The sequence below is a fragment of the Peptacetobacter sp. AB800 genome, from assembly GCF_047807365.1.
Classification (GTDB): Bacteria; Bacillota; Clostridia; order Peptostreptococcales; family Peptostreptococcaceae; genus Peptacetobacter.
In genome coordinates this window covers 57,672-163,354 of sequence record NZ_JBLOUI010000002.1, presented here as the reverse complement: position 1 = coordinate 163,354, position 105,683 = coordinate 57,672, and the positions used below count along the sequence as shown (strand labels likewise).

At 31.2% G+C, this 105,683-nt stretch carries 81 protein-coding genes and 1 tRNA gene (1 of these 82 only partly in view); 16 read left to right on the top strand and 66 right to left on the bottom strand.

What is annotated here, in order from left to right; all coding sequences use genetic code 11:
* From ACK2WN_RS01905 to ACK2WN_RS01755, 31 genes are all read right to left on the bottom strand, one after another.
* The coding region (locus ACK2WN_RS01905; RefSeq protein WP_416154640.1) for a transposase zinc-binding domain-containing protein at positions 1-424 on the bottom strand (424 nt) is incomplete at its 3' end.
* 85 nt (positions 425-509) lie between these two features.
* Positions 510-2,627, bottom strand: a complete 2,118-nt coding sequence (locus ACK2WN_RS01900; RefSeq protein WP_329998553.1) for a family 10 glycosylhydrolase — start codon at positions 2,625-2,627, stop codon at positions 510-512.
* 193 nt (positions 2,628-2,820) lie between these two features.
* The gene (locus ACK2WN_RS01895) at positions 2,821-3,789 is read right to left on the bottom strand and encodes an NlpC/P60 family protein (RefSeq protein WP_416154639.1); all 969 of its coding nucleotides are present in this window, start codon (positions 3,787-3,789) and stop codon (positions 2,821-2,823) included.
* A gap of 492 nt (positions 3,790-4,281) precedes the next feature.
* Entirely contained in the window at positions 4,282-6,069 is a 1,788-nt protein-coding gene (locus tag ACK2WN_RS01890; protein ID WP_416154638.1) for an aminopeptidase P family N-terminal domain-containing protein, read from the bottom strand.
* Between the two features lie 137 nt (positions 6,070-6,206).
* Positions 6,207-7,574: a peptide MFS transporter gene (locus tag ACK2WN_RS01885; protein WP_416154644.1), complete on the bottom strand. Its 1,368-nt coding sequence runs from the start codon at positions 7,572-7,574 to the stop codon at positions 6,207-6,209.
* A gap of 553 nt (positions 7,575-8,127) precedes the next feature.
* Positions 8,128-9,510 (bottom strand): peptide MFS transporter, encoded by a 1,383-nt coding sequence (locus tag ACK2WN_RS01880; RefSeq protein WP_416154637.1) that lies wholly within the window; start codon positions 9,508-9,510, stop codon positions 8,128-8,130.
* Positions 9,511-10,069: 559 nt separating this feature from the next.
* Entirely contained in the window at positions 10,070-11,044 is a 975-nt protein-coding gene (locus ACK2WN_RS01875; protein WP_300529472.1) for a C40 family peptidase, read from the bottom strand.
* Between the two features lie 470 nt (positions 11,045-11,514).
* Positions 11,515-13,059: a murein biosynthesis integral membrane protein MurJ gene (murJ, locus tag ACK2WN_RS01870; RefSeq protein ID WP_416154636.1), complete on the bottom strand. Its 1,545-nt coding sequence runs from the start codon at positions 13,057-13,059 to the stop codon at positions 11,515-11,517.
* Positions 13,060-14,265, bottom strand: coding sequence for a glycosyltransferase (locus ACK2WN_RS01865; protein WP_416154635.1), 1,206 nt, complete (start codon positions 14,263-14,265; stop codon positions 13,060-13,062).
* Positions 14,266-14,278: 13 nt separating this feature from the next.
* Positions 14,279-15,406 carry a glycosyltransferase family 4 protein gene (locus tag ACK2WN_RS01860; RefSeq protein WP_329998256.1) on the bottom strand — a complete coding sequence of 376 codons (1,128 nt, stop codon included), beginning with the start codon at positions 15,404-15,406 and terminating at the stop codon, positions 14,279-14,281.
* Positions 15,407-15,421: 15 nt separating this feature from the next.
* A complete protein-coding gene (locus ACK2WN_RS01855) occupies positions 15,422-16,735 on the bottom strand; it encodes a nucleotide sugar dehydrogenase (protein ID WP_300529480.1) in 1,314 nt (437 codons plus the stop codon).
* 25 nt (positions 16,736-16,760) lie between these two features.
* Entirely contained in the window at positions 16,761-18,053 is a 1,293-nt protein-coding gene (locus ACK2WN_RS01850) for a UDP-glucose/GDP-mannose dehydrogenase family protein (RefSeq protein WP_329998259.1), read from the bottom strand.
* Positions 18,054-18,079: 26 nt separating this feature from the next.
* Complete coding sequence (locus ACK2WN_RS01845; protein ID WP_416154634.1) at positions 18,080-18,832, bottom strand: glycosyltransferase family 2 protein; 753 nt, start codon at positions 18,830-18,832, stop codon at positions 18,080-18,082.
* 50 nt (positions 18,833-18,882) lie between these two features.
* Positions 18,883-19,788, bottom strand: a complete 906-nt coding sequence (locus tag ACK2WN_RS01840; protein WP_300529485.1) for a glycosyltransferase family 2 protein — start codon at positions 19,786-19,788, stop codon at positions 18,883-18,885.
* A 15-nt stretch (positions 19,789-19,803) separates the two neighbouring features.
* Positions 19,804-20,553 (bottom strand): glycosyltransferase family 2 protein, encoded by a 750-nt coding sequence (locus ACK2WN_RS01835; RefSeq protein ID WP_300529487.1) that lies wholly within the window; start codon positions 20,551-20,553, stop codon positions 19,804-19,806.
* Positions 20,554-20,587: 34 nt separating this feature from the next.
* Positions 20,588-21,769 carry a CDP-glycerol glycerophosphotransferase family protein gene (locus ACK2WN_RS01830; protein ID WP_416154633.1) on the bottom strand — a complete coding sequence of 394 codons (1,182 nt, stop codon included), beginning with the start codon at positions 21,767-21,769 and terminating at the stop codon, positions 20,588-20,590.
* 16 nt (positions 21,770-21,785) lie between these two features.
* Positions 21,786-22,625 carry a glycosyltransferase family 2 protein gene (locus ACK2WN_RS01825; protein WP_300529491.1) on the bottom strand — a complete coding sequence of 280 codons (840 nt, stop codon included), beginning with the start codon at positions 22,623-22,625 and terminating at the stop codon, positions 21,786-21,788.
* Positions 22,591-23,772 carry a polysaccharide polymerase gene (locus ACK2WN_RS01820; RefSeq protein WP_300529493.1) on the bottom strand — a complete coding sequence of 394 codons (1,182 nt, stop codon included), beginning with the start codon at positions 23,770-23,772 and terminating at the stop codon, positions 22,591-22,593. The genes ACK2WN_RS01825 and ACK2WN_RS01820 overlap by 35 nt, the downstream gene beginning before the upstream one ends.
* Position 23,773: 1 nt before the next feature.
* On the bottom strand, positions 23,774-24,508 hold the full coding sequence (locus tag ACK2WN_RS01815) for a glycosyltransferase (protein ID WP_300529495.1): 735 nt from the start codon (positions 24,506-24,508) through the stop codon (positions 23,774-23,776).
* An 18-nt stretch (positions 24,509-24,526) separates the two neighbouring features.
* Positions 24,527-25,600 carry a mannose-1-phosphate guanylyltransferase gene (locus ACK2WN_RS01810; RefSeq protein ID WP_416154632.1) on the bottom strand — a complete coding sequence of 358 codons (1,074 nt, stop codon included), beginning with the start codon at positions 25,598-25,600 and terminating at the stop codon, positions 24,527-24,529.
* 40 nt (positions 25,601-25,640) lie between these two features.
* Positions 25,641-27,350, bottom strand: a complete 1,710-nt coding sequence (locus ACK2WN_RS01805; RefSeq protein ID WP_416154631.1) for a phospho-sugar mutase — start codon at positions 27,348-27,350, stop codon at positions 25,641-25,643.
* Positions 27,351-27,362: 12 nt separating this feature from the next.
* A complete protein-coding gene (gene murJ / locus ACK2WN_RS01800; RefSeq protein ID WP_300529501.1) occupies positions 27,363-28,913 on the bottom strand; it encodes a murein biosynthesis integral membrane protein MurJ in 1,551 nt (516 codons plus the stop codon).
* 95 nt (positions 28,914-29,008) lie between these two features.
* Positions 29,009-29,668 carry a sugar transferase gene (locus ACK2WN_RS01795; protein WP_300529503.1) on the bottom strand — a complete coding sequence of 220 codons (660 nt, stop codon included), beginning with the start codon at positions 29,666-29,668 and terminating at the stop codon, positions 29,009-29,011.
* 77 nt (positions 29,669-29,745) lie between these two features.
* A complete protein-coding gene (locus ACK2WN_RS01790; protein ID WP_300529505.1) occupies positions 29,746-30,837 on the bottom strand; it encodes a cell wall-binding repeat-containing protein in 1,092 nt (363 codons plus the stop codon).
* A gap of 101 nt (positions 30,838-30,938) precedes the next feature.
* On the bottom strand, positions 30,939-32,951 hold the full coding sequence (locus ACK2WN_RS01785; RefSeq protein ID WP_329998271.1) for an N-acetylmuramoyl-L-alanine amidase: 2,013 nt from the start codon (positions 32,949-32,951) through the stop codon (positions 30,939-30,941).
* 266 nt (positions 32,952-33,217) lie between these two features.
* Entirely contained in the window at positions 33,218-34,531 is a 1,314-nt protein-coding gene (locus tag ACK2WN_RS01780) for a glycerophosphodiester phosphodiesterase family protein (protein WP_416154630.1), read from the bottom strand.
* 1,312 nt (positions 34,532-35,843) lie between these two features.
* The gene (locus tag ACK2WN_RS01775) at positions 35,844-37,973 is read right to left on the bottom strand and encodes a cell wall-binding repeat-containing protein (protein ID WP_416154629.1); all 2,130 of its coding nucleotides are present in this window, start codon (positions 37,971-37,973) and stop codon (positions 35,844-35,846) included.
* Between the two features lie 622 nt (positions 37,974-38,595).
* Positions 38,596-38,670: transfer RNA gene (locus ACK2WN_RS01770), tRNA-Gln, on the bottom strand.
* Between the two features lie 202 nt (positions 38,671-38,872).
* Positions 38,873-40,336, bottom strand: a complete 1,464-nt coding sequence (locus tag ACK2WN_RS01765; RefSeq protein ID WP_416154628.1) for a hypothetical protein — start codon at positions 40,334-40,336, stop codon at positions 38,873-38,875.
* Between the two features lie 24 nt (positions 40,337-40,360).
* On the bottom strand, positions 40,361-40,627 hold the full coding sequence (locus ACK2WN_RS01760) for a hypothetical protein (RefSeq protein WP_416154627.1): 267 nt from the start codon (positions 40,625-40,627) through the stop codon (positions 40,361-40,363).
* A 198-nt stretch (positions 40,628-40,825) separates the two neighbouring features.
* Positions 40,826-42,067, bottom strand: coding sequence for an AAA family ATPase (locus ACK2WN_RS01755; RefSeq protein ID WP_416154626.1), 1,242 nt, complete (start codon positions 42,065-42,067; stop codon positions 40,826-40,828).
* Positions 42,068-42,476: 409 nt separating this feature from the next.
* On the opposite strand from ACK2WN_RS01755, the gene ACK2WN_RS01750 reads away from it, so the two are divergent.
* The 4 genes from ACK2WN_RS01750 to ACK2WN_RS01735 all read left to right on the top strand — a co-directional run bounded on the left by ACK2WN_RS01750 (position 42,477) and on the right by ACK2WN_RS01735 (position 45,744).
* A complete protein-coding gene (locus ACK2WN_RS01750; protein ID WP_416154625.1) occupies positions 42,477-43,403 on the top strand; it encodes a cell wall-binding repeat-containing protein in 927 nt (308 codons plus the stop codon).
* Between the two features lie 227 nt (positions 43,404-43,630).
* Positions 43,631-44,098 (top strand): DUF4869 domain-containing protein, encoded by a 468-nt coding sequence (locus ACK2WN_RS01745; protein WP_201416241.1) that lies wholly within the window; start codon positions 43,631-43,633, stop codon positions 44,096-44,098.
* A 2-nt stretch (positions 44,099-44,100) separates the two neighbouring features.
* On the top strand, positions 44,101-45,096 hold the full coding sequence (locus ACK2WN_RS01740) for a translation initiation factor 2 (protein WP_416154624.1): 996 nt from the start codon (positions 44,101-44,103) through the stop codon (positions 45,094-45,096).
* A gap of 345 nt (positions 45,097-45,441) precedes the next feature.
* Entirely contained in the window at positions 45,442-45,744 is a 303-nt protein-coding gene (locus tag ACK2WN_RS01735; protein WP_416154623.1) for a hypothetical protein, read from the top strand.
* A gap of 116 nt (positions 45,745-45,860) precedes the next feature.
* Here ACK2WN_RS01735 and ACK2WN_RS01730 read toward each other — a convergent pair whose 3' ends face one another.
* Positions 45,861-46,967, bottom strand: coding sequence for an AAA family ATPase (locus ACK2WN_RS01730; RefSeq protein ID WP_416154622.1), 1,107 nt, complete (start codon positions 46,965-46,967; stop codon positions 45,861-45,863).
* A 291-nt stretch (positions 46,968-47,258) separates the two neighbouring features.
* Between ACK2WN_RS01730 and ACK2WN_RS01725 the strand changes: the two genes are divergently transcribed.
* On the top strand, positions 47,259-49,382 hold the full coding sequence (locus ACK2WN_RS01725; RefSeq protein WP_416154621.1) for a cell wall-binding repeat-containing protein: 2,124 nt from the start codon (positions 47,259-47,261) through the stop codon (positions 49,380-49,382).
* 370 nt (positions 49,383-49,752) lie between these two features.
* Positions 49,753-50,718 (top strand): hypothetical protein, encoded by a 966-nt coding sequence (locus ACK2WN_RS01720; protein WP_416154620.1) that lies wholly within the window; start codon positions 49,753-49,755, stop codon positions 50,716-50,718.
* A 289-nt stretch (positions 50,719-51,007) separates the two neighbouring features.
* On the opposite strand, the gene ACK2WN_RS01715 is transcribed toward ACK2WN_RS01720, so the two are convergent.
* Positions 51,008-52,771: an RNA-binding domain-containing protein gene (locus ACK2WN_RS01715; RefSeq protein ID WP_416154619.1), complete on the bottom strand. Its 1,764-nt coding sequence runs from the start codon at positions 52,769-52,771 to the stop codon at positions 51,008-51,010.
* Between the two features lie 379 nt (positions 52,772-53,150).
* Between ACK2WN_RS01715 and ACK2WN_RS01710 the strand changes: the two genes are divergently transcribed.
* On the top strand, positions 53,151-55,217 hold the full coding sequence (locus ACK2WN_RS01710) for a cell wall-binding repeat-containing protein (RefSeq protein ID WP_416154618.1): 2,067 nt from the start codon (positions 53,151-53,153) through the stop codon (positions 55,215-55,217).
* A gap of 259 nt (positions 55,218-55,476) precedes the next feature.
* On the opposite strand, the gene ACK2WN_RS01705 is transcribed toward ACK2WN_RS01710, so the two are convergent.
* A complete protein-coding gene (locus tag ACK2WN_RS01705; protein ID WP_330000383.1) occupies positions 55,477-55,626 on the bottom strand; it encodes a hypothetical protein in 150 nt (49 codons plus the stop codon).
* A gap of 316 nt (positions 55,627-55,942) precedes the next feature.
* Between ACK2WN_RS01705 and ACK2WN_RS01700 the strand changes: the two genes are divergently transcribed.
* On the top strand, positions 55,943-57,988 hold the full coding sequence (locus tag ACK2WN_RS01700) for a cell wall-binding repeat-containing protein (protein ID WP_416154617.1): 2,046 nt from the start codon (positions 55,943-55,945) through the stop codon (positions 57,986-57,988).
* Positions 57,989-58,165: 177 nt separating this feature from the next.
* Here the strand turns inward: ACK2WN_RS01700 and ACK2WN_RS01695 are convergent, their stop codons facing one another.
* Both ACK2WN_RS01695 and ACK2WN_RS01690 read right to left on the bottom strand, forming a co-directional pair.
* On the bottom strand, positions 58,166-58,918 hold the full coding sequence (locus ACK2WN_RS01695) for a hypothetical protein (protein WP_300452163.1): 753 nt from the start codon (positions 58,916-58,918) through the stop codon (positions 58,166-58,168).
* Positions 58,899-60,302 (bottom strand): AAA family ATPase, encoded by a 1,404-nt coding sequence (locus tag ACK2WN_RS01690; RefSeq protein WP_416154616.1) that lies wholly within the window; start codon positions 60,300-60,302, stop codon positions 58,899-58,901. Before ACK2WN_RS01690 ends, ACK2WN_RS01695 begins: the two co-directional genes overlap by 20 nt.
* A gap of 284 nt (positions 60,303-60,586) precedes the next feature.
* Here ACK2WN_RS01690 and ACK2WN_RS01685 point away from each other — a divergent pair, with 284 nt between their 5' ends.
* The gene (locus tag ACK2WN_RS01685; protein ID WP_416154615.1) at positions 60,587-62,761 is read left to right on the top strand and encodes a cell wall-binding repeat-containing protein; all 2,175 of its coding nucleotides are present in this window, start codon (positions 60,587-60,589) and stop codon (positions 62,759-62,761) included.
* Between the two features lie 164 nt (positions 62,762-62,925).
* Here the strand turns inward: ACK2WN_RS01685 and ACK2WN_RS01680 are convergent, their stop codons facing one another.
* A complete protein-coding gene (locus ACK2WN_RS01680) occupies positions 62,926-64,710 on the bottom strand; it encodes an RNA-binding domain-containing protein (protein ID WP_416154614.1) in 1,785 nt (594 codons plus the stop codon).
* 426 nt (positions 64,711-65,136) lie between these two features.
* On the opposite strand from ACK2WN_RS01680, the gene ACK2WN_RS01675 reads away from it, so the two are divergent.
* Together ACK2WN_RS01675 and ACK2WN_RS01670 are read left to right on the top strand one after the other, a co-directional pair.
* On the top strand, positions 65,137-67,275 hold the full coding sequence (locus tag ACK2WN_RS01675) for a cell wall-binding repeat-containing protein (protein WP_416154613.1): 2,139 nt from the start codon (positions 65,137-65,139) through the stop codon (positions 67,273-67,275).
* A gap of 107 nt (positions 67,276-67,382) precedes the next feature.
* Positions 67,383-67,850 carry a hypothetical protein gene (locus ACK2WN_RS01670; RefSeq protein ID WP_416154612.1) on the top strand — a complete coding sequence of 156 codons (468 nt, stop codon included), beginning with the start codon at positions 67,383-67,385 and terminating at the stop codon, positions 67,848-67,850.
* Between the two features lie 359 nt (positions 67,851-68,209).
* Here ACK2WN_RS01670 and ACK2WN_RS01665 read toward each other — a convergent pair whose 3' ends face one another.
* The 23 genes from ACK2WN_RS01665 to murJ (ACK2WN_RS01555) all read right to left on the bottom strand — a co-directional run bounded on the left by ACK2WN_RS01665 (position 68,210) and on the right by murJ (ACK2WN_RS01555) (position 93,177).
* A complete protein-coding gene (locus tag ACK2WN_RS01665) occupies positions 68,210-70,282 on the bottom strand; it encodes a cell wall-binding repeat-containing protein (RefSeq protein WP_416154611.1) in 2,073 nt (690 codons plus the stop codon).
* A gap of 951 nt (positions 70,283-71,233) precedes the next feature.
* Positions 71,234-71,674, bottom strand: a complete 441-nt coding sequence (locus tag ACK2WN_RS01660; protein ID WP_416154610.1) for a Panacea domain-containing protein — start codon at positions 71,672-71,674, stop codon at positions 71,234-71,236.
* Between the two features lie 327 nt (positions 71,675-72,001).
* Positions 72,002-74,560 carry a preprotein translocase subunit SecA gene (gene secA, locus ACK2WN_RS01655; protein ID WP_416154609.1) on the bottom strand — a complete coding sequence of 853 codons (2,559 nt, stop codon included), beginning with the start codon at positions 74,558-74,560 and terminating at the stop codon, positions 72,002-72,004.
* 233 nt (positions 74,561-74,793) lie between these two features.
* Positions 74,794-75,345, bottom strand: coding sequence for a Mor transcription activator family protein (locus tag ACK2WN_RS01650; RefSeq protein WP_416154608.1), 552 nt, complete (start codon positions 75,343-75,345; stop codon positions 74,794-74,796).
* Between the two features lie 289 nt (positions 75,346-75,634).
* Positions 75,635-75,790 (bottom strand): YvrJ family protein, encoded by a 156-nt coding sequence (locus ACK2WN_RS01645; protein WP_006439828.1) that lies wholly within the window; start codon positions 75,788-75,790, stop codon positions 75,635-75,637.
* 29 nt (positions 75,791-75,819) lie between these two features.
* Positions 75,820-76,044, bottom strand: a complete 225-nt coding sequence (locus tag ACK2WN_RS01640) for a DUF2922 domain-containing protein (RefSeq protein ID WP_300529548.1) — start codon at positions 76,042-76,044, stop codon at positions 75,820-75,822.
* A 265-nt stretch (positions 76,045-76,309) separates the two neighbouring features.
* The gene (locus tag ACK2WN_RS01635) at positions 76,310-76,537 is read right to left on the bottom strand and encodes a DUF1659 domain-containing protein (protein WP_300529546.1); all 228 of its coding nucleotides are present in this window, start codon (positions 76,535-76,537) and stop codon (positions 76,310-76,312) included.
* Between the two features lie 366 nt (positions 76,538-76,903).
* Entirely contained in the window at positions 76,904-78,571 is a 1,668-nt protein-coding gene (locus ACK2WN_RS01630) for a cell wall-binding repeat-containing protein (protein ID WP_416154607.1), read from the bottom strand.
* Between the two features lie 52 nt (positions 78,572-78,623).
* Positions 78,624-80,717, bottom strand: a complete 2,094-nt coding sequence (locus tag ACK2WN_RS01625) for an LTA synthase family protein (protein ID WP_300529542.1) — start codon at positions 80,715-80,717, stop codon at positions 78,624-78,626.
* Positions 80,718-81,145: 428 nt separating this feature from the next.
* Entirely contained in the window at positions 81,146-82,063 is a 918-nt protein-coding gene (locus ACK2WN_RS01620) for a cell wall-binding repeat-containing protein (RefSeq protein ID WP_300529540.1), read from the bottom strand.
* 73 nt (positions 82,064-82,136) lie between these two features.
* Entirely contained in the window at positions 82,137-82,280 is a 144-nt protein-coding gene (scfA, locus tag ACK2WN_RS01615) for a six-cysteine ranthipeptide SCIFF (protein WP_071585583.1), read from the bottom strand.
* Between the two features lie 345 nt (positions 82,281-82,625).
* Positions 82,626-82,949 (bottom strand): preprotein translocase subunit YajC, encoded by a 324-nt coding sequence (yajC, locus tag ACK2WN_RS01610; RefSeq protein WP_416154606.1) that lies wholly within the window; start codon positions 82,947-82,949, stop codon positions 82,626-82,628.
* Positions 82,950-83,353: 404 nt separating this feature from the next.
* Entirely contained in the window at positions 83,354-84,475 is a 1,122-nt protein-coding gene (gene tgt / locus ACK2WN_RS01605; RefSeq protein WP_300529536.1) for a tRNA guanosine(34) transglycosylase Tgt, read from the bottom strand.
* Positions 84,476-84,507: 32 nt separating this feature from the next.
* Positions 84,508-85,041: a phosphate-starvation-inducible PsiE family protein gene (locus ACK2WN_RS01600; RefSeq protein ID WP_118549924.1), complete on the bottom strand. Its 534-nt coding sequence runs from the start codon at positions 85,039-85,041 to the stop codon at positions 84,508-84,510.
* A gap of 73 nt (positions 85,042-85,114) precedes the next feature.
* Positions 85,115-86,140 (bottom strand): tRNA preQ1(34) S-adenosylmethionine ribosyltransferase-isomerase QueA, encoded by a 1,026-nt coding sequence (queA, locus tag ACK2WN_RS01595; RefSeq protein WP_040410371.1) that lies wholly within the window; start codon positions 86,138-86,140, stop codon positions 85,115-85,117.
* Positions 86,141-86,997: 857 nt separating this feature from the next.
* On the bottom strand, positions 86,998-88,014 hold the full coding sequence (gene ruvB, locus ACK2WN_RS01590; RefSeq protein WP_416154643.1) for a Holliday junction branch migration DNA helicase RuvB: 1,017 nt from the start codon (positions 88,012-88,014) through the stop codon (positions 86,998-87,000).
* Positions 88,015-88,066: 52 nt separating this feature from the next.
* Positions 88,067-88,669: a Holliday junction branch migration protein RuvA gene (gene ruvA, locus ACK2WN_RS01585; protein WP_006439816.1), complete on the bottom strand. Its 603-nt coding sequence runs from the start codon at positions 88,667-88,669 to the stop codon at positions 88,067-88,069.
* A 45-nt stretch (positions 88,670-88,714) separates the two neighbouring features.
* Positions 88,715-89,218: a crossover junction endodeoxyribonuclease RuvC gene (ruvC, locus tag ACK2WN_RS01580; RefSeq protein ID WP_118549927.1), complete on the bottom strand. Its 504-nt coding sequence runs from the start codon at positions 89,216-89,218 to the stop codon at positions 88,715-88,717.
* A gap of 165 nt (positions 89,219-89,383) precedes the next feature.
* A complete protein-coding gene (locus ACK2WN_RS01575; RefSeq protein ID WP_040410369.1) occupies positions 89,384-89,608 on the bottom strand; it encodes a hypothetical protein in 225 nt (74 codons plus the stop codon).
* Positions 89,595-90,083, bottom strand: a complete 489-nt coding sequence (locus tag ACK2WN_RS01570) for a DUF3990 domain-containing protein (RefSeq protein WP_416154605.1) — start codon at positions 90,081-90,083, stop codon at positions 89,595-89,597. Before ACK2WN_RS01570 ends, ACK2WN_RS01575 begins: the two co-directional genes overlap by 14 nt.
* Complete coding sequence (locus ACK2WN_RS01565; RefSeq protein WP_270839086.1) at positions 90,080-90,298, bottom strand: DUF3791 domain-containing protein; 219 nt, start codon at positions 90,296-90,298, stop codon at positions 90,080-90,082. Before ACK2WN_RS01565 ends, ACK2WN_RS01570 begins: the two co-directional genes overlap by 4 nt.
* Before the next feature lie 251 nt (positions 90,299-90,549).
* Complete coding sequence (locus ACK2WN_RS01560) at positions 90,550-91,512, bottom strand: serine hydrolase domain-containing protein (RefSeq protein WP_416154604.1); 963 nt, start codon at positions 91,510-91,512, stop codon at positions 90,550-90,552.
* 102 nt (positions 91,513-91,614) lie between these two features.
* The gene (murJ, locus tag ACK2WN_RS01555; RefSeq protein WP_416154603.1) at positions 91,615-93,177 is read right to left on the bottom strand and encodes a murein biosynthesis integral membrane protein MurJ; all 1,563 of its coding nucleotides are present in this window, start codon (positions 93,175-93,177) and stop codon (positions 91,615-91,617) included.
* Between the two features lie 369 nt (positions 93,178-93,546).
* Between murJ (ACK2WN_RS01555) and ACK2WN_RS01550 the strand changes: the two genes are divergently transcribed.
* The gene (locus ACK2WN_RS01550; RefSeq protein WP_300529526.1) at positions 93,547-93,924 is read left to right on the top strand and encodes a desulfoferrodoxin family protein; all 378 of its coding nucleotides are present in this window, start codon (positions 93,547-93,549) and stop codon (positions 93,922-93,924) included.
* 834 nt (positions 93,925-94,758) lie between these two features.
* On the opposite strand, the gene ACK2WN_RS01545 is transcribed toward ACK2WN_RS01550, so the two are convergent.
* Complete coding sequence (locus ACK2WN_RS01545; RefSeq protein WP_300529524.1) at positions 94,759-95,493, bottom strand: 3D domain-containing protein; 735 nt, start codon at positions 95,491-95,493, stop codon at positions 94,759-94,761.
* A gap of 657 nt (positions 95,494-96,150) precedes the next feature.
* Between ACK2WN_RS01545 and ACK2WN_RS01540 the strand changes: the two genes are divergently transcribed.
* The 3 genes from ACK2WN_RS01540 (at position 96,151) to ACK2WN_RS01530 (ending at position 98,018) form a co-directional block, all read left to right on the top strand.
* A complete protein-coding gene (locus ACK2WN_RS01540) occupies positions 96,151-97,035 on the top strand; it encodes a putative ABC transporter permease (protein WP_300529522.1) in 885 nt (294 codons plus the stop codon).
* Between the two features lie 178 nt (positions 97,036-97,213).
* A complete protein-coding gene (locus ACK2WN_RS01535) occupies positions 97,214-97,639 on the top strand; it encodes a YtxH domain-containing protein (protein ID WP_416154602.1) in 426 nt (141 codons plus the stop codon).
* Positions 97,640-97,655: 16 nt separating this feature from the next.
* Complete coding sequence (locus tag ACK2WN_RS01530) at positions 97,656-98,018, top strand: hypothetical protein (RefSeq protein WP_300529518.1); 363 nt, start codon at positions 97,656-97,658, stop codon at positions 98,016-98,018.
* 42 nt (positions 98,019-98,060) lie between these two features.
* Here ACK2WN_RS01530 and ACK2WN_RS01525 read toward each other — a convergent pair whose 3' ends face one another.
* From ACK2WN_RS01525 to ACK2WN_RS01515, 3 genes are all read right to left on the bottom strand, one after another.
* Complete coding sequence (locus tag ACK2WN_RS01525) at positions 98,061-99,245, bottom strand: cation diffusion facilitator family transporter (protein ID WP_300529516.1); 1,185 nt, start codon at positions 99,243-99,245, stop codon at positions 98,061-98,063.
* A 1,032-nt stretch (positions 99,246-100,277) separates the two neighbouring features.
* Positions 100,278-101,627 carry an MATE family efflux transporter gene (locus ACK2WN_RS01520; RefSeq protein ID WP_416154601.1) on the bottom strand — a complete coding sequence of 450 codons (1,350 nt, stop codon included), beginning with the start codon at positions 101,625-101,627 and terminating at the stop codon, positions 100,278-100,280.
* Positions 101,628-101,662: 35 nt separating this feature from the next.
* Positions 101,663-102,475 carry a hypothetical protein gene (locus ACK2WN_RS01515; RefSeq protein ID WP_201416261.1) on the bottom strand — a complete coding sequence of 271 codons (813 nt, stop codon included), beginning with the start codon at positions 102,473-102,475 and terminating at the stop codon, positions 101,663-101,665.
* Positions 102,476-102,685: 210 nt separating this feature from the next.
* Between ACK2WN_RS01515 and ACK2WN_RS01510 the strand changes: the two genes are divergently transcribed.
* Entirely contained in the window at positions 102,686-103,525 is an 840-nt protein-coding gene (locus tag ACK2WN_RS01510) for an HAD hydrolase family protein (protein ID WP_416154642.1), read from the top strand.
* A 641-nt stretch (positions 103,526-104,166) separates the two neighbouring features.
* Here ACK2WN_RS01510 and ACK2WN_RS01505 read toward each other — a convergent pair.
* Positions 104,167-104,814: an Asp/Glu/hydantoin racemase gene (locus ACK2WN_RS01505; RefSeq protein ID WP_300531597.1), complete on the bottom strand. Its 648-nt coding sequence runs from the start codon at positions 104,812-104,814 to the stop codon at positions 104,167-104,169.
* Positions 104,815-104,906: 92 nt separating this feature from the next.
* Positions 104,907-105,683, bottom strand: the 3' portion of a protein-coding gene (yaaA, locus tag ACK2WN_RS01500; RefSeq protein ID WP_300531599.1) for a peroxide stress protein YaaA. The gene runs 57 nt beyond the window's last position; the window shows 777 of its 834 coding nt (coding positions 58-834); the start codon falls outside the window, past its right edge — the gene reads right to left on this strand; the stop codon is at positions 104,907-104,909.

Below are 105,683 nucleotides of genomic sequence, written 5' to 3'. Positions count from 1 at the left end.
ATACCTTATATGCAGTATCTTGTAAGTCTTTTAAAAGCTCTCGCTTTCTATAGAAATATACTCTTAAATCCTCTGGAATTGTAAAAACTGCATGTCTATGAGAAACATCAAGCATATTTTCTACCTGTTTTTCTGCCCATTCCATAGAATATTTTCTACCACATTTTGTACAAAATTTACTTTTACAAGTGAATCCTTGAATATACTCCTCTCCACAATCTATACATTTGTGTTTTATATATCCCTTTTCTATATTTCCACAATTTAAAGCTTTTGTCACAGTATTTTCTATCTGTTCTCTCATTTCTCTTCTAACTTTATTCCAATATTTTAGTTTAAATTCTTCGAAGTGATTTTTTAATATTTTATTAATTATTTTTTCATCTTTTCGCTTTTTCAATACATTCATATTACTATTATACACAAGTTTTCCACAGTTTTAAATTATTATAATTTCCTTAAGAATAAAAAAAGGCTGCTGCAAAATCTGCAACAGCCTATATATCTCTTTATTTTAGATTTTCTCTGATTTTGTTGTAAGTGTCGTTTGATATTCCTCCACCGATTCTGAATACACTGTTAGTTTTTTTGTTTTTTAGTATGTTTGACTGTTCAGAGTCTAGTGAGTTTCCAGCAACTACAATTGGAGATTTTGTTTTTGCTGCATATACACCTACACTTATTGCATCTACAAGTGGTCTATTTTTAGCAATAAATACTGGATTGTAACTTTCTGATGGATATAGAGCTTTTATTACTCTAGCATTAGTCTGATTTCTGTTTGCTCCACCTATTCTATTTTCTGATACATTTCCTGATACTATAGAGTCTATTTCTTTGATTACATTATCAGAAATAACTGCAGTTTCTCCTAAGAAATATGCTGAAGATATAGAATTTGATTTTATCCAATTTTTAACTGATGAGTTTACACTATTTTTTGAAGTAACTATTATAGGTGCTTTTTCCTCAGCTGCTTTAGATACAACTGATAATGCGTCTGCTGCACCATTTTCTCCAGCTACGTATATTTTACTTACATTTGATTTTGAGTCTATTTCTTTAGCTATATTTACAGATAACTCTTCTATATTTGATCCTTCTATTCTTTTTATAGAAGCTGATGAAACTGAACTTTTAATATTTTTTTCAGTATTTTCTCCTATAGAATTTTTTCCACCTACTATTATTATATTAGATGGATTTAGTCTTTTTAATTCATTTATAGTGTATGAACTAATCTTATCTTTTTCTGCAAGAAGAACTGGCGCATCATAAACTGCTGCAAGAGGGTTTGCTACTATTCCCTCTATTTCATTAAGACCATTTGCAATTACTACTGTTGAAGCTGAATTCCAACCTTTTTTACTTATTTTCGCAGCAGTATCATATCTATTAGCTCCGATAATTTCTGTAGAAGAAGGTAAATTTTTATCTTCTGTTGTTCCATTGTATGCCCCGTACATACTCTTTAAATCATTGTATATACTTGCATTGTTTACTATATCTCTTGCTGAGAAGTACATACTACCTTTAACAGTACTATACTGTTTATTTACATTTATCTGGCTTTTTATTTCTTTAGCTATATTCTGTCCACTATAGCTTGACTGACCTTGTTTATATATTCCCTGTCCTATATAAAGGTCTACATCGTATCCTTTTACTTCATTAGCCCACCATTTTACAAGCTTAGAGTAATCTGCTACTTTTAATCCTATTGGCCAGTATATCTGAGGAACTATGTAATCTACATACCCTTTTCTTATCCAAGTTCTTGAATCTGCAAGCATATTGTAGTATGACTGTGAACCACTAGTTTCAGAACCATCTGGGCAATCTGCAGATTTATTTCTCCATATACCAAATGGACTTACACCAAACTCACAACCTGATCTAGTGTTTACAACTGCTTTCACTTTTTTAAGAAGAGTGTTTACATTTTCTCTTCTCCAGTTATTTCTATCCTGTCCTTTTCCATATGCTTTATATGATGCATCATCTGGGAATGAAGATGATGGATAGAAATAGTCGTCAAAGTGTATTCCATCTACGTCGTATTTATCTACAACTTCTTTTACTGTTTTTACAAGGTAATCTACAACTGCTGGATTACCTGGATCGTAATACATTTTGTTGTTGTATTTTATTACCCAGCTTGGATTTTTTCTAGCTGGATGAGATGACACTAATGAATTTAAGTTAGTACCAGAAGATGTTACTCTGTATGGATTCATCCATGCATGAAGTTCCATTCCTCTCTTGTGTGCTTCCTGTATTGCAAATGCTAATGGATCATATCCAGGATCCTTGCCCTGTGTACCAGTTAAATACTTAGACCATGGATTTATAGATGATTTGTAAAGTGTATCTGACTCTGGTCTAACCTGAAGTACTATTGTGTTTATTCCACAGCCTTTTAATTTATCCATTAACTGTGTAAGTTCCTGTTTCTGCTTTGTTGCGTTGTTTTTTGTTTTAGGCCAGTCTAAATTGTAAACTGTTGATACCCAAGCTGCTCTCATTTCTTTTTCTGCTGCCTGTGTACTATTTACATATGGTATAGCACTTAAAATCATAAATGTCGACAACATAACAGCTGTTAATTTTTTTAATATCTTTTTCATTTTTTCCTCCCTTTCCAATTTTTTAATTCTACCTTATATATTTTATACTAAATTTTAAATTATATAAACAAAAGATTATAGAAAAAGCAGTAAATATAAATTTACCGCTTTTTCTATTGATTTAATTTAGTTTTTTAATTTGTCGGTTAAGAGTTGTATATTATACTGCAAATGCAGTTATAATCCTATTAAATTACACTACTCTTCTAGCAACTATCATTTTTCTTGCTGATAATTTGCTTATTTTTACAACATCACCAGTCTGTGGTGAATGTATATACTGGTCATTTCCTATATACATACCAACGTGACTTACTGAGCTTCCTTTACCAAAGAATACTAAATCTCCTGGTTTTAATTCTGATTTTGAAACTTTTTTACCGTATTTTGACTGTTCTCTTGATGTTCTTGGTAAAGTAACTTTTGCTCCATTTTTGTAAGAGTAGTACATTAAACCTGAACAGTCAAATGAGCTTGGTCCTGTAGCTCCCCATTTGTATGGTTTACCTAGCTGAGCTTTTGCTACTTTTAATGCAGCTTCTGCTTTTGTACTAGTTTCTCCAGGTATTGTTATATAAGATGAACTTACCCAACCAGTTTTTCCACTTTCTGTTTTAACCTGGTACCAACTACCTGATGTTTTTAATATTTCTACGTATGCATTTTTATATATTTTTTCTACTACTTTCCCTTTTGTTGATGCTTTATCTCTAACATTTAAGAAATCACAATCTACTACTTTTCCACATTTATTTTTTGATTTAACTCCATTAGCGTCAAATCTGTATATTGTTCCTCTTACATCTCTAAATGTGTTTTTAACCATTACACCTTTTGCATTGAAGTAATAATCTTTTCCGTCTATTGTTCTCCACATCCGCTGTGCTAGAGAATTATCATTAGTTAAATAATAAGTTTCATCACCTATTTTTAACCAACCTCTCTGTTTTACACCATCTTTATAATAGTATGTTTTTCCATTTTTTGTTACAAATCCATTTTTAGCTCCAGCTCTTGCAACATCTGCTGTAGACACTGTCTGTATATTTTCTAATTCTTCTGCTCCTGCTTCTACAGATGCATCTGTCACCATTATCGCTCCTGATATCATAACTGCTGCCATGATCTTTGCCAAAAACTTATTTTTAAATATCTTCGTCATTAATCGTCCTCCTGTAATTATGATTCATGATTTATAGATAGTGGGTATTTTATAAATCATTTTTTGTAGCCCCTCTCGCTACATTTATAATTGTAACATAACGGTTACAACTCCACAAGCTTTTTGTTACATTTTTGTAACTATTTTGTTACTTTTTTGTTGCTTTTTGTATATTTTTGCCGAATTAAAAGGATATTTCGTCAAAATCACAGATTTTCTGTAACAAAGTAACATAATTAATTACAAGAGAAGATTAAATTGTAACAATTTCTGTAACAAAATCAGTAAACTATTTTATCTATTTCAAATATACGGGCGGAATATAATTTTATAATTGTATAGAGGGCTTTAAAATAAAAGTTCCTCTTTTGCTCGGAAATTAAATATATCTATCTCCTCGACAATGCAGCTCGACTGCCTGGAGAGGAATAGATATATTTTTTCAGAGCATAAAAAGAGGACTTTTATTAAAGCCCTCTTATAAATTAAAAACTATATTTCTCTAGTATATTTTCTTAACCATTCTGTTTCTTCTTCATTTAAGTATGGAGATATTTTTTCGAATACTAGTTTATGATAGTCATTTAAGTATTTTATATCATCGCTATTCATAACTTCTGGAACTATACCATCTAAGTCAAATGGTATGTAAGTTATTGGTTCTAAGTACATGAACTGTCCGTATTCATTCTGTTCTCTCTTACATACTAGAAGTTCGTTTTCTAATCTTATACCGTGAGATCCTTCTATATATACACCTGGTTCATCTGTTAATATCATTCCTTCTTCTAATGGATGAGTATCTCCAGCTCTATATCTCCATCTGAAACTTGTTGGAGCTTCGTGTATATTTAATAAGTATCCTACACCATGTCCAGTACCGCATTTATAGTCAAGACCTCTTTCCCATAAAGCTTTTCTAGCTAGTATATCTAAGTTCATACCAACGCATCCTTCTAAGAATACAGAGTTTGCAAGACGTAAGTTACACATAGCAACTAGTGTAAAGTGTTCTTTTATAGTATCTGATACTTCACCAAGTACGAATGTTCTTGTTATATCTGTAGTTCCTTCCCAGAATCCAGCACCAGTATCTGTTAAATAAACACTGCCTTCTCTAAGTCTTACATCTGTTTCTGGTTTTGAGCAGTAGTGCATCATTGCAGCGTGATCTGCATAAGCTGATATTGGTTCGAAGCTTGGTCTTATGAAGTTACCCATTTCTTCTCTTAATTCATCTAATTTTTCAGATGCACTCATTTCAGTTATTTCCATAGTTTCTACGTTTTCTTTAACCCATTTCATGAATTTAACGTGAGCTACAGAGTCTTTTATCTGAGCTATTCTCATGTTTTCTATTTCTTTAGGATTTTTTCTAGCTTTGAATAAAACTTCTGGGTTTCTTTCTTCAACTTTAGCTACACCTTCTGGTATGTTGCTGTATATAGCGTAGTTTAATCTAGCTGGGTCTATAAGTATAGTTTCTCCAGCTGGTATTTTTTTAGTATCTGCATAAACGTCGTTATAAGGGTGAACTGCTACACCTATTTCAGCGAATTCTGCTTTAAGTTCGTCGTTTAATTTAGTTTCATCTATATATAGATCTACTCCATCCATTTTAACTACCATATAAGATAATACTAGTGGGAAGAAGTCTATATCATCTCCACGCATATTAAGTGTCCAGCATATATCATCTATAGTAGCAACTGTGTGGTAAGTAGCTCCACATCCTCTCATATATTCACGAATTCTTTCTATTTTGCTAGCTGCACTTTCTCCAGCGAATTCTTCACCTAATTTGAATGCAGGTTTTTTAGAAAGCTCTGGTCTATCTGTCCATACTTCATCTATTAAATCTACTTCATATTTTATAGTAGCTTTGTTTGATTTTGTTATTTCTTCATAGCCCTGTCCTTCTCCCATAGCTACTACTCTACCATCAAATCCTAAGCAATTTCCTTCTACTAATGTAGATTTTAAGTATTCGTTTATTGTAGGTACTCCTGGTTCAGCCATTCTCATTAATTCTACACCAGATCCTTCTAGCTGTTTAGCAGCCTGAGTGAAGTATCTTCCATCTGTCCATAATCTAGCTTCGTCAAGAGTTATAACTGCAGTACCTGCAGAACCTGTGAACCCTGTTATGAATTTTCTAGCTTTGAAATGTTCTCCTACGTATTCACTCTGATGGAAGTCTGAAGTTGGAACAACATATGCGTCAATTCCGTTAGCTTTCATTAATTCGCGAAGTTTCGCTATTCTTTCTTTAACAGTCATTATAATTTACCCCCTATTGACTTTAATAATATAATTTTATATTTAAATATTTTCTTTTTTTTCAAAATTGAAAATATTTACTTGCTTTTAAAAAGCTGCTCCACACAAGTGAAACAGCTTTTATATACTTTTAATTATTAAGCTTCTTCGTCCTCTTCAACTAATTTAGATAATCTCTTATCTAGGACAAATAAGACTACTGCTGATATGAATGCTATTATAGCTATTCCTATACATACGCTTGTGAATTTGAATCCACCTTCGAATGTAGCTGAGAATATTGGTCCGTATAATAATGAAGATATGAATGTAGCTATACCCCAAACAGCCATCATTGTTGATAAGTAACGGCTTGGAGAATATTTACTTATGAATGCATGTCCTAGTGGTGAGAAGAACATTTCACCTAGTGTTAGAAGGAATGCAAATCCTAGTAACCAAACAACACTTATTTTTCCACCGCCACGAGCTATATCTAAAACTGCGAAGAATAAGTAAGATACACCAAGTATACCTATACCAACACCAGTCTTTTTGAATAAAGACATATCTCCCTGTGGTCTATCAGCAAGTTTTCTCCATAACATAGCTGTTATTGGTCCAAGTATTACACAGAACATAGAGTTTGCAGCATCGAACCAAGTAGTTGGAACTTCGTATCCTGCAACAACCCAGTTCATATGTTCAGTCCAGTAGTAGTAAACTGGTAGATATGCAAGGTTCCAGAATATCCAGAATATAACTGAGAATCCAGCTACAAGGAATATAGCAGCGATTCTTTTCTTTTCAACTTTAGTAAGTGGTTCTTTTTTAGAAGCTTCTTTCTGAGCAGCTCTTTCTCTTTCAAGTTCTTCTGCTGTTTTTTCTAGTTTGAATGGTTTTTTACCAACTTCACCCATGTAACGGTTACCAAGAACGAAGAACCATATAGCACCAGCCCACATTGATATAGCAGCTAATTTGAAGCAAGGAGCAAATCCTAGTACTCCATTTTTAGCGAATACGTCTTTGTATAGTATACCAACTAAGAAAGTACCTATGAAAGCACCAGTGTTAACTAATGTATAACGGATAGAGAATGCAGAGTCGACCTGATCTTTATCAGTTATTATACGTCCTATAAGTGCACCAGTTTTGTATAGACCTAAACCTATACTTACACAAAGTATCATAACATAAACCATAGCTGGAGATTTTGCTATTGATCCACACCAATAACCTACACCAACTATTGCCATACCTATTGGAGTTGTATAACGACCACCTATATATCTATCGGCGATAACTCCTCCTAGTAATGGTCCAAGATAAGCAAATGCTGTTAATAATGATTGCATTGTAGCACCCTGTGATTTAGAAAGTCCAAGACCTCCTGTTGCAACAGATGCTGTTACGAAAATAAGTATCAGTGAACGACCTAGGTAGTAAGCAAGACGTTCAAAGATTTCAGTTGTACCACATACCCAAAATCCCTTTGGATATCCTTTTTTCTTTGTTTCTCCCATTTCGAACAAAATTCCCTTCTATTTTTTTATTTCAGCTAATTTTTTATTGCCGCTGTAGCAATAACAATGCTATTAAATTAACATTAAATAGTGGTAATTTATATTTTAAATTACTCCTTTTTTCAATTACATTTTAATATATTTACCTTGTTTTATCAACGAATTTCTTAGTATAATAACAAAGTTATATTAATAAATTTATATTATAAGTTATATTATTTTAAATCCATAGACTTTATGATTACGTTTTCCAACTATTTTTTTATTATTTTTTTATCAATCTTGCTTAAGTTTTGTAATTTTTACTGTATTTTTAATCGTTATTCTTTCAATTTTTTAGTTTTTTTATTATTCCCCAATTTTAATTTATCCTTTTTAAAGATATTTTTTTAATATTTTATGTAGTTTTTTAATTTTTTCTAATTATAACTTTTCGTTATCAATATACAATCTATGTTACACTTTATATTTTGGAGTTGTATTTTTTCTTTGGTAATAAATTTTGTCAATAAAAAGACTGCTACAAAATATGCAACAGTCTTGTATTTATATATTAAGCTTCTACTTCTTCTTCATCTTCAACAAGTTTAGATAATCTCTTATCTAGTACGAATAATACTACTGCAGATATGAATGCAACTACTGCTATTGCTATACATACGCTAGAGAATTTGAATCCTCCTTCGAATGTAGCTGAGAATAGTGGTCCATATGCTAATGAAGATATGAATGTAGCTATACCCCAAACTGCCATCATTGTTGATAAGTAACGGCTTGGAGAATATTTACTTATGAATGCATGTCCTAATGGTGAGAAGAACATTTCACCTAATGTTAATATGAATGAGAATATTAATAACCAAAGAACACTTATCTTAGCTCCACCACGCATCATATCTAATGCTGCGAAGAATATATAAGATACACCAAGTATACCTATACCTATACCAGTCTTTTTGAATAAAGACATATCTCCCTGTGGTCTAGCAGCAAGTTTTCTCCATAACATAGCTGTTACAGGTCCTAATATTACACAGAACATAGAGTTTGCAGCATCGAACCAAGTAGTTGGAACTTCATATCCTGCAACAACCCAGTTCATATGTTCAGTCCAGTAGTAGTAAACTGGTAGATATGCTAAGTTCCAGAATATCCAGAATATAACTGAGAATCCAGCTACAAGGAATATAGCAGCGATTCTTTTCTTTTCAACTTTAGTAAGTGGTTCTTTTTTAGATTCTTCTTTATGAGCAGCTTTTTCAGCTTTTTCTCTTTCAAGTTCTTCAGCAGTTTTTTCAAATTTGAATGGTTTTTTACCAACTTCACCCATGAAACGATTACCTAAAACGAAGAACCATAAAGCACCAGCCCACATTGATATAGCAGCTAATTTGAAGCAAGGAGCAAATCCTAATACTCCATTTTTAGCGAATACGTCTTTGTATAATATACCAACTAAGAAAGTACCTATGAAAGCACCTGTGTTAACTAATGTATAACGAATAGAGAATGCAGAGTCGACCTGATCTTTATCAGTTACTATACGTCCTATAAGTGCTCCAGTTTTCTGTAAACCAAGACCTATACTTACACAGAATATCATAACATAAACCATTGCTGGAGATTTAGCTATACCTCCACAGTAATAGCCGATACCAGCTATTATATAACCTATTGGAGTAGTATAACGTCCACCTATGTATCTATCGGCTATAACCCCACCAACTAATGGTCCAAGATAAGCAAATGCTGTTAATAATGATTGCATTGTAGCACCCTGTCCTTTAGAAAGTCCAAGACCTCCTGTTGCAACAGATGCTGTTACGAAAATAAGTATCAGTGAACGACCTAGATAGTAAGCAAGACGTTCAAAGATTTCAGTACATCCACATACCCAAAAGCCCTTTGGATATCCTTTTTTCTTTGTTTCTCCCATTTTGAACAAAAATCCTCCTATTTAATTTCAGTTATTTTTTATTGCTACTGTTTGCAATTTGTATATAAGGGGTATTTATTTACATTTCACCCTTAACACTTTCAATTCTAATACAGTGTTATAAATATATCAATGAAATTTTTAGTATAATAAGAAAATTCTATCAATTAATAAATCTTATAGATTTTACTTTTCTAACAAATATTTTCCGTGATTACGTTTTCTTAACAAATTTTTATTATTTTTTTATCATTTTTACTTTAGTTTAATAATAGTTATCTAGTTAATTTTAATTTATTCTTTTATTTTTTATATTTTACAATTTTAATTAATAATTCTTTTATATCTTTTTAATATATTTTTTATCTTATTTTTTCTATTTTTATCTTCCAAACTATAACTTTTTTTTATTAATATCTTTAATCGAAAAGCTAAAAATAATTATATTTTTATTCATAATAAAAATATAATTATTTTTCATCAGTAGCCCATACGTTTTATATTTATTTTTTACATTAAAAAAGGACGTCTAAAAACGTCCTATAATTACCCTTTTCAATTACTGTATAACTCTTCTTGCAGTATATAAAGTTCTTGATGATAATTTGCTTATTTTAACAACATCACCAGTCTGTGGTGCATGTATGTACTGATCGTTTCCTAAGTACATTCCAACGTGGTGTATTCTTCCACCTTTAGCGAAGAATACTAAATCACCTGGCTGTAATTCTGCTTTAGAAACTTTTTTACCTACATTTGCCTGATCTCTAGATACTCTTGGAAGTGATATTCCAGCACCATTTTTAAATGCATACTGCATTAATCCTGAACAGTCAAATGAGTTTGGTCCAGTTGCTCCCCATCTATATGGTTTACCCATCTGAGCTTTTGCTACAGATATTACTTTCTGAACTTTTTCATTTACTGGTATATTGTAGTTAAGGTAGTCTGAACTTACCCAACCTTTTTCACCATCTAGTGTTTCTATTCTATTCCATCCATTTGCTTCACCTGTTATTTTTATAAGCGTTCCAGGATTTAATTTACCTTTTTCTTCAGCTTTTGCATTAGATGCAGCTCTTATAGTTAAGAAATCGCAATCTACAACTTCTGCATATTTCTCATTTTCAACTTTTTTTCCATTAGCGTCGAATCTGAATATTCCATCAGTAGTTTTAACTACTTCGTTAGCAGCTAATGTTCCATCAGCTTTGAAGTAATAATCAACTCCACCTATTGTTCTATATCTTGACTGAGCCATTTCGAAGCTATTCATGAAGTAGTATTTTTCTCCATTAGCTTCTACCCAACCTTTTACTTTGTTTCCATTTTTGTAGTAGAAAGTTTTGTTACCCTCTTTAACAAAACCATTTTTAGCTTCAGCTCTTGTTTCTGTAGTTTCAGAAACTACTGCTATATCAGATATTTCATCAGCGCTTACTGTATTGTTTCCAGCAAATGCTGTTAGTGATCCAGCTATTATCATTGCTGCCATTATTTTAGATATTTTCTTGTTTATGTTTAACGAATGCATTAATCGCCCTCCTGATTCTCTTAATTAGTTAGTGGTTAATGTAGTAGAATTTAACTTCCTAAATTCTACATTTTTTATTCTATCATAGCTTGTTACATTAGACAAGCTTTTTTGTAACATTTCTGTAACTTTTTTGTTATTTTTGTTGTTACCTTTGTTGTAACCATTGAAATTTCAACATTTAAAATGGTAACAATTTGAAATTTATCACAAAATTCGTTGTCTTTTTTTAAGCCTTACAGTTATTAAATATATCATTTTTGTATTATTATGTCAACCTTTTCTAATTTTTTTATAAACTCCATAAAAAAAAGACTCGATTTTTTAACAATCAAAGTCTTTTTTACAATTATTTTTACTATAATAATATTTTTTTGTAACTATTTTGTTTCTATTTTAAATTTCAGCATATTTTCTAACATCCAACAAACAACTTATCTGTATTTGTTACAATCTGTAACAATTTACATTTATTTTCGTTTGAGTTTCTTTTTCACTATATCTGTTATCATAGAAACCTCTTCTACTCTAAGTAGTATTATAAGAAGTGCGTAAACACCAGCACCTACTATTATAGCAGTACCTAGAGCTATAACTTCCATAATAAAACCTGCACCGAGAGCTCCAAATACAAGCTTATAAACAAATCTCGCTGCTCCACCCATTATAATTGCAGAAAAAGTCGTCTTTAAAAACACTATAATAATCTTTTTTTGACCAAAATCGCCAATTTTTTTCTTTAGACTTCTAAATAGCAATGTTATACATATTATAGATGATAAACTCGTCGCAAGTGCAAGTCCTGCATGTTTTAAATACTTTATAAATAAAAGATTCATACATATATTCATGATAACCGCCATTGTAGCATTTATCATTGGTGTCTTTGTATCCTGCACAGAGTAGAATATCTTTGTAAGAATATCTCTAAGCCCAACACCTATAAGCCCTATAGAATAGAATATAAGCGCCACAGCCGTCATCTGTGTAGCTCTTGCATCAAATGCTCCCCTTTGGAAGAGTATTCTAACTATTGGCTCTGATAAAACCATTGCTCCTACTGTCATAGGCATTATTATTATTATTACAGCGTTGATACTTTTTCTGATAAAATTAAAAAACTCTGTCCTATCCACTAATGCAGATAATCTAGAAAACTGCGGATATACAACTGCAGATATCGACGCTATAAACATCCCAGTTACAAATCCTTTTAATCTATCAGCATAGTTTAACGCCGATATACTTCCCTCTACAAGTGTAGACGCTAATGTTTTATCGACCATTATATTTATCTGATCTACTGCAACCCCAACTACTATTGGAGCCACAAGTATAAGCATCTTCTTTACATACTCATCTTTAAAATCTACAAACAGTCTGTATTTGTAACCTTTCTTATACGCAAACGGCACCTGGAATAAGAACTGGCTTGCCATCGCAAACAACGCTCCAACAGGAAGTATGTAAATATTATCAAGTAATACACTAAGTATCATAGCTGTTATTAGTATAATATTGTACGGCAATCCTATAAGCCCTGGTATAGTAAAACTTCCCTTTGATTGAAGGTAAGACTTCATTATATCGCTTAGACCCGTAAATATCGCTCCAAATATTATTATCCTTGTAAATAATACCGCCTGTTTAAATGTTTCACCTTTAAATCCCATAGCAAATATTTTTACTATTGGCTCTGCAAATATAAATGAAATAGTAGATAGTATTATTCCAAGTATTATAGTTATGTTTAGTATATTATTTGAGAATTTAAGTGCCTTTTCTTCTCCACCTTCTCTTAAATTTTCATAGTAAAGAGGTATGAATGTCGTCGCAAGCGCTGTAGCAACTAAAGTAAATAAAACCTTAGGTATATTTGATGCTGCTATAAATACGTCACTGTATACTGTAGCTCCATATAAAGCACCAAGTACTAGCTCCCTTCCAAATCCCAATATCTTTGAAAGCATTGTGACGATCATTAGAGATACGGTTGCTTTTGCTACCTTACCCATTTATTTCATTTCCCCCTCTCTATAAAAAGAGGCTTCATCTTCTGCTATTTTATTCCAAGAGAAATTCTCCAATGTGTTCTTTGAAATAGATTCTCTATCGTTTTCAGAGTTAGCTACTTCCACAACTCTTTTCGCAATTCTTGTTTCAAAGTCATCACCATCAGCTACAATGTTCTCATCAATTCCTATAGCTTCAGGAATTCCACCTGCATCGCTACCTACAGCAGATACACCACACGCATTTGCTTCAGTTATAACGCAGCCAAACCCCTCTCTCCTACTTGGAATTATCATAACATCCATTGTATTCATCAAATTTCTAACCATATCTACATCTTGATTTCCTGTAAATACAACTTTTAAACCTTTTTCTTTACATTCTTTTTCTACCTGAGCTCTTAAAGGTCCATCCCCTACAACTGTGAATGTATATTCATTATTTGAATCAAGCTGCTTTATCTTATCAAATATCTCAGCAAATTTATCAGCTCTTTTTATCTTATTTATTGCTCCTACAAATCCTACATTCTTTCCAGATATGTTATATTTTTCTTTTATAGAATTTTTTTCTGTATCAGATATTATGTAGAAGTTTTTAGTGTTTACACCATTTCTCGATGCGGTACAGTTATCTCCTGTATACCCTAGCTCTCTAGCAGTATCCATAAGTTTCTTACTTACAAATATATTCTGTTTAGCATTTTCCATTATCTGAAGTACCTTTATTTTTATATGCTCATTCTCAAATGGCATAGTATGTACATCACTTCCATGGTAGGTAACGATATATGGCTTTTTAAACTTCTTATTTATCCAATACGCAATTCTACCATGAGGATACCCCCAATGGCAGCTAACCATATCACATTCTTCTATATCTGATTTACATGCATCAAAAAATTCTACAAATCTGTCTTTATCATTTTCTAGCTTTTCAGCTTTTTTACTCTTCATATCTATACTTAAATATACTTTTTTGTATTTTATACCATCAAGTTCAAAACCATCACTAGTCTTATCATAGGTATGCTTTCCTGCTATTTTTTTAGCCATCCTAAAAATACCAGTATCTTTAAACTGTACAGATATTACTTTATATTCGTTCTCCGGATGATTTTTCATTATTGCTTTTATCTTTTCATGTGTAGCCATAAAAAGACCTTTTTTATTATTCTCATCCATATTGACAATATATAGTATCTTCATCTACTTATCCTCTCTATTTAGAGTATATTTTTTTATACTTTTCAGCTACATTTTTCCAATCGAAATCATTTAGAATTTTCTCTCTATAGCTCGATACATTATCAATTTTTCCATCTACTATATCTTTTATTCTATTTTTTATTTCATCGGAATCATTGTACTTAACACTATATCCAATGGTTCCGTCTTCAAAGTAGCCATCAAACCCCTGTCCTCTAGTGTATATCAAATGTAGACCTTGCGTCAATGCTTCAACATAAACTAGTCCAAATGTTTCAAATTTAGATGGCATAATAAATATATCACTATTTCTGTATACATCTATTATATTTGTTTTATCCATAAATCCTAGTAATTTTACTTTACCCGGCACATTTTCCTCTATGTATTTTTTTATACTGTCTTTTTCAGGACCCTCTCCTATTAAATCTAATGTAGCATTTATACCATCATCATTAAGCTTTTTCACTGTATCAATAGAAGTATAAATATTTTTATTTTTATCTAATTTTCCAGTAAATACTAACTTAATATTACTTTTATCTATTATCTTTTCATTGTCCATAGTTTCATTTTCTAACCAAAAACTATCTACTCCATTTGGAATAACTATAGACTTATCTAAAATATCTTTTCTTAGTTCTTTTGGAACATACTCGTTTATAACATCATTTTTATACTTTTCAGATAAAAAAATAACTTGTTTAGCATTTTTCATTATATCAACACCTACAGGTCTAAGATGTTTAACCTTTTTGAAAAAAGTATTAACATCTGTATTTCTAACTGCAACAATATAATCTATTCCTTTATCTTTTTTTAGTCTATAAGAAACATACCCATTTACAAAAAGCGAGTGCGCATGTGTTATATCTATATCATCAAGCTTAATATTTTTATTTAAATCAGAATATATCTTTCTATTTTTCCATCTAAAACTTACTCTATCAAATTTATTAAAACATTTTGAATATAAGTACTCAGTCATATCACTTTCTTCACCAACAAACTTGTTTATCATCTCATTAGAAGAAACAGGTATATACACCCTACTATATATACCTGTTTTCGCTAAATTTTCTATCAAGTTTTTATAAAGTTTAGAAGTAATATAATAAGAGCATACATGTAGTACTCTCATCCCTTCTCCTCCTAATTATAATCTCCAATATGCAAATCCTTTTTCTACCGCTTCTTTTGAATTGTATATTCCTTTTATATCTATAAGTACTTTTCCGCCTTTATCATTTTCCATAGCTTTTATCTCGTCTAATGAGAATTTTGCAAATACACTGTGGTTGACGGCAGCTACTATACAATCAAAATCATTTAACTCCTCTTCTGTTATCATATCTACACCATAGAATTTAACAGCATCATTTTCAGCAGCTACTGGATCGTATACTTTTACTTCCATTCCATAATCTTCAAGACCAGCTATTATATCTGCAACTTTACTATTTCTAGTATCTGGGCAATTTTCTTTAAATGTTATACCCATAACTAAAACTTTTGCACCTTTTACTTTTCTATCTGATTTTATCATTTCTTTTACTGTATTCGAAATAATAAAATCAGCCATACCATCATTTATTCTTCTACCAGCTGATATTATCTGTGAATGATACCCTAATTCCTCAGCTTTATATATGAAGTAGTATGGGTCAACTCCTATACAATGTCCCCCTACTAATCCTGGAGTAAATTTCAAGAAGTTCCATTTAGTTCCAGCTGCTTCTAAAACAGCTTTTGTGTCTATATCCATTTCATTAAATACCATAGCTATCTCATTCATAAAAGCTATATTTATATCTCTCTGAGAATTTTCTATTACTTTAGCTGCCTCTGCTACTTTTATACTCTCAGCTCTATAAACACCAGCTTCAACTACTATTGAGTATATATTTGCAACTTCCTCAAGAGTTTCATCATCACATCCAGAAACTATTTTCATTATAGTCGTAAGTCTATTTACCTTATCACCTGGATTTATTCTTTCTGGAGAATATCCAACTTTAAAATCTTCCATATACTTTAATCCTGATACTTTTTCAAGTATAGGTATACAAACTTCTTCTGTAGTACCAGGGTAAACAGTAGATTCATAAACGACTATAGAACCTTTTGTAAGATTTCTAGCAATAGACTCTGTTGCACCAATTACTGGTTTTAAATCAGGAGTTTTATCTTGATTTATTGGCGTTGGAACAGCTACTATATGAAATTTAGCTTTTTTTAAGTCTTCTTCATTAGATGTAAATTCTACAGTAGTATTTTTAACTTCATCGTCTCCAATTTCTTCAGTTGGATCTATACCATTTTTATAAAGATTAATTTTTTCATCATTTATGTCAAATCCTATAACAGATGTATGTCTTGCAAATTCAACAGCTAGTGGAATACCCACATAACCTAGTCCAACAACTGATATTTTTTCATTCCTATCAAGGATATCTTTATATAAACTCATTTTAAAACACCTCTATTTTTTCTATTTATCTACCTATTGAATGGTACTCTATACCAGCATTTTTCATATTTTCTGGTAAATAGCAATTTCTTCCATCATACACTAACGCATCTGACATATTTTTTTTGAAATCATCTGGTGTTAATTCCTTAATTTCTTTCCATTCAGTCATTATAAGGCATAGCTTTGCATCTTTTAAAGCTTCCTTAGCTGTTTTTGTATATACTATCTTATCTCCAAATAACTTCTTTGCATTTTCAACTCCAACTGGATCAAAAGCAAAAACATTAGCTCTTCTATCAAGAAGATATTCTATATTAGGTATAGCTGGAGATTCTCTCATATCATCTGTTCCAGGTTTAAATGTAAGCCCTAATACAGCTACTTTCATTCCCTCAAATGATTCAATTTTTTCTGCTGCAGCTCTAATTAGCTTTAGCTTCTGCTGCTCATTTACCTCTATAGCTGCTCTAACAGTCTTTAACTCATATCCATTCTGAGCTGATAACCAGTGAAGAGCCTTTGTATCTTTAGGGAAACAAGAACCACCATATCCTATTCCAGCTCTCAAGAACTTGCTTCCTATTCTATCATCATAGCTCATTCCTTTTGCAACATCCTCAACATTAGCCCCTACTATCTCACATAAATTAGCTATATCATTCATATACGATATTTTTAAAGCCAAGAAGTCGTTTGATGCATATTTTATCATCTCAGCACTATTTCTATCAGTTATAATCATAGGTATTTCAAAAGGCGAATAAATCTCTTTCATTATTCCTTCAGCCCATTCACTCTCAACACCTATTACTATTCTAGACGCATTTAAGGTATCGTGAACTGCTGTACCCTGTGCTAAAAACTCAGGGTTAGAAGCTAGCTCTATACGAATATCTTTTTTTAGATTTCTTCTTATATACTCTTCTATTTTTTTATTTGTTCCTATTGGAACTGTAGATTTTATAACTATTAAAGTATCTCTTTCGATACTCTCAGAGACCTGAATAGCAACTTTCTTTATATAATCAAGATTTGCTGATCCATCGCTTCTCTCAGGTGTACCTACAGCTATAAAGATTACATCAGAATTTTTATAAGCAGATTCATAATCTGTTGTATAATCAATTCTTCCTTCTTTATAATTTTTCTGCATTATTTCTTCTAGTCCTTCTTCGTATATAGGTGAAAAACCAGCCTTCATTTTTTCTACCTTTTTTTCATCTATATCGACACAAACTACATTATGTCCTTTTTCAGCTAAACAAGCACCTGTCACAAGACCAACATATCCTGTTCCTGCCACTGCTATTTTCATCACTTCGCCTCCCAATCAATACAACGCTATAATCTCTTTCTTATAGCATTAACCACATAAAAACAGAATACATACATACTTTTAAACAGACCTAAGCCCTCCACATTTCTATACGTATTCCATGTTCTCTTTAAGGCTTTTATCTTATTACTAGATAGAGAATTACCTACTATTCTATAATTAACTAGTGGCTCCTCTATCCCATATGCATACTTTTCTGTTCTAAGTATTTTCAACCATGTAGCAGTATCCTGCCCTCTCTTAACTAGAGGCATCTCAAAATCACCAATAATTTTTCTATCTAATACTACGGTTGAACATCCTATTATAGTGTTCTTTAAAAGTCCTTCATAATCAATCTTCTTTGGAGCTTTTGCTACTTTAGTAGTTTTTTCTCCATTTTCTCTCATATATCTATATGAAGTAAAGGAAAAACCTATATTTTCCCTTAGCATATATTCAATCTGTTTTTCTAATTTAGTTTTTTCCCAGAGATCATCGCTATCTACAAACGCTATAAATCTGCCTTTTGCGTTTTTTATACCAGTGTTTCTACTAATAGCTGCTCCGGAATTCTTTTCTAATTTAATATATCTTATTCTATCATCACTATTTTGTAATTTTTCTATTATTTCTGATGAACTATCTTTTGAGCAGTCGTCCACTAAAACAAGTTCCCAATTCTTATATGACTGCTTCTGTACCGATTTTATCGTATCTTCTAAAAACCGCTCTGCATTATATACAGGAGTTATTATTGATACCAATGGTTCATTCATACGTTATACTCTCCTTATATATTAGCAATATTATTTTTTCAAACTAAAACTTATTCCTTAACAAATTTCTTTTGTCTTAAATATTTGTAATAACCTAGTGGAAAACATAATATATACATAAATTTATCACTTATCTTATTTATTTCTTTAAAATACTTACTATCTGATAATAATGAATATCTTGCCAAATTTATATAGTTCTTTATCCACATATAAGGGAAGTCCTTAAATGGATAAGTATTCTGATTTGTAAGATATAAATACTCTAATGCTCTTCCTTTTAATGCACTCTTTTTAAGAATATTTCTTGTAAGCCCATCTTCTAAGTATTCTCTTACTATCATTGGCTCATTTATACATATAACCTTATAATATTTAGATATTTCATACCAAACAACGCTCTCTGGCAAGAATTTTATCCCTTCTCTCTCTGGGAAAGGATACTGTTTTAGAATATCAGTTAAAAATACTATTGTTTTATCACCTTTTACTCCAAATTTATAATACAGCTCTGCAAAATGGCATATTAAATGTTCATCAGGAATTTCTGTTCCAAGTGTCTTTCCATCCTCCATTTTTGAACAAAGCCCTACAACTCCACAAAACTCATCTTTATTTTCTACCTTATTCCACTCTTGGATAACTAAATCCATTGAATTAGGCATAAGTCCATCATCGCTATCTACAATAAAGAAAAATTCTCCATTGGCATTTTTAACACCTGTATTTATGGCAGTATGTTTTCCACCATTTACTTTCTTTATATATCTTATATCTAAGACATCCTCGTCTATAAATTTCTTTACTAATTCCTCTGTATTATCCGTACTTCCATCGTCAACTATCAACCACTCAAAGTCATTGTATGTCTGTTTTTTTAAATCTTCATAAAGCTTTGATAGCGTATATTCTCTATTATAAGTAGGAGTAAATATTGTAAATTTATACTTATACATAACTTTCCTCTCCTCCTAACTCTTTTTTATCCCATTTATAGCATAATTTATAAAATAATAAACAGCCTTTGGGAATGGTATCTTTTCAATATTTCTATATATATTCCAAGTCCACTTAGCAGCCTTAAACTTATTCCCGCTAAGAGAAGTACTTGATTTTCTATACATAGCAAGAACCTCGTCGATACCATAAGCAGTAATACCTTTTTTTAATATAGAAAGCCAAAGAACATAGTCCTCATGTCTTTCTCCACTCATTCTTATATCAAATCCAAGCTTTTCTCTGTTTATAATAACAGTAAGACATCCTAAAACATTTCCTTTAAGCAGTGTTTTATAATCAACACTATGTGGTACTCTTATTTCCTTGTGCATCCTATCGCTATTTTCATCCATTAGTTCATATGCAGTAAATGTTATAACATAGTCGTTTTCCTGCATAAACCTAATCTGCTTTTCTAGTTTTTCACGGTCCCATATATCATCACTATCTAAAAAGGCAATAAAAGCCCCGTTAGCCATTTTTAAGGCAATATTCCTAGCGTTAGAAACACCAGAATTTTTTTCAGTTCTTATATATTTTATTCTATCGTCATTTTCTGAGTATGATTTTGCTATTTCAGAACAACCATCTGTTGAACAGTCATCGACAATTATCATTTCCCAGTTTTTATAGCTCTGCTCAAGAACTGATTCTATTGTCCCTACAATATATTTTTCAGCATTATACATGGGCGTAATTATAGACACTAAATTTTTATCCATCTTAATTTTCCTCATCATTTATCATATTTAATATTTATCTAATATTATTTTTTATTGCACTATATATTCTATCACAGTTTTTATTGTCGTTGTATCTGAAAAACTTATTTCTCTCCCTCTTTTGACTCTCTGAAACTTCAAAATTATTTTCTATTATTTCAAGAATTCCTTCGACAGCCGAATCTTTATTATATGCTAACTTACCAAACATCTCATTGTCTAAGTCTATATAAGAATCAACTTTTTCCTTATACTCTTCAACGTCGAACTGATAAAACATTATTGGTCTATTCATATATAAAAAATCTATTGCTACACTAGAATAATCAGTTATATTAGCTGCAGACTTTCTTATCTCATCAGCAAGTGTAACTCCTTTATCTAAGAAAATAATTCTATTTCCAGTTATATTTTTTCTAACATCGTCTATAAACTCGTGCATTAAATGATGCATATAAAATTTTATATTTACGTCTTTTTCTTCTAAAGCTTTATTTAATCTCTCATCATTTAAGAAATTCATTATATTTAAGAAATAATCACTCTTAGTAAAATTATCTCTATCAGCTTTTATCCAATCTCTCCAAGTTGGTGTAAATAATATATCTCTCGTGCTCGCTGGCTCATCAGTAGGTAAATTATCATACCTAGCATTTCCGACAATTTTCACATTATCTTCAGACATACCCCACTCATTTACCATTACATTCTTCTCAAAATCAGAACTTGCTGTAACAACATTGTAGCTCTTTAAAAGCTCATCTATTAAATTTTTAAACCGTCCATTCATAGGTTTTCTCTTTTTAAAACTTATTGTACCATGATTTAAATAAACCTTAACCACTCTATCGTGGAATTTATTTAAAAATGGAACAGCAAAATTGTATGGAGCAATATCCGCAGATGGAGAATGAGAAAATACTATCGCCTCAGCATTGTAATAATAAAGATAATTTTCTACACTTCCTCTTACAAGCTTCTTACCTGGTATCTTGTCAAATACCTTGCTGTCCTTATTTACTACCCAATAAACATCTATATCATCGCTATGTTCTCTCATTAAATACTCATAGAAAAACTTAGAATTATCATTATATATATCTCCAGCATGACCTCCAATAAGCCAAATATGCTTTCCTCTAAAATTCTTCTTATTGAATATATTCTTCATAGCTGCAATAAGCATATTCATTAAAAATTTTATCTTTTCTACCATCTAATACTCAACCTCACTATTTTTTATACTCTTTAAAACCATTTATTCTTCCTTTTATAGTAGCGGTATGGTAATCTCTATCCTTATTTAAAACTATCCCACCGATATTTCTTATAATTTTATAAGCCATAATTTTTATAAACTTCTTGTTCTTTCTATAAACAATCTCTTTCTTACAAAGGGCACCAAACCCTCTTCCATAATTAAAATCTCTCTGATACTTTTCCTTAGATTTAGAGTGTTTCTTAGCTGGATGGTAAATTATATCATCACCGAAGTATCTTCCCTTATAACCTCTACTAAGTAGCTCTAAAATATAATCTACTTCTTCTCCTGCTCCAAACTCTCCACCTACACCTAATCTTTCATCAAACATTAAATAATCTTTATCTTCAAATAGCACAAAGAATGTTATGGATGTAATAGTATCCATAACATTCAAGCTATTTATATCGCATGTTCCGTTGTACATCCGTTTAAAAGTATCTACTTCGTTAAAATCCATAGTCTTACAACTGTAGATTTTATACTCCTTATTTTTTTCAAAAAAATTAATAGCCTTTTCTATTGTATCAGGCTTGTATGCACAATCATCATCTGGGAATGCTAAGATTTTCCCCTGAGCAGCAGCTATACCAATATTTCTATTATAGCTAAGTCCTTTTTTGTTGCTCTTTATATACTTTATATCTAAACGGTCTACATATTTATCGACAATTTCTTTAACTTTATCGTTATCATTCTGATCTACAACAATAAGCTCAAAATTCTTATACGTCTGCTCAAGCAAACTATCCATAAATATATATATATCATCAAACCTATTTAACGTAGGCATTATTAGCGACACTAGCATCTTTTCTTCTCCTAAACTTAACCTTATTTTTTAACGTATCATCCAATATAATATATTTAATTAAAAATACTATACCGAAATTAAATCCTGCCTCAAATAATATATTTTCAGCAAATGAATAAACTAAAAACATTACTATAACAGCAATATACTTGTTTTCATTTTTCTTTATAAAAATATCTAATCCCTTGTACAATAAAAACATAAAGAATAGCACAGATACTAAACCTAACATAACTGTTAAATACACATATGAATTATCCAAAGGATTTGCCTGTTTTATCTCTGCAGAATATACATTTCCAAATAAAGATAAGAAATTACCTTCTTGCGTTAAGTATATATTCCAATATCTAGGTCTAGAAGCTAGAACTGTATTTAAAAGCTCATTCTTTGAGAATAAAAGACCTATAGATACTGATACTACTAAAAGCAATATAGGTGATATCTTTACTAAAAAACTTATCTTAGTATATTTCTTTAAATCTATATACTTCAATATCTCAACAAGGAATAACGCTGCTATCATAGTTAGTAACCCTGTTCTACTCATAGTAACCTTATAAATAAATATCGTCATTACTAATAATATTGCTCTATCCATCATATTATACTTATCAAATCTCAAGAAAATATATGCTGCATAAACACCTATAGAATAGAAGAACACAAGATTTGGGTTGTGTAATCCAAAACAATTTCTAACAACATATACACCATCTTTTAATCTATAATGTGTATCCGAAATCTTTATCAAATCTGGTAAAAAATTTCCAATAAGAACAAATGCTATTATAAACAATGCATTTATAATAAGATAATTCTTTACAACATACTCATCATCTATATCTCTTACACTTATTGCCAATAATATCAGAACTAAAATAGCTCCTTCTCTAGTAAAAACATACAATGCACACGATGTTAAGAAAATTGCTAGCTCCGTAATATTATGCTTTCTTATCAATAAAAACTGAATCATCAAAAGTCCTATAGAACCATAAAACAATAATGATGAGCTTCTCTCTATAAAAGCTGTCGGCTCTAAATTAAAGATTATATATCTTCTAAGTAAAATTACAACCATTGTAAGACTAAACAAAGTCTTACTTAAATTACTATTATCTCGTATATTTAATCTCTCCATATTATCTTCTCCTCTTTAGAGCTAGTAGAGTATTACTTGCAAAAATTCTCATACATTTATAAATTTTGTTAAACCCAGACATATGTTTAGTTTCTAGGAAATAATTTCTCTTCTTAGCCCAGCTTTTTCCCCACCAATGTATAACATAAGTATTTTCTGTAATACAATCATCAGTATACTCATCTTTAAATCCAAATGGGTAAAAATATTCCTCATCGTAAACCTTTATATCATTAGAAAAATTATTTCTATCTATCTTTTCATATTTCTCATTAAGCATATATGTCATTATCTTTGGAATTGTATATAAATCAGACTTCATAACATCCTCATTGTAAAAATCAAGCATATCCTTGATAAATGGATGATGAGGCTCAGCCCCGATTATAGCACCATTTACATACTCCTCGCTCTCATATCCAAAAAACAACTTATTTTCCTCCATAAGAGGAGTTAAATCCTTTAAAACTTGAATATCTGTATCCATATACAGACCACCCTGCTCGTATAAAACCTTTAATCTCATATAGTCTGCTATAAAAGCCCAAAGCTTCTGTCTATAACACTCCTCAAGGAATTTTTTTCCCTTAATTTCTTTCTCTATATCAAAGTTTTTTTCATTCCACTCAATTATCTCATAGCTAGGAAGTTTTTCCTTCCAAATATTTATACAAATATTTTCTAAATTTCCTTTTGCTCCACCAATCCAAACATAGTGAATTTTTTTAGGTATCAAACAAACCCCTCCTTAAAATTAAATATACTCTTTCCTATTCTTCTCCTTTAATTGTTCTACAATCTTCTTAACATCTTGTGCTCTGTCTTTTCTACAAACCATAACCGCATCATTAGTAGAAACAACAATCAAATCATTTAATCCAACTGTAGCAATTAACTTATCATCAGAGTATATTATAGAATTCGATGTATCTATAGTAATAAAATCTCCACGTTTTATATTTCCTTCAACATCTGTAGGATAAATAGCTCCTAGAGAATCCCAAGACCCTACATCATTCCAACCAAAATCTCCTGGTACAACTACTACATCGTTACTTCTCTCCATTACCCCATAATCTATAGATATAGAAGGAATTGAAGGATAAATCTCTTTTATAGCCTCTTCCTCGTGCTCTGTACCTATATACTCAGATAATTTTTCAAGTCTAGAGTACACTTTTGGTAGATATCTCTTGAAATCCTCTAAAATTTTAGAAACCTTCCACACAAACATCCCACTATTCCAAACATACTTATTTGAAGCAATATATCTCTTAGCAACCTCAAAATTAGGTTTTTCAACAAACTCTACAACCTCATAAGAATGCTCACCTATCTTACTATCTCTATCAAAATTAATATATCCATATCCTGTAGATGGGAATGTAGGTTTTATCCCTATTGTAACAAGCTTATCATTATTCTTTGCCACATCTATAGCCTTATTTAAAACATTTACAAACTCAGCCTCATCCTTAATATAATGATCTGCCGGATAAACACACATCACTCCATCTCCAAACTTCTTCATTATATTAAACGCAGCAAACCCTATAGCAGCTGCAGTATTTCTTGCTGACGGCTCTGGTAAAATATTTTCAAAACAGCATTTATCTTTAACAATATCTTTAAGCGCCTTAACTTGACTTTCATTAGTAACAATAAACAACTCTTCCTTATCAGCTATTGGAGCTATTCTATCTATAGTTTCATTTATCAAAGCATCCTCACCACTTAAATTTATAAGCTGCTTTGGTATTTCCTGTCTACTTAAAGGCCAGAATCTTGTTCCGCCTCCTCCAGCTATTATAACGTTAAAAACTTTCATACCATTCCTCTTTTCTAAGATTATTTTAACTCTCAAACTATTATATAGAATCTATTTTATCTTCTATATCCCTAATTAAAGCTTCAATCTTATTATCAGAAGCCTCATTACTATCTCCACAAACACCAAAGTAGAATTTAATCTTTGGCTCAGTTCCAGATGGTCTTATAGCTATCCAAGACTTATCTTCTAAAACAAATTTAAGAACATCAGCTTTAGGAAGCCCATCTATTCCTTCTTTGTAATCTAACTTTCTATCAACCTTCACTCCAGCTATAGAATCTATATCGTCATTTCTAAACGACTTCATAATCTCAGCTATCTTCTCAACACCATCTATACCCTTTAAAGTAATAGACTTAAGCGCTTCTTTATAATATCCAAATTTAGCATAAATTTCCATCAGCGCATCGTATAAAGTCATACCTTTTAACTTATAATAAAGTGCTGCTTCTGATACTAATAAAGAAGAAACAACTGCATCCTTATCTCTAGCGTGAGTACCCACAAGATATCCGTAGCTTTCTTCGTAACCTATAACGAAATTCTTAACTACACTTCCAAAATCTTCATACTCGTGTATTTTTTCACCTATAAACTTAAATCCTGTAAGAGTATTTACAACTTCAGCTCCGTAGTGCTCAGCAATAGCAGCACCAAGCTCTGAAGTAACTATAGTTTTTATAATTACTGATTTTTCTGGAATAGTACCATCTTCATCCATCTTAGAGAATAAATAATTTACTATCAAGGCCCCAGTCTGATTTCCATTTAAAACAACATACTCTCCATTATTATCTCTAACAACTATCCCAACTCTATCACAGTCTGGATCAGTACCTATTATTAAATCTGCATTGCTTTCCTTAGCCATATTTATAGCTATATTAAACACTTCTCTCTCTTCAGGATTTGGATACTTAACAGTACTAAAATTAGAATCCGGTAACTCTTGCTCCTCAACAACAGTAACATCTTTAAATCCAGCATCCTTAAGTGCTCTTCTAACTGGGACATTACCTGTACCATGTATCGGAGTATAAATTATTCTTAACTTATCTCCATTTTCAGAAACCATCTTCTTATCTCTAATCTGGCTTAAAACAGCTTCATTAAATGCATTATCTACATCGTCATCTAAAACAGTTATCATTCCAGACTCTAAATAAGAATCAAAACTTCCTACCTTTATATTATCTAAAGACTCTATAGAATTTATCTCACCTATAATCTCATTAGCTTCATCTACACATATCTGCCCACCATAGCTACTGTAAACCTTATATCCGTTATATTCCTTTGGGTTATGACTAGCTGTAATAACTATCCCCATCTGACAATTTAAATGTCTAACAGCAAAAGAAAGTATAGGTGTAGCTCTAAGACTATCAAACACAAAAGCTTTAACACCATAAGCTGCTAATGTAGCTGCAGCCTCCTCGCAAAACTCTCTAGACATCCTTCTACTATCATGAGCTATAACAACCCCACGACTTTTACCTTCTTCTCCAAACTTTCTATCTATATATCTACAAATTCCCCGAGTAGCTTTTCTAACAGTATAGATATTTATTCTATTTGTACCAGCGCCAATTATCCCTCTAAGACCACCAGTACCAAACTCTAAACTCTTATAAAATCTTTCCTTTATCTCGTTTTCATCGTCTGCTATCCCTCTAAGCTCGTCCTTTATATCTTCATCAAAATAAGAAGACTCCATCCACTCGTTATATATATCTTTATAGCTCATATTTATTCTCCTTTATCTCTTAAGAAATTTAGACTTAGCTTTTCCAAATATATCAAAAACTAAGCTCATCTCATCTACTTTTAATATCATTATTAATATAAAGTATACTACAACACTTACAACAACTGAACAAACTAATGATAAAAGTTCATTTATCATTCCTGCACCAAGTATACCATACATTCCTTTATATACAAAAACAGTACATACTCCCATTATAACAGAAGAAATCAAACTCTTAAGACCAGTTTTTAAAATCTTATCTCCACCGAAGTATCCTGTTCTCTTCTTTAAAGATCTAAATAAAAGCATCACAGTAACAATAGATGCAATACTTGTAGAAATAGCAAGCCCTTTATAACCTAAAGGCTTAATTAAAATTAAATTCATTATTATATTCATTATAAGTGCTAGACTAGCATTTATCATCGGCGTCTTAGTATCCGATAGCGAATAGAACACCCTAGTAATAACATCTCTAACACCCATTGCTGCAAGTCCTAAAGAATACAGACGTAATGCGTTGTATGTCATATTAGTAGACTCTGCATCGAAAGCACCTCTCTGGAATAAAATCCTTACGATAGGCTCAGCAAGCACAATAGCTCCTACAGTTATTGGTAAAACTAAAAGTAAAATACAATTAGAAGACTTCACTATTGTATTTACAAAATCTTCCTTTTTATCAGCATTTATCATTCTAGCTAACTTAGGATATATAACAGTTACTATAGATGTAACAAATAAAGCCATAACAAAATCATTAAGCTTATTTGCATAATTTAGAGCAGAAAGCGGACCATCTCCAAGAGTAGTCGCAAGCGCCTTATCAACTGCAGTATTAATCTGCCCTATAGCAACCCCTATAATCATAGGAAGCATTAAAATTATCATATTCTTTATATTATCTTCCTTGACATTCAAATAAGGCTGATACTTATAACCTTTCTTAATTGCAAAAGGTAGCTGGAACAGCATCTGACTTGCCATACCAAGAAGTGCACCTATAGCCATAACAATTACATTAGTTTTAGTACTAATAGCTATAGCTGAAATTATAAAAATATTGTACGGAATCCCTATTAAACTAGGAACCGTAAAACTATCATTGACATTCAAATACGTACCTAAAATCTTACTAAGTGCTAAGAAAATAACACCTATTATCATAATCTTAGTAAATGATACAGCTATTCTAAACTTTTCACCTGTAAATCCTACTGCAAACACCTTTACAAATTCATCAGTAAACAAAAGCCCAAAAATAGCTACAACTATCGCCAATAAAGCGATAATATTTATCATATTATTAGTAAACTTTAACGCACCCGCAGTGCCCTCTTTTTCCTTAGTTTCAAAATATATTGGAACATATATTGTAGCAATAGCAGAACCTACAATCGCAATTATAAGCCCTGGTATATTTAACGTTAATAAAAATACGTCTGCATATGCCCCTGTACCATAAAAACTAGCCAAAACTACCTCTCTAAAAAATCCCAAAAGCTTAGAGAGCATAGTGGCTATCATAATCCAAACTGCTGCCTTAGCTGTACCTGCCATCTCATTTCTCCTTCATATCTCTTAAATAACACTCAAAATAAAATATTTTTCAAAATAAAAGGGCTCTTTTAGAGCCCTCAAAAATACTATTCAAATTATCTAGCTCCATCTCCTGTTAAAACAACAGCAACTGTTTTGAATATAATCTTAAAATCAAGTAGTACACTTCTATTTTTTATATAATATATATCCTCAACAAGTTTTTCAGCTGGAGTCATATCATAACCACCGTTTACCTGTGCCCAACCAGTAAGCCCTGGCTTAACTGCAAGTCTATTTATAAAACCTGGTATCTCTCTATTGAACTGTTCTGTAAACTGTGGTCTTTCTGGTCTTGGACCAATAAGACTCATATCACCCTTTAGAATATTGAACAACTGAGGAATCTCATCTATTCTGGTTTTTCTTATAAATCTTCCAACTTTCGTAATTCTTGGATCGTCTTTTTCTGCCCACTGAGCACCGAACTTCTCAGCATCAGTTCTCATTGATCTCAATTTATATATATAAAACCTCTTTCCGCCTTTTCCTAGTCTTTCTTGCTTATAAGTTATAGGCCCATTATCCTCAATCTTTATCCGTATTCCAAATATTATAATAAGTGGTATCCCTATTGCCAATCCAATAATAGATAATAATATATTTAAAACTCGCTGATAAAAATCAAAAATAACTCCACCTTTAACTATGCCATAATCTATAGAGTCTATAAAATCCTGTAAGTTTTTATCTTCATTACTTCTATATTCAGACATAATTACCTCCATTACATTAATTCCTATTGTTATATTATACTCAAAAATGAATATATTATCAATAGCTTATGAAAATCCTACTCTTTTAAAGCCCTAAAAGTAATTAATGCAATCATAACTATTAAAATAAATGAAGTCACAATTCTAGCAATATCGCTATCTAAATTTATCACGCTAGTCTTTTTAATCTCAAATCCAACGCTACAAAGCTTCTTAATATTATATTTCTTTAAGAAGTTCATTGCATCATCTTGAATATAATTTGTATCATTTATTAAAATAGGCTCGCCACTTTTTGCCATTCTTGGAACAGCTGCAATACTATTTACAAACTCACCTACATTTAAATCCTTACCATTTATTAAATTTCCACCTTTTGCTATATAAACCTTGTCTACCTTGTCCATATCGTAAAACGTTTCAATTACATTTCTATTAACTTCATACTTATCCTTACCAGAAATTCTATGCACATTAGGGAGTACCTTATCAACTGTACCACTAAGATCATTAAACCTACCTATAACATAAGTTTTCTCTATACCATTCTCTCTGGCAAACTCAGCCGCTTTATAAAGATTAGACTCATTAACAGTTAAAATTGGTATCCCTTTTTCAGCAGCCTTTCCTAAAACAGAAACTCCTATAGAATAACCATTCTTTCCATCAAAGACTACAAACATCTCCTTGCTTTTAGTCTTTTTAACTGTCAACTCAGCAAATAATTTACTGACATCCCCTCTATTTTTCTGTACTATTCTCTCTACATCAGCACCAGTTCTTTCTATTGTTCTCTCTATAGGCTTAGATATCGTATTTATTCCTCCTAAAATATAAACCTTATTTAAATGATTCTCGCTTATAAAAGAATAAATCTCACTTGGTAAATCTCCCTTTTCTGTAAGTAGTAGAGGTATATTATTAGCATAGGCGTAAGGTACAGCATTCATAGCAACCCCTATATCATTTGTATTAATTAAAATAGCTTCTTTAGGATTATGCCAGTATCCTTCACCACAGCTTATAATAGTTTCATATCTATTAACCCCTTGTATCTTTTCCTTTTCGTACCCTCTTAGATATAACTTATTTATTATCTTTCCAGAGAACAAATAAGCTACAACTAATAATAATGCAAGTAACACCGCTGTTATTTTCTTCTTATTCATAATTTTATCTCCTAATCCTACTTAGCAAAACTAACAGCAGTTCTATAAACAATTAAATACATCTAAGGAATTCCCTAGATGTATTCAATCGTTACTTCCTATTATTTTATAGATTCAGCTATACCAGCTGCTATCTGATTTCCTAGAGTATTCACCTTAGAATTTGAATTAAGCTTATTCATATCCTTTGTACTATCTATAAATGCACATTCTATAAGCATAGATGGATAATTATTGTGTCTTAAAACATAGTAGTAATCAGTTCCACTGCTATTAGCTTTTGCTTTTATTCCTCTATTTGTAAAACCAAATGTATTTACTATTCTCTTTAACACATTTGATGCGGCAGTTTTTGTTAATCCACCGTTCTTGTCCTTTACATTATAATACACTTCTGTACCATTTGCACTACCATTATATGAATTATAGTGAATACTTGTAAATAATTTTGGTCCTACTTCATTAGAAATAGTAGTTCTTGTACCTAATGATAAATAAGTATCGTTACTTCTAGTAAGAACTACATTATATCCTTTAGCTCTTAAAGCAGAACTTGCTGCAAGAGTAGTTCTTAAAGCGTAATCTTTTTCTTTTCTTCCACCAGAAACAGCTCCTGAATCTGAACCACCGTGTCCTGCATCAAGAACAACAGTATTATTGCCAGAAGCATTAGTATTAGTATTTGAATTGTGTTTAGAAACACTGTTTGATATTGAAGTTATAACCTTATCTGTTATGCCTCCACCTACCTGATAAACTTTATCTGCCTTATATGTACTTAATAAATCTGTATGTCTTGCTGAAACATAATTAGTAGGATTTATAAGAATTGGAGATTTCTTACTTGCTGCTAAAGGTCCACAAGTCATAGCATCTACAAGTTCATCTGACTTAGCAACAAATAAAGCGTTTAAATTCTTATCCTCATAAAATTTCTTAATAACTGCTGCATTTGTTTCGTGTCTATCAGATCCATATACTCTATTCTTTGAAACATCCGCACTAACTATATCATCAATCTTGTTTAAAACATCCTTAGAAACGACATTTTCTCCACCTATAACATATCCATCAGATAAACTTTCTGATTTTAACCAACTATAAACAGAAGAATCTATAGAATTCTTATCTGTAAGTATTATCGGCTGTTTATCCTCACCAGCTTTTGCAGCTATAGTAAGGGCATCTATCTGTCCATTTGTTCCATTTGCAACATATACCTTATTTACATCGTGTTTTTCATCTATAGCTTTAGCTATATTTAATGAAATTTCTGTAATATTATTTCCACCTATACGAGTAACTGAAGCTCCACTCTTCTTTAGAGCACTTATTGCTCCAGAACCAACCTGGCTTTCATTTCCTACTACTATTATATTTTTAGCCTTTAATCTCTCTATCTCTTTTATTACGTAATCTGGTGTACTATTATTATTAGTTAAAAGAATTGGTGCACCATAAGTAGTTGCAAGAGGTGTGGCTATAACCCCTTCTGTAGTAGCATATCTATTGACAACTATAACTGTATCCGATCTTTTCCAACCTTCTTTAGATACCTGAATAGCTGTATCGTATCTATTATCTCCTACAAGCTTTTCAACTGGAACTGCAGCTCTAGCTAAACTTCTCTGAACCATATTAGAAGCTGATTCACCTTCAGCAACTGCTTTCTGAACTGCTTCATCATCTATTAATATTTCCTGAGTAATATCACAAGAATCTAAATCAAGTCCCATACCTTCTAAATCACTTCTATTTAAAGTATATGGATTTGCTGACTTAACTTCTATCTTATTTAATTCCCAAACATTTAAGTACTCTGGTTCCTGATCAAACTTAACAGTACCTTCGTAAGCATCTTTATCCTTATTGTACTTTAACTCAGAACTTATAGTCATATCGTAGCATTTAAAATCTACAACTATCTTTTCAGCATCTAGTTTTTCCTTAAACTTAACTGAAATACCAGACTCTGTCCCAAAAACTACACTCTTACTTTCTATATCAACACTTATCTCTTTTTCCTGTGCACTACTCTGTGCAAATGCCATAGTTGGCGCCATCATAGTCGCTGCCATAACAACAGCTGTTGTCGCTTTAAATCTTCTCTTCATAAACTCCTCCTTAATTTCCCATAAATTTAATATAACCTAAACCGTAGCTTCCTCACTACAAAATCATTCTCTAAACCGACTTTCAAAAGGCAATTTTAACCTTTTTAACAAATATTATGTAAATCTCATAACATTATGTAAATCATTATAGCACAAAAAGTTACAATTTGTAACCTTTTATCCCAAGCTTTTTGCCAAATTAAAACATTTTAGTGACAATTTTTTTCAATTAACACAAATATAATCATTTTTTACTATCTATTTTACTAATTATTTGTTTCCTCTTTATTATTTTCTTTAACCTCGTATCTATTCTCGCCAGTCTTAGGATTTATAAAATCAGAATAAATCCCTTTTACACCTAACTCCTCTAGCTCTTTTACCTTATCAGTATTATTGTATGTATTTACATAAACATATATTCCTCTTTGCTTAAGCTCTCTAATAAACTTAGAATTTAACTTAAGCTTATCTATAACTACCACCTTTATACCATTCTCATAAGAAAAATCTATAACCTCCTTAGCCTTTAAGCTCTCTTGCTTATAAAGAGTATATATCATAGACTTAAACTCATACGTATCCATAACATCATTTAACATCTGCTCATCGTAAATCTGAGGAATCATCCTATCAAGCACATTTGCATTTTCCTCTTTGGCAATCTTTACACACTTCTCATAAACATTCTTACACTCACGAGGCTGCCCCTTAACATCTACAACAAACTGAACATCCTTATATTTCTCAGCAAGCTTACAAAGATCTCTAAAAGATAGTGCCGTATACATACCATTTATCTTAGTAGCTAAAAACTCCTTAAGAGTAGGCTTATTTACAGACCAAGTTGGAGATAAACCTAAATCCTTAAGCCCTTGCGCCCCCCAAGAATGAAGAAGCACAGGTTGATTATCACTAGTCAAAGCCAAATCAAACTCAAAAATTCTATACCCTAGCTTATAATTAAACTCAAACGCTTCTAAACTATTTGTATAAACTCTCTTATTGATTCCACCCATAGCGTGTGCAATATACTTATTATCCTTCATCCAATCGTATGTAAACCTCTCCTTAAAACTATCTATAAACACCCTATTTCCAGAAAGCTCTAAAATATTTACATACATACAATCTTGAAGAAACTCAAGTGGAGCATAAAGCTTACCTTCCATAAGCTCTATCCTACCATCCATCTTTACCTCTTCCTTTGCACTCCTATTATAAACAACATTAGATCCTTTCTTTAAATCATAAACAGTATCTTGATACTTAAGCTCTATCTTCCCAAAATTTTTCTCCTCATAACTGTACTTAGCATCTAACGCCTTCATAATATCATCTAGTGGTAAAAACACTATATCATTTCTAATCTTATACGGCTTTGTTGGCTTAAACTTCTTATTATTAACATAAATAACCTGATTAATCTCTGTATCCTTATACTCAGCTATCCTCTTGCTCTCTTTAACCTGCATAACACCTAAATAACCAACAAACACAACAACAGCAGCTAAAATAACTCCAGCAACCTTACTCGCCATCCTTGCCGACTTAAACTTTCTAAAAAAACTCTTTATCATAAAATGCCCTCCTTACAAACAAAACAATCTATATAACTATCAAAACTAATTTCAAAATCTTAAACAATAACATTTCTATTATACTTTATAACCTAACCTTTTCTCTACTTTTAAAAACAAAAAAGTACAAAAAAATAAACTATTGTACAAAACACATACAATAGCCTACTAACATTCCTCTCAACAGACCTATTTCCTTATCTGTTTCACAGATTTGTTATAAATTTATTATATAGCAGCCGAAATTTTGCGTTTAAATGTATTATTAGCTCTCTCGGTAACGAGATTTTAATGAAATTTTTAATCATCCGTAAAATTCGTGTGAAATCTCACCATAGAGAGCAATAATCATTAAACGCAAAAGAGGTTGCTGTAAATAAACTTACAACAACCTCTTTACCCACTATCTACAAGAGATATCTAAAAATAATGTATATTCATCTTCACAGTCTGCTGAGGGAACAGACAGGAAAATATGAATAATCCTATAAATAATTCCTTATACATATATTATACAACAAAATGTTCTATTTGCAACAAAATTATACATTTTTCAAAATAATTTCATATCAAAAAACTTCTATTATATAACACATATATATTATATTAATATAATACCCAAAAACATAAAATTCAAACAAAAAAATAACAATTTTTCAATTTAACCTAACCCACCCTAAAATAAAAAAAGACAGGTGATCCCCTGTGGAATGAGGAATCACCTGCCAAACAAAAGAATGTTTGTGAAAGTTATCCAACAATCTATCAAGATTGTCAAATAAGAAAAAAGATGTGTTTAGAGAAAAAAAGAAAAACGATTTGCTACTCAAAAAGGAAAACGGTAGCTTTTAACGAAACTGAGGAAAAACGTAGAAAAAAATAAATAAGAAAAATTATCAGTAGTAATGCCAGGAGCGCATCCCCGACATTACATTTCCCAATCTATTTTTAAATCCAAACCCAGTATATTTATCTGCCACACAGTCCCCACTGTGTGGCAGTGAATAACATCTTTAACTCAATACTAACTTTCTAAATTTATTCTAAAACCAACCTACTAACTAACTGTGATTGAGTATGAATATATTTTATGTTTATTTAATTATTTTTATTTATCTAATTTAATAATTTAATCATTCTAATTAGTTATATTTTTTAATAGTTATACTTTATCTATTGTGAAGTAATTAGTTATACTTTGTTTATTGTGAAGTGTTTATGTTTTGACTATAATCAACTTATCCTTATAATCTTAATTCTTAAATACTTTATAATTTTGAAATCAATTTAATATACTACTTGGTTTCAATAATTATTTTTCAAGTCCAAGTAAGTTAGCTAATGTTTTTACTACATCAAGACTAACACCATGACCTACCTGGTAAAGAGCATTTGCATTTTTACCGTATAATTCTAAAGCATTTAGCTGAGCTTTATCTAATTTATTTGTAGCAAGTACTATTGGAGCATTATTAAGAGCTGCTAAATTAGATACTGTTAATGCATCAACTAATTCCATTTTATTTCTCTGTCCGTCTTTTGCTACTAAAACATCCGTATTGTCACCAAATCCATTTTTAGCGTAGAATGTGCTTATAACTTTTGCATTAGTTTCCTGTCTATTTTCACCAGCTATTCTTGTAACTGGGTTAGTTTTATTAACAGCTTCTTTTATACTATCAAAATCAGCCTTAGAAATAACAGATTCTCCACCTACAACAGTAACTGCTTTATTGCTTAAGTATTCTAAAGTATCATCTGATAAACCACTATTTTTAGATACTATTATTGGAGCCTGATTACCAGCATTAAGGTTTTTATTTGATGCAACTGAAGCTATAGACATAGCATCTGCTTCACCATTTGCTCCTACAACGTATGCGTTTTTAGCGCCATTTATAACATTGGCAACTTTCATAGAAGTATCTTCTCTATCTTTACCGCCATATCTCTTAACTGTAAATCCATATGATTTAAGTTCTTTTTCTACATTTCTTGATACAACACTAGTACCACCAACTATATCTATTTCTATACCACTTAAGTTTCCTACCTCCGCATTTCCAGCTAAAGTTCTTATATAATCTGCAGTAGCCTTTGGTATTCTATCTTTTTCAACTAAAAGCATTGGTGCATTTGCCTGAGCTGCTAATGGTGATGCAGATAATCCATCTACTAATGAATTTCCGTTTACCATAACTATTTTACCAGTTCCGCCACTAAAAGCTTTATTCTGATCTGCATATTCTTTAGCTACTTCTACAGCTGTTTCATATCTATTTTCACCTGCAAGTATATCTACTCTTGCATTTTCATTGTATAACCAGCTTAATAAAGTCTGAGCATCATTTTTGTTTTCACCTTTTATTGTATAGTTTGTTACTTTTTTACTATTAGTTTTATCTGTAACAGCTATAGTAAATCCATAGTTTCCATCAGCTGATTTGCTAAGAGGATAATTTGCATCACCTATAGTTGCTCCTGATAATGTAGCAAACTTAACATTAGTATTTGGTATAGTATTTGCAGTTGGATTTGATTCTTTTAACTTAGTTAATAAATCATGTCCTTCTGTAGTTAACATAACACCATTGAATAAATCAGATGTTTTAAATGAATTTGCTGAACTTCCTACTACTTTATAGCTATCAACAACCTGATCTGGTATATCCTGATAAGTATTTAAACTTTCCTGTGCCATAACTGGGAATCCACAGAAATCTGCTGCTGATGCTGGTGCACCTGTTGCTATAGGTGTTACCTGACCTTTAGTATTTATATATTTTGTAAAGTCTAATAATTTATCACCTGGTTTTATAACTATAGGTCCTTTAGTTCCTGCATTTGCATTTAAGTTTATAGTTATTGATTTACCAGGATCAACTGTTATATTAGGGTTTATTGTTGGTGCTGGATCAGATACACCTGTGCTAGTATGCTCTTCTGGCGCTTCTGCTCTACTTACTGCATTTCCTAATATATTACTGTTACTTGCTAGTGCAGTAGTTATTGCTTCTGCACTAGCATTACTCATATCTGACTCTGCATATTCTGTTTTTAATGTATTTGCATAAATATTATTGCCTTCTTGTACAAATCCTCTTGACCATACAGAAACTGTCTGACCAGCAGTTAAACTACCTATAGCAGTCTGTAGAGCAGACTGAAGCCCTTCACCTTTATTAAGAGCTGTTGTTATAGCTGGAACTTCTTTTCCATCTACTTTAACATAGTAAACATACTGACCTGCATATGCTCCATTTCTTTTATCATTTGAGAATTTTATATTTTTTTCTGATAATAAAGTTTCTCTAACTTTTCCTATTAGTAATCCTAGCTCGCTTGCCTGTACTTCCGTATCTGTTGTAGCAGCCATTATTGGCGCAACAGTTGTAGCTAGCATCGCTCCTGCCATTACTACTGATAATTTTTTCTTATTCATTATCATTACCTCCATTTTCGTTTTATAATTTGTTACATCTCTTCTTATTTCTATTCTCGGCATCATAAAAATATGTGCTGTTTTCTTCCACACCCAAAGTTTATATCAACTGAGAAATAATAACAAGTACATTTGATTGTATTATTAAAACGAATCTCTATTAACAGTTATTAAAATAATGAATATTTCCCTTTTATATCTAAAATACTATAGTTTTCTTGATAACTTATTCTCATATATCTTCACATACTATTCATAATTGAAACTCAGCTAAAAACTTCTATCAACTATGGCAATACTGATAAGTAATCATTATTTATATTTATATATCAATAATAATAAATTATTTTTATCTGATTTTCATTTAAAACTTCATACGAACTTCTTTAGACCTTAAAACCATTTTTGATTATCGTTTATCATTTTATCATTAAATATTTTAATCATTATTTTCTAGCAACTCTATTGCCTAGAGAGCAAATACATAGTTATACCTGCTCAAACGCAAAAAAAGATGCCCCACAGATTGTGAGGCATCTTTTCGATAAGTGTTTTAATACTGGTATTATGGTTTTATTTACTAACTAAAAAATACTCTATCCTAGGATAGAGTATCTTAAACTGGCTGGGGATATAGGATTCGAACCTATGCATACAGGAGTCAGAGTCATGTGCCTTACCGCTTGGCGAATCCCCAATATTCTTTTCTCTTAGGAAGCTCTCTCCCTTCGACAAGATATATAATACTACAGATTCAAAACTTATGCAACACTTTTTTAAAACTTTTTTCAAAAAAAATAAAAAAACTTGGAAAAAACAATAAAAGAACTAGTATAATATCCTGCTCATAAAATATTATTACTAGTTCTTTCTTTTTAAACTACAGTTAAAATAAACTATTATTTAAATCTTATATATATTTTTTTTGAATAAAGATAAAGCATAAGCACAAATATTAATAGTATATAAATAACCAAGAATCCTATCATTCTGCTTCTACTTCCAAATACCGCAGATAATACATCTACAACAAGCCACTCATCTAGCCTTAGTCCGCATCCTCTTGCTACAGAATACACATTTACCTTAAACAGCGTATTTTTTAAAAACTCATTAATCCCAACAACAAACACTGGGCTAGCTCCCATAACCACAAACGGACGCGAAACTATATGAGAAATCTTGCTCCTATTCAAATCAAAAACTACAAACAACGCTGCAAAAACAACACAATATCCACCTAAAACAACCATCACAAAAGAAGGCGACATCACGCTCGCATTATATGGGCAATTTCTCTCCATCAAAAGAGCAATAATCACAAAAAACATCCCCATAATCAGAATCTTATTGCTCTTATCTCTATTCTCTACTCTCCTATTGCACAGAAAACTTCCAGCTGCCATAGCCAGACAACCTCCACACAAAGCAGAAACAGTTGACATAATTCCGTATCTCTCAAAATCTCCAATATGACCTGGCATAACCTTGGAGTCCACAAAATACGCAAGACAACTCTTTGCAGTATCTCCAAAATTGACACTTGCAAAATAATAACCTGCAAGACCTGCCAACCCTATTGCAGTTAAAAACACAGCGATAACAAAAAGCTTAAAATTAAATCTCCTAAACAAAACATACAAAAGAGATCCAACCATATACACAACAGCTATCATCTGTAAAATGCCCATAATCCTAAAACTATTAAAATTCCAAGCTCCAATTAAATTTATCAATACTCCAATTACAAATAATATAATACCTACCTTGACCTTCTTGATACAAATCTCCTTAAAACTCTTCTTTTTCTTAACATCTAGCTCAACCTCTGTTGGAATCATAAAACAAACAGATGCCAAAAACAATGGAAGTCCTAAATCGCCAAAACTTATCCCATTCCACTTAGAAAAAGCTAAAAAATCAGGCAGCTCACCCAAAACCCCAATCCCAGATGAGCAAATAATACTAACCACAGCAATTCCCATAATAAGCTCGACAGTTGTATATCTTCTCTTTAACACCTCTCCACCGATAACCTCTTTGAGATAATATGGCTCCTTTTCTACCTTATTAATAACAGTCTGCTCAGTAGAACTAACTTCCTTATCTGATTCAACTTTCTTTTCCTTATTACTTTCTTTCTTCTGTTTAGGACTTATATCTTTTCTATTTCCTTCATTGATATATACACTTTCTTTGATATGTACATCTTCCTCAATTTCTGGAACATCATACCCATCGTACGCTGGCATATCATCATCCACAAAATGTATATTGTCCTCTACAATCTTAGCAATTTTCTCTAATTGAATCTCTTGCTCAATATTTTTCTTTACATCTATATCGTCATTCTTACCATTCAAAACAATCACCCTTGCTAAAAATACTTATTTTTTCTTCTTTTTCTTTTTCTTCTTAGTCTGCATAGGTGGTACCTTAGCTCCATTGTCATACATAGCTGGTCCTTTAGGATTCTTTCTATTTCCAAACGCTTTCATACCATATGCGACAAATAGACCTACACCAATCCCCAAAGCAATTTCACTAAAACTCACCTCTGGAGTTGGCTTTGCTCCTGTAGCTGCAAATATATTTGTAGCAGTAGCTAAAGTGAACACACTCGCTAATGCAACTATTCTTTTAAAATTTCTCATTGTCTACTTTCCTTTCTCTAAAAACTTTCACATATTTATATTATATAAGAAAAAGATGAATATAAAAACAGTTATAAATGTTTTTTATTTATTATTTTGTGGCATAAAAGAACCCCCACTCAGGGATTCCTAGGAATCCCTGAGTGGGGGTATTGACGTCTTTTATTATCTTTTAAACGAGTGTTTTAATTGGACACTCTAACCGCTTTTAAGTATATAAAGATGCGGAATAGCTCCATACTTACCTAAAAGATAGTTTTTCGCATAATTCTCATCATTTCTTATCTTCTTTCCACTAGAAGTCTTAAAATCGGCTAACGAATACAACGTAGAATTTCCACTAGAATCCTTTTCTGTAAACCAAATCTCATCTCTTCTCAACAAATTATTTGAAAGCTCCCACAAATCATGACTTGTAAATACAATCTGAGCATGATTTTTATTTATCTTAGGATTTAAAAAACTAATCAATAAATTTCTCAAAAGCAACGGATGAATCCTTGAATTCAAATCATCTATAAAAATAAGCCCTCCATCATTTAAAACTTTCTTCAAACTTCCATAAAGATTAAACATCTTCAATGTTCCAGATGATTCGTGTTTCAGCGGAATCGCAACTCTCTCATCGCTGCCCTTTATCTCGTGAATAGCAAATACTTTAACGGCATCCTTATTTATACTTTCTACCTCAAAATCTACTATCGAATCGTCAAAAGTAGATAAATACTTCACTACATCCTTCCTAACATTTGCATCTTCTGCAAATCCTTCAGGCAAATACTTAACTTCTAAATAATTTTCGATAGGATTTCCAAAATCTATAATTCTATTATCTAAAAACCAATTTCTAATTTTTTTAAGAATACCAACCTTAAGCTTTGCACCCAGAGAAACAACCAACGTTTCTGGCTCAAGTGCTATTTTGATATTATCTCTATCTTTTTCAGATATTCCACTTAAATCTAGCTCATTTTCTTCCCTATTTCTATAGAATATACTCTTAAATCCATTGCTACTCTTATACCTCTTGCTCAACCATTCCTCTGAAATCCCCTTCGAATCTATACAAAATCCATACTGATATGTAACAACTTTATTAAATTCCTCCTGTATAAAGAAAACTTCAAACATAGATTCCCGATTTCCGCTCACTTCATCAAACAAAAATGGCGTCGGTGTGTTAAAATCTCTATCGTTGTAGATTATATCTCCACCATATAAAAACGAATTTATCACATAATCATTCATATATTTAAAAGCTTCTTGCACATTTGACTTTCCACTTGCATTAGCTCCAAAAATAGCCGCAGCTGTGAGTAACTTCTCATTTCCAAATTCGACCACTCTATCCTCATGCTCTTTTATACTTGTCGCCGAAAGATCTAGAGTAACCTCATCTCTGAAAGATCTAAAGTTTTTAAATGTAAACTGTATTAGCATTTTATCACCCTCTGTTGTTTGTATTTATCTTAATTATACGTTATATATGAGATTTTTTCTCTATTTTAGTTGTTTTTTATCATTTAAAGCAATTTTTTATTGTATTTTATGTGATAAATTAACTTTATTAGAAATTTGTACTGTGTTATAGATTAGTAGATATGTGAATTTTGGACAAAAAAACATTTGTTCTTGTTGCCATTACTTTTTTTGACCTAGTTTTTACGGCAAAAAATTTGTTTTTTCCTACATTTATATTAGTGCTGGAGTTAAAGTACCTACTTTAAAATTAGAAGTTGGAAGCAATACTGTAGATATAAATAAATACATAAATGCAGATGGAGTTGCAAATACAACATCAACTGTATTAAATGCTACTGATTTCTATGGATTCCCAGAAACTTGAACTATGGCATATGTTGATATAGCAAGTGAAACAGTTGAAGAAATAACTATAACATCTGGTGGACAGGATTTATCAATAGAAGATTTATATGATGGATTAATGTTAACAGAAGAAGGACATGATTTCTTCTCTATGCTAAAAGAAGCAGATGCTCTTCCAAAAGCAACAAAAGCATACTTAAAAGAATTATTATCTCAGGTAGAGATAGGTTCTTTAAATAAAGTAACAGTTAACTTAGTAGTTGGAAAATCAGTTCTTAACAAATCATTAGAAAGAGAATTAAGAGGATTAGGATTCGACGTAGTAAGATACGGTGGAGACAACAGAGAAGAAACTTCACTAGAAGTAGCTGAAGCTATAGAAGATGCAACTAATACAAAAGAAAGATTTGTAGTAGGTGCAGAAGGTGAAGCCGATGCAATGTCAATAGCTTCAGTTGCATCAGAAATAAAAGCTCCAATAATAGTTTCTAAAAAAGGTGGAATATCAGAAAATGCAGTTTCAGAATTAAGTGGACAAGATTTGATTGTTATAGGTGGAGAAAATGTATTTTCTAACTATGATATGAAACAATTAAAAGCAGAAGCTTCAAGTATTACAAGAATAGCTGGCGAAAACAGAAAAGCTACAAATGCAGAAATAATAAATAAGTTTTATACAAATGATTTTGTTGGCGAAGCTGAAACTGTAATAGTTGCAAAGGATGGACAAAGAAACAAAGATGAACTTATTGATGCATTAACAGCAGCTAATATGGCTGCATCTGTAAATGCACCTATAATTTTAGCAACTGATTCCCTATCTAAAGAACAAATTAATGCATTAGAATTAAATGCAAAAGAATCATATGCATTGTATCAGGTTGGATATGGTGTCGATAGAAATGTAATTAAAACTATTGCTGAATGTATTGGCTTAACTAACAGATAAAAATCTAAAATCAATCATATTATAAGCAATTTAAATTATTCAAAAAATATAATAAATCTCAAAAATAGACTTGCTGTTGTAAGTCTATTTTTGTCTATTTAATCTATAACAAACATATGTTCCTATATAAATTCCTACATTTTAATATACCTCTACTCTCCTCATACTATGATATAATCTATATATAAACGAAATCGACTAACACTCAAAAGAAAGGAAACAAAACTATGTTAAAAATACTATTTAGCAGAAGCTACAGAGATGACATAGAAAAATACAACGTGGTAGAAAATCCTCCACTTGCCTTTGACATACGGCACACAGATGACTGTATAACAGATCCACTCAGCGTAGAAATGATAAAAGCAATCGACAAATCAGATGTCATAGGTCCAAACCTAATCCAAAGCCCAGTACTTGGACCAATCCCACCACAAACATTATCTGGTGGTGTAAAAACTCTGATTATGATAAACAAACATCCAGACATGATATTCAACGCTACTCATTGTGGAGATAACTGCTCTCCATATTTATTGAAAATAGCAAAGGATAAAGATATTACTATCAACCTTAGATATCTAATGCACTTTGACTTAGATGGAGATGATGAAATATTTATCGTCAACGATGGCTCAACAGTAAAAACAAACAAAGAATTTACTTACAAGGGATATAAATTTTTGGAGGGATAAGATTGAAAGGAAAAGTTCATGTAAAAATTAGTAATATTGCTAACAAAATCACCTATGAATTTACACTAAACAGAAATATTACTATAATAGAAGGAAATTCTGCAACTGGAAAGACAGTTCTACTATCTTTAATAAGAGCTGCGAAGGATAAAACTCTTCAAGGATTTATACGTGTTGATTGCGACTATCCTTGCATAGCTTTTTCTGGTGATGAATATAGTTGGGAAAGAAGAATCAAAGAAACAGAAAATAACGTAATATTCTTTGATGAGGATGCATCTTACGTAAAAACAGAAGAATTTGCCAAAGCTATTCAAAACACTTCTAACTATTACGTTATCGTTAATAGAGAAAGCTTGAGCAATTTACCTTATAGTGTTGATGAAATATACGGAATCAAAGAATCTGGAAAATATGGAAGCTTGGAGCCTGTAGTTAATGAGTTTTACAGAATTTACTCAAAATATGACAACTTTGAAGATAATAAAGAAATTTGTGTAGATAATATTATAACTGAAGACAAAAAAGCAGGATTCCAATTCTTTAATCAAGTGTATAATTGTAACTGCTTCTCTTCTGGTGGCAACAGCTCTATAATAAAGCCATTAGAAGAAATATCCGATAATGAAGAAACACTTATCGTAGCTGACGGGGCTGCTTTTGGATCTCAAGTAAAAACTTTAGAAGAATTTACAAGAGATAGAGAAAATATCAAAGTATTTCTTCCTGAATCATTTGAGTATCTGATATTATCTGCAAAAATCTTTGGAAACCACAGCAAGATGATTGATAAAATTCTAGAAAATCCAGCTGATTATATTGATAGTAGCGAGTTTATAAGTTGGGAAAGATATTTCACTAGTCTTGTTGAAGATATTTCTAAGTATTATGCTTATGCTAGTTATGATAAGACTAAGTTGAAAAAATTTTATCTTGAAGGAATTAATAAAGATAAGATAGTATCTCAGATACCTATCAGCGAAAAGTGTTTAAAATAAAATTATGCACTTTTATTTATAAGACTTAAAACTATGATATAATATAAGTAGAAATGCTTATCAATATAAAAAACGACTAAACTTTAAAGAATTAGATTGAAGATGTCGTGTGACGGTTCTGACACGAAATTAATATAAAATAGTGACCGAAGTGATGAAAAACGAGGAATAAATCCTCGTTTTTTTGTGCTCTTTTTACCCCCTCTGCCCCACTTTGCGTTTGGGGCGGTGAGGTGGCGTTCCGTCCAATAAAAATGTGGAAGAATAAAGAATTGCGTAGAGCAAAAGAATAGAGAAAAAAAGAGAAGAATGTAATAAAAAAAGAAAAACGGAGGTAAAAAGATAATGAACAAGAAAAAATTATCAGTAGTAATGGCAGGAGCGATGTTAGCAAGTAGTGTAGCACCAGTGCTAGCAGCTGAAACAACTGCTGACAAGAAATATGAAGTATCAGCAAATGATTTAGGAGTAGTAAAAAGTGAATTAAGAACTTTCTTAAACAGTAAAAAATTCCATATGACAGATACTCAGTTCGCTGACAAATCTGTATACTACTTTACAACAGATCTTAATAATACTCCAGTAAGAGATGTTGATACAGATAGCAATTCATTTTCTTATATAAAGTATAAATATTTGTTTCCATAGGAAGTACGATTTCTTCAATATCAAGTTCATCAAAGTTATTACTATTCATAAAATTATCCATAAAACTTTTGATTACAACTTTTTCAGTTTTCTTTCCCTCAACAATAAATGCAATTTTACTCATTGAAAGCACCTGACTTATACAATTTCTGTAGATTATGTGCATATCTAAGCTCTTTATTAGTCAATCTACTCATAGATTCAATCTTATTTTCTTTCATAATAAATAGACAATCTGGTCTGAATAACTCATTAGTCATAAGATTAGTATTGTGAGATGTAAATATAATCTGTGAATTTGGTTTTCTCTTAACTACTTCTTTAACAACTTGTTCTGCTAACTCATAATGATAGTACGCATCAAACTCATCCATAAAAATCATAGATGCTTCATTACTATTTATAAGCCAATAGTAAAATAAAGCCAAACTTCTAGTTCCTGTTGAAGCTGTTTCAAAGAATCTAGCTGATCCATTTTTAAACTTATTTAAAATAACATCTCTTCCATCTAAATTGACTGATTCTAAATTGCATTTTATTTCTAAATTACATAAAAAATCTTCAAAATCCTTTAACTTACCGTTTTTTACTATAGAGCTTTCTATTGATTCTCCCCCAGATTTATATCCAAAATATCTATTTACATTAAGTGAATAGAATAATAGCATATTTTCAATATAGTTATAGAATTTCTTAAACACTTCATTTTCATTATTATCATCTAGTATAGAATTATTTCTAACATATTTTGTAAGAGAGAGTCCTCTTCCCTTTAAATCTATTTTTAAATTTTCAGTTCCTTTTAAATCACAATGACCTTTTGCTAATGAATAGTCGTATTCAAGAACATTTTTTCCATTTATCTCAATTTTTTCATAAAGCATTTCTTCTACAGCTGCTTTTTTATAATTATAAACAAGCTCATCTGTTCCAAATGAAAAATAATACGTGAACTCAGCAAAATCATTTCTATTTAAGTTTAAATATGGATTTGCATCTATTGAAGTTTTTTCTCTATCGTCTGTTAAATGATTTATTGCATCTAAAATTGCCAATCCAAGATTACTCTTTCCAGAACTATTTTTACCAAATATTGAACATACTTTTACAGTATTATTCTCTACCATCTCTTTATTGAAATCGTAGTTATGAGCTTTTGATAAATCTAGTGTAAATTTATTTTCAAAATTTTTAAATCCTTCTACTTCAAATTTTTTTAGCATAATTCCACCTCCGTTTAAGTATAGTATACCATATATCCGTAAAAAAATTACGGCAAATATTATTTTGGTCAAAAAAACATTTGTTCTTATTGCTATTACTTTTTTTGACCTAGTTTTTACGGCAAAAATTTTAATTTTTCCTACATTTATATTAGTTTTGTGTTTTGTGGAGTTGGTGGGCATTCCATACAATAAAACTGTGGAAGAATAAAGAATTGCGTCGAAAGAGCAAGAGAATAGAGAAAAAAAGAGATGTAACGAATAAAAAAGGAAAACGGAGGTAAAAAGATAATGAATAAGAAAAGATTATCAGTAGTAATGGCAGGAGCGATGTTAGCGAGTGCAGTAGCGCCAGTGATGGCAGCAGAAGTAACTGATGTTAATATGAGTGAAAAATCATTATTAGCAAAAAAAATAGTTGATTTAGCAAAAACAAAAATGATATCAACTAATAGTGAATTAAAAACAAATTTCGTATCAACAGATGTTGCGAATTTAATGAAAGATAATGCATCAGCATACGGAATAAAAGTATTAAATAAAGATGGAAAAGAGGTTGCTTTAAACACAATTGATTCAAGTGTAACTGGGGATGTAACATACGATATAAAAGAAATAGAAAAAATACTTTCTAACGATGCTCTTAAAGCAGATATGACAGTACAGGTAGTAGAAAGAAAAACAACTGAATTCTTAGGACAGATAATACCTGGTACACAGATAGAAGCAACAGGTAAAGTAGAAAAATATGGAGTTGATGATTTCCAAAATCCTACTACTAACATAGTTGATCCAGCATCTAATGATTTTGTTAAAGAAATAAAAGTTAATGATAAAAAAACAGGAGCTACTGTAACACTAGAAGCAATAAAAGACTTAACAGCTTCAAAAGAAGAAAATGTAAAAATAGAACTTAACACAGAATCAGATGAATTAAACTTCAATTTACCATTAGATAAAGATGGTAAAATAACAGATAAAGTTCAGGAATGTGTAGGATTTGCAACTAAAGCATCAAAATATCAGAAATCAGCTGAAATAACTGCTGATCCAGAAGTGAAAGAATCATATAAATTAGTTGATGATTCAAAAAAAGCTGAACAGGTAACATACTTAGCAAAAGATTTATATGACGGATTAGCATTAACAGCAAAAGGAACAGAAATACAGAAAGATATAGAAAATGCTAAAAAAGTAGCTAAAGAAAATAATAGAACAGGTAAAGAAACTGTTAAATTAGGTGATAGACCATCAAAGTTAACTAATGGTGTCGCAGAGTTTAAAGTAACATACTATGCTAGTTATAAAGATGTTACAACAACTGGTGAAGTTAAAGTAGTAACTGTTAAATCAACTAATCTAAAAGAACTACAGTCTTTATATGATATGATGACAACAGGTAATTATACAGTTGGTATAGTTGCAGGTGCTAATAGATATGAAACTGCAGTAAATGTAGCAAAAGCTCAGGGAATAAACGAAACTGCAAATGCTGATAATGCGAATCAGAATGATATAGTATTAGTAAATGGTGAATCATTAGTAGATGGACTTGCAGCTGCACCACTAGCAGCTGATAAAAAATGGAATAATAATGCTGGTACTGCAGTATTATTATCAAAATCAGATTCACTTCCAACTGCAACAAAAGATTTCTTAGAAGAATTAACAGTAAATGTGCCAAAATCAAGACTTAAAAATGTAAAAATACATTTAGTAGGTGGAGAAGCTGTATTAAGTGAATCTTTAGTAGATGAATTAAAAGATATGGGATTCTCAGTAGAAAGATATGGTGGAGATAATAGAGAAGAAACTTCACTAGAAGTAGCTGAAGCATTAGGAACTGTTTCAAAAGCATTTATAGTAGGTGCAGAAGGTGAAGCAGATGCTATGTCAATAGCAACAGTAGCAGTTGAAGAAAAAACTCCTATAATAGTTTCTAAAAAAGGTGGATTAACTAAAGATGCTATAAGATTTATAGAAAAGAACTTAAAAACTGCTGCAAATGATAGCGTTGCTGTAATAGGTGGAGAATCAGTAGTATCTAAAGCTGATTATGATAAAATAGATGCAGTTACTAACAATAAAGTTGCTAGAGTAGCTGGTGATAATAGATTTAAAACAAATGCTGCTATAATAGAAAAATATGCTCCTAGTGATATAGATGAAGTTGTATTAGTAAAAGATGGTCAGAGAAATAAAGAAGAATTAGTAGATGCATTAGCAGCAGCAAACTATGCAAATGGTAATCCAATAGTATTAGCAACAGATAAAATAACTGATAATCAGAAAGTTGCTATACTAGATAAAAAAGGTACTAACGGATTTACTAAATTAACTCAGGTTGGACAGGGTGTTGCAAGAACAACTTTAGAATCAATAGCTGAATTCTTAGGATTATCAAACGTAAAATAATAAACTTTCGAACTAACTACAAGTTGATGTATAATTTTTAAAGGCGAGGGAAAATTCTCTCGCCTTTTAAGTTCTTACTTTATAAAAGAAATCAAGAGTTTAAGAATCTTTATTAAACTTATATTTTATTAGTAGGAGTAATTTCAATCATATCTCTTTAGAATATAAATTATTTTTTAATAGAAAATATTAAATTGTTTTTTATGGTTTAGAAACATTCTATGATAATGCAGTTGGAGAAAAAAGAAGACATGAGTATAATACTATAGAAGATTTATCGGGAATAAAAGATAAAACGTTATTAGATACTTGTAAGAAACTAGAATGGATATCTGATATTATACACCGTAAATTATGCTATATTCTAGATATGAGAAATCAAATAGGGGCTTCACATCCGAATTTTTCGACTATAAACTCTTATGAATTAGTTAGTTGGTTAGATATTTGCGTTAAGGATGTAATAAATGAAAAAGCATCTCATGCTGCTATAATGTCAAAAGGTATTATAGAAAATATAAAAAATTTAGATGAAAGTATTGATGATGAAACACTTAAAAGTATGGAGTTATCTTTTAAAGATTTTCCAACTAATATTACTTCTACACTTATAATAAGTTTATTTGGTATTTATATTTCTGATAAAACTTCTACAATAGTTAGAAATAATATTCTTTTAGTATCATCTAAATTATGGATATACACTTTGGATGCAACAAAGTATGAATTAGGAACAAAGGTAGAATTTTTTAAAAATAATCTAGAAAAAGAAAAAGCTGAATTAGCTCATACATTTTTTGAAAAATGTGATGGATTGAATTATCTAACTATAAATACAAAAAGTCTAATTATAAGTAATTTATGTGATGAATTACTTATTGCTAATCAAGAATACAATAATTACTATAATGAACCGTCAATAGCTAGAGAGATAATGAAATATATAAAAAACTATTCGGATATACCAAAAGAACAAACAACAAAAATAATTAATACATTTTTAGAATGTAGAATTGGTCGTGAAGTAGGATACTGTAATGGTGTTTCTCCAGGTGCAAAATCTATTTATGATAATTTCTTTAGTCTTCTTTCAAAAGAACAAGTTAAGATTTTAATATATTTATTAAAAAATCACTTAGATTCTGTTAGTGAAAATAATAAAATTAAAATACAAAATATTAAAGAAATTTTAAAAATAATTCAGTCGGACGTTATTGGTGAGAGGTTGAATGAAATTATAAACTATTTAATTAAGTGCGTTGAAGAGAACAGAATTCATACTGCATATAAACAAAATGATTTTAAAGATTTATGTAATGGAGTTATTGAATTTTAAATAAATTGTTTTAAAATAAAAATTTTACATATTTTAATTTTCCAATCTTTCTTTTTACAAAAACTAAAAGAGACAAAAATAGACTTGCTTAGTAAGTCTATTTTTGCCTCAATAAATTCAAAAAAAACATATGTTCTGTACAATCAAACGATTAATAGATTACTATTACATTTTTGCAGAATAAGTCAAATAATTAATGCTTAATCGTTGCATAAATCAAATGATTAATAACTAATCCTTGCATAATTGTTTGACAAATCAAACGATTAAAATATAATCCTTGCATACACTATTGATTAACTAATACATATTTGACATTTCTACCTTTACCTTCTTTTTTAATAGCTCCTTTTTCAATAAGATTATTACAACATCTAATGCTTTTATATTGACTAATTTCTAAACTTTCTGTATTAATCTTAGTTGTTGTAAATCCTTTACATTTAATAATATTTAAAATATCTCTCTCAACATCATTAAGTTTTGAATTAACTAAAATAATTTCATAATTATCAACGTCTTTCCCTTTGGATTCATCTTCTACAACATCTAAGCTAGAATCACTCTCTTCACAGCTGAATTCCTCATTTATCATATACTTCTTACCTCTTCCAAATCCTTCTTCTATCAATAATCCCCTATTCACCATACTTCTAAGCATATCCGTAATGTCATTAGGATGTAAATCTGTAACACACTGCATCCTTGCATTAGTTACCTCATCCTCAGTTATAGCTGTCACAAGAATTTTTATCTCATCTGCATTCAATGAATCTAAACTGCTTCCATATATCTCTTTCAATTTTCCCATATATACCTCTGGAACCAAAGAGATCATGTTCAGTTTTAGCACAACTTCATTTGTGGCAAAATTTTCTTCTAGTATAGGAACTGCCCACTGCTGCTCTTTCCAAGCTTTTAATATCTTGAAAAATCCTGAACCTATATTCTCACCAAATCCTATCATTCTAAACATCTTCTGAATAAATGGATTTCTACATTTACTAGTTCCACCCTTGTAAATATCAGCAACAGGAATCTTCAAGCAACCAGGATTATAAAATTCAAACCTATCTTTAAACTTTTTAATTCTTAAAGTTCCCTGAACAGAATAGTCCCCATGAACAATAGCATTTACAAAGGCTTCACGTATTGCCCGATGAACAGGGGTATCATCAATTCTTGTTATCCCGTTTAACTTAAATGGAATTGGAATATCCTCGGACAACTTATTTATAACTATAGTAAAGAAATTAAACAGATTGCTCTCCCATCTTCCGTCGATTGTAAATCTTTCATTGTATCTCAAATCCTCATCCACATCTACCATTTTTAGATAGTCTAAATCAAAATAAGGAAAATAACTTCTGATACTAACACTTTTCCCAAACATCAAAAGACCTGCAACTGTCAGCCAAACTTTTTTAGTCTTTCTATCCTTATCCATAGCACCTAATTGAATAAGAAACTCCTCATCAGATAAATTATGCCAAGCATGGTTAAGATTTATAACAGAAAATCTATTTCTATACCGATTTACAGTTGGCATATCAAGATCATCCATATCATAGTACTCCAAAATTGAAGAATCGAATCCTTTTTCCGAAGCATCTCTAAACATTGCATTGACTTCATCTTGTGAACACTTATAATCACCTTCATAATTTCGTTTATAAGTTCCATTATACGGATTATTGTTCAAATATATAGGCTTATCTATATAACTAGCTCTTGGAACTTCAATTTTTATAACTTTTTTATGATTTATATTTATTACTTCAACATTTTCTTCCATTAATATATTTTTATTTACTTTATTACCATTTATAGTACTCCAAAAATCTTTTAACATTTTTTCTACAGATTCAACTCCAGATATGTCAAACTTTTCATCTTTGTCAAATCTCTCCTCTATTCCTAACACAATTGTTCCCCCGTTTGTGTTAGCCATTGCAGAATATGTTTCCCACAAGTCTTTTGGAACACTATTTTTCGCTTTTTTGAATTCTATCTCACTATTTTCACCTATTTCTATAAGTTCAAATATATCCATGTGTGCTCCCTCCTTTGAAATATATTTTTTGATTTTCTTTATTTAAATAAGTATTTTTGTTTAGTTATGTAATCTATTTTAATTATATCATTTTTTAGTACTCATTTTGAAATTTATTAATCATATAATGAATGATTTTAGATAAAAAACATCTGTTCTTGTTGGGATTGATTTTTGTAAGACTATTTTTTATGTGTTTTTTTGTCTTTTTCTTACATTTATATAGTCTTTCTGTAATGGAGTTTGTGGTCGGGGGTGTTTGCGTCGCGCGCTAGTACAATAAAACTGTGGAAGAATAAAGAATTGCGTCGAAAGAGCAAGAGAATAGAGAAAAAAAGAGATGTAACGAATAAAAAAGGAAAACGGAGGTAAAAAGATAATGAATAAGAAAAGATTATCAGTAGTAATGGCAGGAGCGATGTTAGCGAGTGCAGTAGCGCCAGTGATGGCAGCAACTCCATCATATGAAGTGAATGGAAGTAACAAAGGTCTTTTAATAAGAGATTTAAGAAACTTATTAACATCAAAAGTATTTGCAAATGAAAGTGTAAATAATCAGCATAATGCTGATTATAGAGGACAGTCTATATACGTAGTAGAAATAGGAACTAAACAGTTCTATGATGTTAGTGAAGCAGGAATAAAAGCATTAGAAGAAGCTATAAAATCTGCACCTGCTAAAACAACTGTAAAAGTATTTGATAGAGGACATGTTGAAAAAAACGGTAAATACTATGCATTCTCTCTTGTAGATACATACAAAGATGATACATATACAAAAGATTCTTTAAAAGAAGAAGCTGATAACTTTACTACTTCTAAATATAAATCTGTATATGCTATGGATTATGATGCAAAAGAAGGAGTATTAACAGTTACAACTAGAAAAGCTGAAGCAGAAGATAAATTAATGACATTAACTTTCAAAGAAGGAGATAAAAGAGTTGATTTCACTAAGCCATTAGATAAAAATGGAGATTTAATAGATGGAAGAAATGAAATGTCTGACTGGTCAGATTTAGCTTCATACAAAGAAGCTGGTAAGACTATAGATATCGCTAAAGGAACAGATTTACCAAAAGTTTTATTAGCAAATGTAACAATATCTAATGCTGATGAAGTAGTAAACTTCAAACTATCAGAATTATACGATGGTCTTTTATTAACTGAAAAAGGTCAGGAATTATTAGATGGAGCTAAATTATGTAAAGCTGATGAAAATGATGGATATAAATATTCAGTAGGTAAAGTAAACAAAGAAGCTAACGGTTTATACACTTTAGCTATAAACTTCTATGACCAGAACCCTACAACTAACAAAACATTCAAAAAAGTTGTAAAAATAACTACAAACAATGAAGCTCAGTTAAACTTATTCAAAAAATGGATGGTAGATGCAAAAGCTCAGGTAGAAGTATTAGCAGGAGATAACAGATATGAAACAGCTGTTAAAGTTGCTAAAGAAAATGCAGATATAGATAGTGTAGCTAGAAATGGAAATATAGTATTAGTAAATGGAAATGCATTAGTAGATGGACTTGCAGCAGCACCTTTAGCAGCTTCAGTATGGAATAAAGATTACAGCCAGAATAAACCAATGTCAGAACAAAAAGTTGCTCCAATACTATTAACTGGTTCTGATGAATTACCAAAAGCAACAAAAGAATATATAAGAGAATTAATAGGAAGACAGCAGGTACAGCATTTAGATAAAGTAACAGTATACTTAGTAGGTGGAACTACTGTTCTTTCTAGAAACTTAGAACATCAGTTAGAAGATCTTGGATTAAGAGTAGTAAGAGCTGGTGGAGCAAATAGAGAAGAAACTTCATTAAAAGTAGCAGAAGTAATGAGAAAAGATGGTAAAGGAGCAGATTTCTCAAATGCATTCTTAGTAGGAGCAAATGGTGAAGCAGATGCAATGTCAATAGCATCAGTAGCAGCTGAAAAGAAACAGCCAATAATAGTAGAATCTAATCACGGATTATCAGAAGACGCTATAGATTCTTTAAAAGATTGGAAAAATGAAAGTTCTAATGATAAAAAATCAGTTACAATAATAGGTGGAGAAAGCGTAGTATCAAAAGCTACAGAAGAAACTTTAAAAGCTGAAAAAATATCTGTAGATAGAGTATTTGGTTCAAATAGACAGAAAACAAATGCAGAAGTTATAAATAGATTTGCTCATAGTGGATTAAAACAGATAGTAATATCAAAAGATGGTCAGAACAACAAATCAGAATTAATAGATGCATTAACAGCAACATCATTAGCAGTAAAACATAATGCTCCAATAGTACTTGGAACAAATAAATTAGCTAATGAACAGATAAATGCTATAGAAAAGAAAGCTCAGAGAACAGGAATATATGTGTACCAGGTAGGACATGGTGTATCTAGAGATGTATTAAAAACAATAGCTGAAAGAGTTGGATTAGCAAAATAATTAACTTTAAACAAACTACAAGTTGATATAAAAATTAAAGGCGAGGGAATTTTTCCTCGTCTTTTATTTTTACAAAAACAAAAAAGACAAAAATAGGCTTGCTTTTGTAAGTCTATTTTTGTCTTTCAAACTTATCACAAACATATGTTCTTTTATATTATAGATTTATAATTTTAAAATATGCTTAAAAGCTAGAAAATATGGTATAATATAAATAGAAAAAGGAATCACATAAGTGACTCAGCAGAAAATGATATATTTACTCTTCTTTAGAAGAGTTAAGCCCACTTTCGTCGTCGCCAAACTTTGAAGAGTGGGCTTTTATCATGTCTGTAATTAAATTAGATATAACATTAACCAAAATTGGTATAAAAATCATAGTCAAAAACATTTTGATAAAATTTTCCATGGTACTCACCCCCTTTCGCAGAAAATAAATTCTTTGAAAGTAAGTTCCTACCAAGCCACTCTCATTTGTGATTCCCAAAATTATTATACCATAGTTTGATATTAGACCTATATATTTCTTGGTCTTTTTTTGTTTTCTTTTTACCCCTACTTTCCTACATTTTCTATTTTGATGCTTGAATTTGTGTTTTGGGGTGGTGGTCGTGCACTCCGTACAATAAAACTGTGGAAGAATAAAGAATTGCGTCGAAAGAGCAAGAGAATAGAGAAAAAAAGAGATGTAACGAATAAAAAAGGAAAACGGAGGTAAAAAGATAATGAATAAGAAAAGATTATCAGTAGTAATGGCAGGAGCGATGTTAGCGAGTGCAGTAGCGCCAGTTCTTGCAGCAACTCCTCAGTATGAAGTAAATGGATCAAACAGAGGATTATTAATAAAAGAGTTAAGAGAGTTAATGCTATCTAAGACTTTCGCAAATGAAGCTGTAAATAAAGAATTTGCAGGAGAATGTGTATTCTATGTTCAGATGGGTAAAGGACTAGATGTTAAACAGTTCTATACAGTTGAATCTATACCAAAAATGGAAGAAGCTATAAATGCTGCACCAGTAGGTACAGTTATAGAAGTTGTAAATGGTGGTTATGTAGAAAAAAATGGTAAATACTACCACTTTGCATTAGAAGATAAAGTAACTGAAACTGAAAAAACATTTAATAAAGCATCTTTAAAAGAAGCAGCAGATAAATTCAAAGCGAATAAAGAAAATTATCCAGCTATATACTCTATGGATTTCGATGGAGAAACTTTAACAGTAGAACTTAGAAAAGCAGCTGATGAAACTAAATTAGAAACAGTTACTTTTAAAGCAGGAGATAAAGAATTGGATTTCTCTAAACCAGTTGATGTAAATGGTGATGTGTTAGACGGAAGAACACCTCAGTCTGACTGGAGTGATTTAGCTACTTTCAAACCTGTAGTTTCAACAGAAACAATTAAAAAAGGTGATCCAATAGATGAAAAAGTTGTAGCTAGATTAACAGTTTCTGATGCAGATAGTAAAGTTAATGTGAAGTTATCAGACTTATATGATGGTTTATTATTAACTTCAAAAGGTCAGGAATTATTAGATAAAGTTAAAGAAGCTAATGCTGTTAAAAATGATGGGTTATATGTAAGTGTAGCAGATGTTAAAACATCTAAAAATGGTATATTCACATTTGATATGGAATTTGTAAATACAAATCCAACAACTAATAAATATGAAAAAAATGTCATAACTATATCTTCAAACAACAAAGGACAGTTAGAAATATTCAATACTTGGATGAAACGTGGACAGGCATCTGTTGAAGTATTAGCCGGAACAAATAGATATGAAACAGCAGTTAAAGTTGCAAAAGAAAATGCTAAAATAGAAGATGTAGCATTAAATGGAAACATAGTATTAGTAAATGGAAATGCTCTAGTTGATGGATTAGCAGCAGCTCCTCTAGCAGCTTCAGTTGTTAATAAAATAGGAAATATACCATTCGATGGATATGTTGCTCCAATATTATTAACAGAAACTAACTCTTTACCAAAAGCTACTTTACAGTACATGAAAGAATTAGTAAAACATCAGACAGTTGGTTCTTTAGATCAGGTAACAGTATACTTAGTAGGTGGAGAAGCAGTTATATCTCAGAACGTAGTTAATCAGTTGAAATCTATAGGTGTAAGAGTAGTAAGAGCTGGTGGAGAAGATAGAGAAGCAACTTCATTAGCAGTAGCTAAGCTAATAGAAAAGGATAATGATGTTGATGTTAAAAATGCATTCATAGTAGGTGCAGATGGTGAAGCAGATGCTATGTCAATAGCTTCAGTTGCAGCTCAGAAAAAACAGCCTATAATAGTTGAATCAAGAAAAGGATTATCTGATTCAACAGTTGACTACTTAAAAGGTGGAAAATTTGTTTCTGCTAAATCTGCTACAATAATAGGTGGAGAAACAGTAGTATCTGGAGAAACAGAAGCTAAATTAAAAGAAGAAAAAGTATCTGTAGATAGAGTTGCTGGTTCAAATAGAAAAGCTACAAATGCTAAAGTTATAGATAGATTTGCTTCTAACTATATACAGAGAGTAGTATTATCTAAAGATGGACAGACTAATAAATCTGAATTAATAGATGCTTTAACAGCAACTTCATTAGCAGTTAAAGATAATGCTCCAATAGTATTAGCTACTAACAAAATGTCTAATGAACAGGTTAATGCATTAGAAAAGAAAGCTAATAGAAATGGTGTTTATGTATATCAGGTAGGACATGGTGTTGCTAGAGATGTATTAAAACAGATAGCTACAAGAATAGGATTAGCAAAATAATTAAATTTAAACTAACTACAAGTTGATATAAAATCTAAAGGCGAGAGGTTATTATCTCGTCTTTTCTTTTTTACAAAGCCTAAAAAACAAAAATAGACTTGCTTTTGTAAGTCTATTTTTGTTTTAATGTTACTACAAAAACATATGTTCTGTATAATTGTTTTTATCTAAATCTAACTATTCATTACACTTAGAAATTATTTCTTTAGCTTCACTATTAAAATATTCTATATTATTTATAAAGAAAACATTCATATTAGAATATCTTAACAAAGAATTGAGACCTTTTTTTATAAAGTTCCAAGAGGCTGAAAACTTCTTCTCTTCTCCAAACTCATCTATAAATTCAACAAACTTTTCTTCCTCACCATCATAAGAATCTGCAAAATCTTCAGCTGAACCTACTTTTTTAGAGCCATCCATATTTCTCTCACCATGAATAACATGGTCTAAATTACAAGAAAAATAATAAATTTCCAATGGAATATCTCCGCACTTTTCACCTTTTATAACTGGTTCAAGTTTATTTGATTTAAACTTATTTCTTTTTCTAATATTTTCTACATTATTTGTATATATTCCATCATCTTCATATCTAAGTTCTCCATCTATTTCAGAATAATATACAGCTTCATCTGGAACATAACATCCATCAGTATCTGATATTACTACTATTTTCTCTATATCATCCCTTGAAATTCCTCTATTCTCAAATAAAAATAACTGAAGTTCTATTTCTATTAACTCAACAAGAGTTTTACTCTTATATTCTTTAGAATTATTTGAAGAAAGATCACATCCTACAACCTTAAAGAATACTGTATCGTTTATAAGTTCTGAAATTATAGGTTTTAATGCTACTCTATCACTTTTTCCTTCAACCATAAGCAGAAAGACTTTTTTCTTAGGTTTAATTTTCTTCTTTACCATAAAGTTTACCTGCCTTTCTAAATGCTTTTTCTATCCTATAATCTCTAGTTTCGCTATATATATCTTCTTCCTGACCACCAAGTAATATTGCAGAATAATAAAAATCCCTAATATTATTATTTGAGTTTACTCCAGAAAGATAAATATACCTATTATCTGGATTAACAGTTGTAAAAATAATAGACTTATATGGAAGTTTTTCAAGTGGTCTTAAATTATGTGAAGTGAATATAAACTGACCTTTTGCCGAATCATTGAATATACTTAATATTTCTCCTAGTAAATATTCATGTATACCTGAATCAAACTCATCAACCATCAAACAAACAGATTCTTTATTATATGCTGCAACAAGTGCACTTGTTATAGATATAATTCGTTTTATACCTTCTGATTCATATACAAGCGGAATATTTTTTCCATCTCTTATACTAACTAATTCAAAACTAATTCCTTCTTCACCATCTTTTGTAAGCTGATTCTTCTCATTTACAATTCCTATTTCAAGAGAAGGAACAAGAGATTTTATAATAATGCTAATCTGTTTAACTACGCTTTTGACATCTTCAAATACATTTATTGGTAAAATATTTGGTTCAAATAAATTAATTGCTATCCTTCCCCTTTTTAATTTTTCACTATCCTGTAAATATAAATTAAGTGAAACAAATTTATCAAGATATATGCTTCCCATTGCATCATTTTTTATTATAATCAAATCTCTAACAGAAAAATATTTAAGTATTCTAACAGCCCAAAGTAAATCTTTATCATCTTTACTTGCCATTTCTTCAGCTATTCTATCTTTTGCACCATTTCCAAATATTAATGACGCGTCTGGATTTAGTCCATACAATACGTCTGAAAACATCATTGTATCTTTTGATATAGTTTTTTTAATCTTTGAATAAGTAATTTTTCCAGAATTAGCTTCAAATAAAGTTCTCTTTCTAATCCATTTACCATCTTTAAATTTTTTAAGTGTCAATTTTTCATAATCTATAATATATTTAGTACTATTCTTATCATCAGAAAACTCATCTTTAGATTGAATAATTTCAAAGTTATAATCTACTAATCCTTTGAATTCATCACAATCTACATAAAAATTATATTCTAATTTCGCTTTATTTGTACTTGTATTAATCATACTTCCTATGTAATCAGGAAGTTTTTTTCCTTCTAGTATAGATTTTAAAATATCTGTGGCTTCAAGTACTGTTGATTTTCCAGAACCATTTTGTCCATAAATCCCAAGAATAGATCCAGATTCTAAAAAATTGTTATTTTCTATTTCATTTAAACTATTGATTTTTATAGATCCGTAGCATACGTTTTTTATTCCTTCTATTGTTATACCTACTATTCGTATAAATTCTTTCATATATTTTCACCTTCTTTGTAGTTTATTTTTAGTTGAATATTATTTTGCTTTATATTATATATAATATCACTTTTTCATAATATTTCATATTTTTTGTATGAAATATTATGAAAATAGGTTGTTCTGGGGTTTGTTTAATATTCTGTCTTCAAATTAAAGTTTGTGGTTGTGTTCATTCCGTCAAATAAAACTGTGGAAGAATAAAGAATTGCGTCGAAAGAGCAAGAGAATAGAGAAAAAAAGAGATGTAACGAATAAAAAAGGAAAACGGAGGTAAAAAGATAATGAATAAGAAAAGATTATCAGTAGTAATGGCAGGAGCGATGTTAGCGAGTGCAGTAGCGCCAGTGATGGCAGCAGAAGTGCAGAAGAGTGAAGTATCAGCAAATGAAACTGGTCTACTTCAGAAAGAATTAAGAGAATTAGTGCAGAAAAATTTATTCGCAAATGATAAAAAGAATGCACCAGCAGGAAAACCAGATGTAAGAAATCAGTCTGTATATAAAATATATGTAAACAAAGTAGATACAGGATTAACAGAAAAATCTAGTCAGGAAGATTGGCAGAAAGTATTCAGAACTTTAGATGCTGGAGATGTTGTAAGAGTATACTCAAGAGGATTTAAAGAAGTTGATGGTAAATTATATCACTACGAATACAAAGAAGGTGCATTTGAAACTTATACAGAAGCTGAATTAAAAGAATTAGCAAACAAAGTATTCTATTCAGCAGGTAAAAAAGATAATAATAATAAACCAGTAGTAGATGACCAGTATAAAAAAATAGTTGAATATGCTAAATATGATGAAATAAGCAAAGAATTCACTATAAAATTTGTTAAAGATACAAAAATACCTGGACTAGATGAACAGGATACAATGACAATAAAACCTGGAGATGTAGAATTAAAATTCACAACTGGAGCTGGTAAAGATTGGAAAACTTTATCATACTATACTGATGAAGCTCAGACTAATGAAGCTCAGTTATTAGATTGCGATAATCCAGTAGCAATAGAAGACTTCTACGGATTTGTTCCAACTGATGTATTAGTAGGAGATGGACACATAGCTTTATCTTCAGAATTAGTAAAAGAATATACAATAACTCCTGGTGGATATAACTATGATTTAACAGATTTATATGATGGATTATTCTTAACAGAAAAAGGACAGGAATTCTTCACAATGTTAAAAGAATCTGTTTCTGTAGGTAGAGATGTTAAAATAGTTATAAGTGATAAAAGTGGTGAATACTACACAGTTAATAGTAATTTAGATAAAGATGAAGAAGCATTAAAAAATCTTGAAACTGAAATATTAAATAAATTAAAGAAATACAGCAACGGATATAAAGTTGAAGTAAAATTAGGAGAAAAAGCAGCTAATGGTTTATCTGAAGAATTATATACTATAACAGGAACAGATAAACAGAACATGGCTAGAGTAACTGCTTGGATGGTTAATGCAAAAGCTAGAGTTGACGTATTAGCAGGAGATAACAGATATGAAACAGCAGTAGAAATAGCAAAAGAATACGCTGGAATAAAAGGTGTAAAAAATCCTCAGTCTGCTACTAAAAAAATAGATGATATAGTATTAGTAAATGGAAACGCATTAGTAGATGGACTTGCTGCAGCTCCTTTAGCAGCACAGGAAGAAGCTCCTGTATTATTAACAGAAGCAGACAAATTACCAACAGCTACATATAAATTCTTAAAAGAATTAATGGCAGACCATTTAGTAGGTGGAGAAAAATCAGCTAAAATACACTTAGTAGGTGGAGAAGCTGTTTTATCTAAAGGATTAGAAAGACAGTTAAGAGGATTAGGATTTGACGTAGTAAGATACGATGGAGACAACAGAGAAGAAACTTCATTAGAAGTATTAGATGCAATGAATGATAAAGATGAAGTATTCGTAGTAGGTGCTCAGGGTGAAGCCGATGCAATGTCAATAGCATCAGTAGCTGCAGAAAAAGAACTTCCAATAGTAGTAGCTAAAAATGGTGGAATCTCAGAAGATGCAACATATGAATTAAAAGGTAAAAAAGTTACTATAATAGGTGGAGAATCTGTAGTATCTAAAGCAGATTACAATGCAATAAAAGCTGAAGCTGAAGGTGTTCAGAGAATAGCTGGAGCAAACAGAAAAGCTACAAATGCAGAAATAATCAAGAAATTCTACAAAGGTTCTTATATAGGAGAAGCTAAAAACGTTATAGTAGCAAAAGATGGACAGAGAAACAAAATGGAATTAGTTGACGCATTAGCAGCAGCAAATATGGCAGCTAAAAAAGATGCTCCAATAGTACTTGCTACAGATAAATTATCTAAAGAACAGGAAAATGCATTAGAATTAAACGCTAAAAAATCATTTGCATTATACCAGGTAGGACATGGTGTAGCAAGAGATGTTGTTAAAACTATAGCTGAAAACTTAGGCTTAACTAACAGATAATTAAAAGTAAATAATTAAATTTACATACTAAAGACGAGGAAATTTTCCTCGTCTTTTCTTTTACATTATTTCAAAAGTTTTAAAAGTATACAAAAAAAGTCAAAAATAGGCTTGCTGTTGTAAGTCTATTTTTGACTTTGTAACCTACTACAAACATACGTTCTCTATTTTTCATTTTCTTCTTTTAAAACATATCTAGTGCTTGAGCCAGCTCCAATTCTGTCAATAATTCCTTTATCAATTAAAGAATTAAAAATAATAACAGACTTTCTCTTGCTAATACCTAGCCTATCAGTAGCTATTTTAGAAGAAATAAATCCATTCTCCTTAATAAGTTCAATAACTTTTAATTGTTCATCACTCAAAGAGTTTTTCTCTAATTTATTAAAGTCAAAGTTTTTACTATCAATTATATTTTTAATATTTTTATTAAGTTTGTACTCTACGCCTCTTCCAAGCCCTGATGTTTTAAATACATTTCGTCTAACTAAATTTTTTAAAATGCTATGTACCTCTTTAGAATTTTTACCTAGAAGATTTTGTACTGTTGTATTATTTATACTGTTATTTACACTTGCCAATGCTAGTACTTTTATTTCATCATCCGTAAAACTACTTAGAAACACATCATTTAAAATTTCTCTATTATTTACTTTATTATCAATATTTGAAAGATTATCTACAATAGTATTAGTATTATTTTCTATATTATCAGCTACATTATTATTTTCCATCTTTAACAAAAGCTCCACTCTATCTGGAGCAAAGTTTTCGTCTAGCTGAGGACTAATCCAATTCTCGTCGTTCCAAGCCTTTTGAATTTTTTCTATACCAGATCCAGCTCTTTCACCAACACCAATCAAATTAAACATCTTAAAAATATTTTCATTTCTAGGATCACTAATTCCACCGTTTAAAGCCTCACCAATACTAATTCGCAAAGTACCAGGATTAGAAAATTTGAAATAGTTCTCCCCTTTTTCAATAACAATCCCTCTCTCAACTCTATAGTCTGTGTGAATTAAAGTATTTGCAAGTGCTTCCCTAAGTGCTTCGTGTAATTCAGTATCATCTTTTCTAACACCATTGACCAACTTAAAAGGAACTTTCAAATCAGAAGTCAATTTATTTACTACCTTAAAATAAAAATCAAAAATATTTCCACTCCAAAGTCCATCGCTTGATGTTATTCTATTTTCCCATCTTAAACTAGAATCACTGCTTTTTTCTCTATAATCTAGAAAATACTTAGGAAACTCATCACAAATCTCTCTTTCTTCACCAAACATTAAAAGACCTGCGTATGTAACACCTTCTGTATTATTAGACCTATTTTTTCCATAAGCTCCAATTTTATACAAGAAGTTCTTTAAATCAAGAGCAAGCCATGGATGAGAAGAATTTTTGCTCTCTAACCTATTTTTATAACTATTAATACTGTCTAAATTTAAATCATTTATTGTAAATCCTTCCAAAACAACACTATCTTGCGAAATATCATTTGAATCAGCAATCATCCTAATAATCTCTTGTCTACTACATTTATAGTCTCCGCTATGATTTCGTCTAAATGTACCAGAGTGTTTGCTATCATTGTATGGATTTTCACCAATAAATACAGGTTTATCTCTCCTATCAGCTCTAGGAACAACTATTTTGATAATACTTTTTCCATCAATATCTTCAATTATCACATCTCTGTCAGAGATAATATTCGCACTAACTTTCTTACTATTATTTAAATTATCCCATAATTCTTTAACTACCTTGTCTACACTTTTTACTCCAGATACTGAAAATTCACCATTCTTTTCTTTTACTCCAAGAAATATTGTACCACCTTTTGTATTTGCAAATGCTGAGTATGTCTCCCAAAGATCTCTAGGTAATGTGTCACTAGATTCTTTACACTCAATATCTACTCCTTCAAAAAATTTATTTATATCCATAATTACTCCTCTTTTCGTAATAAAGTTATTTAAAATGTATCGATTCAATTTAACTTAGATGATTATTAGAGTAATCGATACATTTTAACTACTATTATTTATATAATAACATAAATTGATACATTTTAACTACTATTATTTATGTAATAACATAAATCGATACATTTTAACTATATATTTTCTATATTTACTATAAATTGATACATTTTATATTATTAATCGATACATTTTGATTACTATTCAAATAGTGTCCATATATTTTTTATTAATATTTAAAACTGATAAACTTTTTTAAGTTTATATTTTAGGGAGTGCGCGTTAGTACAATAAAACTGTGGAAGAATAAAGAATTGCGTCGAAAGAGCAAGAGAATAGAGAAAAAAAGAGATGTAACGAATAAAAAAGGAAAACGGAGGTAAAAAGATAATGAATAAGAAAAGATTATCAGTAGTAATGGCAGGAGCGATGTTAGCGAGTGCAGTAGCGCCAGTGTTAGCAGAAACAGCAGAAACAACACATGGAAAAATGGGATTATTAATAGATAAATTAGAAACATTAATGAACTCTAAAAAATACCATGCAACAGATGTTGAAGCAGGAAAATCAGTATATAGATTCTCTATATTAGATGAAGGTGGAAAAGATGTATCAATATCTAATGTATCAGCAACTGAATATACTTTATCAGATAACAAAAAAATAAAAGTGTACTCTGATGCAAATGTATTAAAGAAATTAGATGCTACTAGAATATATACAGTAAAGGTATATGAATTAGGAAGCATAGAAAAAAATGGAGAATTCTTCTCTAAAGATGTAGTTAATGGTGAAAATATAAAATACGAAGCTAAAGATTTTGCTGACTTAGTAGCTGATGTTAAAGCTTTTAATAATGCAGCAGAAGACAAAAAAGCTGATGCTATAACAAAATATCCAGGATTATCTAAAGCTGTAACAGAGGGCTGGGTAACTAATTTAGAATTAAAAGAAAATGATTCTAAAGTTGTTGTTACATTAGGTTCAAAAAATTCAAATGGAGAATTTAATAAAATAGAATGTGCTGTTGGAACTGATAAATTAACATTCGGTAAACCAGTAGATGCAAAAGGTAATGTACTTGCAGAAGTTAAAGGTGATTCTGTTTCATACAATGGCGTTGATAAAGCGTATGTACAGGGGAATATTGCAGGATTTGAAGCTGCAAAAAAAGAAGGTTCAAAAGATCCAGTTTCAATAGCTGGTAAAAATGCTAAATTAGTTCATGAAGTTAAAATATTAAATGGTGATATGAACTATACAGTAAAAGTAGATGATTTATACGATGGATTCATGTTAACAGAAAAAGGTCATGAATTAATGAATGCTGTTAAATTACTTGAAAATGACGGAAATACAGCTACGACTCAAAGTGTAGATGTTGTTAAAGAAGGAAAAGGTACAGAAAGATATTTTGTTGTTACTTTAGTAGATGCTAATGGAGCTAGACATATAGTTAAAGTTTTAGGAGATTCATTACACATAAATAAAATATCAACTTTAAGAAAATGGTTATATAATAGAAAAGCTAATGTTGAATTATTAGCAGGAGAAAATAGATATGCAACAGCTGTTGAAATAGCTAAAACTTATATAGCTGGAGATAGCCAGTATCATAACCGGAATGGTGTATATGCAGATAATACTAATCTTGTATTAGTAAATGGAAATGCATTAGTAGACGGACTTGCAGCAGCACCATATGCAAAACAGATGAATGCACCTATATTATTAACAGCTGAAAACACTCTTCCTAAAGAAACAAAAGCTTTTATGAAAGAGTTAATAGGAAATACTACTGTTGGAAACTTAAAAAACGTTACAGTGACAATAATAGGCGGAGAAGCTGTAGTATCTAATTCAGTTGTAAATGAATTAAGAGAAATAGGGGTAAAAGTTAAAAGAATATCTGGAGATAACAGAGAAGAAACTTCATTAGCAGTAGCTGATAAAATGAATGCAACTGAAGCATTTTTAGTAGGTGCTAATGGTGAAGCTGATGCTATGTCAATAGCAGCTACAGCAGCTAAAAAAGGAAGACCTATAATAGTTTCTAAATCAGATAAAGGTTTATCTACTGTAGGTGTAAATGAAGTATCTGAATACAATAAAGTAGAAATAGTTGGTGGAGAAGGTGTAGTTCCAAAATCAACAGAAGATGCTTTAAAAGAACTAGTTGATAATGGATCTGTTTCAAGATTAAATGGTAAAAATAGATTTGAAACTAATGCATTAGTAATCAAAAAATATCACAAAGGATTTGAAGACGCATTAATAGCAAAAGATGGTCAGAGAAATAAATCTGAATTAGTAGATGCTTTACCAGCTGCTATATTTGCTTCATCAAATGCAGCAACAAATCCAGCTGCTCCAATAGTACTAGCAACAGATAAAATATCTGATGAACAGTTAAATCAGTTAGTATTAAACTCTAATAAATCTGTAGATGGAACTGTATACCAGATAGGTAATGGTGTAGCTAGAACAGTAATGGAAAAAGTTGTAACTAAATTAGGATTAAATAACTAATTTTTTAAAAATAAATTTTTATATTATTGTAAAACGGAGATTTATTAATCTCCGTTTTATCTATTTTTACAATTAATATTTAACTATAATTAGAAAGGATATTAATTATGAGTGCAATTGAAGAAATTTTAGTAAATATGAAAATTAATGATCCAATATTCATAAATATAATGGAAAACATAAACTTAAAAGAAGAAATAGAATTATATTTATTTGATAAATCTGTGTCATTTTCTGAAGATTATCCTTATGATGCAAGTATTCAGTTAGATTATATAAATGAAGATATTGAAATTAAAAGTATAGATTTTGAAAAAATAAATGAATCAGAATATATGATAAGTATTGAAATATCAAACACCATAGAATATACAAAACTTTATAAAGACCCTTTGTATGATTCAAGTATAGATAATTCTAATGAAGAATTTCTTTATAATCCTAATAATGAAGCAATTTTAAAACTTCAATTAGATGCCTATATAGATTTTTATTCTAATGAAATTAATGATATAAATGATGATTTAGACATTACAAAAGTTGAATTAACAGATATATTTTTTGAGGAAATTTAATAAAATTATATAAATATTTAAATTTATATGTTTAAAACCAAAAATAGGCTTGCTTTTGTAAGCCTATTTTTGTAAATTTATCCACGAGAGAACATTCGTTCTTTTAAATATTAAAAAGATATCTTATTTTTATTACAATCTCACTATAAAAATATTTTTTATTTGAATTTCTAAACTTAAGAAAGGTATTAGAGATAAAAATTTAAAATTTTATAAGATAAAACTTACTATATATCAAGAACATACGTTTGTATAAGTTTTTTAACACAAAAATAGTCTTACAAAAGCAAGACTATTTTTGTAAAAAGAAAACGGAGATTAAAAAATCTCCGCCTCTAAAAACTTATCTTCAATTTAAATTATTTTATAACTTTTGGTAATCCAAGTAATTCAGCAAGTTTAGTAACAACTGTTCTGTTTACTCCGTATCCTACCTGATATAAAGCTTCTGCATTAGCAGCCTTCTTATTTATTTCATTTAACTGGTCATCTGATAATTTATTAGTAGCTAAAACTACTGGAGCTTTTTTCTGAGAAGCTAAGTTTGCTGCTGTTAAAGCATCAACTAGTTCCATTTTATTATTCTGTCCATCTTTTGCTACTACTAAATTAGTAGTCTTAGTTAAATTGTAGTATTTTTCTATTATAGCAGCATTTGTAGCCTGTCTATTTTTACCAGCAACTCTTTCCACAGAAGTTTTGTTTTCTTTAGCTATTTCTTTTAATTTAGATTCTTCTTCTTTAGATACAGCAGCTTCTCCACCTATTATTACTACATTAGCTTTTGATCTTTCTATTTCTTTATAAGCAGCTTTAGATAATCCACCTTTTTTAGCAACAACTATAGATCCACTAGTAGCAGCTACTGGAGCTATTGACATTGCATCAGCTTCACCTTCTGCACCTACTACATATACAGTTTTTCTATCTTTTAAGTTTTCCATTACTTCTAATGAAGTTTCTTCTCTGTTATCTCCACCGTGTCTTACAACTTTAAATCCAAGACCTTTTAATGTATCAACAACATCTTTAGAAACAACTGCTTCTCCACCTACTATATTTACCTGTATATTTTCTAACCCAGCTATTGTATTAGTTTTAACTAATTCTTTTAAGTAAGCTAAAGTTTCTTTTGGTATTGTATTTGATTTAGTTAATAATATTGGAGCTGCATTTCCATTTTTACCTAATTTCTGAGCTAAAGGAGCTGCTGCAAGTCCATCTACTAAAGCTTCACCATTTACTAATACTATATGACCTATTGCATTTTTACTTCCTTCAACACCTGCAAGTTTTGCCTGTTCTTTAGATATTTTTACAGCTGTTTCATATCTGTTATCACCAGCTAGTACACCAACATTGAATTCTCTTTTAACAAACCAAGAGTTTAATATATCAAAGTTATCTTTGTTTAATCCTCTTACAGTTATAGTTTTAACTAGTTTCTGGTTGTTTTCAGCATCTGTAACTTTTATATTGAATCCATATATACCTGGAAGTAATCCTGTCTGAAGTTCATAAGTGTAATCTAAACCTTCATTTTTTTCATCATATTTATATGTTTCGAATAGTTCAGTACCTTTTTCAGTTAACATTAATCCATCGAATAAATCTTCTACTTTGAAAGCATCTGTTGCATCAGCAGCTTTTACTAAGTTTATTTCCTGAACTAAAGTTCTACCTGGTAATTCTTCAGTTACAGTAGCTGTTCCACCACCAACTTTTACAACATCAAAATGATCAAATTTCTGAACATCTTCATCTTTAGTATAATCTAAAAGATGGTTATCTTTATCCATTGGTTTTGTTAAATCTAATAATTTATCTCCAGCTTTTAATACTATTTCTTTCTTTTCTGTTGAACCAGCAGTTGCATCTTTAGATACATTTAAAGTTATTTTAACACCATTAGAAACTTTTCCATCGATTGCTTCTACTTTATCTACAAATTTATTACTTATATATAAACCTGAGTTTGAATCTCCAAGTAAAGCATTTAAATCAGCTTCTGTAGCAACTTTTTCACTACCTGGTTTCTGAGAATCTTTAGCGTATTTATCAGTTAATTTTCCGTATTCATTAACTCTTGTTTCTTTTTCATAAACTCTTATAGTTTTCTCATCATTATCTTTTAAGTCTTTTATTATTTTTAAATCAGATAATTTATTATGTAAATCAACTTTTATTTTTCCAGTTGAATCTTTATCAGATTCACCTTTTGCAACTATTGTAAATCCATATGCTGAATCATCTTCAACATCAGTTGTTCCATCTAACATTTTAGATTTCATTAAGTTTCTTATACCTTCCATTACTAGACCTCTCTGGTCTGCTGGCATTGTTTGTGCAGTAACATCTGCTGCCATCACTGGCGCTACTGCACTCGCTAACATCGCTCCTGCCATTACTACTGATAATCTTTTCTTATTCATTATCTTTTTACCTCCGTTTTCCTTTTTTATTCGTTACATCTCTTTTTTTCTCTATTCTCTTGCTCTTTCGACGCAATTCTTTATTCTTCCACAGTTTTATTGTACTACATTTTTTATACTCATGCAATAGTTTTTCAAAACAAAAGTTACATTTTCTTAACTTTTTCTTTCTTGACTTTTCTATTTCATTCGCATATCAAATGTGATAATTCGTATTATACGTTAAATATTACAACATGTAAACCCCTTTTACCAAATTTATAGACTTTTTTTGTTTTTTAATGTATAATTACGTATAGGAAATTTAGATATTTTCTAACATCTCTTTTTCCTGTTTCTTCCACAAAAAAAGCAGGTACGGGTTTACCCGTATCTGTTTTTTTGCGCATTTTCCCCGTTTCCAACGGCGAAAATGACTTTTTCTCGCCCGCTCGAAAAAGAACCTAAGGCTTGCGGCTTAGGTTTTTTATTTTTTCTTAACACTTCTTTTATATAAATTTTCTTTTTCGTTACCACTTTGTAACTTTTCAGCATTTTTTGTTACCATTTTGTAATCTTTTTGTAACTCTATCTCATTTTCGTCCCCGATTTTACATTTTTTTAAAAATTCTTGTCATATTTACTTACAATTCATCTAAGTTTGATATACGTTATAGCCTATCGGTTATTTTGTTAACTTATTCGTACCTTTAATTATCGCATATTGTTACTATATCATTTAACTTTTATTACAACTTCATGTAAAAAATTCCACTTTTACACTTTAGATTATTATTTTACATCCAATTCTAAACAATTTAATACGTTATTTACATACTTAATTCCAACTAAAATCATAAATAGCTTTCTAATTATTCCAATTTAACCTACTAAATCTAATTCTATTTAATTGTATATAAAAAGCTCCATTTACACATATTAAACTATTGCAAATTGGAGCTTTTTCATTTCTTATATATTAAATTTTTCTTTCATAAACATTTTATACGAATATTTACCTATATCCATAGGCTTTTTCATATTATACTCTTCTATTACTTTAGTGAAGTATTCTTTTATAATTTTTTTATCTATTATTTTATCAGATTTTTCTTTTTCGTCTAATTCTCCTCTAGTTATTTTCCAAGGATCTTCATCATGTGTAAATGATTCTAGCATTGTTCCACTATAGCATCCAAAGTTTTCACATATGCTATCTAATATTTCTATTTCCTCATCAGTAAATAATTCTGAGTTTATTTCATCTCTAATTTCTATTGTATGATATTTGTATTCTTTAAACTGATTATATATTTCTCTGTATACAGGTCCATGTACCCAAGCTTCACAATCATTTTCAAAGAATTCTGTTTTGTAAAAAGCCATATAAAATCCCTGTACATAATAAAGCATTTTCTGTAATGCTAGTGGTGTTACCTCTGTGCATTTGTTTATTATATATTCAACAGCTATTATTGTTTTGTTCCTTTTTACTCCGCTTATTTAACAGAGATGGCTGCGTGAACTGAACAATTAAAGAATAATAATATTATTAGGGCTATCAAGCAAATATTTTGTAGGTAGTTCTTTATTTCCACATGCTGGTTGCAGCGACAATTCTGCAAGCGCCTCACAACTTATAAATGTGTTACATAAAAGTGTGAGGCGCTGAAGCCTGGAGAGCAACAGCTGTGGAAATAAAAAAGGACTACCGCAAATATTTGCGATAGCCCAATGATATTATTCTTTAACTGTCCAGTTACCTTCAGCATCCTGTTCTGCATCTATTCCTAACTCTTCTAAAACTTTAGCATATTCTTCATCACTTAGTGAATTCAGATATTCAGCTAATGCTTCTACCTGAGCTTCATCTGGTTCAACAACCTGAGTATATTCCTCAGCACTAACTGTTTCTATGTTATCCATATCTATCTCTTTCTGACCTAGAGCTTCTCTGGCAAAACCAAATAAATATTTTAAAGTATCTCTTCTAATATTCATATTCATTTCGTCGTACATTCTACCAGCTTCAACAGTATATTCTTTAACTGGGTCTTTCTGTGCAGATGCCTGAAGTCCTATACCCTGTCTCATCTGATCCATTAAATCTATATGATATGTCCAATAGTTGTCGACAACAGTTAAAAGTGTTTCCCTTTCTTCTGCCTTTACCATATCTTCTCCCATAAGCATCTTTTTAAGATTATAGATATTTTCAACTATTGCATAAGTCTGGTTAGCTATAGCTTCTGGAGATAAATCTGCCCAACCAGGTATTATTAGTGTATTATATGGTACGAATTCGTTGTATAAATGAGCTACATATTTTACAAAATCTCTATCTTTTCCTCTTAAATATCTTTCTGTAGCAAATCTTATTCTTTCTTTTATCATTTCCTGAATTTCTTCAGATATGTCTGCATTATCAAGTACTTTATCTCTTTCTGCATATACAACTTTTCTCTGTTCGTTGATAACGTCGTCGTATTCAAGTACCTGTTTTCTTGTCTGGAAGTTTTTACCTTCTATTGTTTTCTGTGCTTTTTCTACAGTTTTTGTAAGCTGTTTACTTTCCATACCACCATGTTCGTCTGGAGTTATTTTTTTAGAAAGTTTTTCTATAGTTTTACCACCGTATAGTTTTATTATTTCGTCTTCTACACTGACGAAGAATCTTGATTTACCAGGGTCTCCCTGACGTCCAGAACGTCCTCTAAGCTGGTTGTCTATACGTCTTGATTCGTGTCTTTCTGTACCTATTACATAAAGTCCACCGACTTCTCTTACTCTTTTAGCTTCTTCTGGATCTCCAGCACCAAGTTTTATATCTGTACCTCTACCTGCCATGTTAGTTGCTATTGTTATAGCTCCCAACTTACCAGCCTGAGATACTATGTCTGCTTCTTCTTTATCCTGTTTAGCATTTAATACTTTGTGCTGTATTCCCTGTTTTTTAAGTAATTCTGATAGTTCTTCAGATTTTTCAACAGATACAGTACCAACTAGTATTGGCTGTCCTGTTAAGTGTGCCTCTTTTATTTCTTCAACAACAGCTGCATATTTCTGTTTTTCTGTTTTGTATATTCTGTCGTGTAAGTCTGCTCTTAGTACTGGTTTGTTTGTAGGTATCTGAACAACGTTCATGTGGTATATTGATTCAAATTCCTGTTCTTCTGTTTTAGCAGTACCTGTCATTCCTGATAGTTTTTCATATAATCTGAAGAAATTCTGGAATGTTACAGTAGCCATTGTTCTTGATTCACCTTTTATTTCAACGCCTTCTTTAGCTTCAACAGCTTCGTGAAGTCCATCCGTGAATCTTCTTCCCTGCATTACCCTTCCTGTAAATTCATCGACTATTAGTATTTCTCCATCTCTTACAACGTATTCTACGTCTAAGTCCATCATTTTGTGTGCTCTAAGAGCCTGGTTTATAGCGTGGAATATTTCCATGTTTTCTATGTGAGTTATGTTTTCTATTCCATAGAATTTTTCAGCTTTTTTGATACCAGATTCTGTGAAGGCTACTGTGTTTTCTTTTTTATCTTTTTCGTAGTCTTCTTCTTCTATTGTTTTTAAGAATGCATTGGCAACTTTGTATATTTCTGTTCCTTCAGCTCCCTGACCAGCTATGATAAGTGGTGTTCTAGCTTCGTCTATTAATATAGAGTCAACTTCATCGACTATAGCAAATTTAAGTTTTTTCTGTACTTTTTCTTCATTGCTTTTAGCCATGTTGTCTCTTAGGTAGTCGAAACCAAATTCGTTGTTTGTTCCGTATATTATGTCAGCTTCGTACTGAGCTTTTCTTTCTTCGTGAGTCTGATCAGCTATTATAACCCCTGTTGTTAGTCCTAAGAAGTTATATACCTGTCCCATTTCTTCAAGGTCACGCTGTGCAAGGTAGTCGTTGACAGTTACAACGTGTACCCCTTCTCCAGTTAGACCATTTAGGTAAACTGGTGCTACGGCAACTAGTGTTTTACCTTCCCCAGTTTTCATTTCAGCTATTTTTCCCTGGTGAAGTACTATCCCACCTATTAGCTGCACTCTGTACTGTCTCATTCCAAGTACTCTCCAAGAAGCCTCTCTTGCTACAGCAAATGCTTCTACTAATATGTCGTCTAGTGTTTCTCCGTTTGCTAGTCTTTCTTTAAATATGTTTGTCATATTTTTTAATTCGTCGTCGCTCATTGCTTTGAATCTTTCTTCTTGAGCATCTATTTTATCTACTATTGCGTTAATCTTTTTTATTTCTGCTTCGTCTGATTTGCTAAGTATTCTGTCTAATATTGACATTAATATTTCCCCCTTTTGAAACGTGCTATTTTTATTATATTATAATTGACCTTTTATGTATATAGCTCATTCCAAAAAAAATGCATAAAAAAAGACATAACATTTTTACAGAAGTTTTATCTTCTTCAGTAAATTTGTTATGTCCTTTTGATAAATCTAGTTTTTATGTTTTGCTTTTGTTTTATCTATTTTAATTGTGTTTTGATTTGTTTCTTTGTTAGAGCTTTGATGTTCTAGTTTTGTTTTTTTCTTTCTTTTATCAGCTTGTTAAGTTGATATTTTCTTTCATCTGCTACGTATCTTCTAACTGTGCTTTCACTTAGTCCAAATACAGAAGTTGTTTTTTTCATGTCTGAGTCATATGCTAGATAGACGTTGTATATATACGCTCTTCTTTTTCTTTCGACTAGTTTTTCATGCTGTGGCAGATAAAGTGATGTTCCCCCATATAAAAATACTAGTTTTGCGTAGTTATTAAATCCAATTAATTTTGCTACGTCTAATCCATTAGGAGATAAGTCCTCCCTTTCGAATTTTAGTTTTTTTAAAGCTCTTCTGTGTTTTAGTTTTTCTGCTTTAAGCTTTTCTAATTCTTTTCGAGCTTCTTCATCCTCAAACTCTAACTCCTCAAAAATCCCTTCGTCATAGTTTAAATCCTCTTCAGCGAATTCCTCAAATTCTTCTACTTCCCCATCTTCTTTGATTTCGCTTTCTTCAACATCATTGTCCTTGATGCTGTTCTGGTTTTTCTGATCATTTTTGTTTTGATCTTTTTGATTAGCCATTTTCTACCCTCTCCTTTAAATAAGATATATTTAGAACCATATTAGTATATGATTCTTTAAAAAGTAAAAATATAAAAAAACAACAGTTTCATAATACGAAACCCTTTTAAAATTTAATTATTTTAGTAAGAATTATTCGTAGCCTTAAACCCGGATGTTAATCCGGGCTTTTGGGAAACTGTTGTCACATATACTATATTATATTTTTACATATTTTTAAAGCCTTTTTTGCAAATTTTCAAAATTTTCTTAATCAATTTTGTATTTTTGTATTTTTTTATTTTTTTGCTTATCTTTTTTGAGCTGCACTCTCGATTATTTTCGAAAGCCCGTTGATACTTTCTGATAGTGTACTCAGTTTATTTTCTATCCTTATCAGTAAGAATATTGATACGGCTATAGGAAAACCGACGTTTGCTATCATGTTCCGTAATTCAACTTCCATAATAATCACCTGCTTATTGTCCGACGCGATTATATTACTAAGTCGTGAACTGTTTCGTCAGTAGTTATTATTTTTGCTTCTGATGTTGCTGCTACTTCTGAGTCGTTTACTAAAAAGATTTTTTTAGATACTACTAAGTCCATCGCGTTTTTTATTTCCTGTTCCTGAACACCATCTTTTGGCCCATCTAAAGATATAGTAAATGCTTTTCCATTGGCTGTTTTAAATTTCATTGCAAGTCTTTTTCTTATCATAGTTTTTAAATCTCCTTTTCTTAACTTTTTATTTTTTAGTTTTGTTTTTAGTTTTTTGTTTTGCAATCTACTTTATAGATTTTTAATCTGGTAGCTTGGCTGCTCATCTGGCAGCCGCTACCTTTTTTTAGTTTGGATTGATTCAATCCATTTTGTTTTAATTTAGTCTGGTTTAGTTTGATTTTGATTTTACTTTGATTTAGTTTTGCTTTTCAGTTTAAGCTCTTGATTTAGGTTTTCGGTTTAGGTTTACCTAACCCACTTCCTACATACTTTCTTCTAAATCGGCTTCGTCTACTTTTGCTATCACATCAGCATTTGTTTCTAAAAGATCTGATAATGCTTTACCTACTGCATAAACATCTTCTTTAGTTGCATCGGCTTTGACATTTTTAATATCTTTGCGTTTGTACTTTATTTCCCCTCCTGATGTTTCACCTACTGCAAATTTCAGTCTTAAAACTGATACCTTGTTTGATTCTGTAACTGCCATATTAGTTACCTCCTTTAAAAAATTTATTCAGGCTTCTCTCTTGCCTGTGATTAAAGTATAAAACAGCAGCATGTCACCCATCAAAAACATCCTCTCACTTTCTATTCTCTTAGAAAAAATGCCAAGCATTTCCAACACTTACAGCAAAAAAAGAAAATAAAAAAAAGAGGATAAAATCCCCTTTCATTCAACTACTATCCTTTACTAGATCCTTACTTCCATAAAAAATAAGAAGGGCATAATAACTGCTACTCACGCGACAATACTGCAGACGCTTTCGTCCTTAATCGAACTTTGTTCGATAAGCGACGATAAAGAAAGCGTCGAAGCCTGGAGCAGAGAGCAGTTATAAGCCCTTCTCTTTATTTATGGAGTAAGGAAGTCTGTAAAGAATCCATATACTCCTTTTGATTTGTATTTGTTCATTTCTTTTGAGTCATTTATTGTGTTCATATACAATGTTATTCCTTTAGCTTTACATCTTTCTACTAAAGACGGCGTTAGGAATCTATAATCTACTGTAAGAACTTTTATTCCATTCATTGCACAGAAATTTGTTATCTTATTTTCATCTATACTACTCATAGTATAGCAAGTAAATGATGCAGATTTAAAATTGTATACATTCATTATCTCGTTATACGTAGACTCTCTATACACCTGAGGAACAAGTCTGTCTAATACATCTGGACTAGCCTCTTCAACAATTCTCTTGTAAAGCTTTCTAACTTTATCATCCTCAGCTGATTTTAAATCTATAAGCATGTAAACATCATCGTATTTTTCCATATACGATACAACATCCTTAAATGTCATAGTAGTGTATTTACCATAAGGCTTCATACTCTTAAACTCAGCCAATGTAGGTTTCTTTGTAGCGTATTTTTCTGGAAGTCCCATTTCTTTTAAACTTGTTTTATCAAACGAATGCCAAGCTATCAGCTCGTCGTCACTTGTAAAGTCTAAATCCACCTCAAATACTTTGAAACCTTTGTTGTAGTTGTGTTCAAATGCTTGAATTGAGTTAGTGTATGTTTTCCCACCTACACCACCTAATGCGTGGGCGATGTATTTGTATTTTGTCCAGTCGTAATTAAATTTATTTAATCCGCCAGAGTATCCTATAGCTTTTGAAATATTGTTGTCAGATATTACTCCTATTGCAGTCATTTTCTGAGCATTTTTTAATACAAGTGGAGCAAATCTATAGTCTACTAGCGCAATAGGTTTTTCTGTACTTATTGAGCTAGCTACTGTAGCTATTGTGTAGTCTGTTGTGTCAACTATGTTAAATGATTTTGGGTTTGAGTAGAATTTTTCTACAAGCTTTTGATTCGTAACAAATCTGTTGATTCCACTAATTCTCTCAGTTCCTTTTAGACCATTTTTTACAGAGTCTTTTACTACAGTAGTTCCACCTACTATGTATCTTCCAGTTGCTGTGTTTGCAATTTCTTTTAAATTGCTCTTTAAGCTGCTTCCATTTGTTAGAAGTATTGGAGCTTTATCTCTATATGCTACTGGAGATGCAGTTACTACATCGGCTTCTCCCTTTACACCATTTGCAATAAATACTTTACCAAGTGTACCTTCTGTATTTAGTACTTCTTTGGCAACATTGTATGATGTTTCATATCTATCACTTCCACCTATTCTAGTTACTTTTTTGCCCATTTTTTCTAAATCGCCCTCAACTGATTTAGATATAGCATTTTCGCTTCCTATCAGGTAGATGTCTGTTACCTCGTTTAATTTTGATTTTGTTTCTGAAGGAATACTATTTTTACTTGTAAGTAGTATTACTCCATTTTTGCAACCAGCTAATGCCGCAGCACTAAGTCCATCGGCTGTACTATTGTCCATATTTACTAGAACTATAGATGAGTAGTTTCTCTCATTGGCTATTTTTACCGCTGTTTCATAGTTATTTTTCCCCTTAATTCTATCTAATTTTTCTAATGCACTAGTTGGGGTTATAGTGGATAGTAGCATTATAGCTGATAATGTGAGTGCCATTATTTTTTTTCTAATCATATTTCCTCTCCTTTACATTATTTTTAGATTGGGTTTAATTTTAGTTTTTGGATTATTTTATTTTAAATTCTGGTGTACTACTAAGCTCTGCATCATTTTCGCCAAGCTGCTTAACTGTTATAGTATCGCCCTTTTTCAATTCTCCATTTAGTTTTGCTGTGAGTTTTCCTGGGCTTTCCATTGTAGTTTCTAACATTTTTTCGTTTAGATATACAAAGCTTCTTGCTGTGAAATTCTGTCCCTCAACAGTTAATGTATCACCAGTAGCTTTTGCAGAATTTATTTTTATGTCGTCTATTCCCATTTTTATGGTATTTTTCTTCTGTGTTTCGTCATCTTTTAAATAGTATTTTTCGCCAAATAATATATCATACTCTACAAGCTGTACTTTTTTTAGATAGTCCTTATCATTTCTTAGGTACGCGTGTAACTTTTCTATTGGTCCGTATTCCACTCCACCTAGTTTTAATAATTCTGTACCTGCCTGGAATGCATCAGTTATTGCATTTTCTTCTTTTGGAATATCAAATGTTGCAAAATATGTGTATGGAGATTCGTATCTGTTTAGATATTCTTCGCCATCATATAAATAGTCGAGTTTAGGCATATGATCTCCGTAGTATAAAACTATTGTATCTTCACCAGTTTCTTCTTTTCTCTGAGTAAGCATATCGTTGAACTGTTTTATAAATTCATCCATTTCTCTTACCTGCTCACAGTAGTAGTAAAGCTGATTTTTATATTTATCTTCTATATCACCAGTTATTTTACAAGGATAATCTTCATCAACTTTTTCTGTAGGATAGTTTGAGTGTCCCTGTACAGATACTGTTGTTATGAAGTCTTTGCCTTCTGTTGAGTCTAGAGCCTTTTTCATATAATTAGTTAGTACGTAATCCTTTGGCCAATCAAGTGCTGTGTATTCTAGGCCGTTCATGTATTCAACAGATGTGAATGTGTCATATCCTAAGTTTTTGAATCCCTTGTTTCTATTGTAGAAATTACCTTTAAAATTATGTAGAGCATGAGCAGTGAATCCTTGTTTCTTCAACGCCGTCGCCAATGAGTTTGATGTTTTTTCCTTTACAATTGATGTGTAAGGTATCTCTCCACTTAGCAGGTTGTCGAAGTTGTTTCCTGTTATAACCTCAAACTCTGTTCTAGCTGTTCCCCCACCAGTAGTTGGTACATTCATGTATCCACTAGTATTTTTTTCTGCCAATTTTCTAAAGTTTGGTATTGGGTCTATGCTAAGGTTTACGTTTGGTATTTTAGTTGGATCCATAAATCCTTCAAGCTGAACTATTACAACATTTGGAACATCTTTACCAGTTTTTATAGTTCTTTTGTCCTCAGCTGCCTTTTTGTCTACTTCTTCTCTTATTTTTGCTATAGCTTCTTTGCTATATCCTTCAGGTGGTTTTCTAAGATATCCAAAGTACGAATCCAGGATTGAGTATAAAAATCCGTTTAATTCATACGTAGCCTGGACATCCCAGCCAATATTGTGCATTATATTCTTTGCCTTTATAGGTCCTATACTCACTGCAAATACTAGTATTGAAAGCATCCACGCAACTATATTACTTATTCCGTTGAATCTTTTGCTCTTCTTGTCCAGTTTCCACATAACAACTAATCCAACCAAGAACAGCACCACAACAACAACGGCTATGATTATCATTTTCGTATTAATAAATCTCGATGCTATACTAAGCCCATCTTGAAGCGCATACAAGTCCATAAACGCTACTGGCATCCCTCTAAATTCCAATATCATCCTGCTCACCACTGCCAATCCAATGAATAGGAATGAGATAAACCACAATACTGCCTTCTTGTGCTTTACAAAGAATATTATCCCTGTTATGCCAAGTATTAATAATATATTTATAACTGTTGCATAAGTGTTATCTTTTAAGAACACTTCTACTTTTTCTATTCTCGACCTTCTAGATAAATACTCCATCACGAAGAATAGTATAAGAGATACTACAACCCAAAGAGTAAAATCTTTTAAAGAGTCTTTTGTTATAAATTTTATTTTTCTTTTTTTAGTTTTGTTTTTATCAGAATCATTTGTTTTAGTTTTATCATCTATACTTTTATCTTTATTTACTGTTTCTTTTGTATCGTTATTTTCCATCGAACGCTCCTTTGTAAATTCATCATTAATTATCTCTTATTTTTACTATTTTTTAATATTGTTAACAATTTTGTAACTTTTTAAACATAAGTATAACACAACTTTCTATTATTTGTCTATTTTAATTGACTGTTATAATCATCTAGGTTAGTATTTTAATTGAGCTCGTCACTTAAATTTTTTGTCAAAAATATACTGTCAGATTGTCATAAGCATAATGACAAGTTGTCGTGTTGCATTTGGACAGATTGTCATACTGCATTTAGACAGATTGTCGTGTTGCATTACGACAACTTGGCTATTACTATACCAACATATACAACAACATATACACATATTTATAACAACAACTAGGGAGGTTGCCGAAAAAAAAGAGCCCTTATGTTTCTCGTAGAAACTTTTAGGCTCTTATTAGCTATATATTATTTTTATTGAGCTGCTTTTTTACAGCTTTCTATTGTTGCACTATCTATTCCACCAAGAGCAGTCATCTTCTGTGCACCTTTTAATACACTCTTATCAGAATTTTTATTAACTAAAACTATAGGAGAGTATTTTGTTATTGGAGATGCAGCCAATGCATCCACTAACTGGTCAGATTTACTTAAGTAATAAGATGCTACGTTTTTGTAGAATGTGTTTATTATCTTCTTATTTGTTTCAAATCTATTTTTTCCACCAACTCTAGTTGCACCTATTGATTCTACAAGACTTTCGTCCATTACCCCCTGTAGTCCAATAGCGTATCTGTTAGGTATGCTGTTAACTATTTTTTTCGCATCTGCAGATATTGTCTTTCCATCAGTAAGGATTACAGGTGCAGAATCTCTAGCTGCAACAGAAGAAATACTCATCGCATCTGCTTCCCCTTTTGTACCATTTACGATAAATGTTTCTGAAGCTCCACCTTTAACTCTCTTTACCTCATTTCCAACATTTACAGATGTTTCATATCTATTTTTTCCACCGATTCTACTTACTATGAACCCAGATTTTTTTAATCTATCCTCAATATTTTTGCTTATTGCATTTTCAGATCCAATTATATAAATCTTATTTGTACATTCTAATCTAAGCTCAACATCTGCTGGAATTTCATTTTGCTTAACTAATAATATTGGTGCATTTGCAGCACCAGCAAGAGCACTAGCACTAAGTCCGTCTGCTATACTCTTTGTAGAATTTACTAAAATAGCAGTTGTATAATTCTGCTTATCTGCAATTAGCGCCGATGTTTGATATCTATTGCTCCCTTTTATCTCCACAAATGTCAATGCAGATGCAGAAGCCACAGTCATAGATACAACTAACATCGCTGATAATATTGTTGATAATAACTTTTTCAAACCAAATCACCTCTTTTTTTAATACAAAAAAGGACAGTAATTAACTGTCCAATTTTGTTTTATTAAGAATTTATTATCTTTCGCATTCCTGGTTAGCAACTGTACAAGATGTTTTACATGCTGACTGACAAGAAGTCTGGCATTCTCCACATCCACCTTTAGATGCACTGTTTTTTAAAGTAGCTTTTGATAAAGTTTTTATATGTTTTTTTGACATTTTAAAGTCCTCCATTCATAGTATTATTTTTAATTATAACATATATACCTATACTTTTCCAATAACTAACACCTCTTTTTTTAGATAAATAACCAAAAAATAACAAAATAATTAATCATATAAAGAATAATCACATATTTTAAAACACTTTAAAAATCTTATACTTTCCTTGTAGAAAATACTTTTTATTATGAAGGGGCTTTTCAAAGAATTTCTCTTTTTGCTTTGAAATTAAATATATCTATTTCCTCGACAATGCAGCTCGACTGCCTGGAGAGGAATAGATATATTTTTTCAAAGCATTAAAAAAGGGACTTCTTAAAAGCCCCTTCATAATAAAAAATATTAATTTTCTTCTTTTTCTTTAGCTGGATCAGCTATTTCGTGTTTAACTTCTTTCTTTTCTGTAACAGTACCTATTGCCCATTTTTCAAATGGCATTTTAGTTCTGTTTGGACCAACTTCAAGTACAACTCTCTCTTCTTCAACTTTTGCAACTGTAGCGCAAAGTCCACCTATAGTAACAACTTTGTCCCCTACATTTATAGAGTCTCTCATCTGTTTAAGCTCTTTATCTTTTTTCTTCTGTGGTCTTATTAATAAGAAGTAGAATACTGCGAAAACTACTATCCATAAAACCACACTCATAATTAACTGCTGTGCTGGCATTTTAATTCCCTCCAAATATACAATATTTCCTTTATTTTAAGGTCTAAAGAATATTATAACGCATTTATATACATATATCAAATACAGAAACACAATAAATCATAACAAAAAAACAATCTGCCTAAATCCCCTAATACCAACTTCCAAAACCATTTACCAAAGATAAACCTTCCTCGTTTTCTGAGCAATTTATGTACGAATTATAATTTAAGAAAAGACTGCTGCTATGATTTTGTAAGTAGCCTTTTTTAAGACGTAAACACAAGTAGCTCTCACCGACAATTCTGCAAGCGCCCCATAACATTGAAATGTGTTACATAAATGGATGGGGCGCTGAAGCCTGGAGAGCGAATACTTGTGTTACGTCAAATGGCTACTACAAAATCTGCAGCAGCCATTTCTTTTTATAATTCGTATCCATATTTTGTGAAGAATTCTTCTCTAAAATCAAGAAGTCTATCTTCTCTTATTGCCTGTCTTATGTTTTCCATTAATTTTAATAAGAAATGTAAGTTGTGAGTAGTTATTAATCTCGCACCTAATATCTCATTAGTTTTTATAAGATGTCTTATATAAGCCTTAGTGTAGTTTCTGCAAGTGTAGCAATCACATTCTGGATCAAGTGGAGTGAAGTCTTCTGCGTAAGTCGCATTTCTAACAACAACTTTTCCCTGACTTGTCATTGCAGTTCCGTTTCTAGCTATTCTTGTAGGTAGAACGCAGTCAAACATATCCACCCCTCTAATTACACCTTCTATTAAATCGTCAGGACTTCCAACACCCATTAAATATCTTGGCTTGTCCACTGGCATAAATGGAGTTGTATGTTCTAATATGTCGTACATCATTGGTTTTGGTTCACCAACACTTAGTCCACCTATTGCATAACCTGGTAAATCTATTGCAGTTATTTCTTTTGCTGACTGCTCTCTTAAATCCTTGTACATTCCACCCTGTATTATTCCAAATAGTGCCTGTTTTTCAGGATTTTTGTGAGCTTCTTTACATCTTTCTAACCATCTAGTAGTTCTTTCTAAAGAATTTTTAACGTATTCTCTACTAGCTGGGTATGGAGCACATTCGTCAAATGCCATCATTATGTCTGAGCCTAATGCGTTCTGTATTTCCATAGCTTTTTCTGGAGTTAGGAAATGTTTAGAACCATCTAAGTGTGATCTAAATTCAACACCTTCTTCAGAAATTTTTCTAAGTGGCCCAAGTGAGAATACCTGGAATCCACCACTATCTGTTAATATTGGTTTGTCCCAGTGCATGAATTCGTGAAGCCCTCCAGCTTTTTTCACTAATTCGTGACCTGGTCTTAGGTATAAATGGTATGTATTTGATAGGATTATCTGAGATCCTATTTCTTTTAATTCTTCTGGTGTCATTGATTTTACTGTTGCCTGAGTTCCAACTGGCATGAATATTGGAGTTTCTATATCGCCATGTGGAGTGTGAAGCACACCTAATCTCGCACCACTCTGTTTACAAGTTTTTATTAATTCATAAGTTACTGCGTACATCTTCTCATCCTTTCTTTTTAATTTTATTTTATCTAATTATCAATTTCTTCTTTTTCCTCGTTTTTCTGGCAAGTGCACACGTGATTTTTGTCTTTTCTGTTTTTGCAGAATATTGGAAGTGCCTTGCATACAAAGTCGACTTTATGATCCTCTAACGTCTTCTCATCTTCGTCGTTTTCATTATGGTCTATCAAGTATTTTTTGATTATAAACAGCCCAGCAATCGCAATTACTCCTAAAAGTATCTCTAACATCCCTTCTTTTTTAGGAATTAAAAGCATTTTTCTTGCAATCGCATATAAAAGTGCTTCTATCAGCGCTCCTGGCAAATGCAACGAAAGCATTACAACAAGCTCAACCCCAATTACTAAAAGAAGTATCTGTCCAAGCATGTCATTTAGCTGCTCATACTGAATTATATTTTCAAAATTAACTATATACGTATCCCATATAAGTCTTAGGACATCTATTGTTCCCAAAAATACGGCAATTAATACAACCGCCGCAAGAATTTTTTCGAAAATAAACGCCGTATTTAAAATAAATCCATTCTTTTTGTGTTTCAAATTTCTCAACCCCTAGTTTTATATACATATTAAGAATTCATTATTTTTACTAATTTATTTATCAACATTTCCACTATTTTATGAACATCGCATCTCCAAAGCTGAAGAATCTATATCTTTCTTTTATAGCTTCATTATATGCATTTAGCACATGCTCTCTTCCACAAAGCGCACTTACTAACATTATTAGTGTAGATTCTGGTAGGTGGAAGTTTGTAATTAGGTTATCTAACACCTTGAATTTGTACCCTGGGTAGATAAATATGTTTGTCCATCCACTCTTTGCTGTCATGTGTCCGTCTTCTTCAGCAGCAGATTCTATTGTTCTACAGCTTGTAGTTCCAACGCATATTACTCTATTTCCATTTTCTTTAGCTTTGTTTATCTTGTCGGCAGCTTCCTGAGTAACCATGTAGAACTCTGAGTGCATTTCGTGGTTTAAAACATCGTCAACTTTTACAGGTCTAAATGTTCCAAGACCAACGTGTAGAGTTACAAATGCTATATCCACACCCATTTCCTTGATTTCTTCTAATAATTCATTTGTAAAATGTAGTCCTGCAGTTGGCGCTGCAGCAGATCCATTGTGTTTTGAATAAACTGTCTGGTATCTTTCCTTTTCCTCTAATTTTTCTGTTATGTATGGAGGAAGTGGCATATTTCCTAATTCATCTAATATTTCCTCAAATATTCCGTCGTAGTGGAATTTTATAATTCTCGCACCTTCATCAGCCATTCCAACTACTTCACCGATTAACTTTCCTCCACCAAATGAGAACTTAGTCCCTATTTTGGCTCTCTTCCCTGGCTTAACTAGTGATTCCCAAGTGTCGTCTGTGTTTCTCTTTAAAAGTAAAAACTCTATCTTTCCACCTGTGTCCACTTTTTCACCGATTAATCTAGCAGGTATTACTCTAGTATCATTTAAAACTAGACAATCACCTGGTTTAAGATATTCTTTGATATCTCTAAAAATTTTATGTTCAATCTCTCCAGTTTCCTTATCTAACACCATAAGTCTTGATGCAGATCTATCTTCTATTGGAGTCTGAGCAATTAATTCCTGTGGTAAATCAAAATTAAAATCGCTTGTCTTCAAAGCTCTCTCTTCCTTTCTTATAATCATTTTTTATAGTTCATCTGGTATATAACCTGATGTTGTTATTTGACATTTTATTTTTGCATACTCTTTTTATGATAACAAAAAAACAAATTTTTTTCCATATATATTTACAAATTGACTTTCTTTAAAATTTATCAACTAAACTTTTGTGGAATATTTTTTTACAGGTAAATTTTTCTTTATGTGCAAGTATTTTCAATATTTAGAAGATGTTTTTTTCTGAAATTTTAAAAACTTTCTTCTATTAATATATTAGATTTTTTTGGGGAATTATTTTTCTTTTGGGAGTGGTAATTTTTGACAAAAAAATAGAGCCCTCTGGCTCTCGTCGTCCCCTTACGGGGAACAATTTTATAAATGTGATACTATGAGAAGCAAACATTATAGTCATAAGTAGTTTTCGTCCCCTTACGGGGAACAATTTTATAAATCCTACCCTCTGAAACCATTGATATCACTAGCCTAAAAACACGATTATCGAGCATGCAAGCGTTTTCACATTTTTAACCTTAAAAAATGCCGATTTTCTCTTAAAAAACCTCTAAAAACGTTGAATTTTCAACATCGAGCACGACACATTAGAAAAATAAGCAAAATCATAAAAAACTTTAAACAAATTAATCTAACATCAATCTCTATAATACAATTATACTATCTAAAAAAACAAATATCAACTCAAAAGACAAACTTCCTCTGATTTTTGCTCAGTACAAACTTTCTCAATTATTCTATAGTTCGAGAGAATAATTAAAGGGAATGTAGCTATCTCATACTACGCGACAATGCAGCTCGACTGCCTGGAGCACGTATGAGATAGTACATTCCCCTTCTTTCTATTCCTCACCTATAGGATAATTGAGATGTTTGTACGCTTTTGGCATTGCCATTCTTCCTCGCGCACCTCTGTTTATAAATCCTAACTGTATTAGATACGGTTCATATACGTCTTCAATTGTGTTTCTATCCTCACCTATTGAAGCAGCAAGTGTATCCAGTCCAACTGGTCCTCCACCAAACTTCTCGATGATTGTTTTTAAAAGAGTTTCGTCCACATAATCAAGCCCAAGAGAATCCACACCAAGTAGCTCTAGTGCATCTTTTGCCACATCTTCTGTGATATCTCCATTTGCTCTTACCTGAGCGTAATCCCTAACCCTTTTTAATAATCTATTTGCAATTCTTGGTGTTCCACGTGATCTTCTAGCAATCTCTGCTGCAGATTTTTCGTCGATATCAGCACCTAAAAGTCCAGATGATCTCTTCACTATCTGAGCAAGCTCGTCATTTGTATAGTAGTCTAGTTTGCAAATTACCCCAAATCTATCTCTAAGTGGATTTGTAAGCATACCTGGTCTAGTAGTCGCTCCAATTAAAGTGAATTTAGGTAAATCAAGTCTTATACTTCTAGCTGATGGTCCTTTACCGATTATAATATCCAAACAAAAATCCTCCATCGCAGGATAAAGAACTTCCTCAACACTTCTGTTGATTCTGTGAATTTCGTCTATGAATAAAACATCATTCTCTTCTAAATTTGTTAGTATCGCAGCTAAATCCCCAGCCTTTTCTATTGCAGGACCAGATGTTATCCTTAAATTAACACCCATTTCATTGGCAATTATCCCAGCTAATGTAGTCTTTCCAAGCCCTGGAGGTCCATATAAAAGAACGTGGTCTAGCTGTTCATTTCTACTTCTGGCTGCCTCAATAAAAATACTAAGCTGCTCTTTTGACTTTTCCTGACCTAAATACTCATCAAGTGTTTTAGGTCTTAAATTATTCTCAATTTCTACATCGTCCATCTGCATAGTAGACGTTATAATTCTATTTTCATCGAAATCTTCTAGCATTTCCTCGTCAACTTCTCCCTTCTCTACCTCACAATCCAAACTTTACTTTAGATTATTTGATAGGATTTTTCATTAAATATGTAAGTGATTTTCTGATAATTTCCTCAGTTTCCATACCTGGTTTCTTCGTTTTCTTGACAGCCTCTTTTGCTTCAGCCTGTGTGTAACCAAGTGCTATCAATGCATCCACAGATTCGTCTATTGAAATAGCTGCTGGCTGAGCTTCTAATAAAGTAGGCTCAAACTCAATCTGTGTCTTATCTATCTTATCCTTTAATTCTAATATAATTCTTTCCGCAGTTTTCTTTCCAACTCCTGGTGCTTTAGATATTTTGGCTATATCTTCACTTAAAATATACGCTCCAAGCTGTTTTGGTGTTGCAAATGAAAGAATTGAAAGCCCAACTTTTGGACCTATTTTTGATATTGATGTAAGCATATCAAACATATTTCTCTCTTCTTCAGAGTGGAATCCACATAAAAACATCTCGTCCTCTCTGACTATCAACTTAGTAAATACCTTAGCCTTTTCGCCGACCTGATACTGAGCTGCTGTATTTGAAGACACCAAAATACTGTACCCTATATCGTTATTATCTATAGTAATACTGTCAAAACCTATTTCCTCGATAGTTCCCTTAATGTATCTATACATAACTTTTTCCTTTCTATAATCATACTTTCTTATAACTATTACTTATTATAATCCCTGAATATTTCTCAAAGTCTTATCCAATTTATTTGCATGAGCATGACATATAGCAATTGCAAGTGCATCGGCGACATCATCAGGCTTAGGCACTTTTTTAAGCTTTAAAAATGAAGTAACACTCTTCTGCACCCGGACTTTATCAGCTCTACCATATCCACAAACTCCCTGCTTAATCTGAGGTGGTGTGTACTCGTAAATTGGAATATTATTGTGAGCACACGCAAGAAGAGTAACCCCCCTCGCTTGAGCAACAGTAATCGCAGTCTTTACATTCTTATTGAAGAACAGCTCCTCGATTCCAACCTCATCTATATCATAACTCTTTATAATCGTATCGACTCCCTTGTACACCATCTCCAGCCTAGTAGTCAAATCTGTGTGTGCTGGAGTAGTAATCGCACCGTAGTCGATAACTCTAAAATTATTTCCCTTGTATTCAATAACCCCGTATCCTACAATTGCGATACCTGGGTCAATTCCTAAAATAATCAAAACAAAAATCCTCTCTCTTTTAGTTTATATGGTCCGCTCTGTGAACAGAATCGCCCAATTTTATCAAACATATGTACTATTATACCATACAAACAGAAAAAAATAAAATCGTTCAAACATTTGATATCATCAAAAAAAGACACTCAAAATAAAATGAGTGCCTACTTATTTATTTGCAATTTTCTTATTATTATATTCTTCCTTCAACTCTTCTGCCAACCAACTATCAGACATACAATGAATATCAGATATCCCATTTTTCATTAAAAAATATAAATCAGAATGATAGAATATTCTAAGTGCATCATTTTCAGAAACACCAGTAATTCTTGAAAACTCCATTATAACTCTTGCGTATTTCATATTTAATAAAGTTTTATTTGCTAACATATTCATCACATCCTTTATAGATTAAATATTTATCTATTACTTCTTGATTTCTAAAACATATTTGTCTATTTTCTATTGGAAAACTTAATCTTTTCAAAGCTTCCTCTTCCGATATTAAATCTGACATATACAACTCTATAGCATTGTAAACTCTATCATTTGTCATACTTCCAATTATAATATCATAAAAAGGTACTTCTTCCTTTCTTCTACATGCAACTACATATCTTAACCATTCTCTATCATAGTTTTCAAAGTTTTTAACTCTAATATTAGGATTTTTAAATACTGAATTATCAATTTCATATTTCGATACATATCCTATTTTCCCGAGCAAAGTTAATCTCTCTGTCCATCTTATTGCTTGGCTTTTTATATCAGTTGTATAAAATCCTCTTCCAAAATCAACACTATCTCTTGATTTTGATATCAAAGGCTTGTCAACTACAATAGAAGATCCATGATATAAAATCATATCTTTATGCCCCTTTTCTCTAATTGTTCTACTAAGTCCTCAACAATCCAAACCTTACCTTGAGTATGTAAAATATCATAAAATTTTAAAATATACCCTTCTATAAGTTCGTTTTCATCAAGCAAATCAAAAACTTTAACTGAGTCCTCATTTATATAATTAGCCAAATTCTCCACGCAATATACAACAAAATCCATTTCCTTTTCATTTATCATAATAAATCACGTCCTTTTATAATCTCTATATAAAAATTATATCACAAAACCTACAACATACTTAAGATTTCCTAGCTAGAAAGAATCATAATGTAAAAAAGGAAGAACATATATATGTCACACTGCAATCTTCCACGAAGATTCAAGAGCTAGATAGAAACGTAATAAAAAAGAGGAAGACAATATCTACCTCCAGCGACAATGCAGCTCGACTGCCTGGAGCCTGAGGTAGATATGTCTTCCTCTCTTCCCTATTTACGATTCTTTACTAACTCAGTAATCTTCTCTAGTCCTATCTTCGCAGCATTTATTTCTCCTTTATTCGGATAGTTTGAAAGCACAACCACACCTTTCTTGCTGTGTTTCTCAAAACCTATAAAGCAGTCAAAATTATCAGTACTTCCATCGTGCCAGATAATCTTAGTATCGTCGTTGATTACCCAACCAAGCCCCATATCGTACTTACCTTTAGAAATAGTATAATACTTCTTATGTCCTAAAGCTAAATACTCTGGATTACACTCGATATTTTCCTGCACAAACTTCATCATATCATTCACTGTAGACACTAGACCAGATGTCGCTGCATACACCTCATCTCCATTCCATTTCCAACACTTACCTATCTCAGTATCTCCTGTATAGCCAGTATTTTCAAGACCTAACTCCTCTACAGTTTCTTCTATAATCGTCTTAATATCCTTATTGTATATCTTAGATAGCACTTCTCCCATAACTGCCCCACCAAAATGAGAATACACCCATTCACGATGCTTAGCATTTGGTTTAAAGCTTTCTATATCATTTAATATATCATTTTCCTTATATCCACAATATGGATTATCCTTGCTAAATAGTGCATTTTTCATTTCTTTTCTAGCTATATGCTTAGGATATGAATTTCCGTATCTAGCAGTGTGAGTTGCAAGCTGCTCTATTGTTGGATTGTGACTTATATTTTCGTCTAATATAGTCCCTATCTTGTCACTTGGACTAACTTTTCCTTCGCTAATTGCCTGACATAGCTTAGCCATCATAATACTTTTAGTAAGAGATCCTATCTCGTATCTATGCTGTTGCTTAGTTATTTGAGCGCCTTTATGACCATAAACTTTGTATTCCATTTCTCCATTGTCTATAGTTCCAACCGTAAGAACTAAATTAGATGTGCCCCTTGCACTCGCATAATTTTTTATAAGGTTATCTGATATCATATTAAACCCTCCAATTTTCCTCTTTATATAATCTTATCTTCTTTACTCTCTTATACTACTCTATTCATATTTTACTCTTTTTCCACAAATTTATCCATACATCTATCTATTGCTTATCTTTGAAACAATCTGTTTAGATTTACTTTTGAAAATATCTAAAAGCATTTCAACCTCGTCCACTTTCATAAGGTGAATTGCTCCCCCATACACGACAACACCAGACATCACAGACGCAAACAATACTTTTATAAGGTGTTTTGTTCCATGAATACCGCTGATTGTAAGGAATTTATACACAAAATACACCACAACACCCATAATCGCCGCAGATATTATAGATTTTATTGTAGTAATTATTATCTTGTCCTGCCCGAAGTATTTTATCTTCTTTTTCAAACTCATAAACAATAATAATATACATATTGTAGCCGAAATACTTGTCGCAAATGCAAGACCACAATGTCCCATAAATTTTATAAATACTATGTTCATGCAGATGTTCATAAACATCGCAATCATTCCGTTTCTCATAGGTGTTTTAGTATCTCCAAAAGAGTAGAACACATTTCCAAGTATGTTTCTAAGCCCTGAAGCAGGTAGTCCTAGTGCATAATATGAAAGCGCCGCCGCAGTTAAAAGTGTTGCACTATGGTCAAACTTCCCTCTTTCAAACGCAAGCTGCACTATTGGAATTGATAGCACCATTATTCCAACCGCTATAGGAACCATAAGAACTATTACCACGTTCACACTTTTTCTTATTATACCTGTAGCTGCCTTGCTATTTCCTTCACTAGATAGTTTAGATAGTAAAGGATATACAACAGACTGAATACTTGAGATAAATACCCCTATTACAAATGTGTTTAAAATAGAAGCATCGTTTAATACTGTTATTATCCCATCTCCAAGTGTAGACGCCAAAGTCCTGTCTACAACTGTGTTTAACTGGTTTACACCAACTCCAATAAACACCGGAATTACAAGTATTAACGTCTTTTTTATGTATTTGTCCTTCAAATCTATGTAGAATTTGTACCTATATCCATCGTGGTACGAAACCGGAACCTGGAATAAAAATTGACTCGCCATACCAATCAATGTAAATATCGGCATTAGTCTGATGTCGTATTTTGCACTTAGATATATCCCCACAATAATTATTATATTAAATGGGATACCTGTGATGCTTGGCACGATAAATTTTGAGTTGATATTCATTAGGCACGTCATTATATTACTAAGCCCTATAAACACCATCCCCCATATCATTATCCTCGTAAACTCTGAAGCCAGCTTCAGTTTTTCTCCGGTATAGCTCATTGCAAATATTTTTACTAGCTCGTCAGAAAATATATACCCTATTACAGATAATATCAAGCTGACTACAACTATCATATTAAATATATTATTTACAAACTTATCCGTCCCTTCCTTGCCCAGATCTTTTTCCACTGTGTAATACATTGGAATAAATGTCGTCGCAAGCGCACTCCCTATTGTTGAAAATATAACCGTCGGAATATTCATCGATGTTATAAACGCATCGGTAACCATTCCTGCACCATGGACAGATACCAGTATAGTTTCTCTGGCAAATCCAAATATTTTCGAAACCATGGTAACTATGAAAAGTCCCATAGTAGCTTTTGCCACTTTACTCATAATTTTCCTCCTGATTTTTATATATACACAAGAATACTCTCTCTTAATTATTTTGTATACACTTTCAAAGGATTTTTCTATTATATTTCATATGATTTATACTTTTGTATTTATTGTCAATTTTTTTGAGTATATATTAAATTATACACCTTTGAAATTTTGTTTTTTATATTTTTTTCAAAATTTTTTGCTTTTTTTACTTTTATATGTTTAAAGATGACTTTAACGGGTAATTATATTAATAAGTGATTGAGTAAGATGAGAAAAATTTTCGATGAGAAATTTAATCAATCCTATTATTACTAAGGTAAGAATCAAATTAAAATAAAAAATACGACACAAAGTGTCAATTATCAGGAGGAATTTAAAATGACAAAATTCTATTTATGTGAAAGATGTAAAAATTTAGTTGAGGTAGTATATGAAACTCCAGTACCATTAATGTGCTGTGGACAGAAAATGACAGAACTAGTTCCAAATACAGTAGATGCAGCTACAGAAAAACACGTTCCAGAAGTATGCGTTGAAGGAAATGTAGTAAAAGCTCAGGTTGGTTCAGTAGAACATCCAATGGAAGAAAAACACTACATAATGTTCATACTTCTTGAAACAGATCAGGGAGTACGTAGAAAAGACCTTAAACCAGGTGAAAAACCAGTTGCTGAATTTGCTTTACTTGAAGGCGAAAAACCAGTTGCTGTATACGAATACTGTAACTTACATGGATTATGGAAAAAAGAATTATAAGAACTATAGGGTGTTGCAATAATTGCAACACCCTTTTTTTATTGTATAAGTGATTACAAGTTTACTACTTGTTTAAGAAGTGGAATAATCAAAATTTACATTGATAGCTTTTATCTTACGGTATTGAATTTATAGACGAACTCCTCTCCAGGCTTCGACGTGCGTGTGAGTAATTTATTTTGTTGTAATTAAAACCCACGTCTGCAGATTGTCGAGAGAGTTTTGTCTATAAGCTTCAATACTAAAAAGGTAATAATTATCAATGTAAATTTTTATTTATTCCACTTTTTATAAGTTAGTAAACTTATAACAGCTTATATAATAAAAAAACTTTGTTGCAAATTATTGCTAACAACCCATATATTTTTATAATTTAAAAGTATGTAGCTTCGTTGACCTAGATATATCTTTATCCCGCAAATTCTTTTGGTGTCCACTTTTCAAACTGTTGCTATATTTTGATAAGCAGATCTCTTTTATTTTTCAATCTGCTATAAATTTAGTATCTTCTAAGATGTGACTAATGTCAAAATTTATAGGGATAATAACTAACTTGGTAGATTGAATGTCATAGACAAAACGCACTCGACAATCTGCAGACGCGTATTTTATTAAAAATAAAACTATTTTTCACTCACGCGTCGAAGCCTGGAGAGAAGTTTGTCTATGACTTCAATCCCCGATTAGATATTAACCTATAAATTTTGATTTAATCTCTCTTTAGAAGATACTAAATTCATAGCAGATTACAACAATAAAAGAGGGCTGTTGCAATATATGCAACAGCCCTCTTTTACTGAGTATTATTTATTGAGTTTGAAGAAATTGTTTTATCTATTTTATGTCGTTTAATACGATTATTTCTATGTTTCTTCTTCCAAATTTGTAACATTCTTTTCTTGAATTCATGAATATATCTATTTTAGTTCCTTTTATTGCTCCACCACAGTCATTAGCTATGAATGTTTTGTTGAAGTATGGTATATATACTTTTGTTCCGTATGGTATTACTTTTGGATCTACAGCTATTGTTCCCCATTTTGGTTTCTGTCCAGTTGATGTTGTTGAATGTCCAGAATACGCTGAGGCATTTGATTTATATGATTTTCCTGTAGAAGTTAATTTACCTCTTTCGTTGAAGTAAAGTATTTTACCATTCTGTCTAACTATACTTTCACCAACAAAACCATTTTTACCAAAGTTGTAAGTTTTTCCATTTTCTAATGTCTGTATACCTGTGTGCATACCTTTTTCTTTGTTGAAGTAGTAAGTTTTTCTGTTTATTTCAGTCCAACCATCAGCCATTTTTCCATCTTTATTGAAGTAATAGTTATTTCCATCTATAACTTTCCATCCAGTTATGGCTTTTCCACTTTCATTGTTGTAGTAGAAGTTGTCTCCTCTCTGTATCCATCCAGCTCCATTTATAGAAGTTCTTTCTACATTTTCTTCTACCTGAACTGTTTCTATATCATTTACTGCTTCATCTGCAAATACAAATCCTGTACTTGATAAAAGTATCATTGATGTTAATGCTATAACGCTTAGTTTTTTCTTTAAATTGAACATATAATCCTCCGTATTATTTTTTTATTTAATCTCACTAATTTTCATTTTTTACAATTTGTTACTTTTAATATGTCTTTCTGTTACTTTTTTGTAACTTTTTCGACCTTGTATATATAATAATATAAAGGTTACAGCTTTGTAAAGACTTTTTTTGAAAATTTTACAAACAACAAACAACAACAAGTATTGTGTTTTTTTATAATTTTTCTAACAATTTGCTTGTTTTTTGGCTATTTCAAAGGCTAAGCCAATACCAAAAGTAACAACAAGTGTTTACTGAGTTGTAAATTTTTCAAAAAATATTTTTTTCAAATGCTGCAAAATAGTTACATAGTTTGTAACTATTTGTTACAAATTGTCTACCAATTCTATCTAATTGTTACAATTAGACCTATTTCTTCTACTACTTGTTACATTTCCTGTTTTTTAAGTTTTGTATATTATAAAAAATATATTATATTCTCTTCAATCTCAAACATTCTTCATATGGAAGGGTTATAATTGACTAAAGAATTTATTTAGATATTATATAGGATAGAAATTGAATAAATTTTTGGAATATATGCGCCTACAATCAAGTATTTTACTTGTATGTAGCGTATTTTTGGGCAGGCTTTTTGCTTGTCTTTTAAATATTTAAATGAGGTGATTTTTTACATGAAAATTTTATATCTCCAGGTATTATATTTTACGATATATAGTTTCCTTGGTTGGGTGTGTGAGAGTACCTACTGCTCTATTTGGCAAAAGAAATTGGTCAATAGAGGGTTTTTAAATGGACCATTCTGCCCTATATACGGATTTGGTGCATTATTGGTTATTTCTATACTCTCTCCATTTGTAAATAATATACCAGTGCTATTTATCGCAAGTATTATTGTTACAAGTACACTAGAGTATATTACAAGTTATGTTTTGGAAAAGATCTTCCATATGTCTTGGTGGGATTATTCAACATACAAATACAATATAAATGGTAGGGTTTGTTTAAAGAACTCGTTGATGTTTGGTGTAATGTCGCTTTTCGTTATACTTGTTGTACATCCAGCTGTCGATGATTTTGTAGCAAGAATAAATACAAAACTAGCATTTATTTTATCAATACTATTTGGAACTTATTTCATAGTCGATACAATTATTACAGCTGCTACTATACTTCATCTTAACGAAAGACTTGAAAAACTTTATACCCTTCACGAAGATTTACTTGAAAAAAGAAAGAAACATCTTGAAGTTGTCAGAGGGCATTTACAGGCTAGTTTAGCCAATCAGATTGAAGAGCTTGGTCTATCTAAGTATTCTCCTGCTGAAATGGAAGAAATATTATCAGGAGACTTTAAAGGCAACTTTATAAAAGAAGAACACAAGATTATGAACGAACTTGAATTTGAAATTAAGTCTTTAAGTACTAGAATAGACGAATTAAAGACTAAAGGTCATGGCGTATTAAGAAGAAGAGTTATAAAAGCCTTCCCTAATATGAAATCTTTAAAACATAGATCTATACTTGAAGAAATCAAAGAAAATATAGATAAAAAATAGAAAAATATATACTCTAAAAAATATTGCTACAGTCAATTTTATGGCTGTAGCTTATTTTTATAGTTTTTTTTGAAAATTCACAATTTTTTTGTTTACTTTTATCTACAATGGGTATATATTGTTTATAACGTAAATTTTAAAATAATTTTCAATATACATTTGGAAGGGGATGTTTTTAATGAGTTTATCAAAAAAAATCCAGGCAAAAAGACAGGCAAAAATCAAAGCAGAAAAAATTAAAAAAGCTAAAACTGCTGCAGCAGGTGTTGCTGCCGGTGTAGCAGCAGGTGCTGTTGGTGGTATATTATTAGCACCTAAATCAGGTAAAGAAACAAGAGAAGACATAAAAAACGCATCTAAACAGGCTGTAGATGCCGTTTCTGATAAAGCAGCTGGTGCAAAAGCTAAAGCTGGCGATGTTATAGGCGCACAGAAAGAAAAATTCAACGATTCTAAAGCTAAGATAAAAGAATATCTTGACGCTAAAAAAGCTGTAGATGAAGCTTGTGAAGAGTGTGAAGAATGTGGTGTTGATTCTGAAGAAGTAGTTGAGGCTCTTGAAGAAGCAGCTGAAACTCTTGAAAAAGAAGAACCAGAAGCTTAGAATTGGAGATTAGATTATGACTATCACAATTGATTTACATACAATCTTATTTATATTAGCAATTATAGGCTGTGTAGCGCTTGTATTTTTAATAAAGCTAATAATAAATTTACTTTCTACTGTTAAAAATCTAAACTCTGTTTTAGATAAGGTAAACGTCGTTCTTGACGATAACACAGGAAATATTACAAATTCAATCTCAAAGCTTCCTAAGCTTGTAGATGATTTCGGACAGGTTGGAGAAAATGTTAGAGATGTAAGCGAGGTTGTTACAGATGTCGCTGCTGATATAATAGTTACAAAGGAAAGTGTTAAGGGAAATTTTGAATTACTTTCTGAAATACTTACTATAGTAAAATCAATTTTCTCTTCAAAATAAAAATTACCCCCCTGGTAACTAGGGGGGTATTATTATAATAGTTTAAAAATGTCTTTTTACGTAGTTTTTGTCTACTAATATTACACAATTGTAGTTAGGGTGAAGCTTCTGAACTTCTCCGTTTACCCAATTTTTTAGCTCTTCTTCTTCACTATGTGATAAATCTCCATCTACAACAACGTCGAATACTAGATTTTTCTTATCTCCCTTACCTACTATTCTTAAATCGTGCATAGACTCTATTTTTTCGTTTCTAGCTATTATTCTAGTAAGCTCAGTTCTAGTCTGGATATAATCCTCATCCTCAACCGCTATTGGATCCATGTGTATTACAAGGTGTATGTTTAATTTCTTAGATAAGTCTTTTTCCGCGTCGTCTATTACCTCGTGGATTTCCATTATGTCTATATTGCAAGGCACCTCAGCGTGTACAGAGGCTATACATCTACCAACGCCGTAGTTGTGTATTATTAAATCGTGCACACCTGATATTATGTTGTACTCTAGTAGCCCATTTACTATTGCGTCTACCATCTCAGCATCTGGAGCTTCACCTAAAAGTGGGCTAACAGTTTCTTTTATTAAAGAGAACCCTGCGTATAGTATTATTAATGAAACAACTATACCTACATATCCATCTAGTGGGAATGTTGTAAACTTAGCTATTAAATATGATAATACAACGCATCCTGATGTAAATACGTCACCCATCGCATCTACTGCAACTGCTTTTAATGCAGATGAGTCTATCTTTTCCCCTACATGCTTATTAAATCTTCCAAGCCAGAATTTAACCGCCATAGAACATAAAAGTAATATAAATGGTATTAAACTAAACTGCACTGCTACTGGATTCATTATTCTCTCAAATGATGTCTGTACGAATTTTATACCTACAAACATTACCATAAATGCAACCACTAATGCTGATAAATACTCAAGTCTACCATGTCCAAATGGATGCTCCTCATCAGCTGGCATACTAGCAAGTTTAAATCCTATCATAGTTATCGCTGAAGATGCCATATCTGTGAAGTTGTTGAATGCATCTGCTGTGATCGCTATACTTCCGCTCAAGAACCCTATACTAAACTTTAAAATAAATAAAAGCAGGTTTGATACTATCCCAACTATCCCTGCTACTGTTCCGTATTTGTTTCTTACCTCTTCATTTTCCACATTTTCGCTATTTTTTATAAATTTTTTAATAATTGCTTCTGAAATCAAAATTATCCCTCCCCGTTTTTCATTCTCATTTGATATAATCTTCATCAATTAATTCTTATAAGAATATTGATATTACTTGATTTCATAAATATTTCTATTCCTAATTAAATTTCATATAATATTATAGATATTTTTTATTTTAATTTCAAGCAAAAAAATTCTCACATTTAATATTTTACCACAAAAAAATAAAAAACTGTTCACGCAGCAGAAAGTGATACAGTCTTTTATTTACATAAAATTTATATGGTTAAGTTAGTTGATTACTATGTTGTTTGTCATTACTTTTATTATTTAAGTCTTTTTTAATATTTCTTTTCCTATTACTCTTCAAATTATACTATCTATTTTGCAATATTGCAAGGGTATTTCTATATTTATCAGAAAATTATAAATTCATACTTTTTTAGCTTTATCTCTTTTACTATTTATTTTCTAAAATGGTCAATATGCTTATAACCCACATTTTTCAAAGCTTACAAGCTCATAAACTTATTATTATTTATTTTATTTTTTTTCAGTTTTTTTCTATAATTATGTTTTAGTCTATAAAATATTTATATCATTTCAGTATTTTATGAGTATATTCTATCATTATCGTTCGTTTTTTACAGATGTATAAATTCTTTACATAATAAAGTCATAAAACTTCAAGAGTTTATATAAGTTGTTACTTAGGAATAAAAAAGCTGTTGCAAATTTTGCAGGATCCCTAGACTTAATACAAGTATTCGCTCTCCAGGCTTCAGCGCCCAACCCATTCATATAACACATTTCAATGATGTTGGGCGCTTGCAGAATTGTCGCTTTAGAGCAGTGATTTTTCTTGTTCCAAGTTTTTTCTGTTTTACGCAGTAATTATAATTTAATAAATGTGGCTATTACGGCTTTTGTATATGGTTCTATTTGCTTTGAATAACAAAGAAATCGAACTCGACAATGCAACTTGATTGCCTGGAGAGGAGATTCTTTGTTGTTTAAAGCATAAAAATAGACCATTACAAAAGTGTAATAGCCTATTTATTAATATTTTTATACTAGTTTTCCTTTGCGTTTGTATGTTAGGTATACTGATAGCATTACTATTCCTTTTATTCCCATGCTAAGTGATATACTCACCCAGACACCTGTTAGTCCCATTCCTAATACAGATGATAGTAGTAGTGCCATTGGTATTCTTGCACCTGTAAATATTATACTTACAGCAGATGTTATGTATGTTCTTCCAAGTCCTCTTAGTACACCAGTTACGATTATTTCTAGGCATTGGAATATTTCCCCAAATCCTAGTATCATCAGGTAGTTTGCACCTATTCTTCTTGCTTCTGGCTCGTCTATGAAGAATTTAAAGATAAAGTCTGCTCCAAATACTAGTAGGCACATTGTTAGCGCCCCCCAGAATATTGCAAACATTATTCCAACTTTAGCTCCTTTTTCTATTCTATCAACTTTTCCTGCTCCGTAGTTCTGACCTACAAATGCAGATACAGATGATGCCATACCATCAGCAGTTGTGTATGCAATAGATTCAATTTGGTTTCCGACCTTTTGTACTGCAATCGCTACCGGTCCCCATCTAGCAACTATTACCCCTATGCACATAGAAAATCCTGTAAACATACCACTCTGTATTGCGACTGGTAATCCTAATATGAATAGTTCTTTGTGGTAGCTAAGTTTTATATTTTTGAAATATCTTATTTTAAAGTATATTCCTTCTTTTTTAGCAATTTTGTATATGAATATGAGTGTTGCACAAGCCTGTGCAGTTATTGTGGCAATCGCAGCCCCAGCTACACCCATGCTAGGAACTGGTCCAAACCCTAATATAAGTACTGGATCTAAGAATATATTGACTAATAATCCAGTTGTGTTGATTATAAACGGTGTCTTACTATCTCCCAACCCATTGAAAATTGCTGTAAATACTGGGTTTATGAAGTAAAATACCATTCCAAGTCCTACTATTATAAGGTATGTACTTCCCTGCTGTGTTACGTGTTCATCACCAAGTCTGAACAATTCAATAAGTGGTCGGTTGAAAATTATAAGCACTGCACCAAATAATATCGCAAGCACGATGTTTATTTCTATCGCTGCCTTTATGTAAGCTCTTGTTTCGTCTAGGTTGTGGTCTCCCATACTCTGTGCAACCTTTACCTCTCCGCCAACTCTCGATATTGCTATAAATGCTAGTGCTAGCCAAGTGTAAAATCCTGCTGTTCCAACTGCTGCAACTGCAGAACTTCCTGCTCTACCAACCCAAAGCATGTCGACTACATTGTAGCCTATGTTTATAAAAGATGTTCCCATAATTGGAAGCGCCAACCTTATAAGCTTGTCGGCAATTCTTCCCTCAGTTAAGTCAAGTCTCCCTGCCATAGCTCCTCCTTTTTCTTTTCTCTAAATTTCCCTATTTATTCTACATTGAAGTTGTATATTTTTTCAAGTAAGTCTAGTTTGTATTTTAAATCATCCCTAGCTTGCTGCTCTATCTTTAATTCATTCTTTAAAGCTTCTTTTTGCTCTTCAACTTTTTTCAAATTGAATACTAAATCTTCCATTTCAAAGACCTTTTCTCTTCTTTCAAGTGCCGCTTGCATTACCTCGTCTGCAATGGCTCTTCTTATTCTTTCTATTTCTTTGACCATTGTTTTTTCGTCTAGGTTTTCTTCTTTTTCACATGACGCATCTAAAATATTTTCTAGCATCCTCATTTTTCCGTAATTATCGTCTATAAATGCATCCAACGCTCTTTCAAGTATCATAATAGATTTTTCATCTGATTTTTTGTTTAATACCGGATGAAGTTTCAATGTAAGTAGCTTCATGCTGTCTTTCATTCTTTCCTTTTCTCTAGTGTTTAATCTATCTCTTTTTAAAAAGTCATTTGCCTTCTGTATCCGAGATTTTTTATTTTCTATTATCTCTAAAAGTCCAAGCTGCTCAGACTCAGCAATTTTCCTTATTTTATCCTCGTCTATGTCCTTATTTGCCTTCATATATTCATTTGCCAGCTCAAGCTTTCTCAGAAGCATTCTTCTATCCACCTCTGTTTTAAGTATTGCTAGCTCGTACATTCCAAAGTGTGACTGGTATGTAGATTTTATGAGTACCTCTTTTTTTATTACATTTTCCGCTCTATCAAGGACAGCTTCTGCAAAATCCTCTTTTACTGACTGATATTCTTTTCTTAGATTTATTATTCTATCTATATTTAATACGTTCATATAGCCATCCTTTCTCTAATTTTTAAATATTTCTTAGTTTTCATTTCCCTTTAATTAATATAATAGAACAAAAAAGAAATAAAATAAATACTTCTACAAAAAAAATGACTTCTACAATTTTCTTTAATCAAATTCTCTGTAATTTTCTAGCTTTTGAGATTTGTATTAATCAATTTTTTACATTTAATGGATATTATTTTTTTGAATTTTGTGGTACCATTTCTTTATAGCAAAAATTATTTTAAGGTGGTGATTATTATTAGTACTAATGAAAAATTTGTTAAGAAGTATTTCTTCTTTGACATAGACGGAACTCTTTCTACAGGTTTCCCAGAACCATATGTTCCAGAGTCTACAAGAAGAACATTAGAAAAATTAGAGGAAAATGGTCATTTTTTAGCCATTGCAACAGGTAGAAGTCACGCAAAGGCAGTTGAGCTTTTAGACGAGCTTGGGTTTGACAATATGGTCAGCGACGGCGGAAATGGTATAACTATAAATAGAAAGCTTTTACATATCGAGCCTCTTAATAAGGAGAATTGTATTGCCCTTTTAAAAGAAGCCGATAGTAGAAACATCCCTTGGGGTATTTCTATAGACAATTCAAAGACTAGATACACTAGAAACGACGATTTTGTAAATGTTACAGAGGACGTTTATATGGAAACTATTGTCGATCCTGATTTAGATATAGAAAAGATAGACACATACTACAAGCTTTACATAGCTTGTAAACCTGAGGAAGACGATACTCTTGTCGCTCTTAAAAATCTTCCTTTTGTAAGATTCCACGATGCATACTTATTTGTTGAGCCAGATGATAAATCTGTTGGAATAAAGGCAGTTATGGACCATTTTGGCGCTCCATACAAAGATGTCGTAGTATTTGGAGATCAGAAAAACGACTTAAAAATGTTTAGAGATGAATGGACTTCAATCGCTATGGGAAATGCGATTGACGAATTAAAAGAAAAAGCTGACTTTGTAACTAAAAATGCTGACGATGACGGAATAGAATATGCGTGCAAGCATTTTGGTTGGATAGATTAATAAAATAAGGCTGTTGCAATTTTGCAATAGCTTTTTTGTTTATAATCAGTTATAAATTTTCTATATGTTTAAGAGTGGTTAAATCAAAATTTATAGGTTAATATCTCTCGGGGATTGAAGTCATAGACAAACTTCTCTCCAGGCTTCGACGTGCGTGCAGGTAAAGTATTTTGTTGTAATTAAAATGCACGTCTGCAGATTGTCGAGTGCGTTTTGTCTATGACCTTCAATCTAGCAAGTTAGTTATTATTCCTATAAATTTTGATTTAACACACTCTTTACAATATAGTAAATTTATAAAAAATTATTTCTCAAAAAAGCTAATTACAAAATTAAACAACCTAACTTTTTATTAATCTCGCAACTAAAATGCTACTATTCTCATCAAATATAATAAAATTATTTTAATATTATCTTCTATCCTCACTATTATTGCTTATCTATATTTACTTACTTCAAACAGTTTTAATTTTCTTCTTCAAAATTTTAGGTTGAAGAGTATAAAAGATGAGAGCAAGGTTTTGTAACTGCTAATCATGCGACTATCTGCAGACGTGCAGCATTTTTTCAACAATGCTTTTTAATTACACCACGTCGAAGCCAGGAGCCGAGTAGCAGTTACAAACCTTGCTCTTTATTTTTTAGTATTCAATTAAAATTTTATGCATTGTTTCTGATGGGTTTATTATTTCCAGTTCAGTGCATTTTTTTAGTTCTTTTTCAAAGTAAGGGAAGTGCGTGCATCCAAGTATTATCGCTTCAACTCTGTTTTTTTCAAAGAATTCAACTGCCAAGTCTAGGTGGTTGTCGGCTATTATGTCTTGAGCTTGTTTTTTAGCTTCTACATCTAGTACGACAGGAAGTATTCCTATTCCTATGACATTGCAGTTTTTGTTTTTTTCTACTATTGTTCTCTCTATTCCCGCAAGCCCCTGATTGTTAGCTGCAAATACACCTACTGAGTTGTAGTCCACAGCTATTTTTTTGTACGCATCCATTGGCGTTACTATTACGATGTTTTCTTCTTTTGATAGTTTTTCCATGTCAACTGCTGAGCTTAGGGAGTTGCAGTATACAAATATTTTTTTTATTCCACATTCTTTTATTTTATTTATTATTTTTTTCATTTCCAATTCTTTTGTTTCCTGTGGCATTGCTTGGAATTTTGTCTGCTCAACAGGGTTTTCAGATACTGGAAATTCCTCAGTTTCTAGTCCTTTTTTTTGCAAAAACTCCGCACCCATAAGTGTGTCTATAGGAGTTCCGGCTATTACCGCTATTTTTTCCATAGTTTTCCTCTTTTTCCTCTAACTTTTTTATTTTTTCTTTTTTTTAGTTTATCTGTACTTAATTCTAGTTTAACTTTTATTTTTAGTTTCATTTAATCAACCTTCTTTACAAATACAATCTCTTTTTCTGTAGATTCATTTTCAGAGTAGGTAAATCCATCTATATCAAAAGCTTTCACACCATCTATGTCGTCGATTTTGTTTTCGGCGATATATTTAACCATATGTCCTCTAGCTTTTTTAGATGCTGTAGACTCAACTTTTAATTTTCCTGCTTTTTCCACCTTAAATGTGCATGTAATCAGGTCTATTTTTGATTTAGCTTTCTTGTCATTGAAGTATTTTTCAACAGTTTTGCTGTATTCTTTTGATGCCAAATTTAGCACCACACCTTCTCCACCTAAGTCTTCTGCTATATTTCCTGCGATACTTCCATCCCAGAATGAGTATAGATTTGCCTTGTCATTAACTTTTATTTTAGTCTGCATTTCAAGTCTGTACTCATCAATCATGTCAAATGGTCTAAGTACTCCATAAAGTCCACTTATTATTCTTAGATGATCGTTTAAAAATTCTATCCCATCTTTTGATATACTTTCTGGAGCTATACTTTTGTACTGTATTCCATCGTAGGCAAATATAGCTGGTGTTTTTCCTGTGAATTTAGGATTTTCTTTGCCATCTTTAGCATTTTTACAGCAAGATATAGGTTTCATTCTCTGAAATCTACAGTAGTTTAACTGGGCTAGGTTTTCTTTTATTTTCATTATTGCCCGTATTTCCTCAGTTATGTACTCCTTCATATGAGCAAGTACCTCGTTTGATTTTTCGTAAAGTCTTGGGCAGCTTAGCTCCCCTTCGTCAATTAA

Coding starts and splice junctions, on each gene's coding strand:
- ACK2WN_RS01900 (WP_329998553.1), bottom strand. CDS start 2,627: ATGAAAAAGATATTAAAAAAATTAACAGCTGTTATGTTGTCGACATTT.
- ACK2WN_RS01895 (WP_416154639.1), bottom strand. CDS start 3,789: ATGACGAAGATATTTAAAAATAAGTTTTTGGCAAAGATCATGGCAGCA.
- ACK2WN_RS01890 (WP_416154638.1), bottom strand. CDS start 6,069: ATGACTGTTAAAGAAAGAATAGCGAAACTTCGCGAATTAATGAAAGCT.
- ACK2WN_RS01885 (WP_416154644.1), bottom strand. CDS start 7,574: ATGGGAGAAACAAAGAAAAAAGGATATCCAAAGGGATTTTGGGTATGT.
- ACK2WN_RS01880 (WP_416154637.1), bottom strand. CDS start 9,510: ATGGGAGAAACAAAGAAAAAAGGATATCCAAAGGGCTTTTGGGTATGT.
- ACK2WN_RS01875 (WP_300529472.1), bottom strand. CDS start 11,044: ATGCATTCGTTAAACATAAACAAGAAAATATCTAAAATAATGGCAGCA.
- murJ (WP_416154636.1), bottom strand. CDS start 13,059: ATGGGTAAGGTAGCAAAAGCAACCGTATCTCTAATGATCGTCACAATG.
- ACK2WN_RS01865 (WP_416154635.1), bottom strand. CDS start 14,265: ATGAAGATACTATATATTGTCAATATGGATGAGAATAATAAAAAAGGT.
- ACK2WN_RS01860 (WP_329998256.1), bottom strand. CDS start 15,406: ATGAGAGTACTACATGTATGCTCTTATTATATTACTTCTAAACTTTAT.
- ACK2WN_RS01855 (WP_300529480.1), bottom strand. CDS start 16,735: ATGAGTTTATATAAAGATATCCTTGATAGGAATGAAAAAATATCAGTT.
- ACK2WN_RS01850 (WP_329998259.1), bottom strand. CDS start 18,053: ATGAAAATAGCAGTGGCAGGAACAGGATATGTTGGTCTTGTGACAGGT.
- ACK2WN_RS01845 (WP_416154634.1), bottom strand. CDS start 18,832: ATGAATGAACCATTGGTATCAATAATAACTCCTGTATATAATGCAGAG.
- ACK2WN_RS01840 (WP_300529485.1), bottom strand. CDS start 19,788: ATGTATAAGTATAAATTTACAATATTTACTCCTACTTATAATAGAGAA.
- ACK2WN_RS01835 (WP_300529487.1), bottom strand. CDS start 20,553: ATGGATAAAAATTTAGTGTCTATAATTACGCCCATGTATAATGCTGAA.
- ACK2WN_RS01830 (WP_416154633.1), bottom strand. CDS start 21,769: ATGGTAGAAAAGATAAAATTTTTAATGAATATGCTTATTGCAGCTATG.
- ACK2WN_RS01825 (WP_300529491.1), bottom strand. CDS start 22,625: ATGCTAGTGTCGCTAATAATGCCTACGTTAAATAGGTTTGATGATATA.
- ACK2WN_RS01820 (WP_300529493.1), bottom strand. CDS start 23,772: ATGGAGAGATTAAATATACGAGATAATAGTAATTTAAGTAAGACTTTG.
- ACK2WN_RS01810 (WP_416154632.1), bottom strand. CDS start 25,600: ATGAAAGTTTTTAACGTTATAATAGCTGGAGGAGGCGGAACAAGATTC.
- ACK2WN_RS01805 (WP_416154631.1), bottom strand. CDS start 27,350: ATGAGCTATAAAGATATATATAACGAGTGGATGGAGTCTTCTTATTTT.
- murJ (WP_300529501.1), bottom strand. CDS start 28,913: ATGGCAGGTACAGCTAAGGCAGCAGTTTGGATTATGATAGCCACTATG.
- ACK2WN_RS01795 (WP_300529503.1), bottom strand. CDS start 29,668: ATGTCTGAATATAGAAGTAATGAAGATAAAAACTTACAGGATTTTATA.
- ACK2WN_RS01790 (WP_300529505.1), bottom strand. CDS start 30,837: ATGAATAAGAAGAAAATAACAGCGGTGTTACTTGCATTATTATTAGTT.
- ACK2WN_RS01785 (WP_329998271.1), bottom strand. CDS start 32,951: ATGAAGAGAAGATTTAAAGCGACAACAGCTGTTGTTATGGCAGCGACT.
- ACK2WN_RS01780 (WP_416154630.1), bottom strand. CDS start 34,531: ATGATAAAGAGTTTTTTTAGAAAGTTTAAGTCGGCAAGGATGGCGAGT.
- ACK2WN_RS01775 (WP_416154629.1), bottom strand. CDS start 37,973: ATGAATAAGAAAAAATTATCAGTAGTAATGGCAGGAGCGATGCTAGCT.
- ACK2WN_RS01760 (WP_416154627.1), bottom strand. CDS start 40,627: ATGAGAAATTTTAAAAGAATAGTTGCATTAGCGAGTGTGTTCACTTTA.
- ACK2WN_RS01755 (WP_416154626.1), bottom strand. CDS start 42,067: ATGCTAATACAGTTTACATTTAAAAACTTTAGATCTTTCAGAGATGAG.
- ACK2WN_RS01750 (WP_416154625.1), top strand. CDS start 42,477: ATGGCATATGTTGATATAGCAAGTGAAACAGTTGAAGAAATAACTATA.
- ACK2WN_RS01745 (WP_201416241.1), top strand. CDS start 43,631: ATGTTAAAAATACTATTTAGCAGAAGCTACAGAGATGACATAGAAAAA.
- ACK2WN_RS01735 (WP_416154623.1), top strand. CDS start 45,442: ATGAACAAGAAAAAATTATCAGTAGTAATGGCAGGAGCGATGTTAGCA.
- ACK2WN_RS01730 (WP_416154622.1), bottom strand. CDS start 46,967: ATGCTAAAAAAATTTGAAGTAGAAGGATTTAAAAATTTTGAAAATAAA.
- ACK2WN_RS01725 (WP_416154621.1), top strand. CDS start 47,259: ATGAATAAGAAAAGATTATCAGTAGTAATGGCAGGAGCGATGTTAGCG.
- ACK2WN_RS01720 (WP_416154620.1), top strand. CDS start 49,753: ATGAGAAATCAAATAGGGGCTTCACATCCGAATTTTTCGACTATAAAC.
- ACK2WN_RS01715 (WP_416154619.1), bottom strand. CDS start 52,771: ATGGATATATTTGAACTTATAGAAATAGGTGAAAATAGTGAGATAGAA.
- ACK2WN_RS01710 (WP_416154618.1), top strand. CDS start 53,151: ATGAATAAGAAAAGATTATCAGTAGTAATGGCAGGAGCGATGTTAGCG.
- ACK2WN_RS01705 (WP_330000383.1), bottom strand. CDS start 55,626: ATGGAAAATTTTATCAAAATGTTTTTGACTATGATTTTTATACCAATT.
- ACK2WN_RS01700 (WP_416154617.1), top strand. CDS start 55,943: ATGAATAAGAAAAGATTATCAGTAGTAATGGCAGGAGCGATGTTAGCG.
- ACK2WN_RS01695 (WP_300452163.1), bottom strand. CDS start 58,918: ATGGTAAAGAAGAAAATTAAACCTAAGAAAAAAGTCTTTCTGCTTATG.
- ACK2WN_RS01690 (WP_416154616.1), bottom strand. CDS start 60,302: ATGAAAGAATTTATACGAATAGTAGGTATAACAATAGAAGGAATAAAA.
- ACK2WN_RS01685 (WP_416154615.1), top strand. CDS start 60,587: ATGAATAAGAAAAGATTATCAGTAGTAATGGCAGGAGCGATGTTAGCG.
- ACK2WN_RS01680 (WP_416154614.1), bottom strand. CDS start 64,710: ATGGATATAAATAAATTTTTTGAAGGAGTAGATATTGAGTGTAAAGAA.
- ACK2WN_RS01675 (WP_416154613.1), top strand. CDS start 65,137: ATGAATAAGAAAAGATTATCAGTAGTAATGGCAGGAGCGATGTTAGCG.
- ACK2WN_RS01670 (WP_416154612.1), top strand. CDS start 67,383: ATGAGTGCAATTGAAGAAATTTTAGTAAATATGAAAATTAATGATCCA.
- ACK2WN_RS01665 (WP_416154611.1), bottom strand. CDS start 70,282: ATGAATAAGAAAAGATTATCAGTAGTAATGGCAGGAGCGATGTTAGCG.
- ACK2WN_RS01660 (WP_416154610.1), bottom strand. CDS start 71,674: ATGCTTTATTATGTACAGGGATTTTATATGGCTTTTTACAAAACAGAA.
- secA (WP_416154609.1), bottom strand. CDS start 74,560: ATGTCAATATTAGACAGAATACTTAGCAAATCAGACGAAGCAGAAATA.
- ACK2WN_RS01650 (WP_416154608.1), bottom strand. CDS start 75,345: ATGGCTAATCAAAAAGATCAAAACAAAAATGATCAGAAAAACCAGAAC.
- ACK2WN_RS01645 (WP_006439828.1), bottom strand. CDS start 75,790: ATGGAAGTTGAATTACGGAACATGATAGCAAACGTCGGTTTTCCTATA.
- ACK2WN_RS01640 (WP_300529548.1), bottom strand. CDS start 76,044: ATGATAAGAAAAAGACTTGCAATGAAATTTAAAACAGCCAATGGAAAA.
- ACK2WN_RS01635 (WP_300529546.1), bottom strand. CDS start 76,537: ATGGCAGTTACAGAATCAAACAAGGTATCAGTTTTAAGACTGAAATTT.
- ACK2WN_RS01630 (WP_416154607.1), bottom strand. CDS start 78,571: ATGATTAGAAAAAAAATAATGGCACTCACATTATCAGCTATAATGCTA.
- ACK2WN_RS01625 (WP_300529542.1), bottom strand. CDS start 80,717: ATGGAAAATAACGATACAAAAGAAACAGTAAATAAAGATAAAAGTATA.
- scfA (WP_071585583.1), bottom strand. CDS start 82,280: ATGTCAAAAAAACATATAAAAACTTTATCAAAAGCTACTTTAAAAAAC.
- yajC (WP_416154606.1), bottom strand. CDS start 82,949: ATGCCAGCACAGCAGTTAATTATGAGTGTGGTTTTATGGATAGTAGTT.
- tgt (WP_300529536.1), bottom strand. CDS start 84,475: ATGTACGCAGTAACTTATGAATTAATAAAAACTTGTAAACAGAGTGGT.
- ruvB (WP_416154643.1), bottom strand. CDS start 88,014: ATGCTAGAAGATTTCGATGAAAATAGAATTATAACGTCTACTATGCAG.
- ruvA (WP_006439816.1), bottom strand. CDS start 88,669: ATGTATAGATACATTAAGGGAACTATCGAGGAAATAGGTTTTGACAGT.
- ACK2WN_RS01575 (WP_040410369.1), bottom strand. CDS start 89,608: ATGTTAGCAAATAAAACTTTATTAAATATGAAATACGCAAGAGTTATA.
- ACK2WN_RS01570 (WP_416154605.1), bottom strand. CDS start 90,083: ATGATTTTATATCATGGATCTTCTATTGTAGTTGACAAGCCTTTGATA.
- ACK2WN_RS01565 (WP_270839086.1), bottom strand. CDS start 90,298: ATGATAAATGAAAAGGAAATGGATTTTGTTGTATATTGCGTGGAGAAT.
- ACK2WN_RS01560 (WP_416154604.1), bottom strand. CDS start 91,512: ATGATATCAGATAACCTTATAAAAAATTATGCGAGTGCAAGGGGCACA.
- murJ (WP_416154603.1), bottom strand. CDS start 93,177: ATGAGTAAAGTGGCAAAAGCTACTATGGGACTTTTCATAGTTACCATG.
- ACK2WN_RS01550 (WP_300529526.1), top strand. CDS start 93,547: ATGACAAAATTCTATTTATGTGAAAGATGTAAAAATTTAGTTGAGGTA.
- ACK2WN_RS01545 (WP_300529524.1), bottom strand. CDS start 95,493: ATGTTCAATTTAAAGAAAAAACTAAGCGTTATAGCATTAACATCAATG.
- ACK2WN_RS01540 (WP_300529522.1), top strand. CDS start 96,151: ATGAAAATTTTATATCTCCAGGTATTATATTTTACGATATATAGTTTC.
- ACK2WN_RS01535 (WP_416154602.1), top strand. CDS start 97,214: ATGAGTTTATCAAAAAAAATCCAGGCAAAAAGACAGGCAAAAATCAAA.
- ACK2WN_RS01530 (WP_300529518.1), top strand. CDS start 97,656: ATGACTATCACAATTGATTTACATACAATCTTATTTATATTAGCAATT.
- ACK2WN_RS01520 (WP_416154601.1), bottom strand. CDS start 101,627: ATGGCAGGGAGACTTGACTTAACTGAGGGAAGAATTGCCGACAAGCTT.
- ACK2WN_RS01515 (WP_201416261.1), bottom strand. CDS start 102,475: ATGAACGTATTAAATATAGATAGAATAATAAATCTAAGAAAAGAATAT.
- ACK2WN_RS01505 (WP_300531597.1), bottom strand. CDS start 104,814: ATGGAAAAAATAGCGGTAATAGCCGGAACTCCTATAGACACACTTATG.